Below are 115,343 nucleotides of genomic sequence, written 5' to 3'. Positions count from 1 at the left end.
TAAAACGGCGCACGGCCGAATTGACTTTATACTTTTTTTTCCTCATGAATTAGTCCCTCCCCATTTTTTGCATCAAAGACGTTTATTTTGTTCAGCGCCTCTTTTTTAATAATACACAAAAATGTTTCTCTTGTGCAACATTTATTTTTAAAACAAAAAAGAACCGAAGAACGCCGTGGTTTACGGTCATTCTTCGGCCCTATCGGGATTTTGTCCTAATTATTGAGAGTTTGCGGTTGCTTCTCCATTCGGCTCCGCATTGTCCCCTGCATCCTCAGCAGAGCCGGCCGCATCCCCATTAGCGGAACTCCCGTCCTGCTTCGTTGCAGCCTCCGGCTTTTTGGGAACGCCAGTCAAGCCAATATAGTCATCGTAGGCGTCAAAAATCTTTCGCGCGATCGGCGCTGCGCCATAACCGCCGAACCCGCCGTCCGGCACAACAACCGCTACGGCAAGCTTGGGATTTTTGGCGGGCGCATAGGCGATAAATACCGCGTTTTCCGCCATCCGTTTGGCAACCTGCTGCTGCGACGTACCCGTTTTGCGGTTGAATTCGTATGGAAAGTCATCAAAGCCCCGGACATTAACCTGGGACATGCCTTGTTCGATTTGCTTCCAATAAGCTTCATCATACTGTACTTCGTTCAAAATTTCGGTTTTATAGCTTTGCAGCAAATTGCCGTCGGCATCCCTGATTTCATTAACGAATTGCGGCTTAAGGCGTTTGCCCCGATTCGCCAGCATAACCGTATATTGCGCAAGCTGCAAGGCCGTATAACGCCCCTGCTGACCAAAGGAGGCTTGAACCAAGGCGGATTGGGCGCTTGCCCGCTCAGCTTCTCCGAAATACTCGATGACGCCTTTGGATTCGCCGCGCAGGCCGCTGCCCGTCAAAACGCCAAGTCCAAACTGCTTCATATAGTCATCCCATATTTCAACAGATGATTTACCGTCAACCTCCCCCCTCAAAAAAAGCTTGTTGCCCACCATTGCCGCCATAAAAGGGTTGGAGGAATATCGAATGGCGTCTGCGCCGGTTATAGAGCCAAAAGCTTTGAATTGGGAATTCCGGATATTTGTTTCATAACCTTTTCTGCCATACGTAAAAACACCCGTATCGGTATAACGTGTTGATGTCGTAAACAAACCTTCATTCAGGCCAATTAGCACGGTCAGGGGTTTCATAGTGGACCCCAGCGGCACAATGGAGGATGGATGCTGGTTCCGCTCTTCGTCGGTTTTGTAAGGACCGTATACTGAGCGAATCGTGCCGTTAGCAAGAACGTAGCCAAAATTGGCGTAATCCTCTGCGCTGATGCTTCCCCCAGCCCAAATATTAGGGTCGTAATCCGGCATGCTGGCCATCGCGACCACCTTACCGGTTTCTACCTCCATTGCTACCGCAAACCCGGTTTGGGCATCCTTCGCTCTTTCGTATTTATCCGTAGAGGTTCTGATTTTGGCCAGATGATCCATAATGGCTTGCTCGGTCAACAGCTGAACATCCTTGTTGATGGTCAAATAAAGATCCGCGCCTTTTTCCGGGTTGGTAATTTGCACCGGACCGATAATTTGCTCTTTATTGTTAACCGGGAAGGATTTTAGTCCGTTTTTGCCCCTCAGCACATCCTGGTACATAAATTCAAGACCGTCCAGTCCTACCTCTTCCTCTTCAAGATACTTCAGCAGTTTATTCTCTTCCTTCATTTTTTCCATATAAAAAGGATCGTCTACCCGAACACCCTTATATTTTTTCAAATAACCGACAAGCTGAACAGCAATAGAATCTTTATCATAATTGCGGACGCTTTCCTCCATAATCTGGACACCCTTGAAGGCCGTACGATTCTCCATAAAATAAGCAATTTCTTTGTTGCTCAAGCCCGATTTAATACGTCTAGGCACAGAAATAATGTTTCGGCGGAAATCAAGGTCCATCTGGAAAATAACGTCTTCTTCGGTCATCGCCTTTTCGGGATCGCCATATTCATTAAATATTTTAGCCAGCTCCTTGGCCGTCTCACGAGCCAGCTCATCCGAGTTTTTCCCTGGCTGAATGCTGTAATAAAGCGACTGGGTTGAGGTGGAATAAGCAATGGGATAACCATTGGCATCATAAATGTTACCTCGAATTGGCGGAATTTCGGTACTCCTGGTGCCTTTGCGGGCGCCTTCCGCGCTTAGCGTTGGTCCTTCAACAAATTGCAGTACGGCCAGCTTCACAATTAAAAGACTGAACAACGCAAATGTAATAAAGAAAAAAAAGTTTAACCGGAAAGAAAAATTCCGCCTGTTGTCGATTTCACGCTTTTGATGATCGTCCTGCATATTTCCCACTCCCTATACTGAACCCAGGCATTCCATGTTGCCGTTGTTATTGAAATATTCGTACCATAAACTCACTATTACTTGCTTTTAGCCTCGTCTATAAATCCCTGAATGGTGCTATCCAGCTGAAGGGTAATCGCCGGCGCACCCTTGAGCGAAACCTTCACTTCGGCGGAACCGGTTTTGCCCGTTAATTCAATGTTGTCCGTTGTAATAGTAAAGGTTCCGTCCGAACCCGCTTTGTACTCCGCTTTGTCCGCTTCGCCAAGCATAACATTTACCGCTTCCTGCTTAACCGTGTCCACGACCTTGCTGCCAAGCTCTTTCACATCGTCCAGCGTATATCCGCTGTACAGCACAAGTCCAATCACGACAACAGCCACAAGCGCCCATTTGACGACCGTTTTGACAATTCTCACAATCAGAAACAGCACAAGCAAAGCAATAGCGATAATCAGCCAGTTTTCCTGAAAAAAAGTAGTCCATGTCTCTGTATCATACGATGAAAAATCAAGAAAGCTCATCCATACCCCTCCATTATATACCTAGCTTATATGTATTACAAAACATTATAGCCTACCCCGAACGGTCCGTAAACGCCACTGTCTTCGTTGGCGGCAAGACATATCCCGTCCCATTATGGCGTACAAGTAGATAACGGACTTTTTCAAACGATAGGAGGCCGCAGCCGTGAAAACCGCACTTTGGCTATATCTGTTTTTGTTTGTAGCGTTTTTTGATTTGCATGCCCAATATCCCATATTGACGCCGTTTGCGATCTCGATCGGGGCAGCTCCCTCCTTTATCGGTCTGATGATGGGCATGTATTCCATTACCCATCTGCCTGGCAACGTCATTGCCGGTTACGGGGTGGACAGGTTCGGCAGCCGTCTCTTTATCGTATTCAGCCTGTTGGGGGCCGGCATTATTTTGCTCTTCCAGGCTTATGTCACAGACCCTTGGCAGCTGCTCCTGCTTCGTTCAATCAGCGGCTTTGTGCTGGCTTTTTTGTCGCCCGCTTGCTTGGCGCTGTTGGCCAGGCTGACCACCGACCCGGAGGGTCAAGGAAAGCTGATGGCAGGCAATGGACTGGTGCATACGCTGGCCGCAGTTGTATCTCCCGCGGCAGGCGCTTATCTGGTTGCCAAAATCGGGTTTTCAACCGCTTTTACCGTGCTGGGCTGGGTTCTGGTTGTCACCGCACTATGCGCGTTGATTTTTATTCGGGATATTCATGCCAGAATGAACGAAAAGGCAGCTGCTCTCCCGAACCGCGTCAAAAAGCCGCTTCAGCCAAAAAACACGCTTAAGGACGCTAATGTGCCAATTGTTGTTTATTTGCTTCCCGTTGCGTTAAGCTGCGCGCAAGGCATCCTTAGCTTTGAGCTGCCGCTTATGGCAAGCAGCAAGGAAGGCATGCTTACGACCGGATTGCTGTTTTCAGTAGTCAGCATCGGAGCGCTGGTTACGCTAAGCATGCTTTTCCTGAACCGTCTACCTTCCTTTCAGCGGACGCTCTGGGGGGCATTATGCCTGGCGCTTGTATATTTCGGTATCGCTACGGGCTTTCCGCTCCCCCTTGCCGTTATGCTGCTTGGCGTTGGAATGGCAAAAGGCATCATTATGCCCGCCATGTCCACGCTGCTGATCGAGCTGAGCGGCGGCGCAAGATACGGGCGAACCTTTTCCATTTTGGCTATCGCCTTTTCGATCGGCTCCTTCCTTGGACCAATGCTGGCGGGGCAGTTGAGGGATCATATCTCTCCCTATTACATCGCGTTTCTAGCCTTGATGACGGCGCTGCTTTTTTTACCCTTCTGCCGAACCCGTTCCATCGCGCCTGCCGCACCCAATTTTCATAAAGCTGGGTAGACGCACAAGGCATATTCCATCTGCCAGCATAGGATACATTGTGCCTAGCGGCGGCAGCCCTCGAGCAACAAGAGACTGCAACACGGCGCATTGGCTTCATGGACCAAGGAGAGGGGTGACTCCGGAGATGGGTGGCGTATCCAGAGGATTTGGCTGTCATGGACATTCTAACATCGGCACTGTGCTTGTATTGTATATTTTGCTCGTTGTCATCTTATGTGTCGGCTTCTGCTGGTAATCATCTTTTTTGACTAATGTGCAAACAGACAAATGACGGTTCAACCCTCGGTTGAACCGTCTTTCCTGCTGCGATAAAATAGGATAATAAATTATGTGGAGGACAAGCATGGACAGTGTCATTATCGTAGAAGGAAAAAACGACAGAAGCAGACTTCGCCGGGTATTGGATAGCAGCGTGCCTATCTACTGCACCTTCGGAACGCCGGGCACAGAACAGCTGGAAAAGCTGAGACGAGAGGTGGGAGACCGGCAGGTTTTTCTGTTTACCGACAACGATTCCTCCGGCAAACGAATCAGGGGCATTCTCCGTGATCTGTTCCCGGATGCGGAGCATATTTATACACGAAGGGGCTATTCCGGCGTGGAGCATACCCCGGAAGAGTATTTGATAGCTCAATTGGAAAAGGCGGGATTCGAGGCGCAGATTATGTATCCCGCGACCGATCCCGCCACACAATGGAGCAAAGACGAATTTTAATTGCTTAAAAAAGCTTATTGACCCGGGAAACGATGTAGTCTACCGTCTGATCATCGGTTCCGCTTATCCACTCTCTTATCTCGCCATTTTGGTCAACCAGTACAATCAGATTGGAATGGATAAACGTGTTTTCTTTCTCCAGCTTTTTGACCCCGATATTAAATGCATCGGCAAGCTCTGTTGTCGCTTGCTCCTCGCCCCTCAAAAAATGCCATCCGTCAAAATCGACATCCAGCCTTTTGGCAAAGTTTTCGATCACCTCTGGCGTATCCCGCTCCGGATCAAATGTGATGGATATCATTTCCACCTTGCTAGGCAGTTTTCCTTGTTCCTGAAGCTTGTCCTGAACGCCGGACAGCAAAAAGGTGGTTGGAGGGCAAACATCAGGACAGTTGGCAAAATAAAAATAAACAAGCCTTACTTTTCCTGCTGTTGAATCCAGCGAAACAACATTCCCTTTAATATCCTGCATCTCGAATGCAGGCGCAGCTCCAAGCATCGGCAGCGGCTCCGCGGGCTTGATAACATAGGTGAACAGAAGATAAACCCCCATGGCCGCGCATAAAGACAGTACTGCAATCTTAAATCCATGCCTTTTTAAAAAGCTCATGCCTAACACTCCCATTCGCCATCATTTCGCCCTCCATAATATCAGGCGTGAGGTGTGTTGGCAATCATTGCAACAAAAACAATCATTAAATAATTAACGGAGATCAAAAAATTGACCTTGGCCCATTTTTCCGTATCCTTGGCTTTTATGCCGCCGATGGTGTGAATTAGCCATGCAATGGTGAGCAAGCCGGCAATAATCAGAAAATAAATGCCCGAATAACCATATACATACATAAAGATGACAGCCGGAACAAGCAGCAAAACATAAGGAATCATTTGAAGCTTGGTCCGTTTGACTCCTTTGACAACGGGAAGAAGCGGAAACCCGGCTTCACGGTATTCCTCGACTCTGCGGATGGCAAGCGACCAGAAATGCGCGGGCTGCCACAGAAACAGAAGCGCGAACAGCAGCCATGCTCCCATATCCGCCTCGCCGGTTACGGCGCAATATCCGATAACCGGAGGCATCGCCCCTGCCACTCCCCCAACGGAAGTGCTCCAGGTTGATGTCCGTTTAAGCCACAGCGTATAAATGACAATGTAAAAAAACCAGCCAAGCAAGCCCAGCCACCCCGTAATGGGGTTGACCAGCAGAAACAAAACCGCTATCCCCGCAACACCCATCGCAAGGCCGTAAGCCAGCACCACGGGCGGGCTGATCCGGTTCATGGGTACGGCTCTGCCTCTCGTTCGATCCATTTTCAAGTCGAGCTCCCGGTCCCAATAATTGTTGATTACCGTCGAGGAAGCCATGGTCAACGTGGAGCCAATCAGCATCCAGAGCATCAGCAAGAAATCAAAATCCCACTTAGACGCCACCCAAAAGCCGCCGAAAGCAGCAAAAATATTTAGTCTAAGAAGCCGTGGTTTCGTCAGTGTTATTAAATCTTTCAGCACAAAGCTAGCCTCCCGAGTTATACGACAGACATGTGAGTCGTTTAACATTCATTCATGAATCGTTTCTAATGATACCGAAAAAAGGCTATCGTGACAACGCTCACCTGTTTTGTTCATCAATTCGACACTGAAATTGTGACAAATCATGATGCACCAAATTGACTTTCTCTCCATACGTTATCCATGTGGGGCATCGCCTATTAGTGACAGTTCAAAAAGTCGCCTTAATGAGCTCAAATGGCAGTTATCAAGGCCAACTCGGAAGATACCAAGGTGCTCGCGCGGCTGATGAGGGCAGAGGCCGCTTCAAATCGCATTGTTTTTTTGTGCCTGAAGCAGGCGAATGTCCGGTCGTTTATTAAAATCGAAAGCGAGGATTACATTTATGAGCAACTACAGCTACAAGCAAGGAGCCAACATGGCGGCTATGCAAAATGCCGCAATGCCTAACGCTAACGCGATGTATGGCATGCAAGGCGGATATACGCCTTATGGTTATTATGGGCAAAGCCCATATGGAACGGGACATATGGCAACCATGCAGGCGGCGGTTCCGCCCACAGCTACAAGCGGGGGATACATGACGCCGTCGGGTACCAATTATACGACGCAGCCATCACGGGAAGAATCCTATGTGGAAAATATTTTGCGCCTGAACAGAGGCAAAACGGCTACCTTCTATATGACATACGAAAACAACCGCGAGTGGAACGCCAAAATCTTCAAGGGCGTAATTGAAGCGGCTGGCCGGGATCATATTATTATTAGCGACTCGGCAACTGGCATGCGTTATCTGCTGCTGATGCTGAATCTTGATTATGTTACGTTCGACGGGCCAATCAACTATGAATACCCGTTCCAGGGCGGCGTTGTCACTCCCGGAACGCCAATGAGCTAACAATGAGATAACGGTTTAAAGGCTAGATCGGCTTAAAGGTCCATACATGCAGCTTCGCCTCTCCCCCGGCGATCCATTGCGAAACGGCATGCCAGGAAGAGCGCTCCCCGCAGCGCTCTTCTTTTATTGCGTCCGCCTCCTCCTGGCTTTGCGCAGTCCATATCTCCACAAAAAGCTCGCGCTGATCACTGCCTTCATAAACCTTCACGCGGCTTTCCTGCTCCACCAGTTTATTAACGAAAGCCAGATACGGCTCCCTGTGCTCCGGCATGATTTTGTATTCTGCAAAACAAATGTACATTTGGCGTCAGTCCCCTCTTTTTCATCCTCATAAAGTTTCCTGCCATCGCGGATACTAAGCCCACAACCCTCAAGGAGGCTTATACATGGATACTGGCACACATCTGGTCATGGGCATTGGCCTTGCCGGTCTGGCGATGGTTGATCCCGTAGTGGCGGCAAGTCCCGCCGTCCATACAGCAGTGCTGATCGGGACCGTGGCTGGCTCGCAGGCTCCCGATTTGGACAATCTGCTCCGGCTGCGCGGCAATGCGTGTTATATCCGCAATCATCGCGGCATTTCCCATTCCATCCCCGCCATTCTGGCATGGACAGCTGTCATCACCATTTTGCTGCAATTGATTTATCGGGGAGGATTGCCTTGGCTTCATATCGCCGGCTGGACGCTGCTGGCGGTTTCGCTTCATGTGTTAACGGATCTGTTTAATTCATATGGCACTCAGGCCATGCGCCCCTTTAACGAAAAGTGGATTTCGTGGAATATCATCCACATTTTTGATCCCGTCATTTTTACCGCCCATATCATCGCCATATTGGCTTGGGCAGCGGGAATTGCCGATCCGGCTGTGCTATTTCCGGTTATGTACCTTTTTCTTGGCGTATATTTTGCATGGCGCACTGCCTCGTCCCGCAAAACGGTAGAGCGGCTGCAGCGGATAGACAAATCCTACAGGAGCGGCGATACGTACATGGCGATTCCAACCATATCGTTATCCATCTGGAATATTGTTAAGGAGGACCGCGATGGCGTGTTTCATGTAGGCACCCTGCGCAACGACTCCTTGCATTGGGTCGATCGGGTGCGCTGCTCCAGCCATCCCGCCGTAGAAAAGTCAAAAAGCGACCCCGCCATCGCTTCATTTCTCTATTTTACCAGCTTTGCGTGCGCCGATGTCAAAGAGCATGACTGGGGCTTCGAGGTGCGCTGGTCCGACGTGCGTTACCGTCAGCGGAAGCAATATCCTTTTGTCGGCGTGCTGCTTATGAACAAGCATTATGAAACCATCGGCTCCTACGTAGGCTGGCTCAGCGACGAGCGGCTGTCCAAGCGGCTTCGGATGGAGACGTATTGAATCCTTGAAATGACGGCATTGACGATCCGGCGCCTCTTCCTTCACAATGGGGGGAGGCTCTTTTGCAGGCTGCGCAGGCTAGATAAAACAAGCCCAAGGTTTCCCTTGGGCTTGTTGTTTTCAACATGGATTGTTTGTAATGAATTGGTTTTAACGCATACCGCCGGAAAGTTGTTGCTCGGCGATTTGTACCAGCTTTTTGGTAATATAGCCTCCAAGCGAGCCTGCATCGCGAGTGGAAACATTACCGTAGTAACCATCTGCCGGGATTTGTACGCCAAGCTCCTGAGCTGCCTCCAGCTTCATTTGATTCAGGGCTTGATTCGCTTGTGGAACAATAAGTTGGTTGCTGCGGTTGCTAGCCATGATGTATTTCTCCTTTCGTCCTCTGCACGTTGTTGTGTTGCAAGCTTGCAAAGATATTATGTGCGAGGCTTAAACAATCTATCCTGAAATTCAAAACATTTTTGAAAATTTTACGAAGCTGCAAGGAGCGTGCATTATGTCCAAATCATTATCTCTGTTTTTTGCGGTGTTATCGGTTCTGTTCATGAGCGCAACCGCCATATCCATCGCCCATAACGGCTGGCTGGTGCTGCTGTTCAGCTTGTTGTTTCTGCTTAGCACAGGCGCCGGTTTTATCGTAAAGGCTCGTCTGCGAAGAAAAAACAACAAATAAAATCAGAGGTTGTCCTATCGCCAGAAGCTGTTGCATAAGCTATAATAAACCTTATTCGTAATCATTACTAACGAAAGGAGGATGCTTATGCAACAAAAGCTTCTGCTTCGGCTTGGTATTCCAACGCTAGCCGCGGGCTGCCTTATGATGGCTGCCCTTATTCTAACCAGCGGCAGCTTGCCCGGGGCATTGCTGCGTCTTACGGAGCCGGCCAACCTTCAGTCCTTCAAAATACTTTTTATCAGCATTATTCTTGAAGCTTTTCCTTTTATTCTGTTGGGCGTTATTTTCTCTGCGCTGCTGCAGGCTTTTGTGACGGACGAAACGATTAAAAAATGGACACCCAAAAATCCTGTTGCCGGCGTTTTGTTCGGCGGGCTTCTGGGCATCGCCTTTCCATTATGCGAATGCGGCATGATACCGGTTGTACGGCGTCTAATCGCAAAAGGCATGCCGGCTTACATAGGCATCGTTTACCTGCTGGCCGGACCGATCGTCAATCCGGTCGTATTCGCCTCCACCTACAGCGCCTTTCGGCTGTCCCCTGGCATTGCCTACTCGCGAATGGCAGTTGCTTTTACCGTTGCGGTAATCATCGGGCTTATCTTAAGTAAATGGATGAAAAAAAGCCCGTTAAAGCACAACGAATCGTTGGTCGCACACAGTCCAGGACATCCTGGAAGTCGTACCCGACACATCCATGAGGAAAATGGCGCAGGCTCCAGCCGCTCGCACGTCCATAGCGTCCAAACAGCAGCCAAAGGGAGATGGAGGAGCAAGCTTACCTCGGTATTGTCCCATTCATCGGATGAATTTTTCGAGATGGGTAAATATTTGATTTTTGGAGCGCTGCTAACGGCTATTATCCAGACGGCGGTTGATCGCAGCGCTTTAGCTTTATTTTCCGATCAGCCTATTCTTTCTTATATGTTCATGATGGGCTTTGCGTTTATCCTGTCGATATGCTCTACGTCGGATGCCTTTATAGCCGCTTCCTTCAGCAGCCTGTTTCAGCCGGGTCCGCTTATCTCCTTTCTCGTATTCGGAGCAATGATCGACTTTAAAAATACGCTGATGCTTTTAACAACCTTCAAATTAAAAATTGTGCTGCTGCTTATCGCTTTAACTTCTGTCCTGACAATGGCGGCTGCAGCAATCGCGGAGGCGTTCATATGACCCATCATTTTATAAGAGCGGCTATTCTGCTCGGATTTGCTATGCTTATTGTTTATTTGTTTCAGACCGGGGAAATTTCGTTATATATCGCACCTCGCATGGAGTTCATAATCAAGCTGTCCGCGCTTGGCCTGTATATTGCGGGCAGCTACCAGGTATATGAAGGGCTTCGAAAAAAAAGGGAGCGCCCTGTCCATGAGCTGAAATGCGATTGCGGCCACGATCACGCGCCCTCCCCGTCTATTGCCAAAAATACGATGATCTATGGACTATTTATTTTTCCGATTGTATTGGGCTTTCTCATGCCGGCTGGAACACTTGGCAGCTCGCTCGCGGCCAAAAAAGGGGTAAGCTTCTCAGGCAGCGAATCCATCGTTCGCAAGGATGCTGTCGCAACAGCGGCGTTGCCAACAACGGCTGAACCAGGCGGAACCCCACAGGCCGTACAAGCTGCGCTTGCATTCGGCGCAACGCCGCTTGACGCCTTGTTTCCTTCGGATGAATACACGGCAGAGCATGCCGAATATGGGAAACGGCTGTACGGACAAGAGCTCATTTCTGTACCGGAGGAGCAATTCATTGAAACATTAACTACATTGGATTTGTACCGTGAAGCATTGATGGGAAAAGAAGTCGAGCTAAGCGGCTTTGTTTATAGGGAAGAGGAAATGGGGAATGACAGGCTGGCTGTAAGCCGTTTTGCCATGAATTGCTGCTCGGCCGATGCCTTGCCTTACGGTATGATGATTAATTGGCCCAGAGCCGGGGAGTACCAATCGGATGAATGGATCAAGGTACGGGGCAAGCTGACTACCTCCGACTATATGGAGAATGAAATTATGACGCTGGATGTTACACATATCGAGCGCATTCAGGCGCCTCTCTCCCCTTACGTATATCCCGATCTAAAATTCGGCTTTTGATGAAAAATCCCGGACCAGCGCTTGCTGTAATCCGGGATTTTTGCTGGAGTAGAAAAAGGGCGTTTTATCTATAGTCCCGCAGCATTTGGGGCTGCTTCGCTTGGGGGGCGTAGCGGCTGCCCCAGGTCGCCATATTAAAGTTGGATTCGTATAATACGCTTGCCGACCATGAACCGGATTGGGAGCGGACCGAAAAATCATACAAAATCTCCCCGTGCGTCCATTCGGTCCGGTATTTGAGCGCATCAATCGCCATTTGCCTAAACTCCTGCACCTGTGCAGCCGTAAGCCCCTTTTGCTTGCCGGCCTCATTTTCAAGCTTTCCATCCCTGCTTTGGATAGGATGGTGGCGGATGCCGAATTTGCCTACATAGTTATTGCGGATATGTACCAGCACCGTTCCTGCTGAAGCATTAATCAATTCACCCTCAAGCTGGCGAAAAACAAAATCCAGCTGTCTTGCAAGAGATGTTACACTTTTATCCATCGTTTATTCCTCCCGATTGTTTTCATATCGACGACATCATTTGACATAATCAGATGATTTTCTGCATCGTATTGCCCTAATGTTAACAAATGCATACTGCTTCTTCACCGAAAAGCTTGTTAGTATTTTCCGAACCCGCTTTTGCGTAATGGAGGATGATTCCGCAAATCACGCAAATAACAAGGTCATAAAGCACCAAATTCCCATTATAGGCATATTCATTTTTCAATGAGTCTTAGGACCGCATTGCGGTAAAATTAACCGTCGTCATTATAGACCATTACGCCTTCTTAATGTTATAATGTGGTTAATTTATAAAAAGGAGCGCTTACATAATGATGCAATGGTACTACTCGTTGTCGGTGCGTAACAAATTGCTGATTACTACTTATTTAAATTTAGCGTTTTTTGCCATTGTTCTGGTTCTTACAACCGCGATCGCGGGCGGTCCCGTTTGGCCCATCATTATCGTATCCATCTTCTTGGCTCTTTTGGCATATCCGCTCATTACATTTGTAGGACGAACCGTAACTCATTCCTATGAGGAAATATCCAACGCTGCGCATCGTATTTCAAAAGGGGATTTTACACAAAAAATTGACGTCAATATGCATGCGGGCATTGGTGAGCTGGGTCATTCCTTTAACAGCATGGTGGACAAGCTGAAGGATATTTTGACGGAAACCTCAAACATCGTCAGGCACGTCGCAGAAACAAGCCGGGGCATTTTCGACAAAAACAACAACTTGAAGGTGGCCATGGAGCAGGTAGCCACATCGGCGGGCGAACTCGCAACCGGGGCCAATCAAATTTCGGAGGATGTCGCTGATATGAGCGACTCCATCAATGAAATTGAAAAAAAAGTCGCCGGATACGCTCATTCCACCAAAGAAATGAACGAACGCTCCAAACAAACGATACAGCTGGTAGACAAAGGCATGCAAGCTCTAGGCGTTCAGACCGAAGGCATGCAGCGCAATATCGAAGCCACCGCCAAGGTATCGCAAACGATTGAAGAACTTGCTCAGAAGGCAAGGGGCATTTCCGCAATTACGACTACAATTTCCGATATTGCGGAGCAAACAAACCTCCTTTCCCTTAATGCTTCCATCGAGGCAGCGCGCGCAGGCGAGCATGGCCGTGGTTTTGCCATTGTTGCCCAGGAGGTTCGCAAGCTTGCGGAGGAATCAACGGCTTCCACAAAACAGGTTTTTGGCCTTGTTAGAAGTATAGACGAGGGTATTAATCTTGCGATTAACAACATGAAGGTAAATGAAGAGGTTGTTATGCTGCAATCCGAGCATATCCGGCAGTCCGAGCTGGTTTTTCAAGATATTGAAAAAAGCATCCAGTTTATTACGAACCAAATATATGCCTTTTCACAGGAAAGCGACGCCATGCTGGAAAGCGCCAAAAAAATCTCTGCCGCGATTCAAAACATTTCAGCCATTACCGAGGAATCGGCAGCTGGAACTCAGCAGGTATCCGCTTCCATGAACGAACAAATTCCGTCGGTACAAGCTGTCGTTGACGAAACGGAGCGTATGCTGACAACGGCAACTCAATTGCAGCGTACGATTCAGGTATTTAAAGTCAAGTAGAGCATGCTCAAGCTTATTAAGCCTTTGCTAGCGGTTATACCGTGAGCAAAGGCTTATTTGTGCTTGAAACGAATGAAGATAGACGTAAGAGGAAATATTACATCTGACCCTTACAGAATTGACAGAAATGGATGCGAAACGTATGTCTTATACCAGATCCAGACTATTTCTGCGTTTTATTGCCGCAGGCTTGTGCTGCTTATTGCTGCTAACGACGCAACCCGTCTCCATGCATGCAGCTATTCCACACATTAATGAAAGCGACCATGAGCTTCAAGCAGCTGCCGGAGCGGTTCGGCCTGCAGTTAACGCAAAAAAAACAGCCGCCGGCAAAAGAAGCAGTCAAAAAAAACGGCAACGACAGCACAAAGCAAAAAAACGCAATGCAGTCAGGCAAAAAAGCGGCATGTCCTGGGTTCAGCTTCATCAGCAATTTCCGGGCACATTTATGCTGAATGGAGCGCGTGATCAAAAGAAGGTTGCATTAACCTTCGACGATGTGCCAGACCCCCGTGTTACGCCAGCTGTTCTTGATGTTTTGGCCAGATACAATATTTGCGCCACCTTTTTTGTTGTGGGCGAACGAGCGGCCAAGCATCCGGAGCTTGTGGCAAGAATTATGCGCGAAGGCCATGTTATTGGCAATCACTCCTACAACCATGCCGTTTTTTCCAAGCTTTCATTGGAGCAATTCCAATGGCAGTTAGGGAGAACAAATGAAATTCTTTATTCGATAACGGGGAAAAAACCTACCCTGCTGCGGCCGCCCTATGGAGAGCTATTGCCCAGCCAGGTGAAATGGAGTCAGGAAAAAGGGTATACCGTTGTTAATTGGGATGTAGACTCGGAGGATTGGCGGAATAACCCCGACAGCAGCCGTGTGCTTGCCAATATCAGAAAAACGCTGCAGTCGGGATCTATCATTCTTCAGCATGCCGGAGGGGGAAGCAAACAGGATTTAAGCGGAACCCTTAACGCTTTGCCTCCATTAATTGAATGGCTTCAAGGCAAAGGGTATACTCTGGTTACTTTACCCGAACTGCTTAACCGAAAGCCCTACCGCTAAAAAGAGTGTAGTTCAAAAAGTCCATTTCTCATTAGACGGACTTTTTGAACCTGCTTTTAAAGACTGTACAATGCTTTTATTTCAAAACGTACACATTAACGTTTTGGAAACCAAATTTACTTGCTTGCTGGGTCGAGCCGGGAACGAATATATCAATCCGGTTATCCTTAATTGCGCCGCCCATATCCAACGCAGTCGCAAGCATGCCGCCTTCCGGAAGGCCCGGATATTGATAGCCCGTAATATAAAGCTTGCTGCCCAAAGGAATGATATCGGGATCAACCGCTATGGTGCCAACCTTCAGCTTATTGCCGAAATAATCAACGGCTCCCCACTTCCCGTTCTCCGAAGCTGCGGCCGTATAGGCAGTAGCTTTAAGCTGGAGCTTCTTGGCATAAACATGCTTTTCGCCATTTGGCGCCGTTACGGTTTTTGCCTCAGGCTTTGGCGCTTCTTCCTTGGCTGCAGCTTGGGACTTGGTTGCTTGAGGCTTGGCCGACTCGGATTGTTGAATGTCGGCGCTAATCATTTTTGCAGATTGAAGCTCGTCAGCCTTTGCCGTTATAGCTCCTTGGGAAGGAATGTTCACTACCATACCCGGCTGTAGATTAAGCGGGTCCAAAGTGGCATTAGCTCCAAGCACATCTGCCAATGGCACTTTATAAAATTGCGAAAGCTTCCAAAATGTATCGTTGTTTTGAATCGTATGTGTTTGTTCCGCAGCCTGCGCGCTTCCCGCTGCTAATAAAGCGGTTAAAGCAATTGCAGCACAGCTTATAAGTTGCTTCTTCAAATCGTAGTACCTCCCGGTATGATAATAAGAAAAGGATGGAGGTGCGTATTTGCCCGCTCCATCCTGAGCAATAAAAGGGCTGTTTAACCGATAAACATTTGAACCCATTCGCCGTTTACATAACCAACGCCGATTTTGGTGAAGTTTGCATTAAGGATATTGGCTTTATGACCTGGGCTATTCATCCAGTCCTGCATAACTCGTGCCGGCGTAGGCTGGCCCGATGCAATGTTTTCTCCAGCGTAGCTGTATTTAACGCCAAATGTTTTCATCATGTCAAAAGGCGAGCCGTAGGTTGGAGACGTATGGCTAAAATAGTTGTTTACATCCATGTCTCTTGCTTTTTCCGTTGCAACTTTATTCAGAAGCGAATCAACCTGCAGAGCTTTAAGACCCGCTTTAGCGCGCTCCTGGTTAACAAGTGTCACAACCTGGGATTGATAATCGCTCATTTCGCTTCCGGAAGTTGGCGCAGGCGTAGCGGTTGGAGCCGTTGTCGGCTGCGTCGTTGGCTTAGCCGTCGGAGCCGCTGTTGGCTGTGTCGTTGGCTTAGCCGTCGGAGCCGCTGTTGGCTGTGTCGTTGGCTTAGCCGTTGGAGCCGCTGTTGGCTGTGTCGTTGGCTTAGCCGTTGGTGCCGCTGTTGGCTGTGTCGTTGGCTTGGCCGTTGGAGCCGCTGTTGGCTGCGTCGTTGGCTTAGGCGTGCTCCAATTGCCGCCGCTTGGGAATTTAAACGTGTAGCCTCCGTAAGTAAAGGAGAAGCCGCTTAGGTCTATGCCATATTTTTGGGCGATTTGCCCTAATAGTTCATATTGGATGTTTTGCGTTTGCAGCTTGAATCCATAGTTCCCAGCAGATGACGCATCCGCTTTTGGAGCCGCAAAGCCAGAGCCAATAACAGTCGCCGTTAGCAAGCTTGCTACTCCGAGTGTCAAGTGTTTCATCTTCATGAATCTTGTGCCTCCTATGCATGATGGTTTTTATCGGGCCTCTTGCCGATGGACACATCTTAGCATGGGGATATATCGCTTTCATGACGCAATAATTACCAAATACGCTAAAGCAAGGGGCAATCCCGCATCAATACTGCTTTATTAAAATCTATTAATGAGACATTAATAATGAAAAAAAGCGCAACCTCCGACAAAGGAGATTGCGCTTTTTTTATAGAGAGATTAATTTTGAATACGAACGAAACGTCCTGTATCCTGCGATTCAAATGCGCTCAAAATAACTTTAAGCGATTTTCTGCCCTCTTCGCCCGGAACGGGAGGTGCTGTATCCGTAACGATGCTGTTCACAAAAGCATCGATTACACCGCTTGTTTCCTGCTTGTCATTGGTGGAAATTGCACCAACCTTATATTTTTCAACTGTGCCGTCGCGCAGTTCTACAATAACCTGATCGTCAGGATGAGTGCCGATTTTCATAACGCCTTTTTCACACCATAGAATGGTGCTGTTGTCTTCACCTTTATAGTACGTCCAGCTTGCAACCAGAGAACCGATAATGCCGCTTTCCATACGCAATACGCAGTTGGCGTTATCATCAATTTTTGTGCCTTCCTTATGCAGCGTACCAACAAAAGCGCCGATTTCCGCTACTTCATCATCCAGCAGCCAACGAATCAGGTCGGACTTATGAACGCCCAGATCGCCCATTGCTCCCATGATAGCTTCTTCCTTGCGGAAAAACCAGCTGCCAGCGCCGTCAACGCTCCAGCCTTCCGGACCGGGATGGCCAAAGGAAGTACGGAAGGTCAGCACCATGCCCAAAACGCCGGACTCCAGAATTTGCTTTGCCTTCACATGCGGAGGCATAAAGCGCTGATTATGCGCAACCATCAGCTTTACGCCGTTTGCTTTGGCTGCTTCAATCATGCCAGCTGCTTCCTCGTCCGTAACAGCCATCGGTTTTTCCACAAGCACATGCGCGCCTGCATTGGCCGCTTTAACGCTAATTGGCGCATGCAAATAGTTTGGCGTATTGACCGACACTGCATCAGGCTTGATTTCCGCCAGCATGGCATCTACATCGGCAAAAGCTTTACCTCCATGCTGTTGTGCAAAAGCCTCTGCACGCTCAATTACAGGGTCTACAAATGCAACAAGCTCCACGTTTGGATTTCCAGCATATTCCGGTATATGGCGATGCTTGGAGATGGAGCCACATCCGATAACGGCTACTCTAATTTTGGTTGTCATTTCTGCTTCCTCCTGAAGGTTTATCATTTAGCTATTAATTGTAACGCCATTTATTTTTTATAGTTGGCTTTAACCCATTCCATGCTTTCCGCAACGGACTCGAGCGGCGGATTGGCGCATCTGTCCTGCTCCACAATCAGCCATTCGGTACCAGCCTTGGAGGCTGCCTCAATGATAGCCATCAACGGCAAATCCCCGCGTCCCAGCTCAACCGTATCAATCGGCTCGCCTTTGTGACCATTGCGGAAATCCTTCAAATGAAGCAGCGGCAGTCTGCCTGCATATTTACCGATGTAAGCAAGCGGATCAAGTCCGGAGTATTGAACCCAGCCGATATCCATTTCCACCTTCAGATCAGTTGAATTAATCCGGTCGTACATGGCATCGAACACCATCTGGCCGTCAATTTCAACCTCAAATTCAAACTCATGGTTATGATAGGCGAACTGCAGGCCTGCTTCTGTGACATGTTTGCCGTATCGTTTAAAGTTTTCCAGATGTCCCAGCCATGCCTCGGCATCGCGAGCGTCTGCTGGAAGCCATGGGCAAATCACATATTTGCCGCCAATTGTTTTAAGGTAAGCGATCTCATTGTCCAGATTGTTTTCCAGATTTTCAAGGCTAACATGGCTCCCGATCGCCTTCAAGTTAAGCTCCTGCAGCAAATCGCGTAATTTTTCAGCTTCAAAGTCCCCATAACCTGCAAATTCAACGCCTTCATAGCCCATAGCGGCTACTTTCCGGAGCGTGCCTTCAAAATCCTCTGCCAGCGCATCCCTGAGCGTAAACAACTGTAAACCAATGCCCATACGTTCCATCTTGAGCTGCACTCCTTTTTGTAGGTAAAATCATTTGCCTATTTCGCAATCCAAGTTGCGCAGCATAAGCCAGCTTGGCTTACCTGTCTTCGTGTATCATTATAACGATTGTTTTTTGTCAATTAAAGTTGTCTTATTAGCTTATTTTTATGCGATTTTGTCATTGCTGTCCGCTTCATTGAATGTAATTTTAAAGGCGCATCGCTAAATAGCTCAATACATATGGAATCCGCTTTTGAAAACTGTAATTTCAGTGAAGCCAATCTTTTTGTTTCCACATTTGAAAGCTGCAAAATGACAGGGTCGGATTTCTCAAGCTGCATTATGGATGGAATTACAATCCTGAAAGGCGATTGGTCATACACCAATCTGCGCCATTGCAAGCTAATGAAGCAAAATCTTCGCGGGGTCCGGTTTTACGAGGCGGATCTCTCAAATGTTAACCTGGAAAAAGCGGATTTAAGAGATTGCGATCTGTCCAGAACGATTTTGACAAAAGGAAAATTATATGGAGCAGACATACGGGGGGCCAAAGTAGATGGTGTAGATTTTAAAACCTTTGAAATCAAAGGAGTCCGAATGGACAGGGAACAAACAATTCTCTATTCTATTTCACATGGGGCAATTGTTGATTAGTGCGCTGCCTTGATTACCTTCAATGACAGGCATTTATTGAATTTGCACAGCCCCATGGCCGTCATACGGCTCTCTGTAACAAAAATGTAATAATATCAAGGGGTCTTTTTAATGAATTTTAAGAATCATTTAATATTTATGCGTTACAATGGTTTCAAATTAGAAAATAAATCCTTCATAGGATGGAGGCGCTCCATATGAAAACGATGTTGATGTTCCAAAACAAAAGGATCCCCGTTTATTTGACAGATACAAACAAGCAAGCGATGGAAAAATTGACTACTACGCTTAACCGCAAGCTGGAAACCGGAAAAAACGCGCTTAAAAAATGTATCAGCTCTTTGATTAGCATCGAGGTTATTGGCAGCGAAGCGACGCTTCATTCCTACTATGAGCGCGATACGTTGACCATTTCCCTCTACTAGGGGAGTGTCCCAGAGCTTGCTCAAGGCCTCCTTTGCCGCTCTGAACATATAACAAAAACAAGACTGCCGATAAGCCGGAATTGATAGTCCCCCCGGAAAGCTGAACATCAGCTATCCGGGGAACTTGTCATGGCTTACAGCAGTCTTTTTATTTTGGCAAAATGGTATTTAAATCAATGAGGGGCAAGCTTCTTCTCCCAATTTCCCCATATAAACGTCATGGTTCCGATCCAGCCGCAGATGGCGGCAACAATCAGAATGGTACTGATGGAGACGCTGGAGGTCAAGGAAGCGCCTAACACCGGCCCAAGCGTGCCCCTTACGCCAAACAGCATAAGATGGATACCGAATACGGCGGCTTCCCGGCCAGGGACAAGACGGAAAACAAATGCCAAAATGCCGATATCCCAAATGGCTTCGCCTACGCCCTGAATGGCGTTGCCCAAAATGACGGCCGGATAAGTGCCCCACAAGCCGTACAGCATCGGCACAATGGCATAAGCCCCGATGCCAATCAACAGCGTATATTTTATAGGATAACGATCAATCATTCTTCCCGCAGTCCAGAAGGTGAGCAGCAATGCTGTAAAATAAGCAACTCGCGCAAAGCCGATTTCCGTGTTGGTCAGCTTCAGCACATCCACCTGAATAATCTGATACAGAGGACTGGCAAGCATATTTCCAAAGCCGGCAAACGTTGTTGCAATCAAAAATACGCCCAATATCGGGTAGTCCTTAACCAGCTTCCATTGCTCGGCAAACGAAAACTTGCCCTTTTTTACGGTGTTGCCAGTAACCGGCGGAAGCTCGTTTTTTTTGGGCAGCTTTATGCTATTAAATATTCCCACCGACAAAAATCCCGCTATGGAAGCGGCGATCAAGGCCCCCGACGGCCCAAAGGCATCCGACCAGATGCCCACTCCATAAGCGATCGGGATCATCAGAATGCCCATGGCTACTCGCACGTAGCCCATCAGGCGGCCCCTCAGCTCGGCAGGATACATTCTTGAAACAAGCGTAGCGTATGCAGGCGCCTGTATGCCCATTAACAGCTGGAAGGCAAGTGCAGCCAGCACATAAACGGATGGATTAGGAAAAAATGCGGGCAACAGGATAAGAAGCCTTCCTATTGCATTGGGAATGATAACAAATGGCTTGGGATTATTGGTTTTTTCGATCCAACTGGCCCAAAACGGCGAAAACATCAACCCGACCGCCGGTGCGGCCGCTAACAAACCAACCTGGAAGTTATTTGCTCCCTGCTGGAGGGCAAACGCTACATAGAACTGGTTGATTACTACATTAAAAAGCGCAAACAGACAAGATGCGCCCAAGTCTATGCGGGCGTTTCTCCAGACTCTTACCGTCATCGGCATTCCAAACCGTACCAATCTAGCACTTGATCTCGTTGTGCCCGCCATCTGTTGTCATTCCTTCTCCGCCTGATATTGTGAGTATGGGACTAGCCCGTTATGGCACTATTCGATTGGATATTACTATACTGCCCGCTATTTGTACAGCATTACTTCTTGAATATTTCTTTTGCGAAATTGTCATGTATTTATCATTGGAAAAGTGATTCCCTTTCTTTCTCAAAAGGTTGCATTATGGTAGACTGTTGGCTAGGAAGCATGTTTATTACGCCTTATGGGAGGAACAGATTTTGAATTCATTTGCAATTGGCATTGACATCGGCGGAACAAAAATCGCCGCCGGTTTTGTGGACGAGCAAGGAAAGGTGCTTGCGGGCACCTCCATCAAGACGGACCTGAGTGTTTCGCCCTCCGAAATGCTGGACCGCGTCGCGGCTGAAATCCGTCGTTTGGCGGCGGACAACGGACTCGAACTGTCTCAAGCAACGGGCGTTGGCGTTGGCGCTCCAGGTCCGCTTAATACCGTTACGGGAAGGCTGACTTGCCCCCCTAATTTGAAGAGCTGGTGGGACTACCCCGTTGTGGATGAATTGCGTTCCAGACTTCAGCTTCCTGTAAAAATGGAAAATGACGCAACGGCAGCAACCTTGGCTGAAAAATGGGTTGGCGCCGCACAGGACTCCGACAATTTTGTTTTTATTACCGTCAGCACAGGCATTGGCGCAGGCATCTATCTGCATGGCAAGCTCATAACCGGAGCAAGCGGCAATGCTGGCGACGCCGGCTTTATGATTGTCCATCCGACCGGTGATGTTCTGAACAACGAGCCCTCCGGCTATTGGGAGCATATTGCCTCCGGCACCGCAATTGCGCGGCAGGCAAGCGAGCTGCTGGGCAGGCAGGTTACATCCAAGGAAGCATTCCAGCTGGCCGCCGACGGACATCCCGCCATATCGGAGCTGGTGCAGCGCGTCTACACGTATATCGGTATGGGCTGCGTGTCGTTGGTCAATCTTTTGGACCCAGCCAAAATCGTTATCGGGGGCGGTGTCTCGCAGGTAGGGGAACCGTTGTTCTCCGCAGTAAGGGACTATGTTTCCAAGCATGCGCTTAACCCTGGCGGACGGGAAACTATTATCGTCCCGGCACAATTGCAGCAGGATGCCGGCTTGATCGGAGCTGCCGCTCTGGTGCATTGCGCTTATTAAGGCACACTCCAAGCAACAAAGAATAGGCCCTGGACTTCGCGCGGCAAGCGCGAGCCCAGGGCTTTTGTATTTATACTGGATATTAAGCCTTGCTTTAGATTTTTCGACTCCTCTGTGCTTCAGCCGTTTTGTTTATCATTTTTCATCTCGCTTTTTCGTTGACTGATTCCTGCCAAATAAATATCCATCATAAATTTGAGGCTGGCATCCACCTCAATCGGTATGCCAAAGCCACCTTTTTGCTCGATGGATGCAAAGCCGTGAACCAGGCTTCGAAGTCCTCTGACAGCATGGATTCCTTCCTCGCCCGCAAATCCATATTCTTGAAAAATCTGCAGCAGGTCTCCAACAAGCGCCTCCCCTAATTGCTGAAGCTCCTCGTCGTTTCTCGGGGGCGATCCAAGCGTAAGCTCGTATAAGCCGGGACGTTGTCTCGCAAAGGTGAGGTAAGCGCTAGTGAATGCAAAAATTGCCTCATCGCCGCTTTTTCCGGCAGTTGCCTCGTTCATTGCCGCTCTCAGCAGACGATAGCCGTAAAGCACAAGATGGCGCTTAAGCTCCGGCAAACCGGCGATATGATTGTAGAGAGATGGCGGGCGCACCTGCAGTTTTTCTGCAATTTGGGCAATCGTCAACCCCTCCAGCCCTTTGTAATCAGCCAATTCCGCCGCCGCTTCAACAACGGTTTCAAGATCCAATCCTCTTCTGGCCATCCCTTATTTCCCCTTCCTTCTGGACAGCGCTTGCTCTGCATGCTGTATAGCGCGCAGCATCCTATCGGCAGGATTGCGCTCCATATTGCCATGGCCCGTCGCCAAAAGAGGTGGCTTAAGAGCGTGAAGCTTGCGCGCGGTAAGCAGGCTCTCCTCCAGGCTCCATGTCGCCATGGCGGGAAACGGAAAGGAGGGTCTGACGACTCCGGAAACCGTAATCCCGCCCCTTGTTTGAAAAGCATCTCCAGCAAGCAAACTGCCGTTTCTTGTATCCACAAAAGCCATGGAGCCCGGCGTATGACCGGGTGCTGCAATGGCATGCAAAGATCCGATACGGTCTCCATCCTGCAGCAACACGTCGGGCGCGGTTGCTATATTGGCTGGAACGCTGCCTCGTATGGGTTTGTTGATTTCGCCGTCCTCCAGCGTCGTATCCCCCTTCAGCAATCTGGCATCCCTGCGCGAAATATAAACTTTAACATCAGGCATCTTTGCCTTAAGCCTATCAAGCGAACCAACATGATCGGCATGAGCATGGGTGAGGACAATAGATGTAATTGGTTTTCCTAGCGCTGCCGCGGCATCCATAATGGCTTTGGCATTAACCGGCAGGCCTGCGTCAATCAGCGTTAACGCATCCTTTTCCTCAACAAAATAGCAATTGACCGGGAACAGCCTGGGCAGATAGGTCAATTGTACAATCATTTCTTCGCGGGTTAATCTCATGCTCAGCCTCCTCCATAAACAAAAACTAATGTGATTAGTTTTATATTAAACTAATCACATTAGTTTTTCAAGCCTACTATTTCAGCGTATAATCCGCCATGGAGGAAACCTTCAACACGCCAGGCTGGCCAGGCAGCAGCCCTGCGCCGGTTTTACTCAGAAAAGCTACCGTCTCCGGCTTTCCTGGCAGCAAATCAAAAAAATTATTGCTAAATTCGCCCTCGGCTTCGGCAGACAGCCATACATCCTTCGCTAGCGTATCGCTTTCAATACGCCACATCGTGCCGCCGCTGCCTTCCACTTCATTGATTTTAATATTCGCCTTGTGCAAAGCCATATCTTTAAAAGGCACAAAATAATAAGGATCAGCTTGCACCCGCTCCTCCCCGGCGTTCAACACAGCAGATACAACAACAGATTTGCGGTCTGCGCCCTTCAATAGCTCCTTTTTGCTCAAAGCCAGCAATTGGGTAGATCTGTTGGCGTCGGCGTTTACAGAATAATTGCTTTCATGCAGCAGCTTGCCGTCAAAATCAGTTAGTGAAACTTGAAGCGTGCCCGATAACGGCTGAAGCAGGTCGGATACTGCATAGATGGTCAAGGTATCCTTTGAGGTGCCGTCGATGGATAGAAGCACATCGCTAAAGCTTCGTTTGGCATAATAATGCGTCGCTTTCCAGCGTCCGGTATAATCCATTCCAGCCCAGGAAGCGACGGGCCAGCAGTCATTGATCTGCCAATAAAGTGAACCCATGCAAAAACCTTTGCGCCGCCTGTGAGCCTGGATCGCCATTTTCATCGCTTCCGCCTGCAGCACCTGGCTCATATAAAGAAAGGACGGGAAGTTTTTAGGCTGCCTCATATAATTGTCCATGTAGCTTTTAATCAGACGATTGCCCATGCCGTTTTTTTGATGCGCCATCATCACCTCGGATTCCAACTGCAAATCGCCTTCCTCCGCATACGAAACAACTGTTTTGTATTCAGGGAACGATTGAAAGCCGTATTCGCTCATAAAACGTCCGATATGCACATTGTAATTTTCGAAAGGCTCCTTGTTGTGCCATACGCCCCAATAATGAATATCCCCTCGCGTTGATTGAGTAAGCGCATGCTGATTAATATCGCCTGTTACCTCCTGCATAGGCGAGGAGGGCCAATAAGGGATGCCTTGCAGCATCTTGTCAACGGCTTGCGGCAAAATAACATGGAAAATGTCCACGTAATCCTGCCAAAGCTTCTGCTGCTGCTTTCGGGAAAACTCCTTTCTCCAGCCCCAGCCAAGCTTGTCGTTAAACTCAGACCACGCGCTGTCAATTTCGTTATTTCCGCACCACAGCACGACCGAAGGATAATTGCGCAGACGTTTGACATTGTATTCCGCTTCTTCGCGAACATTGTTCAGAAACGCTTCATCGCCGGGATACATGCTGCAGGCAAACATAAAATCCTGCCACACCATAATCCCATATTCATCGCATAACTCATAAAAATCATGCTGTTCGTAAATGCCTCCGCCCCAAACACGCAGCATATTCATATTGGCAAGCGCCGCGCTTTCAATTTCGTGACGGTACCGCTCCCTTGTCATTTCCGTAATAAAGCTGTCTCCGGGAATATGGTTGGCTCCTTTCGCAAATACAGGGACGCCGTTTAATTCAATATAGAAGGAAGTGCCATAAGCATCGTTCTCCCTGACAAGCCTCGCGTTGCGCAATCCGGTGCGAACAGACAATGTATCGCTCCAAGGCGCCTCTTTTGCCTCAAGAACGGCTTCAAAATGGTACAAATGCTGATCGCCAAGCCCCCGGCTCCACCAAAGTTTCGGCTGCTTGATGACCAGCTTCAACTCGATGGTCTGCAATCCCGGCTTTAAGTCCGCCACGGTCTCCCAGGTCTCGGCGCCTGTTGAAATCTTCAGCAAGCCGCGATATTCCGCATCCGCTTCTACCTCTGCAATGGCTGTAAGAGCGGCGTTTTCCGCGCTGATCTCATCCTGCCGAATATATAAGTCGGCAAGACGAAGCCCGGTCCATGCCTCTACTCTGACCTCTCGCCAAATACCGCTTGTAACAAAACGGGGACCCCAGTCCCAGCCAAAATGATAAGGCGCTTTGCGGGCAAAAACGCTCACCCGCTTATCCCCAAGCCCCCCGAGCTCCGATTGATCATTAGGCGCAGGGAGCTTATAATCTAGCTGCTCCAGCTTGGGCAAATCCTCGTGAATCGGCGAGCGGAACACAACTTGCAGAGCATTATTCCTTTCCTTTAAATGCGATTTTACATCGACCCGCCATTGCCGAAACATATTATCCGCTTTCAGAATTAATGCTCCGTTCAGATAAACGTTACAATAAGTATCCAATCCGTCAAAAACAAGGTAAATCGACGACTCTCCATAGACGTCAGAGGCATCGAAGCTGGTTTCATACATCCAATCCTTTTTATCGATCCACTGGAGCCGATGCTCATTTGTCCCGTAAAAGGGATCTTTAATTATTCCGTTTTTCAACAAGTCGGTATGCACGCAGCCTGGTATGGATGCAGGCAGCCAGTCTTCCTCATCAGCTCTTCTGAATTTCCACCCGTCATGCAGTAACTTTGTTTTGACCATTTCCAAATCCTCCGCTTTCCTTATCCAGTTTTCGTTTTGTTAGGTTTCATGCTAATATTATACCAAATAGTTAGGTTTTTTGTATGTTATTTTGTTAGTTTAGTTATCTATATTCACGTTTTTAGCCAACAACAAAAAAGCAGGTCACTATATGACCTGCTGCTACAAAAAAGCTGATGGGATTATTTCGCGTTAAATCTGCCATAGGAAGCCGCAAAGCTTTTCATTTTCTGGTACGCCCCGGGATCAATGCTGCGAAGAGGATGGAACTGCGGATGATTGGAGTTAACCTCCAATACCCAGAGCTTTCCGCCGCTGTCGAAAGCAAAATCAATTCCCAGCTCGGACATGCCGCTTCTGCGCTTGGACAAACATCTGGCTATATCAAGCGCTGCAGACGTTAGCTTGGCCTTGCGGCTTGCGCCAGCCTCCTCCGTTAAGCCCAGCTGCTCATGGAGTGAGCCAAGCGAAACGATTTTTCCGCCTTGGTAATAGTTTGTAACGATTTTTCCGGAGCCGGCGATCTTGACCATGAAGCCGGTGCAAACCCAGGGTCCGTCAGGCTTGCGCTGCACCATTGCCCGAATGTCGTAGGCACGGCCGCCAACCTTGGAGAGCGGGATGCCTTGCTGAATAATAAGCCTGCTCCTTCGTGCGGAAACAATGGCCTGATAAACGTCCGACAATTGGGTAAAGCGGCGGGATTTCTGGGTTTTCCCCACAATTTCCTTTAGTCGGTACCCGCCGCCCTTCCCTCGCTTCAAACGAAAAATGCCAATCCCTAACGAGCCGATATCCGGCTTGATATACAAAACGGGATGCCTCTCCATCATGCTGAACAAATGTTCTTTGCTAAAGGACATAGTATGGGGAACCAGGGAACGAACCCTGGAATCGCCGCGCATATAACGGCAAACCTTTTGCTTCCCCCTAATGGTTGTGCTGGCATAACGTTTGACAGACAATGCAGTCACCTCACCATACTGTATGAGGCTAATCACATTATGCCTGTACGCATAACCATAGTTATCCGCATATTTGCCAATCGGTACTTATTCACCCATCAAAATTTTAGCGTATGGCGATTCGATAGGCAGCATAATAACGGGCTCATTCGCCAGAGTGACGACGTAGCTTTCCAGCGTGCGGTAAAGGTTATAGAATGCAGGGTCTTTGCCGTAGGAAATGTTATAAATACGGGCCGCTTCCTGCTCGCCTTCCGCAACGATTTTTTTGGCGTCGGCTTCGGCTTGCGCCAGCAGCTCAACCGCCGTACGGTCCGCTTTGGAACGAACGATGCGGGATTCCTCATCGCCCTCGGACAAGTAACGCGCCGCCATGGACTGACGGTCGGAGATCATCCGGTTGTACACGCTTTGTTTATTGCTTTCAGGCAAGTCGGTCCGTTTGATGCGCACATCGACAATTTCGATTCCGTATTCGCCGCGGTCAAGCGCAGCGGATACGTCGGCCGTAATTTCGTCGTTGATATTGCCTCTAGCCGTATTTTCGCTAATGATTACATCGTAATCCACTTCCGAAAGCTTACGTCTGACGGAGTTGTATACCGCCTCTTCAATTCTCATCGCGCCGCCGCTAACTGTATGCAGCGTACGAATGTATTTCTCCGGATTGTTGATCCGCCAGATGGTATAGTTGTCGACCAAAATCGGCTTTTTGTCCTTGGTCAAAATTTGGCCCGGGTTGCTTTCGAATGTCATTTGGTATTTGGGCAAAGTCGTTGTGTTTTCGATAAACGGAACCTTGAACTTCAGCCCCGGCTCCTTCACTGTACGAATCGCTTCTCCAAATCTCAAAACAACCTTATATTCCCCTTCTTTCACGATAAACATGGAGCCTGCGCCTACGATCAATAAAACAACGATGGCGCCTATAAAAATCCAGAGTTTGTTTTTCATTGACCGTTACCTCCTTGCGCTTCCTGCTGCGATTCCGTTGCCTGCGGAGCCTGCGGCGTCTGTACCGGCGTTTGCGCCTGCTGCTGTGTTGCCGTTGCTCCGCTGCTGCGGTTGCCCAGCAGCTCATTAAGCGGCAAATAATTGACGGTGTTGCTGCCGGAGTTTGTAATAAAGATTTTGGCATCCGGCAAAATTTTCTCCAGCGTCTCCAGAATGAGACGGCTTTCCGTTACGGACGGATTTTTGGCATATTCCGAATAGATGGCATTAAATTTAGCCACGTCGCCTTCCGCATTCAAAATCCGGGATTTCTTCTCGGCTTCCGCTTGCTCGAGCATAGCCTGCGCTTCGCCTCGGGCGTTAGGAATCCGCTCATTTTCGTATTTGCGGGCATTGTTGACCTTCGTATTTTTTTCCTCGCGGGCGTTGGTAACGGCACGGAAGGCCTCTTCAACCTCGCCGCCCGGCGGCTCGATATCCTGGAATTTCAGGTCGATAATTTGAATGCCGGTTTCATAACGGCTTTGCAGCTCGATCAGACGCTCGCGCGCCATATCCTGAATGGCTGTTTTTCCGTCTGTAATCGCGTAGTCAAGCTTTTGCGAGCCGATAACGGAACGAATGGATGCGCTTGCCGCATTGCGAAGGAATTGCTCGGGATCGCTGATATTATGGAGATAATTGCGTATGTTGCTAATTTTAAAGGTGACGACCGCATCTGCGGATACGATATTTTCGTCGCCTGTAATCATCATAGCTTCATCATCAACCGGCGTGACGGTATTGCCGTTTTGACGGTAGCCGATTGTAATTTTCTGAGTCAGCTCGGCCTGTACGACCCGAACTTCCTGAATCGGGTAAGGCCATTTGAAATGAAGACCGGAGGTGGTTTCATGCGTATATTTGCCAAACGTCAAAATAGCGGCGCGCTCCTGCTCCTGTACCGTGTAAAAAGATGTGGAGCCTACGTAAAACAAAATAACGACCCCAACGATGGCGACCAGCCAGTTTCTGACTACGCCGGGCTTCAGCTCCGGCGGCTTGCGCTCCGGGTTAGGCACTGCTCTTGGCGGCTCCTGATTATTAAAATCCAATCCAATCTCTCCCCTCTTTAGTTGCCAATTACATAAAGTTACTACGTCTATTATAACGATTGGTAACACTTTTTTAAGCTTATTTTAAGCATTTCTTTTCCCGGAACCAAAAAAACGGGTTTGCCGCAAGGCGAAAAACGCCTGTGGCACCCCGTTAATTGGCTTAATCGGCCTTTATTATGATTTACGCTGCTCCTTCAGCATTTCGCCAATCGCTCCGATGCTTCCAAGAGTCTCCACTGCCCGGGTCGGAATAAATACTTTGTTGGCGGCTCCGTTGGCAACATCGCTTAACGTCTCGAGCGAGCGATAGGTTAATACATTTTCATCCAGACCCGCAGAGCGGAGCATTTCGATTCTCAGCTTTTCGGCTTCGGCAATGGATTGAATCGCCTTGGCTTCCCCAAGCGCCTCCAGCTCCTGCGCCTGACGTTGGCCTTCCGCTTGCCGGATGCGCGCTTCCTTCTCGCCCTCCGCCTTAAGAATCTGGCTTTGCTTGTCGCCTTCGGCGCGCAGAATCATATCCTGCTTGGCTGCTTCCGCTTCCAGTACCATTGCCCGTTTGCTGCGCTCCGCCTTCATCTGCTTATCCATAGCATCCTGGATATCATTAGGCGGCTGGATGTCGATGACCTCCACCCGTTCAATGCGCACGCCCCATTTTTCGGTTGCTTCATCAAGCGCTACGCGAATATCCGTCGATATTTTTTCACGGCCCGACAACGTTTCGTCAAGCTCCATCTTGCCGATAATTTGACGCATCGTTGCCGTGCTGATATTGCGCACGCCATATACGTAATCAGAAATACCGTATGTAGCCTGCTCCGGCCCCGTCACCTGATAAAAGATGATCGTGTCGATTTTAACCTGGACGTTATCTTTTGTAATAACGGTTTGCGGAGGCACGTTGGCCTGCTGAATACGCAGGTCATGATACGTTCTTACATGATCAATGATGGGAATCAAAATATTAATGCCAGGCGTAAGCAACCGGTTGAATTTACCAAGCCGTTCCACAACGCCGACTCTTTGCTGCGGAATAATTTTGACGGTCATGGCGATAAACACAACAACCAGCGCTACAATAATAATTGGTATAACATACTCCATTTTGTTAGCCTCCCCATTTGGTTACTTGCAAAAAAGCGCTTCCCCGAGCCAATACGATAACCGTCTCGCCCTTCTTCAAGCTTTCTTCGGATTCCGCGCTCCACATATCGCCGCCAACCTTCACAATGCCGGGCAAGCTGGGCGCAATATCCTCCATCACGATTCCTTCCTTGCCGATCATCTCGTCAACCGCATCCTTAAACCCTCTGGATAACGCCATCCGGCGCGTAAGCGGCTTCGTAAAAATAGTTAAAGCCAACGCCACGACGCATCCAACGATAACCTCCGGCACCCAAGCACCAGGGATGATAAAATCGACCACCGCCGCCGCCAAAGCGCCTATGGCCAGCCATAATAAATAAAAAGTCAAGGTCAGCATTTCCGCTATAATCAAAACCGCTGCAACAATGAGCCAGATCAGCCACATATCCACTTTTATCACCTGCCCTTCAACATATAATTTATTCGATACCGACCTGTCAAAGACCTGCCATGTCTCCAAAAATATTGTCGAAATATGAGCACGGATACAGGCGTTTTAAGCTTCATCCGTTTTTTTGCTTATACAGAAATTCGCTTACCGCTTCGCTGCGGAATAAAAGGATAGTGACGGCAACGGCATAAGCAACATACAGCAACGACAAAATCGCAATCAACAGCAAGCCTTCGCCGAAGGCAACAAACACAACCATTCCATAAACCAAGACGGCTAACCCCGCTCCAATAATGAATAAATATCGAACCCAGCTAATGCCAAGAGCCAGGCAAATGGATAGCGTAAGCTGCACGATAAGGTTTAAAACGTTTAAGTTGTAAATGAACGCCAACAACGCGAACAACATATTTATTCCGGCTATCGAAAAAACGATTGCGCGCCCCGTCTTGTATTGCCGGGCCTGCTTTTCGACAAACCGATTATATTCCTGCTCCCGCTCCTCCTTGGAGCCCGGTTCGAATCTGCCGAAATTGGGATTGATATCTCTTTGCGGCAGCGGGAGTCCTTCCGATAGCTGTCTCAACTTCCGGGCTACCTCCGATGCCGATTGGAGGCGGTTAGTTCCAAGTTGATCCAAGGCCTCAACTATGGCCGCTTTGGCCCTGGCATCAGAAGCAAGCTTTAGCTTGTAGGCGTCCAAAACAGCACCGATCCGCTCAGGGGTATTGTTCATATCCTTGATTTCATCAATTGTAAAAAACAGCTTGCGCAGTCCCGCAACCGTCTCCAGTTCCTCTAAGTCATGTTCGCTATATTCGCGGTATTCCCTGCCGCCCTTGAGTGTTATCTCCGGCTTGATCAGCCCCTCTTCGACATAATACCGAATGGTGCGTTCCGTCAAGCCCGTTCGCTTGCATACCTCTTTTATTTTCATATGAATCCGCTCCTTTCTGGCTTCACCATACAATCTTACGTAACGTAAGTGTCAAGCCGATAATCGTCCTGATACCCTATATCGTCAATTTAACAAACCAGATTTAGGAAATGGAAAGAAATTTATCGAATATAACCCAACATAGGTAAAAATACAATCCAGCCCGCCCCTCCTTGCATTAACTATCTAGAACTATAAAAAAAGGAGCTGTGTTGAAATGTCATGTTGCGGATCATCGGCCGCCTTAAGCTGCTGTCCCGAAAAAACATTTGTACAGGATAAGGTATGCAGTCCCTGGAGCGGTACTGGAGCGGTTGCCGCCGTGACCATAACGCTGTATACAAACAACATCACTCAAAACATCGTTGGCACCGGCTATTTGAAATTTGATTTGGGCTCGGAGGCAATTACGCTTGTTGTTCTAGACGGCAATGGCGATGCAATCGGCACACCTATCACGCTTGATCCAGGCTCCAGCACAACCTTTACGTTTTCCCGCTTTTCTGTTATTCAGGCCGTTATTCCAGCAGCAGCCACTGGCGCCTTCCAAGGCGAATTCTGTATCACAACCCGCTATTCGGTTACCTGATCGGATTTTCAGCTATATTCATAAAAGGTACTCTCTTCCCGCAACAGCATTAGGGAAAAGAGTACTTTTTTTGTTTGGGGCTGTCCGAAAAGTCAAGCGGATAAATAGGCTTGAGCTTCCATGACACCCTTTTCCTGCAGGTACAGATTTCGCTGAATATTTATTCACCGTGACACTTTTTGGACAGACCCATTAAATTATTCATAATCGCATTCATCTGGACAAGGATGTCTTTTAATCAAAAAAGAAGTGGATATACAATATTTACCTTCGATATAAGCGGGGCGTCCTTCCTTGAAACGGATAGATACTTTTTTGATGTCTGTTCCGGTAAATGTGCCTGTATTGCCCGGTTGAACAACAAAAGCAGCCAGCTCTTCTCCCATGGCGCTAACCTCTACCGCACCGGTACTGGATGGGCTATTATAAATGGAAATCTGGCACAAAACAGCCTCAAGATGCTGGCCAAGCAGCCAAAGCTGCAACGGTTCGTCCGGAAAATCGTGAATTTGGAAGTTTCCGCAGCATTCCTTATCCTGAGTGATTGGCCTTCTCCCCGCCAGTTCGTAATCACTGACAGATTGAGAGGAGGACAAGGCATGTTGCGGAAACGCGGCGTTTGTTTCCACCTCAACGGGCAATTTTGCCGGGATAACCGGAAGCGCTTTTGGCACCGGTCTGGTATATGAGGCAACATATTGAATGTGAGGGCGCTGGGGAATCCGATACGGTCTTAACGGGTTTTTGCGCATCTTGCAAGGATGCAATGCTGCTCTATGACCTGTTGAATTTTTGTTTTTGCAGTTACGCTTATCCCGTTTCCCGGCCATTCCTCCCCCTCCCTTCCCCCATCTCTATTATTAAATGTTCAATAGCGGAAAAGGGTTATTAATTTGGGTTAAGGCATTTCCCGAGAAAGCATTGATTCAGCTCAACTGCACAAAAGAAACCGTTGCTGCTGTTGTCCCTGCTGCTAGCCCAACTGTAGCGGCCAGGGTTGCACTAGCTGTTACACGAATGGTATCTCCGGCTGTAATGTTAAGAACGATCTGATTGTATACCAGGCCTATCCCGATTGCTGCATTGACCTGCGATCCCGCAACGGCAGTTGCATTGAGAAAAAGCTGGAAGGTTGTGAGCAGCGAAAGCGTCGGATAGACAGAATAAGTGATCAGGTAACGGCCAGTAGTCGCAATTGTAAATATAGTTGCCGTAGGATTATTTACAGTAATGCCCGCAGGCAAATTTTGAGCATTGGGAAATGGGATATTGGCAGTAGGATTCAACAAAGTGATCACAATTGTTGCACCGCTTGTATTAGCAGCTGAGCCGCCAAGCAAGGAGGCAGGACCAGTTGCTCCTGTCGCTCCAGTGGCTCCCGTTGGACCAGTGAGGCCGGTTGCTCCCGTGGCTCCGGCGACTCCCGTCGGACCGGTGGGGCCCGTTGCTCCCGTGGCTCCGGCGACTCCCGCCGGACCGGTGGGGCCCGTTGCTCCCGTGGCTCCGGCGACTCCCGCCGGACCGGTGGGGCCCGTGGCTCCGGTGACTCCCGCCGGACCGGTCGGGCCCGTTGCGCCCGTGGCCCCGGCGGCTCCCATCGGACCGGTCGGGCCCGTTGCGCCAGTGGCTCCGGTGACTCCCGCCGGACCGGTGGGGCCCGTTACTCCCGTGGCTCCATCGACTCCCGCCGGACCGGTGGGGCCAGTTGCACCCGTGGCTCCGGCGACTCCCGCCGGACCAGTGGGTCCGGTTGCTCCTGTTGGGCCGGTGGGACCTGTTACTCCATCCGATCCTGTTGGACCCGTTGGGCCTGTCGGGCCGGTGGAGCCAGTTGCACCATCCGATCCTGTTGGACCCGTTGGGCCTGTCGGGCCGGTGGAGCCAGTTGCACCATCCGATCCTGTTGGGCCCGTTGGGCCTGTCGGACCGGTGGAGCCAGTTGCACCATCCGATCCTGTTGGACCCGTTGGGCCTGTCGGGCCGGTGGGTCCTTCAGGCCCTGTTGGACCGGTTGGACCAAACGGGCAGTCATTATTGATGCCATCACAATACAAGCTATGGCAATCGCCGCTATAGAGATTACAACAGTTAGCATGATTACAGCAAGCTTCCACCACTTATTCACCCCATAGCCAAAGCATTGGTTTCCTATCATTCTGCTAATTCTGCGCTCCAGTAAACATCTTAGTTTCAATTAATGCGCTAAGGCATTCAACTGCTTGTATTACTGCCTTCTTCCGCAAAAATCCGCTGTCCTCCATGCTGTTTCGGGGCGCCTTATATTAACGGCTCGTTTCGGACGGTCATTCTTTTTCAATGGATATGCATTTAGCGATCCATCCAAAAAAACGCCTTCACCACCAGGAAAATCCTTGGTGTTGAAAGCGTCTTGGACATGTATTGGATAAGTCCCCCCAGCTAAATCAAATTCAGTCCCCGCAATACGGAGGCAACCTCATCCCTCACCGCCTCGTCCAGCGGGCGGAATGGTGCGCGCACCGGACCGGAGGGCAGACCGACCAATTCAAGTGCAGCCTTGACCATGGCAGGCTGGCCGTACTTCCTCGCAAGCTCGCGAACGGGCTGCCAGCTATAGTAGCGAGTGATCGCATCTTCATTGCGGCCTGCCTTGAATTCGTTGTACAAAGCCACAAACTGACTAGCCATAAAATTGGCATTGGTCGAGCTGCAGCCGGTCAGGCCCGATGCCAGCGCGCCCAGTATCAGACCATCCGAACCGCACAACACCGCAATTTCGTCTCCGGCATACGCTTGCGTGCGGACCAGCGCATGAAGATCGGTGGCTCCTTGCTTCACGCCCGCCACATTAGGCAACGACGCCAGTGCCTTAATTTCTTCCGGACTCAGATGAACACCAATGCTTGCGCTATTGTAAATGAAAAGAGGGATATCGACGGCATCATTCAGCTGCTGAAAGTGATAAAAAATATCGGCGGGCCGAACCTCGGACACATAAGGCGGGGTTACCATAACCCCGTCCGCTCCGTATTGCTTTGCAGCCTCGGTAAGCTGAATAGCTTCCGCCGTGCCGCTGGCCGCCGTACAGCAAAGCAAAGGAATTCGCCCTCCAACCGCTTCGGCTGCGCAGCGGAAAAGCTGCTGGCGTTCCTGCAAGGTCATGCTGGGATATTCCGCATATGTGCCGCCCACAACAATGCCGTGAGCCCCCGAAGCAATAAAATGGTCGATATTGCGTTTAAGCGCTTCCTCGTCAATCTGAGATCCGTCCTCTGTAAATGGAGTCACCGCCAATACGTATATGCCTTTTAGCTTTTCTTTTAATACGGCTGCTTTCATCTATGTCATCCTCCCGTATTCATTGGTCAATAGTCCTTAAACAATAAAACCTGCCTTTTATCCCCTAGCCCATAATTATTAATCCTTATGCCCTATGCCTTATCCCTGCTCCTCATTCCTTATATCCCAGCAGCTTGCCAATTTCATTCAGACCGTCTTGAATTTCTTCCATAGATATGGCGTAGGACAGGCGCAAATGCGCGGGACTGCCAAAGCCGGTGCCCGGCATGACGGCAACATTGCTGCGCGACAATAAAATTTCCGCGAGCGTATCCATAGAATCCACCACTGTGCCGCATAACGTTTTGCCGAGCCATTCCGAAGCATCGACCCACACGTAAAATGCGCCTTCAGGTACAAGACAATACAAGCCACGAATCCGATTGACACCCGTTGCCAATATCTCGCGTCTATCCCGGTAAACGCATCTCATCTGCTCAACCTGATCCTGCGGCCCCGAAATAGCGGCTAGCGCAGCCATTTGCGCAATGGAGGAGGGGTTGCTTGTTGTATGAGACTGGAGCTTAAGCATCGCCGCTGCCACCGGAGCAGGAGCCGCGGCATAGCCGATTCGCCATCCCGTCATGCTGTACGTCTTGGAAACGGCGTTAATCAGTACGGTTCTTTCCTTCATTCCCGGCAAGCCGGCCAGACTTGTAAAGCCTTCTTCATTAAAAACAAAGCAGGAATAAACCTCGTCGCTGATCGCCCACAGGTTGTGCTTTATGCAAAACCTGGCAATATCCTCAAGCTCCGCCCGGCTGTAAACCGCACCGGAAGGATTTCCAGGCTGATTCAAAACAAGCATGCGGGTTGACGGCGTCAATTGTTTCTCCAGCATGGCGGGAGTCACCTTGTAGCCTGTGCGGGCATCCGTTTGAATGAATACCGGCTTTGCTCCCGCAAACTTGATTTGCTCCGGGAACGAAACCCAATAAGGGATCGGCAGCAACACCTCATCGCCACTTCGAAGCAGCGTATTGAAGGCATTAAACAAGGAATGCTTGCCGCCGGAGGAAACGACAATTTCATCGGGAGCGTATAGCACTCCGCATTGCTGCTGCAACGCATCCGCTATCGCTTCCCGAAGCGGCGCAATGCCCGCAGTATCGGTGTATCCGGTAAAATTGTTCCGAATCGCCTCAACTGCCGCTTCCTTGGCATGCTCCGGCGTCGGGAAATCGGGCTGTCCCAGTCCAAAGCGGTATACCTTTACGCCGCCCTGCTGAAGGCGCGCCACTCTCGCCTCCAGTTCGGCCGTTGGGGACGGCAGCAGCTTCTCCGTCCAGGGAGCCAGCTCGCGTTGTTCTGTTTGCTCGATAATCATCTCGGCTCACCTCGCATAATTTTGTGTTCAACACATACGGTTTTTCCGTATCTTAATTCCGCATAGTCGCGGCCTCAAGCGCAATCCGGGCGTAAACCCGCGCCGCGTTCAGAAGCTCGTCCAGTGTCACCCATTCGTCGGTTTTATGCGCCACGCTGAAGTCGCCCGGCCCGTAAATAACGGAAGGAATGCCTCTGGCTGCAAAATGAGTCATATCGCAATTGGCCGTTAGGCCCGTCACTGTCGTATCCTGTTGTCCATATACTGCTGATATCGCATCACGGCAAAGCTTCACTACGGGATGGTTTACATCTGTTTCCGAAGCTGCGCCGGTTGTCGGAACCATACGCGCAATATGAAGCTGCCCCTTCAGCGCTTCCTCTGCTTCCAGCACATCCATCAGCTCCTGTATCGCCCGCTCCTCTGATTCGCCTGGAATCAGCCGACGATCGATCAACGCTTCGCAATAGTCGGGAATCATTGATTCCTTGATCCCTCCATTCATAATCGTGACGGCCAAAGAAGACTGCCCGGTCAAAGGATGGCGCCGCTCCGCAAGCTCCCGCTCGGCAAACGCGTCCAGCGCCACGACCGCTTTAGCCATTAGCGAAACTGCATTTTTGCCCAGATGGGGCGTGGAGGAATGCGCCGCTACTCCTTTTGCCGCCAATACTGGCCGTATGCTTCCGCGATGGGCGATAGCAAGCGTGCGATTGGTCGCCTCGCCGATGACGGCAAGCGATGCTTCCAGATTGACAGGAAGCGCCTTGGCTCCTTTGCTGGCAGCTTCCTCATCAACAACCGCCGCCAGCACGATATCTCCAGGAAGGCGCTTCCCCGACCGCGCAATAGCCTCAATCGCCGCCATCATGGCTGCCAGCGGTCCTTTGGCGTCCATGACGCCTCTTCCGATCGCCTTGCCATCCTCGACGCGCAGCTGAAACGGATCGCCGCTCCACCCTTCTCCGGCGGGTACGACATCAATGTGCGTGTTCAGAATAACAGCTTTGGCTTCGCCGGTCCCCCTCAGCACGGCCAAAACATTGGGACGTCCCGGCTCGACTTCCTGAAGCGTCACCTCGCAGCCCACCGCTTTCATAAACTCGCCAATATAGCGGGCCGCCTCCTCCTCGTTGCCGCCGGGATTGACGCTTTGAAAAGAGACGAGGCGCGTCAGCACCTCAAGCACCCGATTAATGGAAAGGCTCTCCTCTACTGACTTGAAAAGCTCTGCCGGCATCATAGCGCCCTTACCATTCCGCCGTCAACAAGCAGCGTTTGACCCGTGACATAGCTGGCGTCCCCGGAGCACAAAAAGGCGACGGTTTTGGCCAGCTCCTCCGGCTTTCCATAGCGGCCCAGCGGAATGGAGCCCTCCGTTCTCGCTTTAAGCTCCTCCGGCGCAATGCCTGCTTTTGCCGCCCTCGCCTGATCCAGCGTGCGGACCCGGTCCGTATCAATGCGTCCCGGCGCAACGGTATTGACGCGTATGCCGTATCCGGCCAGCTCTTCGGATAGCGTTTTGCTCAGACCGGCTACGCCCGTTCTCATAACGTTGGACAACGTTAATCCGGCAATTGGCTGCTTCACGGAGGAAGAAGCCAAATTCACGACTACGCCCGACGTTTCTTTTAAATGGGGTAACGCATGACGCACCAGACGGACAATGCTCATCAAATTCAACTGAAAGGCGTATAGCCAATCCTCTTCCTTCAACTGCTCGAACGTGCCGGCGGGAGGTCCGCCGCTGTTCGTCACCACGATATCCAAACGTCCGAATAAACGGACGGCATTGGATACGCAGCGCGCTAAATCCTCCTCTTTACATACATCTCCCTGAATGCCAACAACTGAAGCTCCGGTCGCCGCGGCAATTTCCCCCGCCGTACGCTCCGCTCCCTCCGCATCCCGGCTGAACAAAAGCACATTACAGCCCCTGCCCGCAAGCTCGGCGGCCACCGCGCGCCCAAGCCCTTTGCTTCCCGCCGCCACCAGCGCCGTTTTGCCCTTCATATCTGCATTCATGCTTTTACCCTCCTATAACAGTTAATTCGCGAGGCAGCGAGGTTAAAATTTCACAGCCGCTTTCGGTAACGACCAGCGTTTCGCTGAAGCCAACGCCAAATTGATTAGGCACGCGCAGAGCCGGCGGGATATGGAACACCATGCCCGGTTTCAACACCCGCTCATCGTCGCGCTGCAAGCTCATAATATGTCCTTCGCCCCAATCGGGAGCAAACGCTACACCTATGGAATAGCCCGTCCGCTTGCGGAACATATCGTACATGCCGGCTTTTTCAATGACGCCGCGGCAAGCCTGATCCACCTCGCCTGCCGTAACGCCCGGCTTGACCGCTTCGAGCGCCGCGTTCAGCGATGCGATGCATACCTCGCTTGCCCGCTTCACTTCATCGGAAGGCGTTCCCGTATGCGCGGCCCGCATCAATGCGCCGTGATACCGGTTGCGGGCGCCCGCAACCTCCAGCAGCAGTGTTTCGCCGGAGCCAATCACTTTATGCCCCCAAGCGGCATGCATATTGCCGGATCGGTAACCTGATGAAATAAACGGCTCCATGCCCATGTATTCGCCGCCCGCCAATATCATCGCCGAAAACATTGCGGCAGCAGCTTCATCCTCGTTAGCACCTACGGCAATTGCATCTAGCCCCGCCTGCATCGAAGCATCCGCCACTTTGCATGCTTCGCGGATATAGGCCAGCTCGCCCGGCGATTTGATGACCCGGAATTTTTCCACCGTCCCCTGCGCATCGCTCAAAACATACTGGTCTCCCAGCAGCGTTTCCAGCTTCATATAAACGCGGACCTGCAGGAACCAGGAGCCCGTTTCCACGCCGATTCGCCCCGCTGGCACGCCAAGCTCCCGCACCGTATCCGCCGTCATTGCGATCGGGTCATTGGTGTCCTCGTAAACGGACACCTGATCAAGCGGGAGGCAGCTGTAGGTCCCGACATTGGCCAGTTCTCCGCGCCGCAGCACCAGCTTCGGCTTTCCTTCGGCAGGCACGATCAAACATTGATACATATAATAACCAGGGCTTTGATAACCCGTCAGATAAAAAATATTTTCCGGCGTATGGACCAGCATTGCCGACAGCTCCCGGCTTCGCAGCTCTTGCTGCACATGGCTAAGCCGTGTTTCAAACTCCTGTATTGGAAAAATTAGCGCAGACATCGCCATCCCTCTTTCCGCTTTTATTTTGATAGTTGCCATATATATCGCTTCGCCGGTCCCTCAAATAAGGAATCTGGCGTTCATACTCGCTGTTTCGGTTTAAATCAATAGTCAACACCTGCATTTCCTCGCGGTCGTTCGCGCCTTGCAGTACGTATTCTCCGTTCGGAGCAGCCACCTTGTTATTGCCAAATAAAAATTCATTGGCCGAAATGCCGCCCACACCGTTAACTGCGGCAACAAACCGGGTGTTCTCCAACGCTCTCGTGGCAAAATAAATGTCCCAGCGATGACGCAATTCCTTTGAAAAAGCGGACGGCACAACCATCAGATCGGCCCCCTGCAAGGTCAGCGTCCTCGCCGATTCAGGAAAGCCCGCATCATAACAAATCATCATGCCCACTTTGGCAAAATCAAACGGTACCGTCTTAAACTCGTTTCCCGCCGCAAAATACCGGCTTTCCTCATCCCATAAATGCACCTTGCTATAGGCAGCCACGATGTCGCCTTTGCGATTTATTGCGTAAGCGCCATTGGAAACGCCGTTCTCCATTGCAAGCGGCATCGGCAAAACGGCATTGACGCCTGCCTCTCTAACCGCTTCCTTCAGAAGCGCTACTGCATCGCTTCCTTCATCCTGAGCGAGACGTCCGTATTCCGGTCCAAGCGACTCCAAATCGTACCCGGTCAAGAACAGTTCGGGAAAAATGATCAGATCAACTTCCCGCTCGCCAGCCTCCCGAATAAAACGGACCGCCTTGCGCGCATTCGCTGCCACATCGCCGATGATGCTTTCAAACTGTACTAGACCCAATGTTGCCTCGCGCATCCCGTCTCCCCGCCTTTTTTAGAGGTAGTTCAAAAAGTCCACTTCCCATTACGGATTATGACTAGCGTCATGGCCGGCGTCGAATATGGCATTCAGCCGAAATCTCCAGTCCTCACTTAGCTTCCACTAAGCTCCGGTCCTCAATTTCTAGCTTCATCCCATCTTCTTGGTACTGATAACCGAACTTTTTGAACCTTCATTTTAAGGGTCGTTCAAAAAGTCCGCTTCCCATTACGGGTTATGACTAGCGTCATAGCTGGCGTCGAATATGGCATTCAGCCGAAATAAGCATATGCTTACGAAGTATGTTTCCTCCAGAAACATTTGAGGTCCTCACGTAGCTATCACTACGCTCCGGTCCTCAATTTCTAGCTTCATCCCATCTTCTTGGTACTGATAACCGAACTTTTAGAACTTTTATTAGAATTTGGACTAAAAGTGATTCAGCTGGCTTAAAAATTGGTCCAGTCGCGAATGCTTGGGCAGCTCTGCAAGCTTGGCGGCAGGCACATCCTCCACCACAATGCCCCCGTCCATAAAAATGATTCGATCGCCAACCCGTCTTGCAAATCCCATTTCATGGGTTACAATAACGACGGTCATGCCATCCTTCACCACATCGCCGATTACATCAAGCACTTCGCCCGTCATTTCCGGGTCAAGCGCGGAGGTGGGTTCGTCGAACAGCATCAGCTTCGGATTCATGGCAAGCGCTCTGGCAATGGCGATCCGCTGCTGCTGCCCTCCCGACAACTGCTCCGGGTAATGATCCTTGTGCTCCATGAGATGGACGCGGTCCAGCAGCCTGAGTGCGCGTTCGCGCACCGCCTGTTCCTTTTCCTTGCGCACAATATTAGGCGCCAGCATAATATTTTCCATCGCGCTTAAATGCGGAAACAAATCAAAGGATTGGAATACCATGCCGATTTCGGATCGATTTTTTCTTGTTGCGAATATATCCTTGCCTTCGAACGAAATGCCTCCCGAATCTACACTTTCCAAACCTGCCATGCAGCGCAGAAGCGTCGACTTGCCGGAGCCTGATGGGCCGATGATAACAACCCGCTCTCCTTCTTTGATTTCCAGGTTTACGTTTTTCAAAATTTCTCGGCCATGGTACGACTTGGTCAATGCTTCGATTTTGATCATGCGCCTTCTCCTCTCCCGCCACCGCAGCCCTCAGGCCGCCGAACGGCTCTCGCCTGATATCCCGGACTTTGCGATTAGCAGCTTTTGCTTCCTTTCAGATGCTTTGACAACATCCATTTTGCGTTCGATGTAGCCCTGCAGCAGTGTAAACAACGCCGTAAAGACCAGATAATAAATAACGGCTGCAATTAATGTGTCTACGTAGTTAAAGGTTGCACTTGCGGCTTGTTGAGCCGTGAGCAGCAAATCCATATAACCAACTACCGATGCCATGGCCGATGTTTTGAGCATGCCGATAAACTGGTTTCCCGTTGGCGGAACAATCAGACGTACCGCTTGAGGAAGCACCACATGTCTCATCGTTTGCCAGTTGTTCATGCCAAGCACGTGCGCCGCGCGTTTTTGCCCCTTGCTTACTGCCGAAAGACCGGACCGTATAATTTCAGCCATATAGGCCGCTTCGTTTAATGCCAGCGCAATCAACGCGCATTCAAAGCCGGATAACCGGATGCCGAATTGCGGCAAGGCATTAAACACAAAGATTAATTGCACCAGCACGGGGATGCCTCTAAAAAACCAGATGTATCCATTGGCCGCGCTGTTCAAAACCGACCATTTTGACATTTTGCCAAGCGCCAGCAGAAATCCCAGCGCTACGCCCAGCAGTTGTGCAAGCAGCGTAAGCTTCAGCGTGTTCGCGGCAGCAGCGGCAAACGTCTGCGAGGTCATGTAGTCAAAGACGCCGTTTACGTGCTCCAGGAATCCTTCCATGTTTACACCCTCTCTCCAAGGGGGTTCCACGGGACAAACACGCTGTCCCACGGCCCTAATTTTACGTGTTTCCAGCAATCTCTACTCAATAATGATAAAAACTCGCTTTATCTGCCAGCCTATCTGTTGAACAGACTCATTTCGGCCGGAAGATTGTATTTAGCCATCAGTTGATGATATATCCCTTTTTCCACCAACGTTTTGACAGCCTCTTCAATAGCACCCGCCAATGCGGTTTCACCCTTGTTCACAGCAATGCCAATTTGAGTGCCTGATTCCATGGTTTGAGCAATCTCGAAGACGCCTTCCCGCTCCTTGAGCAAATAAGCTGCGCCTGGAGACGAATGCAGGAATGCTTCGGCACGGCCGTTTTCTGTTGCAAGGACGGCGTCGTTTGCTGTAGGCAGCGCCAAAATGTCGATTTCAGTTTTGCCTTCAGCCTTCAGTTCAGCGTTGAACTCCGTCACGTACACTTCTTCGATCGCGCCCCTTGTCACCGCCACCGTTTTGCCGGACAAATCGTTCATTGAAGCAATGCCAAGCTTGTTGCCTTTGGGAACAACAATGGAACGTCCAATGCCCATGTATTTGATAAAATCAACTTGTGCCGCACGCGCTTCCGTCACAAACATTGCGGAATTGATAAGATCAATGCGCTTGCCTTGAAGCGCGGGAATAAGTCCGTCAAAATTCATTGCCACAATTTCAACTTCAAGTCCAAGCTCACGCGCTATTGCCTCCATAAACTCGATGTCGAAGCCCGTATACTGCTCGTCCGCCATATATTCGAACGGCGGATAAGTTGCAGCCACGCCGTACGTCAATTTGCCTTCGGTCACCAATTTATAGTCGGCAGCCGTTTCTGCCGAGGGCTGTGCGGAAGCGTCCGCCGTCGGCGAGGCCGTTCCCGGAGTCGCGGTGTTTCCTGAACATGCGGTAAGCAGTACAACCCAAACTGTCATCAATGCGCTAAACACTCTCAACTTCATAGCGATCCCTCCACTGTGTCTGTTTGATATATTGCATCACAAAGCTTTCCGTCTTGCGATTGTGCTCGACGAGAAAACGCCCTGCTTCTTCGGGACTGCCGCTTTTCATCAACTCGACAAGCTGGCGATGCTCCTGAATGGAACCATCCACCATATGCCTGTCCCCCAGCAAAATACGACGATAACGCTCGCTCTGCTCCCATAAGCGCTGTATGATGCCCAGCATGACCGGCTGGCCGGCCAGCTCATAGATAAACATATGAAACTTCCGGTTTGCGGCTAGCATCGTTTCCATATCAACCCCCGCCAGCCTCTCTTGCTCCGCAATCATTCCGTCAAGCTTTTGGGCGTCCGCTGCACTCAGACTGGCCGCGGCGAGCTTGACAGCCGCCTCCTCCAGCAAGCAGCGGACGAAATAAATTTCCGTCAGGTGCTCGGCGGAAAGATCATTAACCGTTGCCCCCCGATGCGAGTGCAATTGAACAAAATCCTGGGCAGCCAGCTTTTCCAAAGCGCTCCTGACCGGCATCTTGCTCACCTGAAGCCGTTCGGCGATGGCATCCTGATCCACTTTTTCACCCGGCGCCAGCTCGCCGCTAATGATCCACTGCTTGATTTGAGCAAACACCCTTTCTCCCATCGTTCGCATGCTTAAAGGATTGTCCAAAAACCATCACCCCCCGAAGATTTGATCAAATATCACATATTTTTGATAAGGAAAGCATAAATCATAAGTTATATTAATGTCAATATTCATAACATTATTTATTTGTAATGCTCAAATTCAACTCGATAATTGTACGAAATCAACAAAAAAATCCGTTTGTCTTTCCGTTAATGTTATGTTACATTACTTTAATAACTTGATTAATAACTTTGTAAACGGATTTATAATTTATACGTTATATAAACTAACACATGGTTGAGGTGCTTAGATGAAAATTTCCACAGTCGATATTTTTAGGTTTGATCTTCCATTGAATCCGCCTTTTACGCATGCTTCTTCTGGGACCATTACCCATTTAAAAGAGGTATACGTAAAGATCAGCACTGAATGTGGCGCAACTGGGTGGAGTGAAGTTAGAGGCAACTGCGAATATGTGACCGGAGACACGCCTGAGAGAGTTGCGGCTGTCCTGGAGCATCGTATAGCTCCTTATTTGCTGGGCAAAAATCCGATGCAAAGAAATGCGCTAGTAAAAGGCATCGAAGGCCTGATTGAAGGGAACAGCGCCGCCAAAGCTGCAATTGATATCGCTCTGCTGGACCTTGCCGGCAAACATCTCGGCGTCCCGGCAGCCATGCTGCTAGGCGGAATCGTGCAGTCCAGCTTTGCCAGCGATGCTACCATTGCGTTTGGTTCGGTCGATCAGGCAATAAACGAGGCCAGGCGTTATCTGGACGCAGGATTTCGCATTATCAAGGTTCGCGTGGGACGGGACAGGCCGGGGGATCTTGCAAGAGTGGCCGCAGCGAGAGCTACCATCGAAGAATACGGACTCCAGAACGAGGTTTTGTTTTGCGTGGACGCCAATCAGGGCTGGAGCGTCAAGGAAGCGGCCCTTCGCATCAAGCAATATGAACCGCTTGGCGTGGAATGGATTGAACAGCCTGTGCCAGCGGCCGATATCGCCGGCCTCAAGCTGTTGAAGCATGCCAGCGCAATCCCTATCGTTGCCGATGAAAGCTGCAAATCCGTTAGCGATGTCGCAGCAATAGCCGCGGAAAGAGCCGCGGACATCCTGCATTTAAAAATCGTCAAGGCGGGGTCGCTTGCAGCCCTTCAGCAAATGATGGGCATCGCTGACGCCTTCAACTTGCCCGTCATGCTGGGACAGATGGACGAAGGCAGACTTGCAACTGCTGCCCTGTTGCATGCTGCGGCCGCTTCACATGCAAAGTATTTTGAAGTATGGGGCTTTCAGCGTGTTCGAGCCGAAGATGATCCCGCTTCGGACTTGAAGGTTGAAGGCGGGAAGGTTTATTTGCCTGAAGGCCCGGGCCTTGGCGTAGAGGTGGACGAAAGCCGTCTCGTCAAAATTGCTTCGGTTTCGAATAACGGGGTCGCTTAAAAGAAGCCTGTTATTTCCAGCAAGCCATAATTCCCGATAGGAATGTAATGTTAAACCGGCGGTATCCCCACAAAAAGGAGAAGGGGCTATCCGAGTAGTCTGTTGCGGTGAATAATGATTCAGCACGCCCGTCTGGTCCTCTCGTCCTCTCTGCTGAATAATAATTCATTCCATTTGACTTTTCGGACAGTCCCATTTCCGGATTGCCTCCTTACGTCTTTCGTCAAACCGGGAATTTGCATCCGGCTTCCTTTAGATGTAACCAATCAATAATGAGACAACACTTCCTTCACAACGGTCTCAACCTGCTGCAATGTCGCTTCAAAGCTGACGTCATCGCCGTTCCAGACAATCCTGTCGGCGGTCCCCAAATAAGCCTCGCCTAACTCAATTTCTTCCGCTCGGGCAATTCTTCGCTGGGCGTCCTCTGAATCCCCTCCACGGGCAAGCAAGCGCCGCTTGATGCTAGCTATATCCGCTCCTATATACAAAGCAAAAATATGGGAGTACCGCTCCTTCAAGGCAAGAACGCCCGCAAGATCCAAAATAATCGTCGCCGGCTGCCTGCTGGCTGCCGTCTCTTCGATGCTGGCAGCCAATGTCCCGTACAGCTCCCCATTATATCGCGTCCACTCCATAAACTTGCCGGCAGCTATGCCCTTTTCGAAAGCGGAATGGCTCATAAAATGATAATGTACGCCATCCTCTTCCCCTTCACGAGGTTTTCTTGTTGTTGCCGTAATCAGCTTCGGCACCCCGATGGCGGACAAGCTGGCTTGAATTTCCGTTTTTCCAGACGCCGACGGCCCAAATAGCGCAATCACTTTGCTCAAGCTATATCCTGCTCCCTTTTCCATAATATGTGTAGTATAATTTGACCAAGCTTGGTTATTCTCATTCCGCGAGGAGGCCGTTTAATGATTTTGCAAAAAAATACTCAAAATCCATTTTACAATGAAACTGATTCGGAACGGAAGGCCGACTTGCCCGACGCCAAAGCCAGAGTCTCCATTCGGGACGACTTCGAAAGAGATTACGGACGAATCCTTCATTCGGCCGCATTTCGCCGTCTGCAAGCCAAGACGCAAGTCATCGCGGTAAGCGAAGGCGATTTTCACCGCACCCGCCTTACCCACTCGCTGGAGGTTGCCCAGATAGCGCGCGGCATTGCCACATCGCTTAACGAAAATACGAATGTATATAATGGAAAAATCGATACATCGCTCATTGAAGCGGCTGCACTGGCTCATGATTTGGGGCATCCTCCGTTTGGTCATCAAGGCGAGCGCGCGCTTAATGCGTGCATGCGGCGTTTTGATCTGAACTTTGAAGGCAACGGACATACCTTTCGGCTTCTGACTGCTCTGGAGGGACATCATGGCTATGGTCTTAACCTGACGCGGGCGGGACTGCTTTCCATACTCAAATATCCGGTTCCAATGAAAATGCTGAATAATATCAGGGTGGAGGACAAACCGCCAAAAAGCAGTATTTTTGATGAGGATATGGCCGCTTTTCGATGGGTTTTGGAGCCATTCACGGAGGTGGAAATAAACTATCTGACCGCTTACTCCGGCATAAAAGAAGGCAAACATGGGACAACCCTTGCCAAAACGTTTGAATGCTCCATTGTGGAGCTTGCCGATGATATTGCTTATGCTACCTACGATTTGGAGGATTCCTTAAAGCTGCAATTGATTCCTCAAGAGGCTTTAAAGGATGTGTTGACGGATTGCAGCAAAAATTGCCCCGAGGGAATCGCCAATGCAATCAACCGTTTTCTTGAAGCTGGAGACACAGGCGACAATAAGTACAAAAACAAGCATTTATGCGCTGATTTAGTGTGGGGATTTATTAATCATGTTTCTATCGAGGAGGTTCCGTTCGATCAGGATGGACAACCGTTATTCTCCAATCGGCTCAAATACAGGGCGTTTGTTGACGAAGGGACGCGGACCTTGCTTGCAGGACTTAAGCAGCTGGTAATCACGCATGTCATTAAATCCCAACGAGTGCAAACCTTCGAATGGCGCGGCGGACATATCATTAAAAAGCTGTTTGACGCCATGATCCATGACAAGCATCTGCTGCCCCAGGATGAAAAAAGCCATTGGAGCGTGTCTTCCGACAACCACAATGCCCGGATTGTCTGCGACTACCTGTCAAGCATGACCGATAATTACGCCCTCAAAATCTATTCGCGCCTGTTCGAATCCGCCGGCGGAAAGCTGTTTGATATTTAACGGCTTCCAGTTGGGGAACAAAGCAAAATGGACAGACTCATTAGGCTTGCAGCAAAGGGAGCCCAGCCAGATTGCTTGGCTCCTTTTACCAAAAAGCGCTTAAATAAAAGATGGGAATTGGAACGTAAGGATATCCTTTAAAAATTACTCCATGCAGCCCAGGGCGTGTTTGCAAATCAGCCCTAGCCCAGACCCAGCTTTATCACTCGCCCGATGTTTTCCATTGTACGCTCGACATTGCGGGGACCCTCCTGCAGGAGCTGCTCCAGCTCCGCCGCACCGGGAACGATGCCAAATACCGCATCAATGCCTTCCCCGTAAAGTGAATCAATTCCTTCTCCCACATATCCCGCAATCGCAATGACGGGTATTCTCGCCTCCTTGGCAGCGCGGGCTACGCCATGCGGCGTTTTGCCAAATTTGGTTTGAAAGTCAATACCGCCTTCACCTGTGAACACAACATCGGCTTGCGCCAGCTTTTCACGCAGGCCGGAATAGTGAATGACGATATCAATGCCCTTTTGCAGGGAGGCCTCTGTAAAAATCAACAGTCCCGCCCCCAAGCCGCCTGCAGCCCCCGCTCCTGGAATATCTCTAACATCCCGTTGAAGCTGCTGTTTTGCGATCTCGGCATAATGAGCCAGATTGGCATCAAGAAGACCAGCCATCTCCGGCGTAGCTCCCTTTTGCGGGCCAAAAACATGTGAGGCGCCCTGCTCGCCGCAAAGCGGATTCGCTACATCGCAAGCAACGATAATGTCAACCTTCTTTAACCGCCTGTCCAGCCCAGAAACATCAATCGCTTCAAGCTCGCCAAGAGAGCCGCCTCCACGTTTAATAGCTGTGCCGCTGGCATCCAAAAACGACGCTCCCAAAGCCTCCGCCATTCCTGCACCGCCATCATTAGTAGCGCTGCCTCCTAAACCAATGATGATGCTGGTAACGCCATGCTCCAGGCAGGCTAGAATCAACTGTCCGGTACCATAAGATGTCGTAACGAGCGGATTGCGCTGCTCCTTGTTTACCAAATGAATGCCGCTTGCTGACGCCATTTCGATCACCGCTGTGCGGCCATCGCCCAAAATGTCGTAGCTGGCCATAACAGGCCTGCCTAGCGGGCCAATCACTTCCCTCTCATAAAGGGTTCCGCCCGAGGCATCCACTAGGGATTGCATCGTCCCTTCGCCCCCATCCGCCATCGGCACATGAATATAACGAGCGTCCGGGTATACTTTTCGCAGCCCTTTTTCCATTGCCAGACAAACTTCCTTAGCCGTCATGCTTTCCTTGAATGAATCCGGCGCCAACAGAAATGTTTTTTTCCCCAATTCAATCCCCCGCTCCATTGGATAATAGTATAAATCTTCACAGCTTCAATTGACCTCTTCCATCCTCTCCAGTTTCTCTTGCTGGTTAATAATGCCCGTACAGTTCGAATCAATAACCACAAAACATTCCCTGCACATTCCTTTTTCATTAATATCGTGGATTACGATGCTTTTTGCAACATATTTCACTTCATATGGAGCTTTAGTTGATTCCGTCACCAATGAAAAAGAACCACAAATAGCAAAGGTGGTCATAGAAGAAACCTTTTATGGAGAAGCACTCGACTCTGAGATCGAGAACAAGTTAAGCAATATGTCGTTTCTGACGGTCAGTCGCAAATAGAATATAATAATGACAGATTGGAAGTCCGTGTGAAAGGAATTCAAGGTGATTATACAGTGGAACAATTTAGAAAAATGATGGAAGATCAAATATAATCCATTTCCACAATCATCGTCATAGCTCGGCTGCACATCAATTTGAGGCAGGGCTTCAACAAAATAAAATACAACGATGAAAAAGACGGAAACCCTTTACTATCAAGAGTTCCCGTCTTTTTAAGTTATGCGGTAGAGAGGACTCGAACCTCCACGGGTATACACCCACTACCCCCTCAAGATAGCGTGTCTGCCATTCCACCACTACCGCATGTATAAATGTTGCTTATATCCTTCAATCCAGTTCATTCCGAGGGATGAAAAAAACTGGTGAGCCATGAAGGACTCGAACCTTCGACACCCTGATTAAAAGTCAGGTGCTCTACCAACTGAGCTAATGGCTCTCATGACTGGAAACGAACTCCATACAAGAGCTGCTTCTCAAAAGGTAAATGGTGACCCGTAGGGGATTCGAACCCCTGTTACCTCCGTGAAAGGGAGGTGTCTTAACCCCTTGACCAACGGGCCGTGTTCTTTATTATTTTTTCAGCAACGAAATTTATTATACTCGCCTGAGTTATGAAAAGCAAGCTTTTTTTAAAAAATTCATTACTGATTTATTTTGTTTATTATCTGCTTCACGACTTTAGGCCGTAAAAAAAGACCGCTTGATCGGCCTCTTGATCGCTGAGTCCTAAACAAAATTGTGGCGGAGAAGGAGGGATTCGAACCCTCGCACCACTTACGCAGTCTAACCCCTTAGCAGAGGGTCCCCTTGAGCCACTTGGGTACTTCTCCATGAGATGGCTCCCCGAACAGGACTCGAACCTGTGACAACTCGATTAACAGTCGAGTGCTCTACCAACTGAGCTATCAGGGAATAAATTAAAGTCACTTCCAATAATTTATCATGGCTTATCCGGAATGTCAAGCTGTATTAATTTTAGTTTTCCGCGGCAACGACCGCATAAATATCTGGAAGGATCAAGCCGGCGCTTGCGTAAATATTCCATTCCGCACGCAACACAAAAAAGCTTGTAGCGGAACGGCTGAGTTTTTTTCATTTTATCAGGCAAAGACTTGCAATATCTGGACCCGCCCACTCTTGCCAGCAACGCTTTAAAATCCTGATCCCGGTGACGGTAGCCCAACCCCATAATATGAAGATGATAATGGCACAGCTCATGCTTAATAATTTTTTCCGTCTCTTCCGCGCCGTAATGGCTCAATTGATGCGGACTGATCTCTATATGATGCGTTACGGTAAAATAACGGCCGCCGGTTGATTTAAGTCTCGCGTTAAATGTCGCTTTGTGCAGGAACGGCCTGCCGAAGAAATCCAGCGACACCCTTTCCACCCATTGCTGCAGTTCCTTATTCTCCATTGCTTCGTCTCCCCTTACTACTTGAATTGTAACGTCCCAATAGGCTACACTGTCAAGTAGAACTCATCAACCGTACACTTGCAGCAACCGGAAGGAGACCATTGTTGTTATGGCTACTATGCGTTATGTACTTATGCAGCAAAAGGAAATTATCTTTTTTGTCGAAATGCCGGCTTCACATGCCTACCAGTTAAGCGCACTTAATTTGCGGCTTCATAAGGAAATCGATAAGCTGACTGCAGAGCAGGTGCCAAGTCTGCCGTATGCTGTTGCGGAATGCGACAATGTTGATCTGCACGGGAATGCAGCTTCTATTTTGTCGGGGCTTCAGTATATTAATGAGCTGGAGCGCGACTTTTCAGGCATTCAGGAAAAGTCTTATCCGCTTATCTCCTTGCTTACTGAAATTCGTGCCCTGCAAGCACAGCTGGAGCAGTGGTATGAGGAAGCCGAAGAGGCATAACGTTTCTTATTGGACCTGCACAGCCGCCCCGTCTATGCCATATCGTAGTAAAACAACAGGTTAGGCTTACGGAGGAGGGGGATGCGTGTGCCGCAATGGCTGTGCAACCAACTGATACGGGCATTTCAGCAAAAGGACAGAAGGCAAATCAAGCTATTAAACGATTGCTGGTTTTTTTATCGGACCAAACAGGGTCTGAAGGAGCATGAGGGCGGAACCGTCATCAAATAACTGGCTACAGCCTCAAAAACACATAGAAAACCCGGTCTCCTGTTGTGTCAGGAAGTCCGGGTTTTTGCTGTTCAGGCCCCTATAGGCTTCTGATTGTTCTAGTTACTTTGAGTAATTGGGATCGTTTATCCCTTAAAAGAGTTTACATGAACAATTTGCTCCAGAGGCAGGCGAACAGTAGGATGTCCGGGCGCGGCCGCTTTTCCGATTGGCAGCATCAAGGTTGGCAGATAACGCTCTCCAATGCCGAACAGCTCTTTTACCGCATCTCGGTTGTAACCGCCCATTGGCACCGTGTCGTAGCCTTTGGCGCGCGCGGCCAGCATCAGCTGCATGGCAACCAGACCGGTGTCGAATATAACAATTTCTTTCAGACGTTCGGCAGGCAGCGAGGAATACATACGAAGAGAGTTTTCGGTCATTTGAGCTTTAACCTCTTCCGACATAAATCCGGCTTCAAAAGCCGCGCCATAAATATCTTCCGAGCGTTTATACATTTCAAGGTCGCCGAGCACAATAACAATCGCCGAAGCATCAGCCACCTGCTGCTGGTTAAAAGCAAGCGGGAGCAATTTCGCTTTCAGCTCGGGATCCGTTACAACAAGAAACCGCCAAGGCTGCATGTTGGAGGAAGATGGCGCCTTGGTCGCCATAGTCAAAAGCTCGTTAATTTCCTCTTGGGAAATAACAGCTTCAGTATCATACTTTCGAACGGAACGGCGTTCATTCAACACTTGAAAAAATGCGGGTCCCGCTTCTGTTGTCTCTTGTTGCACTTTTACCTCTGTGGACATATAAAAAACCCTCCTACACAGTAACTGTAATAATAATAAATACAGTATAAGAGGGTAGCGGAATATTGTCAATTAACTAACTTTTATGAACTAACTTTCTGCGGGCTAATCCGGCTTGCGCATCGTCAGCCCGACGCGCGCCTTTTTGATATCCACGCTGAGCACCCACACCGTTACGTTATCGCCAACGGACACTACATCCATTGGATGTTTCACAAAACGGTCGCTAAGCTGCGAAATATGCACAAGCCCGTCATTTTTGATGCCGATATCTACAAAAGCGCCAAAATCGATGACGTTCCGAACGGTGCCGTGCAGCTCCATGCCAGGCGTCAAATCTTCAATCTGAAGCACATCCGTATGAAAAATAGGCGGCGGCAGTTCCTCGCGCGGGTCGCGCCCCGGACGCAGCAGGCTGTCAATAATATCCCGCAGCGTTGGTTCGCCAACCTCCAGCCTGGCTGCCAAAGCCGGCACCTCGGCGCTCTGGAGAGCCGTACGGGCGGCCTCGCTGCCAATGTCCTTCAGCGATAGGTTAAGCTCCTTAAACAAGGCGTCCACCACCTGGTATGACTCCGGATGGATCGGCGTACGGTCAAGCGGATTGGCCGCATCCGGAATGCGCAGGAAGCCAATGCATTGCTCGTAGGATTTGGCGCCAAGACGAGGCACCTTCTGCAGCGCCGTCCGCTTAAGAAAACGACCGTTTTCTTCGCGGTATTTAACAATATTTTTGGCAATGGTAGCATTAACCCCTGCAACATAAGACAGCAAGGATGCCGAAGCGGTATTCACGTCTACACCAACATGGTTGACAGCCGATTCTACGACGCCGCCAAGGCTTTCGTCCAGCCGCTTTTGACTGACATCATGCTGGTATTGGCCAACGCCAATCGCCTTGGGTTCGATTTTGACCAGCTCGGCAAGCGGGTCCTGCAGCCTGCGTGCAATCGACACCGCGCTGCGCTCCGCGACATCAAGGGCCGGAAACTCCTCCTGCGCCAGCTTGGAGGCCGAGTATACGCTGGCCCCAGCTTCATTCACGATGATATATTTCAGCTCTTTCCCAGCTGATGCTCTACGCCTTCCGATCAATCCCGCGATAAACTGCTCCGTTTCCCGCGAGGCCGTGCCGTTGCCAATTACGATGAGGCTGACTCCGTATTTGTCTATCAGACCGTTGATAAGCTTTTCGGCCTCCGCTACCTTATTGTTTGGCGGCGTCGGATAGGATACCGCAACCTCCAGCAGCTTGCCCGTATCGTCAACAACAGCAAGCTTGCATCCCGTTCTGAATGCCGGATCGACGCCCAGCACAACTTGGCCTAGCACTGGAGGCTGAAGCAGCAGATTGCGCAAATTGACGGAAAAAATAGAAATGGCATGCTCCTCGGATTTGGCGGTTAGCTCACCCCGCACCTCCCTTTCAATCGAAGGAGCGATCAGCCGCTTGTAGGCGTCTTCAATGACGCTAACCAATACCTCGCGAATTGGAGCCGATGTTCCATTTTTGAGGAATCTTCTTCCAATGTATTCATGAATTCGCTCGGTCGGCGTTTCAAACGTTACCCGCAGCACTTCTTCGCGCTCCCCGCGATTGATGGCAAGAATCCGATGCGGAGGCAGCTTTTTCACCGGCTCCTGATAGCTGTAATACATTTCATAAACGGACTCGGCCTCCGCATTACGCGCTTCCGTACGAAGCAAGGATTGGTCAAACGTAAATTTGCGCACCCAGGAACGAACAGCGGCATCGTCCGCAATCATCTCCGCAATGATGTCCATTGCTCCTTGCAGCGCCTCCTCAGGTGTTGTTACGCCTTTACTTTCGTCTATGTACTTGCTTGCTTCCGATAGAGGCTCGCCCTGGCGAGGCTGAGACCAGAGCCAGGTCGCAAGAGGCTCGAGGCCGCGTTCCTTGGCCACGCTTGCGCGGGTTTTGCGCTTTTGCCTGTAGGGGCGGTACAAATCCTCCACCTCTTGCAGCTTAACAGCGGCGGTGATACCGGAGCGCAGCTCCTCCGTCAATTTGCCCTGCTCGTCGATCAGCCGCAGCACCTCGCGCTTGCGCTCCTCCAAATTTCGCATATATTGCAGCTTTTCCTCAACCGATCTCAGCTCATTTTCATCCAGCTCTCCAGTCATTTCCTTACGGTAACGGGCGATAAACGGAATCGTATTGCCTTCATCCAGCAAAGAAACTGCTGCATCCACCTTTTTGACCGGTATGGAAAGAGCCGATGCTATCGCAGCTATAATGATTTTATTTTCGGCCTTTTTCTGCTCCTCGCTCAACTTGGCGCCGGCATTTCCTTCTTCGTGCTCCGTTACCGGAATCTGCATTTTTGCATCTGCCACGCTATTGCACCATCCTTTATTCGTTAACCTGTATATGGATTGTTGGCCATCTCAAACCCGATGGTTGTACGTCCGCCATGCCCGGGATAAACAATCGTTTCGGGAGGCAGCGCATACAGCTTGCTGCGGATGCTGTTGTACAGGTCTACTTCGCGTCCGCCCGGCAGATCCGTACGTCCCACGGACAGCTTAAATAATACATCCCCGGAAAAAAGATGGTTGCCGTGCAGGAAGCTGACGCTCCCCGGCGAATGCCCTGGCGTATGCATTACTTTAAAGGTCAAACCCAGCAATTCCAGACGTTGACCATCTGCTAGACTATATTCGGCTTCATCGGTGGAGAGCGGAGGCGTTACATCCTGCCAGCGCATGGAGCCGTTTTTCCTGGGGTCTGTCAGCCAGTCGCTCTCCAGGTCATGAATGTATACGGGGCAGCCAGCCGCCTTCCGAGTCTCGTCTACACCTCCCATATGATCAAAATGGGCATGCGTAAGCAAAATGGCCTCTACCTTCATTCCAGCTATTCTCGTCAGCAGCCGGGCCGGATTCATGCCGGGATCTATAATGACGGCCCGCTCCGTGTCGCCATCCTGAACCGATAATAAATAAGCATTTGTCTGCAAGGGTCCCAGTGTAAACGTTTCGACCTTCAATTCAGCGCCGCTCACCTTAAAAGGACTCCAGCAGCTTGCGAAGCTCTTGCACGATAAAAGCCTGATACCCCGGACCTTCGCCGTAACGAGCCATTATTTCCTGGCGAGTCTTTGCCAGATTATCCTGGTAATCCGCCGCTTCGCGGTCAGGGTTATCCCTCTTGAACGCAATCATCGGCTCCTGCACGTGAGCAGGTCTTGGCCCCCAGGTTCCAAGCACTGCCCCGCCTGTATCCGCAAAAATAACAACCGGAATCGAGCGTCCTCCCATGGTCAAAAACTCGTCCATCGTATCGAGATGCTCTTCCATGATCAGCACCTCGGTAGGAATACCGCTAACCTCCAGCGCTCCAAATACAGCAGGTACGTTACGCACAACATCGCCGCACCATTCCGCCATTAAAATCAGGCAGCGTAAATCATCGCGATTGTTAAGCGATTCGAAATATTCGCGGTCTTCAGCCGTCGGCCATTGGAAGGCCTCCATCCACGCCACGAACTGCTCCTTGTTTTTGTTCATGCCGTCCAGAAATTGCTGCGGACTGATTCCTTTGCCTAGTACATTTGCTACACTTTTAGCCATATGTATCCCTCCATGATATCCGTACTTTTTGAACTGACACTCCTATTATACTCAAAACTTGCGCGCCCTGCGAATATAGAGGACAAGCACCACAACCGCTACAAGGATGCCGATTACCAAAACAACATTGGAATAAAGGTCCATAAATTCGACGATGGAATGCCAATTATCTCCAACTGCCGACCCGATATACACAAGCAGAGTATTCCAGATCAATGTACCGAGTGTTGTAAACAGCAGAAACGGAACAAGCTTCATATTGGACATGCCGGCAGGAATTGAAATCAGGCTTCTGACGATGGGAACCATCCGGCATAAAAAGACGGCCCAATACCCATATGTGTCGAACCATTTGTCCGCCTTGCGAACATCCTCTTTTTTAACTCGAAGCAGACGGCCCCACCGGTCAATGAGCTTTTCCAGGCGCTCTACTCCAAGCATTCGCCCGATGTAGTAGAGAACAACCGCGCCAAGAAGCGAACCAAGCGTTGCAACCGTCACAACGCCAAGAGGCGTCAAGTTGGTATTCGTCGTCATAAATCCGCCAAAGGTCAAAATGACTTCGGACGGAATCGGAGGGAACAGATTCTCCAATGCAATCATCATTAAAATGCCAAAGTAGCCATACTGCTCCATAAAATCCGTTATCCAGCTTTCCATTCCCAACCTCCGCCATTTTTTTCAATCCGATTAGCTTTTTACATGCCGGTACACACTGCTAAAATCCTCTTGTTCAACTAAAGCTCTATTGTTCAGCTTGTATAAAGCCTTGCTTCTGCATTTTACCATATCCGCGAGATCCTCTTCCAGCTTGGCATGCTTGGACAAGTCGGCGCATATGCTGTTTCTAAATCCTATTGCTAAAGAGGTGGCAATCATGTCCAAAGTTTTTGTAATTAAAAAAAAGCAAATCCAGCTTGCAATTGCTGTTGTTGCCCTCATTGCGGTTTGTATCGTTTTTTTAAGCTGGCGCGGAGGGGGCAGTCAGGAGGTTGCCGGACAAGCCAATGAGCCTCGCGTCTTCGAGCTGGTTACCGGGGAGTTCAAATCGGAGGCTGCGGATGGCAAGGTGACAGAGGTCTATTTGTGGGCGCCAGGAACTATCGTCGTCAACAAGGGCGAGCTTACTCAGCTCAAAATTCATGGCACAAGCGGCGACACGCATCCCTTTGTCATCGAGGATTTTGGCATATCCGGAGAAGTGCAAAACGGCAAAGTAACTACTATAACCTTTACGCCCGACAAAAAAGGGATTTTTCCGATCCACTGCATGACACATACGGACATGCAAAACAGCGGCCCGATGGTGGGGTATATTGTGGTTCAGTAGCTTGTGGTTTAGCGGCTATGAATAGGTAACCGCCCTCTTTCCCTCTGCATACGATGAGGTAGGAAAGGAGGCGGTTATTTTATGAAACTGCCTGACGCCAAGCATGCTTCCAGCTATCCCTCCGCTCGAAAAATCCGCCGCTCCTGCAGCAACGAGCTTTATCGCACCGCCAAGCGACTTAAAGTATGGATTTCTTCAGATAAAATGGACCAGGCCGAAAAATTGTACGTCAAAAAAGTGATGCTGAAGCTGCAGTGGATTTATGAAAACCGCAGCAATAAAAAAGCTCAATGCGACTGGTGGGACGAACAGGTCAGCGCGGAGCTTGCCGAGCTATGGGGAGTGGATAGGCTTAAGCTTTGCGAGGCGTTCCGGGATGCGTATGGGGGATAAGGTTTTCGACAGCTATAAAACCAGGAGGCGCAGCCGACCATTTCTCACGGCTGCGCCTATGCATTGCATTAAGTGATTTTGTCAGTCACACTTTTCTGCATCTACTTCTTTATCTCCTTGAGCCTGTCCACCGAAACCGTCTTGGTGTTTACGGGATTGTTTCCCACAGTGACCGTAGCCATCCCATTGGCTTCGTCGACGTTCTCAATCCATACGGAATCGTTCTCCAATTGAACCGCATACGTATCGCTGGATTCGTAAATTTCCTTTGCACGCTCTATGTTCATGTTAATCCTCCTGTTCACTAAGCTCCGTCATCGTGTCCGTTGTTGTTTCATCAATCAAGCCGTTGTGAAGAGTAACCGTTCCCCCGCCGAGCCCCTCATTAACCATACGATCGATGTCCATATCGTATTGCTCACGTCCTTCGTGCCTCAGATCCACCATTCCGGGCAAGGGTTGTCCCGAAACTCCCGGCTGGAGCCCCCTTATTGTTTCCTGAGTAAGCACATCCGGCCTACTTACCCTGTCGCCAAGTACAGCAAGCTGCTCCTCGCTGATGGGATGCTGCCCCCATTCAAGCGAGCTTGAAGGTGCAGGGATGCTGCTATTTTTTGATGTTTTTTTCTCATTCGACATTTTTATATTGCCTCCTTTTCAGAAGATCAGCCTTACAGTTCTCCCCATCCCTTCATTCCTCGCATCGAGGCATGTTTATGGAGACGGAGAGGCTTTTGCAAAATATGCCCCCATTGCGATTAAAACATTCATTTAGCTACAGCAGGGGCGACAAAATATGCATAATCCCCTCCGCCACCTTTTGCTTGCGGGAACGACGGACAAACCTTTCAGGATCAATCGCTTCGCATAGCTTCAGATCGTCTTCAAAGTCTTTTCGAAGCTTGTTGATTGGCTTAGGATCAAATAAAAAGGCAAGCAGCTCGTAATTACTGTAAAGACTTCTTAAATCAAGATTTGCGGAACCCACGGATGCAATGGAGTCATCTACGATAAGCACCTTGGCATGGATGAAACCTTTGCGGTAGCGATAAATCCGCACACCGGCGTCCAGCATATCCTGAACATGCGATAACGTAGCTAGCAACACAAGCTTGGAATCGCTCACGCCTGGCAATATCAGCTTAACCTCTATCCCGCTTCTAGCTGCCATTGCCAATGCAGCAGCAATGATGGGATCAGGTATAAAATAAGGCGTCGATGCTAAAATACCGCTTTGGGCAGCCATCAAAACGGAGTGCAATACTTCGACAATTTTCTGTTCTTGGACGCTTGGAACGCTTGACACAATCAGTACTTTTTCATCCCCTGTCGCACTATGTCCCGGGAAATAGTTACTGCATTGCCGATCCATCGCTTCTCCGGCTGCGGCCTCCCAGTCCTCCATAAAAAGATGTTGAAGCTCTCCAACGGAGTCGCCTTTCACCATAAGGTGAGTATCCCGCCAAAATCCTAGCTTAGGGTCATGCCCAACATATTCATCTCCGATATTAATGCCCCCCAAAAAACCAGTAACGCCATCAATTATGAGAATTTTTCGGTGATTGCGAAAGTTCAAGCGACGATTAAGAAGCGAACGGAACGGCGGTGCAAAGCAAGCTGTGCGACAGCCTGAAGCATGAAGCTTTTCCAAAAATACACTACCCAGCTTTAACGTACCGACACCATCGTAAATTATTTTAACTTCAACCCCACGTTTTGCTTTTTCCGTCAAAAGAGCTAAAAATAGTTGCCCCGTCGCATCACCTCGAATGGTGTAATAATCGAGATGAATATGATGCTTCGCTTTGCTCATTTCCTTCAGCATGACATCGTAGGTTTCTTCGCCGTTCGTTAATACCCGGGTTTGATTGCCGTTCGTTAATAAAAAATCGGGGCTGTTCGCAATTAAAGCCATTAATTTTGGAAAACGCTCCTTCATATCGCCGAAGGATTCAGCACTGGAGTGAATAGCCGAACAAACAGTTTGGTTTTCAGCCGATTTCTGATTTGTTGAAAAATGCCGCTCTGATTCATTTGGACTGGTTGAAGGATATTTCGTCTGTTGACGATAAGGGGCGGGTCTTCTTCCTATAATCCAATAAGCAACAAACCCAATAAACGGGAGGAGTAAAATCACTAATGCCCACGCCGTAAGATGTGCTTGTCTTCTATGCTCCAGCATTAAAAGCACAGCAAACTGCGCCGCATAAAGCACAAATATCATAATTGTCATTATTATGCCCCAGCAAACCATGTACGGCTTCCCTCCCACCCCAAACATTGAAATTTCCCCTTACGGCGGCTACTGTCTGCATTAACCTAGTGTCGGCGATTGACTGGCGCAATATGCAAAAAAACAGCCTCCATTATGAAGGCTGTTCAATGTGTTATGGGAAGGGAATTCCAAATGAATCATGTATTCCAAGATACCGGTTCAAAAAATTCAAAAAGTTCAAAAAAAAGCTATTGATCCAAAGCCTTTGACTTTGCCTGTTCCGTCTGCCCGCTAATGCTTGAAATGTGCTGCCAGATTCCTTGATGCATGCTAAATCGTTTGACAAGCCCGTTCGGAAGCCTGTGGTGGTAATTTCCCAGCTTGAAGCCCAGCCATTTCGCCCCGGATTCTGCAATTAAACGTGGAATATGAAAAGCTTTATTTTGCCGCCAAAGTCCCTTCATTTGATCCAGCACCATACGAGAACCGGCCCCTCCAACGGAGCGATAAGGTCTTATCATGGGATTGAGTGAAAGCGATAACCCATTATCGAAAAAACGTTTGAACTGCTGCTTGATGGAATAGTTGTGGGAATGGATGACTTTGGCCTCCGGGCAATACGCAATCCTATATCCGCTCAAAATAAGCTTGGCCGACATAAACAAATCTTCATTAAAAATAACCGGCTCCTGAAACTTGCCCATTTTCAAAAACATTTCCTTCGTTATGGCTGAACATACATTGGAGCATAAAAAAGCTTTAAGCCCCAGCTTCTCTACATCCTCGAAAGACTGAATCCTCGGGGTTTGTGGGTAGCTGCTTTCCCGGGCCAGTTTTTCGATTGGAGTTGCATCAGGATAAGGAAGCTGTCTGGCGTATGACATAGCAACAGTTGTTGACGTCTGCCCATTTGCTTTATCCAATATATCAGCCTCGAGCTTATTTTCAACGTTAACAAATAATTTATCAGGCGCTGTAGCAGAAATGTTAGGGCCAAACAACAATGGAGCAATAAGCTCCTTGATCAGATGTTCATTTCCCGGCATTGCATCCTGGGTCATAAACATCAGAATTTGCCCTTTAGCAGCTTCAGCAGCCCGATTACGGGTACCCCCGTGGTCAAACTGACTACGCTTGACCTCCAATACGCGCGCTCCCATAGCTTTTGCGATTTGCGGCGTTTCGTCCGTCGATTCCGAATCAATGACGATAATTTCATGTGGCGGACAGCTTTGCTCCTGCAGCCTTTGCAGCAATTCTTCAAAATTCGGCCCGGCATTTAATGTCGGAATAATAACAGACACCTGTGGAGCATCCGCTCCAATCAGAACATCTATACCATTCTCGGCATCTATTCCAGATTCATAATTGATTCCGTTTTTTTCATAAATTCCATCCACACAATCTATTGTTTTTACATCATCCTTACCATCAGTAGGCATTTTTGTTCATCAAGCCTTTCACAATGGTCTTGCCGATAATTTTCAAGTCGAAAATAAAAGTCCAGTTCTCGATATAAAATAAATCATGTTGTATACGCTCCTGAATAGACGTATCGCCTCGAAGTCCGTTGGCCTGTGCCCAGCCTGTTATACCAGGCCTGATCTGATGCTTAATCATATATTTCGGGATTTCATCACGGAACTGCTCTACAAAAAATGGCCTTTCGGGACGCGGACCAACCACGCTCATATGCCCCAGCAAAACATTGAAAAATTGGGGAAGCTCATCCAGACTAGTTTTTCTTATAAAGGCGCCAAAACGCGTGCGCCGTGGATCATTTTCCACAGTCCATTGTGTATCCGACTGCTTCCCCGACGACACATGCATGGAGCGAAACTTGAGCATGTGGAACGTTTTGCGGTTGTAGCCAACACGCTCCTGCTTGAACAAAACAGGCCCTGGCGAAGTCAGCTTAATGCCGATCGTTACTGCCAGCATAACGGGAGACGTCAGTACTATAGCAATAAGGGAAAATAAAATATCAAACCATCGCTTTAAAATACGGTTACTCAGCTCATCTAATGGAACATCGCGGACATTGATTAGCGGAATACCCGCAAAATTGTCCAGCAGCGGCCTCGCTGGCAGCAAGTCGAAAAAGTCGGGAATAATCAACGTTTTGACGCCAGCTTTTTCGCATGCGTCAATGATTTGACCATATTTGGAATGCGCCTCGAGCGGCAGCGCCATAATGACTTCGTCGATGGGATGATTTTTCAAAATGGTTTGCAAATCATCCAGCTTGCCGATTATCGGCCGCATATGCCTGTATTCCAGAGGATGCTCATCATGAAAGTCATCCAAAAACCCCAAAGCTTCGTACCCCAATTCGGGCCGGTTCATCAGGTTTCGGTAAAAGCTGCGTCCTACAGAGCCTGCCCCAAGAATTAGAACAAAGCGTTTGTTGTAGCCTTTGCGGCGGAGTGAAGATAGAACATTTTTGACAATAAACCGATAAAGACCAATAAAAATAATATTAAGAATAAAAAAGATTAGCAAAAACTCTCTGGAGATGTTTGATTCATTGCTAAAATAAAGCAAGCTCAACAGCCCTAAAAAGCTAGTGGATTGAATTTGTAAAATTTTCAAGACGTCAAAGGAAAAGTTGCTTCTTCGTTTCGGTGAATAGAATCGCAAATAGAAGCCAATCAACACTGTAGCGAATGAGTAAATTGTCCCCCATAGAAGGTAGGTCGAAAAGGGAACGGATTTGACACTATCAAGCAGATCGCTCTCGAATTTCAGCCAATAAGCAGCCAGAAATACGACGAGCGTGCAGAACAAATCCGCCAATATATAAAGTTGCGTCAAAAACCGCTGATTATGTCGAAGCATCCTTATGTACACCTACTATCTTTCAAAATTCGACTCTACCAATATAATACCAAATTTATTGTAGGCGTGGGGTTGATTTTAATGTTTATCACACATACAAAAATTCATTTAAGTACGTCAGCTTTGGAGCGCCTTCTTTTCATTCCGAGACTTAGCCTGTTTCTGTATTAAAGTACGTTTAAACATCATGTTAGGTATTCTCCCCCAGAAAACAGGCATACATTTTAGCAACTCAGGCTCTCGCAAGAGAATATAACCTATTTTTAAGATTTCATAGAAAAAAATAGCTGGCACTCTTAACACTAGATGAATCCCAAAAGACTCGTTTTTTATCAATGTAAAGAAACGATTCATATATGAATGTTGTCGTACAAATAAAGGAATCTCTCCTCTGCTTCCTTTTTTCCACCCTCTTGCATGCATAGCTTTTGCTTCTGGATTATAATATGCTTTCCAGCCAAGCCGATGAGCACGCCAAGCTACATCCACATCTTCTTTATATGCAAAAAACTGTTCATCAAAAAATTCCCCGTCAATGGATATATCAGAAATCAATTTCCGTGAATATAGGGAAGCTGCGCCTGATACGCCAAAAACTTCTCCCGTTTCCCCCCAATTATCAACTGGTTCACCTGCCCCACGATCATGAGCTATTCTCAAAAAATTCATGATTAAACCCGTACTGTCAATCATTCCTGGGTGGTGAGAGAACACAAGTTGCCCGGTAGCACTACCCGCACACTCATTTATCTCCAATGTATGAATCAAGCGTTCTATATAGTCTACTTGCAAACGAACATCCGGATTTAATACCAGCACATAATCGCTGTTTGTTTCTCCTATCGCCTGATTTTGCCCGCCTGCAAATCCGTTATTAATCTGATTCTCAATGAGGATGATCGGAATCAGACTAGTAGCTTTGCAAGCCTTCACAACTTCAATCGTTTGATCAGTAGAGGCATTATCGACAATAATAATTGATTGGATTGGTATACTCTGCCGACCTACTGCAGCCAAACAATCGGCTATATCAGCACTACTGTTAAAAGTTACGATGCATACACATATTGTGGACATTTTTCGCTCCTATTCAAAAAAGACTGACATAACGAGTCAGTCTATTCTATGATTAAGATAATGTTGAAGTGCTTCCTGCCATGGGCAAAACCTTTTAGTTTTAGCGTTGTCCTTATCAGCGAATCTGTTATGGTTAGCAGTCGGCAAGAATCTACTGCCTGCCAGAATTCATAATATTCCCTCTACGTTATTAGCATGGACTATTCACAACATTTTTATCAAGTAATGATAATTAGGCTGAGGCTTTATTACTATTTTTTATATCCCTACTTGTCCAGCATCCAAAATAATTCTTTCATACTTCAGTACCATATCATCGTAACTTTCGAGTCCTCTTAAAACTAGTTGGGAATTATAAGCCATTCGTCTTCTTATTGCGGGATCTTTAATCATAATCTCCATTCTCGAGGCTAAACTATTAATATCTCCTTCTTTAAAAACAAAAGCGTTAATATCTGAACTCACCTGTTCTTTAATACCAAATACACTTGTGGTAATTATAGGGAGTCCGTACGCCATGGCCTCCAAAATAACCATAGGGTAGGATTCATTGTACGAGCAACAAACAAATATGTCCGCTGCTCTATAATACTTCCCTACCTGACTTGTTTCCATTACCATATGAATACGGTCTGAGAAGCCTCCATTATTAATTTGTTTCATTACTTCTTCTTGATACGGTGAAGACCTTCCACCAACTATGATGAATTTTGTATTAGTTCTTATGGTATTAGTATTCATAACCTGATTTGCCGCTTTTACAAAATCTATTTGACCTTTTCTTTCGCATACCGTTCCAACAATTAAAAAAACCACTTCATCATCACTTATATTGAGATTTTTTCTAGCCTCTTCCTTTGTAACTTTATGGCAATAGTTTTCAATTTCCTCTAACATAAGCCCATTATGCACAATATCAAAAGAATCGTTAATATTATACTTTTCAAATAAATCCGCAGTTGCGTTTGAAACAAATACATTTCGATAAGGATAGGCTATGGTCCTACTAGCTATTTCATTAATTTGTGCTGGCAAAAAATCAAAATATGAAACCAAATCTGCACTTTCATGTATATTCCAGATCGATGGTATGCCAGCTTTCCTTGCAGCTTCAATTACATAAAAGGTCTGTAATGTATTTGCATACACAACATCGTAATTATTCTCCAAAATCCATTCGGAGAATTTATCCATTGATGTCTCATATTCTTTTATTGTGTATACATGTTTGATTGGATGTTCAAAAATATGAATTTTTATTCCCAGTTGTTCATAGCTATTTCTTAAAGGGCCATCTTGTGGACAAAATATTTCGATTTCAACATTTTCTCTCTCTATAAGTCCTTTAACCAATTGGAACTGCATTGTTGGCGCACCTTCGAAATTTAAATTAAAGCATGCCATTAATAATTTCACCTTAGGTAAAATATTATCGTATTTCAAGGTAGAAGATGTGTCAAATTGGAAATTCTCATTTTTTAAAGAAAGATTAATATTATAGTACGGATCTTTATAATACTTATATTTTTCTTTGAAATTTAATATTTCTTGTGGATTATCAACATTACCTCTACTCAAGCTTTCATGATGATACAATAATGCATCGGGGACATATACAATCCTTTTTCCCTCATTAATAAGGTTTAAACAATAATCTACATCATTATACGCCACAGCAAACTCTTGTTCATTAAATCCTCCAACTGACATAAAATCTTCTTTGCTTGTAAGTAGACAGGCTGCGGTAACAGCGGAATAGTTTCTTGCTGATCTCGAATATCCCAAATAACCAAGGTCCCAGTCCCCTGTCAATTTAAAAGCATGTCCCGCCAGGCCATCGTGATAACCAATGACTACTCCAGCATGTTGGACTCGCTTATCAGGATACAATAATCTAGCTCCAACAGCCCCGACCCCATGTAACAACTGGTATCCCATCATTCTAGATAACCAATCAGGATTAATTACTTCAGTATCATTATTTAAAAATAATATATACTTAGTGCTGACTTGTTTAACTGCTTCATTATTAATACGAGCATATGAAAATTTATTATTTTCATTTGATATTTTCAACACACGATGAGAAAGTGTACTTAAATACTCAATCGTCTCTAATTCATCTGACTCGTTATCTATAATCAAAACTTCATAGTCTTTGTACGTTGTTAATTCCAGGGAGTCAATACATCTCTTTAAAATTTTATATTGATTTTTTGTTGGAATAATTATAGTAACATTGGGGCCCACATCAGGAAATTGAAGTGCAAACATACCAAGAGCACCCTTCTTAGCAAAGTCTGGCCAATAAGCCTTCCCATTCACTCCACGTCGCTGTAACGCTTGATCGATTGCTCGTTCGGCCCTTTGGAATGCCTCAGGCTTGGCATTTGCATTTAATGCAGTTGAACCTTCTATGGCCCTCCAGTGATATAATATTTTAGGAATATGAACAATTCTATCTGTAAGCTCTGTAATACGCAGTGCTAAGTCATAATCTTGTGTACCTTCAAATCCAATCCTAAATCCACCAATCTGATTAAATAACTCCCTACGAAAACAAAATAAATGGCTAATATACATATAGGTCAGCAGCAATTCTGGTGACCAATCAGGTTTAAATTGCGGAGCATACCTCACTCCATTTTCATCAATTTTATCATCATCTGAGTAAAAAATATCGATATTCCTATTTTCTTGAAGTAATGAGACCATTTCGAAAAGCGCATTTGGCGCCAATTCATCATCATTATCCATCAATAGAATAAATTCACCTGATGCTAATGAAGCGGCAGTATTAGAAGCCTCAGAAATATTTCCATTTATATTTCTAAAATGAATCTTAACTTTATTACTTTCTTGATATTGTTTTAAGTAATCTATTGTTTCATTCATTGTTGAGCAGTCATCAGCAATACAAAGTTCCCAGTTATCGTATATTTGATTTTCAATAGATAAAATAGCTTTTTCCAACCATTCAACCTTTACATTATAAACAGGCATCACTATACTAATTAAAGGTCTATATGTAAAATTTCTTTGTTCTTCAATTAAAAGTTTTGTTAACTTTTTAGACAGGCTATTATTTTGAATCCATACTGCATAAGGATCATTCTTTTGAAATCCACTACTTGCATGTCTTATTGTTTTATTCATCTCATTCATAAAATAGGCTTTAGCTTTATGACTATACATAATTAGCTCTGATAGTGATAACCTATATTTATGTTTCTTACTATAAATAAACCATGCTTTTTTCATGATTTTATTAACAAAATAATAATAACTTTTAAGCCTTGTTGTTACATGTTCTTGCTCTACTTTATTTTTCTTAGGAAGCTCCTCTACATTGTAGTTTACTAGCGGGAAATCCACCCCGTTTATCTGGATAATTAAAGATAAAGTTCCCTTATCCCTTTTTATTAATACCTCCCCGACAAAACCTGAAGTCAGTGAGTCGGGATAATTACAATGTACATCATGCACATCTTCCCTTGCTTCACCATGGTTAATGACTTGACTCATTTTTTCCTTTCTCACAATTAATTTACAACTAGAAATATTATTTATTTTGGAGAAGGCCCATCCCTCAATTGCAACTCTTTTTTTTCCTCTGTTCGAATGAGCATAATCTATATATACATCTTCCACAAAAAATTCAAACACATTCTCAAATGAATACTCAATTGTTCTTATATCAATATTCATCAGAAATTGTTTATTAATTTTATCTACTAAGCTGATATAACCTTGATTTGACGGTAATAGTAAACAAACACTAAAACCACTTTTCAAAGCATCTTCTTCTCCAATGTGTTCTCTAACATCAATTCTATTAATAAAACTGTTGATTTCAAATATATCATTTTCATTATATTGAATTGTAATATTATCGCCCTTGCTTTGTTTATAATAATACCAGCCCTCTATCATCACCACTTTGGCTGTTCTTCCACAATCGAATGCAATTATCTTATCAATATGAAAGTTAAATTTACTTGTCAAAACCATACCTCCATATTTCATTTTAAAGTTTCTGGTTTTCAGTTATAATATTTCGTGCTTTACTTAATTCTCTTTCTTTATCATCAATAACTGCTTTAGCAGATTCAATCTGTTGCCACAAATCAGAAATTACATTTTTGGCGTTGCCTAATTCAGTATTTTTCATCTCAATAACTACACGAGCATTCTCAATTTCTAAATCTTTCAATTGATTATTGTTGCGGGCGGCATCTATTTGCTCAGCATAGTCGTCAATCACACTCTTCAACTTATCTATCTCAAATATTTTTTCTCGAAGAGCATTTTGTGATACTTGAATCTCTTTTTTTAAAGTATTATTCCATTCCACTAATTTATTAATTTCATTTTCTAGGGTATTCACATTGCTAACCAAACTATTAATATTATTTCTGGCCTTATCAATTTCAATCTCTTTATCATCGATTACTTTTTTGGCACTATAGATCTCATCATCTTTATTAGCGCTATGCCGTTGGGCTTCCATAAGCTCAACATCTTTTTGGGCAATTATTTGCTTTGCCTGGTCGATTTCAAAGTCAACAAATTCGTCACAATAGAATGAGCTTTTTATTTGTCGTTCGATAATTTCTTCACTGCATACCGCGATATAATACATCGGCAATAGTATTCCATTATTCATGTTATTTATATTAGAGTCAAGTCTATTAAGTTCCCAAACATAGGAACCCCTAACAACTCTTTGTCCATATATTTCAATTTTAGGAAAACACTTCTCCAAACTCTCTTGAAAATCTGTAAAATAAAATTCATAAATATGATGCGGATTATTAAATTGCTTTTCATCTGAATAAACTGCTTTGTTAGGTGTTGATATAATTAACACACCATCTTTTTTTAATACTCGTTTAAGGTTGTTAAGAGCTGTAAATGGATCAGGAACATGCTCAATTGTTTCAAAACATACAACTATATCAAAATATCCCTCGTCAAAGCTTAACTTGTTTATGTCATCAACTTTATACTCTAGGTTAGGATTAAGATATTTACCTTGAGCAGTTTTAATCGTCTGTGAATCTACATCTACCCCGATTATTTCAGAAGCAAATTGAGAGAGAAAATGAGTACCATAGCCCTCTCCACATGCAATATCAAGTATTCTTTTATCTTTAGCAAACGAAGAGGCTAGATGATATCTATGATTATGTTCATAGTACGATATATCACGTTTATTTGGATAAAATCGCTCAAACATTAGTTACCACCCTCTATTTTATATTGAATATTCAAATCACTAATACCCATCAATCCAATAATATTTTTTTCTGAAATTGATTTAATAATAATGGCGTTTTCGATCCAATCACACATCTCATGACTATCTTGAGTTCCGTTAGCTATCGCTGGACTTATACTATAATTTTCTGGTTGCAAAAAAGGCCAATTAAAGCTAAGGAAAACTCTAATTAATGAATCACCTTCTAGTTCTTGCAAGAAAACATCCTCTTGATTGGTATTTATAGCAAACACAATATTACTTAGTCTATCCCTTACTGTTATTCCAACCATAGGTGAATGTAAATAGTCCTTAATCTTTACAACTAAATGTATATCGACCCGCTCACCAGATACAATAGTACTTACAGGCTTATCATCCACGAGTGCCTCAATCCCAATTATTTCAGCCATTCCATTTCCAAACCTACTATCAATATTTGGAATTCCTATTTGATAAACATTTTCACTTTTAACTACACTTTCAATTTGAGTATCTCTTTTTTTATGTTGTCTCATTTGATATGCTTTTGCTACTTTCATAGGGTTACCTATATCCACAATAATCCCGCGTTCAAGCCATACTACTGTATCGCATAGTGTCATAACAGATTGTAGATCATGCGAAACAAATAAAATCGCCTTACCAGCTTCTTTCAGTTCTCGTATTTTCTTCATAGATTTTTGTTGGAAATAAATATCACCCACTGAAAGAGCTTCATCAATTATCATAATATCGGGATCAACATGAATAGCGCACGAAAAAGCCAGTCGCACAAACATTCCACTGGAGTATGTTTTTACAGGTTGATCTATAAAATCCCCAATATCAGCAAAATCAATAATGTCATTGTACTTTGATTCCATATCTTTATTTGATATTCCCATAACTGAACCATGTAAAAAGACATTCTCTTTTCCTGTCAATTCTGGATTAAAGCCAGCTCCTAGCTCTAAAAGTGATGATATTCTACCATTTATAACGACTTCACCAGATGAGGGTTTTAAAGTCCCTGCAATTATCTTGAGTAAGGTACTCTTTCCACTTCCATTCTCCCCAATAATACCCAATGTTTGATTTTTGGTCACACTAAAACTGATATTATTAAGAGCTGCATGAACTTTATGTAATTTAACTTTGTTAAACAACATTATTTCCTGCAACCTATTACTAGGTTTAGGGTACATCTTATATATCTTTGTTAGATTAGAAACTTTAATTATTTCCTTCATATGCGTACCTCCAATTTCACAAAACATCCGCAAACGATTTTTTCAATTTTGAAAACAATGCATATCCTAATGCAAATAAAATCACTGAGATCAAGCTAGTATATAATAGACTATTAATATCAACTAACTCTGCCTTAAAAAACAGCATTCTGTACCCTTCTATTATAGAATACATCGGGTTCCAAACTAGAACTTCTCTAAATTCTTCTGGAACTGCTGATATTGGATATATAATTGGGGTCATATAAAACCACACATTTATTAATATTCCAATAAATTGTCCGATATCTCTTAAAAATACATTTAGCGATGCTGTTATCATGGACAAACCCGTAGTCAGTAAAAACAACGGAACTAAATACACGGGAAATAATAAAAGATTCATGTTTACAGCTGAAGGATTAAACGTGTAAAGCCCAATTATAAATAAGATAACAGTTATAAGATGGTTTATTAGTGCAGAGGAGAACATAACAAAAGGTAGTATTTGAGCAGGAAAAACCATCTTCTTAATAATACTTGAATTGTCTAGTACAATATTAGTTGAACGACTTAAAGCCTCAGAAAAAAGAAACCATGGTAGTATACCCGCCATTAACCAAAATGTAAAACTAACATCTGCATATTCATTACCAATTTTCATTTTTAATATCACAGAAAATACAAAATAATATATTAATAAACTACTTAGTGGGTGGATTATTGACCACGCTAATCCTAGTATAGATCCTGTATATCTGTTTTTTATATCATTTTTGAGTAAATCTTTAAATAGTTGCAATATCCCCACTCCTAACAATCTCTCTCTTGTTTAATAAACAAGAGGCAAATACTCCATCCAGAGACAATTACCCTCTGTCTTGTTTTTATGTAAATTCATCTAATATGAATAAGAATACCACAATTCAATTGCATATGTCCCCTTCGTTCTAAAGCAATAAATTAACTCTTTATATAAGAAAACTTTGTACTACCTTTTAGTCATATAAAATCGGTCCTTGGTGTTGGCCAAGAAACTCAGCAACTTTATCCTCCTTTAACTTTATTTATATAATGCGTTTATTTTTTAAAAGGTATTTTTCTCAGACTCTTGTATAAGAACAAATCTATCTTTCCATAATACCAACAACATACTAAGGTAAGGGTCAATATAACTAACAACAACGGAACAGATAATTCGTCTCCAACTATTAGTTGAAGATATGCCATCAAAGTTGTTGCAACAACAACATGAGACAAGTATATTCCATATGAGTAGTCACCAAGTTTAATTAAAAGTTTATTATTTTTTTTCAGTTTAATTTTGGTGCTAAATAAAACAGCTATTGAAAACAGTATAGCTAGTAACGGGTATTTTAAATTATTATCATAGACATATAAATGAACAAGAAGAGTAATAGTTGAACATACTATAATTAAAACTAGACTGGTTCTAGGAGCGAAATTAATTCTCCTATGAATATAAAATGATAGGCAGCCGGATATAAAAAAGAGGTTATATTTTGAAAATGGCATTAAATATACTTGTGTCAATAAGTTGGTTTGGACATTTGAAACGATAATTGCAATTCCCCATAAGATAAGGAAATAAATAAAGTATTTTTTAAAAAATTTATTTGCAAATATTGCACAAAGCATGTAGAAAAAAACCTCAAACACAAGTGTCCACTCTATTCCAAGAGGATACTGGATTTCACCCCAAGGAAGCAATGTCATTGCTTGCAACAAATTTTTTTCTGCCACACCCTCAAACACCAAGACCTTAATAAAAATACACAACACAATTGCAAGCCAATATGATGGATAAATTCTTAAAAACCTATTGAGTAAGAAATTAGGTTGACAATTATCAATTAACATTGCCATTACAAATCCAGAAATAACAAAAAACAATAAAGCACCATAACTAAAAAATGAATTAGAAAAAAAAGAGAATTTCGAGCTCATCCCTATACGCTCAGAATAAATCGCAAAGTGATATAATAATACACTTAATGCAGCAAGTCCTCTTAGTATTTGTATTGATTCATATCTTTTCAAAATAAAACACTCCCAGAAAGTAGTAGCACTTACATACATTTTCGTTTAATAGAGTATGAGTTAATAAAGATTAAGCTTTGCAGCGTTAATATAAACTTGAGAATTCATATGCTTTCGTAGTTGTCCACATGGCACTGCTCTAGTCTCCCCACTCCGCAGATTATTTATGTAATATAGTGAACTGAATTAACTTGAAACGATTGAAGTACCAATACTATCTGTAATCTTCTTTCCCTCCCAAGATAATAGTATACAAATAACTTACTGTTATTTTCAATTATCCTATTAGTTCTTTGTTTTATTTTTAATTTCCACATTAGCTTTCCCCTCCCCCAAATGCTAAAATACATAAAGGAACAACACTAGAAATCAATAGAAACTAGAGAATAAGGAGTACGTGCACAATGGCAGCTAAAAAGCAATATGCAGCAGGCAAACGCGGGGGATATTCTGATATTCCGGTTTTTTGGTGGATCGGAGCGTTTGCCGTTGCCCTTTTTTTTGTGATTTTCCCCTATGACCGAGGGATGTTCAACGGTTATGAGGTTGGGTTTGAAAAAACGATTAACAGCGGTTTGATTTATGTCCTATTTCTGCTTCTAGCAACTGCAATCTATCTGGTACGCAAATGGAAGTTGAATAGCCATATCGGCATTTTGTCGATAGCTGTATTTTTATTGCCATTAGTCTATTGGATATCCTCCTGGCAAGCCGTTTCAGGCTATTATGCCACATACATGACGTTAATTTATGCCGCGTTATGCGCTCTTTTCCTTGCAGGCCTTTATTCGGCGCAATGGAATGGCACTAGAGCCGTTATCGAAGGCGGCATTATGGCCTCAGGCGCTATTATTGTTTTGCTAGGCTTATTCTATTTGTTTGGCCAAATGTATAAGCAGGATGCACTCTGGCTGGCGCATGACGGCTATCGGTTAACATCCGTCTTCCAATATTCCAATACATACGCGGGTTATTTGATTGCCCTCTTTCTAGCGGCCGTCTATTACGCCGCACACGGTTCTAAAGCATACATACGTCTTGCATCCGCAGCATTGCTTGTCCCTATCTGGTTATCTTTTATGCTGACGTATTCCCGGGGCGCTATTGTGGTTATTCCAGTCGTTGTGCTGCTGCTGCTGCCATTCCTGCGGTTGTCCAGACAAATAGCCTATATGTTCTATATGGCTGTTTCAATTGGAGCGACTATGATTGTTCTTGGCAAAATTTCATCCAATACAGCCAGCATAGCTGCAATCGTTCAGCCGACCGCTGAGAAGGCGCCAAGCACGATTTCCTTATTTTCGGCGCTTCCGCTGCAAAGCTGGGGGTTAACGCTGCTTGCCTCCATCATTACGCTGGCTGCAGTTTGGCTTTACCAAGCCAAGCTGGATGAATGGATAGAAGCCAAGCTTCAAAAATTGGCGCAGCGGAAGCTCTCGGCAATTATGATGCCTGCTGCACTTGTTGTAGTCGGCGTTGCGGCAGCAGCCTTGCTGCTAGGTATTCCGGCCGTCAGAAGCCTTCTACCGGATCAGTTGGCAGAGCGTCTTGCCAATATTAATTTTCAACAGCACAGCGTGCTTGAACGGATAACCTTCTACAAGGACGGCGTTAAAGCAGCAAGCGACTATCCGGTCCTGGGTGCTGGAGGCGGAGCCTGGCAAGCGATTTATGAGCAATACCAAAACAACCCTTACCAAAGCCGGCAGGCGCATAGCTTTTTTGTGCAAGTGCTGGTGGAGACGGGATGGCTAGGTTTGCTCACTCTGCTTGGACTGCTGGCCTATATTTATTTCCTTTACATTCGATCGTACATTCGTCATCCGGATCTAAGAGGAAGCCATCTTGTTTTCTTTATTATTTCGCTTTCTTTGCTTATTCATAGCGCAATAGATTTTGATATGAGCTATGTCTATATTGCTTCTCTATTGTTTGTATCGCTCGGCTGCATGCTTGCTCCATTTAGCAGCAAGCTTGTTATTCCGCGATTGGACGGCTTCTCCTTCAAAGCTTGGCAGAATAGCATTATCCCTTCCGTTTTGGCTGTGGCCGCTATTGTCATGCTTTTTACAACTATTCAGCAAAATCGCGCACTTTTGATTTACAACGACACTCGCGAAAAAGCCGTATTGCAGCAGAGCAGCTTTCAAGAGTTAATTGACAGCCTGGATAAGGCCATTTCGCTTGCACCTAAGCAATCCGCTTATTCCGTAACAAAAGCTGGCTGGCTGCTGCAAGGCTATGAACAAAGTCAAGACACCGGTTATTTGACGCTTGCAGGTGAAACGCTTGACCAGGTCTCAAAGCACGAACCCTATAGCAAGGGCTATTTTGTATACAAAATGACACTGCTTCAGCTCAAAGGCGACATGGAGCAGCAATTGCTCCTGGCAGATGAGGCCTTGATCAAATTCCCTTGGGATATCACCTTCTACGAAGCGGCAATGAAAAGCTATAATCAGGCCCGCGTGACAGCAGTCGATGGGCAGGATACGGAGAAGGCTGCTGCTTATACGACTCGCATGCGCGACATAAGCACCGAGATTCAACGACGCATCGATCTGCTTGCGACTCTTCCTCCAGAGCAACAGCAAGGCCGGAATTTTGCGTTTACAGAAACGATGAACGCAATTTTGGGTTCGCTTGACTGACCTTATTTTGGCATATTCCATAGCTTTCAAGAATAAATAGTGTTAGTGCATGTTCAATAGGCTGCTTTTGGTTTACTGCGGCCCCTTTGAACAACCTCTGGTAGGAAGTCTGCAGTACCATTTAAGGCGGCCGGAAGGAGCAAACCCGTGAAAGAAGCGCGAAGACCTGCATGGTCATTTGTGGTCATGCGCGGCGCTGACAAAACCACCAAGCAGTTTTCAGTTTCAAAGCGATCTGTTGTAGCGATGCCTCTTGCGGCCATCCTGGCTGTAACGGGCACCATTGCCGGACTTCAGATTAAAGCTGCCCTGGAACTGGAAACGCTGGAGCAGGAGCTGGCTGATCAGTCTGCCTATTTCACAACAAAAATGACCGGTTTAAACGGAGTAGTTGATACAAAAGATGAAGAAATCGCCATGCTTAAGCAGGAAATATTGGATTTGTCGCGCCAGTCGCAGGAAATGAGGAAAAAAGTACAGGAGCTGCAGGAGCTGGAGCAAAAGCTTAAGCTTTTTATTGAAACCTACGGCGGCTCTATTCCCTCGATCGACGAGCAAAACTCGACTAACGATTCGGCGGATTCAGCGAATGCGGATTCAGCTAATTCGGAAAGCTCCAGAACCGGTTACAGGGCTAGAGCCAATACGATTGTACCTTTAGCCATGAGCAGCAGATTTACCCAAGCCTCAGCGTCTCCCAGAGCAGCCCTTGCTTCATCAAATGATGACTCCTCCATGCATGGAGGAGCATCCTTAAAGACCGAGCTCCCCTCTCAATCCGATGCCAGCTTGCATCAAATGGCGTCGCTTGCCCGGCAAACGGGAGTTGATCTTGCCTCGCTTGGGGAAATGGTAGATGCCATGGAAATTTCGATGGCTCAAACTCTCATGCAGGCACAGCGTAAAAGAGCAGCGGTTGACGCTTATCCTTCCTACTGGCCTACCAGCTCAAGACAGCTGACATCCGGCTTTGGCTACCGGAAAGACCCCTTTACCGGCCGTGCAACCTTTCATGCAGGCATCGACATCAATGGCAAAAATGGCGACGCAGTCTTCAGCGCAGCGGAAGGCACCGTTTCAACGACCGGCTATGATTCGCAATTCGGCAACTACGTCGCAATCGATCATCTAGGCGGTCTGCAAACCCTGTATATGCATCTGCAAAGCATCGCAGCCACCGAAGGAGATACCGTCGTGCGGGGCGAAAAAATCGGAACCATCGGCTCAAGCGGCCGAAGCACAGGGGCTCATCTTCATTTTCAAATCATGCAAAGCAGCGAACCTGTCAATCCGCTTGGCTATCTGCAACGAAAATAACAGCTGCGGAATGCCGAAGTACAAGTTCAAAAAGTACGCTTTTCAGCACCGAGAAGATGGAACAAAGCTGGAAAAGGAGGCAAGGGGAATGTTCAAGGACAATAAACGCCTGGTCGCTGCCGATACATTGATTGGCCAAGGCACGATTGTTGAAGGCAAGCTGATGAGCGAAGGAAACCTGCGTATTGAAGGCGAATGCCGCGGCGATATTATCTGCCATGGCGATGTCGTTATAGGCGAATGCGGCATAGTCCGTTCTGCTGTGGAAGCAAGGGATATTACTTTAGCCGGTAAGCTATATGGAGATATTACAGCCAAGGGCCGACTGATCATTACCTCCGCCGGTCATCTTATTGGCAATGTATCGGCCGCTTCTCTGGTTATCCAGGATGGCGGAATGGTTAACGGGCATTGCCGGACAGAAAGTCAGAATACACAAGCAGAGAGCGCCAAAACACGGCAGTCGCCAGATGCTTCATCATCGCAGCCTGCTAACGGGAAAAACGCCCCCAAACCGGAAGGCGGAACAGAAGAAAACCGGATCAAATCCCGGCAAGCCGGTTGAAGCGACGTGAGAAAAGTTCTGTAAAGACCCATATCGGATGAATGGCCCGTTTAGCGATCGGCTTCATTGCTACTGAGAATAAGTTTTTCCTGGTTAAGCTGAATCCTGAAAAAAACTGAAAAAGGGGCTGTCCGAAAAGTCTGTTACAGTGAATAAATATTCAGCAAAACCCGTCCCTCCCGGAAAAGGGTGTCTTGGAAGCTCAAACATTTTTGTCCGCTTTATTTTGATCCTATTTGTAGTGGATAAAAGCGGACAAAAAAACTCGCCCTCAAGACACCCTTTTCCATCCGGTCCTCTCTGCTGAATATTTATTCGTTTCACTTTACTTTTTGGACAGCCCCTTATTTTTTCTCTGCTATAGCTTCTTGCCTGCCTAGTTGGCTACGTCACGTTTAGTAAACACCAGCCACGCAAGAGCCATAAATAAGACGTAATAGACAGCCAGCACGCCAAGTGAAAAGCCCAACGTCATACCGGGTCTGATGCCCATTCCGCTACCCGACAAATATTGGGTAAGGTCAAGATGGATAAACAATACATAATCCACCCACTTTTGCTTCAGGAACATAATGAGCGAGGCAATATTGTTGACAATCAGAATCTGGAACAAGGCAATGCCCACGGCCAGCACGCTGCTGCGGAACATGGACGATAGCATAAAAGCAATCGTAAGCGTCATGATGGTTTCAATAAACTTGAGCCCGTAAAATTTCAAGATATGAACGAATACCCCGCTCCCGGCTTCAGCAGGCATCATCGCTGCTTCAATACCCGTGTTGCCAATGCCAAAGATCAGCCAATTGATGAGCAATACAGATGCAAACAATACTACTGACATAAGCAAAGCGTATAAAAAGACGGCGATATATTTGGATAGCAATATTTTGGAGCGCGACCATGGGCGGATAAGCAAAAGCTTGATTGTGCCGCCAGAAAACTCCTCGGCAACGGAGGCTGCAGCAACAATGACAACAAAAATTGTCACCAGACCGCTCATCAGCATGGATTCAAAAAAAGCAACGTCCCACATCGAGGTATCCCGCCCGCTCACAGCAAGCCAAATCAACGAGGCTATCAACACCAAGCCTGCCAAAAGCCCCCCCATCACATACGTGCGCGGACGTCTATATATTTTCATGTTTTCATTTCGGACAAGATTCATAAAATCAAACACGTTGCTCGCCTCCCGTAATTTCAAGGAATTGATCCTCAAGCGTTTTAACCTGTTGACGGATGCCATATACCTTGACGCCCGAAGAAACCAGAATTTCATTAGCCTCGGCAATTTCCTCGCGCTGCGCAAAAACAGCAACAACTCCCGGCGCTACCATTTCAGCCTGCTTGCCTCTTGCTGTGAGCGCTGCATGAGCAGGCTGCTCCGCATTGACCTCAAACAGCACGCGCATGGCCTGGTCGCCTTTTGAGCCATGCTCCAAATTCCGGATATCGATTAGCCTTCCATTTTGAATAATTGCAACCTGATCACACATCAATTCCATCTCCGAGAGCAAATGAGAGGAAACAAAAACGGTAATATTCTCTTCCTTCGCCAGCCTGCGCAAATAATCGCGAAGCTCTCGAATGCCTGCCGGATCAAGACCGTTGGTCGGCTCATCCAGAATGAGCAGTCCGGGCTTGTGCAGCATAGCCTGCGCCACGCCAAGTCTTTGCCTCATCCCCAATGAATAGGTTTTGACTTTGTCGTGAATTCGGCCTTCCAGTCCAACCATTTGTACAATTTCCTTAACCCGATGCTCGGTCACGCCCGGAATCATGCGGGCAAAGTGAATCAGGTTTTGCCAGCCAGTTAAATATTTGTACATCTCGGGATTTTCCACAATCGCCCCGACATGACGTATCGCCTGCTCAAAGTTTTGCTTGACGCTTAGCCCATTTATAAAAATCTCACCGGAGGTGATCGATATAAGCCCCACCATCATCCTTATTGTTGTCGTTTTCCCTGATCCGTTAGGGCCAAGAAAACCAAATACCTGACCACGGGTCACATCCAGCGATAGATTATCTATAATCTTTCGTTTGCCAATGACTTTTGTTAAATTTTTCAGCTGTACGATTGGCTGCTCCATTCCTGTTTCCTCCTCTATGTAATGGGTATCATTTCCAAACAACACAATACCTCCATTATATACGCATCTTCCTTCAAAGGGTAGCAAAGTAGTAAAAGAACATACTACTAAAATACACACTTTTATATAAGTGCAAACACATAAAAGAAAAATCCGCAGCAGGACGGAAGCCTGACTGCGGATTTTTTTCCCTTGCAAAATGTAAACCTTATTTGTTGCCGGTACGCGCAAGCTCGCGTTTATTGGCTTCGAATGCCGCCAGCAGAGCGTCTCCGCCTTGCAGGCCGGAATCCTCCGCTTTGCGAATTTGCTCCAGCATTTTTTTGTAATCCTTAGGAATAACCTTAACAAACTTGGACAAGGAGGTTTCCCAGTTTTCAAGCAAACGGGATGCAATTGCGCTTTCTGTATACTGGATGTGACTTTCCATCATGCCGCGCAGCTCGGCAATGTCATCTGCTTCCTCGACACGCTCCAGCAGCACCATTTCCAGATTGCAATGATTGTAGAAATCGCCTTTTTCGTCATAGACATAAGCAACGCCGCCCGACATGCCTGCGCCGAAGTTCCGCCCTGTGCTTCCCAGAATAACGACGCGCCCGCCAGTCATATATTCGCAGCCATGATCGCCTACGCCTTCAACAACAACTTTGGCTCCGCTGTTCCGTACGGCAAAGCGCTCTCCGGCAATGCCGCGAATATAAGCCTGGCCGCTGGTAGCGCCATATAAGGCCGTATTGCCGATTATGACATTTTCTTCGGCGACAAATGTTGCTTTAGACGATGGAGCTACAATAATTTTGCCGCCCGACAGCCCTTTGCCGAAGTAGTCGTTAGAGTCGCCCTCTACAGACAAGGTAATGCCTTTAGGGACAAAAGCTCCAAAGCTCTGGCCTGCCGTTCCGACAAAATGATACCAGATTGTATCCTCAGGCAAGCCCTGCGCGCCATACCGGCTTGTCACCTCATAACCAAGGATCGTGCCAACAACGCGATTGGTGTTCAGGATCGGGAATGTGCCGCGTACCGTTTCGCCGCGCTCAATCGCGGGCGCCGCGTTAGGAACCAGCTGCTGCATGTCCAGCGACAATTCCAAACCGTGATTTTGCTCCTGAATATTGAAGCGCGATGCGCCTTCTTCAACCTCGGCTTCATACAAAATGCCGGACAGGTCAAGTCCTTTTGCTTTATAATGCTGAATCAGTTCTTTAGTTTCCAGACGGTCTACGCGGCCCACCATTTCCTGAATGGTGCGGAAGCCAAGCTCAGCCATAATCTCGCGCAATTCCTCGGCGATGAAACGCAGATAGTTCACGACATGGGCAGGCTCGCCCATAAACTTTTTGCGCAGCTCCGGATTTTGCGTGGCGACACCGACTGGACAAGTATCCAGATGGCAGACGCGCATCATAACGCAGCCAAGGACGATCAGCGGCGCTGTGGAGAAGCCATACTCCTCTGCCCCCAGCAGAATAGCGATCGCAACGTCGCGGCCGTTCATCATTTTACCATCCGTCTCAATCACAACGCGGTCGCGCAGATTGTTCAGCATCAAGGTCTGATGCGTTTCCGCAAGGCCAAGCTCCCATGGCAAGCCAGCATGGCGGATAGATCCGATCGGCGATGCGCCCGTGCCCCCGTCATAGCCGCTGACCATGATGACATCGGCGCGTCCTTTGGCAACGCCGGCGGCAATTGTGCCGACGCCAACCTCGGATACGAGTTTAACGTTGATGCGCGCTCGCGGATTGGCATTTTTCAAATCGTGGATCAGCTCGGCCAAGTCCTCGATGGAATAAATATCATGATGCGGAGGCGGCGAAATAAGACCTACGCCCGGCGTAGAGCCGCGCACCTCTGCCACCCAAGGGTAAACCTTAAGGCCAGGCAGTTGTCCGCCTTCGCCTGGTTTTGCGCCTTGAGCCATTTTGATCTGGATTTCATCGGCATTAACCAGATAATTGCTCGTTACGCCAAAACGTCCCGATGCAACCTGCTTGATGGCGCTGCGGCGCAAATCGCCGTTTTCATCAGGAGTGAAGCGCGCAGGGTCTTCGCCGCCTTCACCTGTGTTGGACTTGCCGCCCAGGCGGTTCATAGCGATCGCGAGGCTTTCATGCGCTTCCTTGCTGATGGAGCCAAAGGACATAGCGCCCGTCTTGAAGCGTTTAACAATGGACTCAACGGATTCAACCTCGTCAAGCGGAACAGAGGCTCTGTCCTTCTTGAAATCGAGCAGCGAACGAAGCGTCAGATGGCGCTTGTTCTCCCCTTGCACCAGCTCCGAAAACTTTTTGTACAGCCGATAGTCGTTGGAGCGGCTGGCCATCTGCAGCGTATGAATGGTTTGTGGCGTGAACAAATGGTCCTCGCCGTCCTTGCGCCATTGATAATCGCCGCCGGAATCCAGCTCCTTCTCTCCGCCCTCCTGCTCGGCAAAAGCGCGGTTGTGATGCTTCAGCGTTTCCTCTGCAATCACATCCAGACCGATGCCGCCGATGCGGGATGGCGTCCAGGTGAAATATTGATTGATAACGTCCTCGCGAAGTCCCAGCGCCTCAAAAATTTGCGCGCCGCGATACGACTGGATCGTGGAAATGCCCATTTTGGACAATACTTTAACAACGCCTTTGGTAGCGCCTTTAATATAGTTTTTAACGGCCTTTTCATGCGAAACGCCGCGCAGCATGCCTTGAGTAATCATGTCGTCCAGACTCTCGAACGCCAGATAAGGGTTGACGGCATTGACGCCATAACCAAGCAGAAGCGCAAAATGATGCACCTCGCGCGGCTCGCCGGATTCCAGCAAAATGGCTACCTTGGTCCGGGTGCCCTGACGGATCAGATGATGATGCAGGGCGGAAACCGCAAGCAAGGCCGGAATTGCAGCATTATCCTTGTCAACTCCGCGGTCTGACAGAATCAGCAGATTATGCCCCTTCGCAATGACGCGATCGGCAGCTTCGCACATTTCAGAAAGTGCGTCGCGCAAGCCTTCCTCGCCCTTGTCCGAAGGGAAAAAGATCGGCAGCGTAATCGCCTTGAAGCCTTCACGGCGTACATGGCGCAGCTTTGCAAACTGTTCATTGGACAGGATCGGAGTATCCAGCTTGATATGGCGGCAGCTCTCCGGCTCAGGATTGAGCAGGTTGCGCTCAGGCCCGATTGTGGTTCCCGTGGCGGTAATAATTTCTTCGCGAATCGCGTCGATTGGCGGATTCGTTACCTGCGCAAACAGCTGCTTGAAGTAGTTATACAAGCGTTGAGGACGCTCGGACAATACAGCCAGTGGCGCATCGTAGCCCATGGAAGCGAGCGGCTCCTGGCCGCCAATTGCCATCGGCTCCAATATTTTGCGCAAATCCTCAAAGGTATAACCAAACGCCTGCTGCCGTTTTTGAATGGTTTCATGGCTTGGACCCGGCAGCTCCGGCGCTTCCGGCAGCTCCTCCAGATCAACCAGATGCTCGTTCAGCCATTCGCGGTACGGCTGCTCCGAAGCGATTGCCGCCTTAACCTCCTCATCGGAGATGATGCGGCCTTGCTCCGTATCAACAAGAAGCATGCGGCCCGGACGCAAACGATCCTTGTAAAGGATATTTTCTGCCGGAATTTCCACAACGCCCGCTTCCGAGCCCAGAATGATGTGATCATCCTTCGTCACGTAATAACGGGCAGGACGCAGTCCGTTCCTATCCAGCATAGCGCCGATTTGCGTGCCGTCCGTAAAGCCCATTGCAGCCGGTCCGTCCCATGGCTCCATCAGCGTGCTGTGATATTCGTAAAACGCCTTCCGCTCGTCGCTCATGCTTTCATGATTGGACCAAGGCTCCGGCACCATCATCATGGCGGCATGAGGCAAGGAACGGCCTGCCAGATACATAAACTCCAGCGTATTGTCGAACATGGCCGTATCGGAGCCGTCCGGGTTTATAATGGGCTTGATTTTATGAAGATCCTCGCCGAACAATTCGCTTTGGAACAACGTCTGACGCGCATGCATCCAGTTGACATTGCCGCGAAGCGTATTGATTTCGCCGTTATGAATCAAATAGTGGAACGGATGCGCCCGCTCCCAGCTCGGAAAGGTGTTTGTACTAAAACGGGAATGCACTAATGCAATGGCGGAAACAACCGACTCATCGTTTAATTCCTTATAAAAAGAACGAACCTGCTCTGTCGTCAGCATGCCCTTATAAACGATTTTTTTGGAGGAGAGGCTCGGGAAATAAAACATGCTCCCGCCTTCCTTGCCGGCAAAGCGAATGGAAAGCTCCGCGCGTTTGCGGATCACATACAGCTTGCGCTCAAAGGACAAAACGTCCTTCAGCTCCGGATTGCGTCCGATAAAAATCTGACGGACAAAAGGTTTGACGGACAACGCGGATTTGCCCAGCTTGCTGTCATCCGTCGGCACCGTGCGCCAGCCGATCAGCGTCTGCTTCTCTTCCTCTATAATGCCCTCCAGCTCGCGCTCGATCGCGGCGCGCGCGGACTCGTCCTGCGGCAGAAAAATCATGCCTACGGCATATTGTCCCGGCTCCGGCAGTTGGATCTCCTGCTTGCGAAGCTCGGCGGTAAAAAAGTCATGCGGTATTTGCAGCAAAATACCGGCGCCGTCGCCCGTATTCGGCTCGCTTCCCTGACCGCCGCGATGCTCCATATTTTCAAGCAAATGAAGCGCCTGGCTGATGACCTTATGTGACTTAACCCCTTTAATGCTGGCTACAAAGCCCATTCCGCAAGCGTCTTTTTCAAACTGCGGATCATAAAGTCCTTGCTTAGGAGGCAATCCCATAATATGTTCTTTCATTTCTGCGCAACCTCTCTATTAGAAGATTTGGGCAAGCAATAGCAAATTCGGGCAATGCCCTGGCTTGATCACTTCATTTAGCTTCATTTTTGGCTGAAATTATCATAGAATGGTAGTGGTCAGGCTCGCCAGCCTGCTTCCTTGCCACTCGCCTTGCCATAGACCGTTGCCTAGCGATTATTCTATGATTTTAACATTAGGGCAAAAGGTAAATCAATTTAGTATTTGTATTTTTATTTGTATTATTGTGACAAGAGAGGCTTGTAGAAATGCGCGTTTTATCATCATTCTAACAGAAGGAAGTGGACTCATTGTATAGGAATTTCAGGAAAACGATCAAAAAAGCGGGATTTGTGATCATTGCGGCAACCTGTCTGCTTTCAGCAAGCTCAGTGTATGGAGCATCCAAAGCTCCGACAGCGCCGGCTCCGGGGGAAAATTACGATATTGTTGTGCTGGGAGACTCCCTGGCGGCTGGTTATCAGAAGGGCTTTACCGGGGAATCGGTTCCTTACGGATATGCCGAGCATGTCTATGAGCAAGCCCTTATGAGAGGATACCGGGCGGAATATGTCAACTATGGCCTATTGGGGCTGCGCACAGCTCCGCTTAACAAATGGCTGAATGAAGCGGTCAGCGGTAAAGCATCCGACGTTGCCGGCATTCAACCTGGCATTATCGACCCAAGAGCAAGCTCCATATTGGCGAAATCCGCTCAATTAAAGGAGGATTTGACCGAAGCTGAGCTCATCCTTATTTCAATAGGCGGCAATGATTTTCTGGAGATGGTGGACGCCCTGGGGACAACTGCCGGATTCAGCGACCTTGACAGCGAAAAGAAAGACGCCCTGCAGAGGGACATCGACGCGCGGATTGTTAGCTACAAAAATGAAGTGGGCAGCATTTTGAACACGGTACATACCTTGCAGCCAAATGCGGAAATCGTTATTGCGAATCAGTATTTGCCGGTCCCGTTTTTAACCTTCAATGATAAGGTGACCTATCTCGGCCTTCCTGAATCAACCGCCCTTTTCCTTAAAGAAAGCCAAACAAAGCTGAACAGCGAACTCGCCTCCGTTGTAAAGGACTTACAAGCTCAAGGCGCCAACATCTCCATTGCAGATGCGGCTTCCGCCATCGAAAAAAATATTTTGAGCTTTACGTCGATTACAGCCACGGACGCTGACGGCAAGCCGGAGCCGGATATTCACCCTACAGAAAAAGGGTATGCCGAAATGGGCAAGGCGTATGCCAACGAGCTTTGGGGAAGCTACGCCACTCTGCAGCCGCGCAAAAGCGGTGTGCCGATTTCTGTCGTAGTTGGCGGCAAGGAGGTCGTTACGAAATACGACCCGCTTATTAAGCAAGGCCGTACCTACCTGGCGCTCAGCACCGTCATCGAAGCACTCGGGGCCGACCTGAAATGGGATGCCAAAACCTCCACTGCAACAATCAGCACGGGCGAACGCACCGTTTCCATAACAATCGGAGCGTCTACCATCGTTGTTGACGGCAAGACGGTGCCGCTGAATGCGGAGCCTGCCTATCTGCAGCAATTCCCGGGCGAAAAGAAAACGTACGTGCCGCTTGCCGCTTTATCCGAAGGCCTTGGCTTCCAGGTCGTCTATCGCGCCTCCCTGAAGGCGGCATTCATTAATCCGTAACGAGCCTACAGCTTATATTCCTTTTGAAGCTGCTCCAAATTCTCAAGCGCTTTTCCGCTCCAGCGGTTTAAGCGGTCGAGGCTCGCTAATTCCGCCTTCACCGCTTCCCGCAATGAGTCGCTGTAAGCCGGGAGCTCTGCCCTGTAAGGAGCAAGCTCCCTCACCAGCACGGTCGTTTTTTCGGTATAGCTTAACGCCCGGCGTTCATGGAACATGGGCACGTCGGGGTTGTACGGGTGATGAAGATCGCCTTGCTCCGGATGCTTCAGTACAGCCAGGATTGAAACGACGGCTCGCGGGCCGTGTAATTCAGCTATTTCGCCGGCGTATTCGCCGGAACGAACCTTCACTTTTACCCTGTCTCCTATTTGAGGGGCATTCTCCCCTGAATACATCTCGTGCATAAAACCCATCCCTTCCGACTCCTATTGATTTGTTGATATGTGTTTACTGTAAAGGAGAGACTATTTCTTGGCAACCCCGCATATCGATGCTTGTATTAGCCTGTCATGCGAAGTAATATGGAAATAGAAAAGTAGGTGAGTTTATGCGCAAAAAAAGAGTGCTGCTGCTATCCGAAGGGTTCGGCTCAGGCCATACCCAGGCAGCTCATGCGCTCGTAGCGGGCTTGAAACAGCTGCATCCCGACATATCGGCAAGAGTCATCGAGCTGGGAAAATTTTTGAACCCGGTTATGGGACCTATCATCGTATCCGCCTATCGCAAAACCGTGAGCAAGCAGCCGCGGGTAGTCGGTATGATGTATCGCAGCAATTATAAAAAACCGCTAAGCCGTTTTATTCAGCTTGCGCTGCACCGCGTCTTTTATACCCATACGGCGCAAGTCGTCGCTCAGCTTAAGCCTGATTTGATTATTTCCACTCATCCCGTACCCAACACCGTAGTCAGCAGAATGAAAAGGCTCGGTCTTGGCATACCTATATATACGGTAATTACCGATTATGATGCGCATGGCTCCTGGGTTAACCCCGAAATCGACCGGTACCTGGTGTCATCCCCTGTTGTCAAGCAGCGGCTGGTGGACAAGGGAGTGAATAAAGAACGCGTTGAAATAACGGGCATACCGATTCACCCTAACTTCTGGGTTTCGCAAAACAAAGAGTCGGCGCGAAAAGAGCTTAAGCTGAAGCAAATGCCGACCGTACTCGTTATGGGCGGAGGATGGGGACTGATGTATGAAGATAACGCCCTCTCCTACATGACCAAATGGCGCGATAACACGCAAATCATTTTTTGTGTCGGCTCCAATGAGCATATGCGTGAAAAAATGATGGCTGACCCCATTTTCCAACACCCCAACATCGTCATTATGGGTTTTACAAGGGAAGTGCACAAGCTGATGGATGCTGCTGATTTGCTGGTGACGAAGCCAGGCGGCATGACCGTAACGGAGGGCATGAGCAAAGCGCTGCCAATGCTTTTTTACGAGCCGATCCCCGGACAGGAAGAGGAAAACTGCGAGCACTTTATTTCAAGCGGCTTTGGCGCCATGCTGGATTCCAACGATACGGTTGACCGCTGGTTTCAATTGATTCATGATAGAGACAGATCGGACCGCTTCCGGGCGGAGCTGATTGCCAAGCGCGATGAGCAATACGACCCCATGAAATGCCCAAAAGCCGTGCTGCAACTGATGCAGTGACGGCTTTGTTTTTCAGGCGCAAAGGACATGCAAATTAAGGAGGTTCCCGCTATGCCAACTTCAATGAGCGATGCAAAAACTGTTATTTTGCGACTGGAAATTGACACTCAAAGCGCCCAGTTTGGACGCGCGGCTACAGCAATCGAGCAGGCGGACGGCGATATAATCGCCATTGACGTCATTCACACAGACAAAAGCAGAAGCGTCCGCGATTTAACGGTCAAAATAGGGCCGCTTGGCTCTACGGCCAAGCTGAGCGAGGCGCTTGCCGCAATACCAGGCATTGCGCTGCTGCATATTTCCGACCGCACCTTTCTCCTTCATCTTGGCGGCAAAATTACGATTCAGCCCAAAACGCCCATCCAGAACCGCGATGATCTGTCACGCGTCTACACGCCGGATGTTGCGCGAATTTGCCGGGCAATCGCCGAAGACCCCGCCAAGGCGCATACGCTGACCATCAAGCGCAACAGCGTTGCCGTTGTATCCGATGGAAGCGCGGTGCTTGGGCTGGGTAATATAGGCCCGTATGCCGCTATGCCCGTTATGGAGGGCAAGGCCATGCTCTTTAAGCAATTTGCAGATGTAGACGCATTCCCGATCTGTCTGGATACTCAGGACACGGAAGCGGTTATCGCCGCCGTCAAACATCTGGCTCCTGCTTTTGGCGGCATTAATCTGGAGGATATTGCCGCGCCCCGCTGCTTTGAAATCGAGCAGCGCCTTAGGGCCGAGCTGGATATTCCCGTCTTTCACGATGACCAGCACGGAACGGCCGTCGTCATCTATGCCGGACTGCTGAATGCTCTGAAGCTGACCGGCCGTACCTTAAAGGAAGCGCGAATTGTCATTTGCGGAATCGGAGCCGCCGGCAGCGCCTGCACCCGTATGCTGCTCGCGGGGGGAGCAAAAAATATTATCGGGGTCGACAGGAAGGGAATTTTGAGCAGAGATGAAGCTTACGACAACGAAAATTGGCAATGGTATGCCCAACATACAAATCCCGAGCGGCGAAGCGGCGGCTTGGCGGAAGCGATTGCGGGCGCGGACGTTTTTATCGGCGTTTCTGCCGGCGGCATATTAACCAGAGACCATATCGCATCCATGGCTCCTGATCCCATTGTGTTTGCAATGGCCAATCCGGAGCCCGAGATTGCTCCCGAGCTGGCAGAGGATATCGTAGCTGTTTTTGCAACAGGACGATCGGATTACCCTAATCAGATCAACAACGTGCTTTGTTTTCCCGGTATTTTTCGCGGAGCGCTGGACAGCCGTGCAACCGTCATCAACGAAGAGATGAAGCTGGCGGCAGCCGAAGCTATCGCTTCCGTCATTACCGCAGAGGAGCTAAGCCGGCTCTACATTATTCCTAGCGTTTTTAATGCCAAGGTTGTGGAAGAAGTCCGCCAAAGCGTAATGGCCGCCGCCCGGGCAAGCGGCGTGGCCCGGCGCAGCTTGCCTTAACGTGCCCTCCTTAACGACATAATGGGCTGTCTGAAAAGTCAAGCGGAACGAATAATGATTCAGCAGAGCGGACCGGAGGGGAAAGGGTGTCTTGAGGGCGAGTTTTTTTGTCCGTTTTTATCCACTAAAAAATAGAATCAAAAAAAAACGGACAAAAATGTTTGAGCTTCCAAGACACCCTTTTCCGGTAGGTACCGGTTTTGCTGAATAAGGATTCACCGTAACAGACTTTTCGGACAGTTCTTTTGACGTCTAATCAAGATTCCGAGCCGACCCGTTGCATGCTTTTACGCTTTAAAAACAACACGAGCCCAATCCCGGCCATAATGACGCCTGTCCCAACAAAAATCCATTGCAGTCCCAAGGCTACACCCACTAAACCGCCAATCAAAGGCCCCAGCATCGACCCAAACTGATTGGCGCTTGCCGTCAGCCCGAAGGATCGGCCCCGGAATTGCTCATCCGTTCCTTGCACCATCAGCGTATTGACGATTGGCGTAACACCTGCCATAAACAAGCCAAACATAAATTGCACGACCGCAAACAGCCATAACGTTTCTACAAAAAACTGCATGCTTACAATCGTTCCTGCACTTAGCAGGCAAAAAACCAAAATGCGGTAATATCCTTTTTTCTCCCCTAGCCTGCCCCAAATCGGCGAAGCCACGATGCCCGCAATACCGATCAGCGAAAGAACCAGACCGGCCGACATCACAGCCCCTTTCTGTCCTCCCTGGAGATCGGCTATATGCAAGGAAAGCTGAGGCTGAATCATGTTAAAGGAAAGCTGGAACATAACCAGCACCAGCAGCATATTGACCAAGGAGCGATTGCGGAAGGCCATCCGATATGTGACCGGCTGCACCTTCGGCTTTTCCTTTTTCACCTGCGGACTTCCTTCTCTGACCCAGAACACCACCGCTAATGCGGCGATAAAAATAACGATGCCGGCAACAACGAACGACCTGCGCATGCCAAAAGCCTCCGAGAGCAGACCGCCAAACAGCGGACCCAATATGCCCCCGGTCATCGACCCCGCTTGCATGACGCCAAGGCTCCAGCCAAGCTTCTCCTTCGGCGCCAAGGTAGCCACAATAGACATGGAAGCCGGAACAAAGCCTCCGACAAAGCCATGCAGCATACGAACGCCAACCAGCTGCCAAGGCGTTTGAACAAATGCAATCAGAGCATAAATAATGGCCAGGCTGAAGCCCGCCCGGATGACCATTTTGCGCTTGCCGAACTTGTCCGCCATCATGCCCCAAAGCGGGGCCATAATTGCGCCCATCAAAAAAGCCGACGAATGCACAACGCCAGCCCAAAGATTAATCGAGCTTTTTTCCACGCCAAGCTCATATAGAAACAGCGGCAGGAAAGGGATCGACATCGTATAGCTGGCACTGCAAAACAAAACGCCAAACCATAATATCCACATCGTACGTTTCCATGGCTCCATTAACCTCCAACTCCTTTCCGTTTCTTTATCTTTTCCCCTTTCCGTTTTCATTTGGCTCCGAGTCATGTCCGTACTATCCACTATACGCTTCCTTCCGCCAGACGGCAAAGCAAAAAATGACAAAACTCGCACGCCGGACTATCCTGACGCAGGCGACTCCAAATATAGGCCAAATTGCATATTTTTTTTTGAAACCTCAGCACCGCTATTCCGTATACATGATTAGGCCTTGCTTTAGTTCCATCACATCCCCACTGTGAGTGGCATCACTTCCGGATATCATTCAAATGTAATGTTTTACTTTAATTGTTAGTGATGAATGAACGTGGAACGTATGCTATACTGAAGCAGAATAGTCAAACGATAAAGGAGCCAGCTGCATGTTCCAAACCTTTCTCGATCTTCTTAAACATCACGGCCCCTTGGGATTATTCATCCACTCCTTTCTGGATGCCATTATTTTCCCTATTCCCGCTTTTTATTCACAGGTTTCGCTCAGCGCAATCAACCCTTCCAATGCTATTTGGCTTGCGACTGTAGGTTATATAGGCTGCTTGCTTGGTACTCCTGTCGGATATTATTTGGGCAAGATTATGGGTAAATCGGTCCTTTACCGCTTTTTGAAAAAGGAATGGATTGATGCCGCCACTACCCGGTTTCAGAAAAACGGTGAAGCTGCTATTTTGATCGGCTCCTTTACCCCCATTCCATTCAAAGTATTTACTATCCTTTCTGGCTGTCTCAACTTTCCGCTATGGCGATTGATAGCTTATGCCGCTTTGGGCCGCGCCATCAAGTTTTATGTCGTTGGCATTCTCTTTTATTTGTTTGGACTTTCCGCACACTCCATGGTTAAAGACATTTCAATCTATATTTTTATCGGCAGTATTCCTTTGATTGCCGTGTTCCTTTATGTAAGAAGCCGTATCCGCAAAAAGAAAGCGGCAGCCGCGCTAGCGCTAGCCGAAAATGCTCCGTCAGAAGACGTGCAGCAGGAAACGCTGGAGCTCGAAGAGCCCTCTCTTGATACAAAATCCGCTAATGCTGATCCTGCAGCGGATAAAGATAATCTTATTGTTCCTGATGCAAAGCATCAGCGCACCGTACAGTCTTAATAAAACAGCCTTAATGTCATTCAAAATATAACGGGTGCTTCGCAACGTCGTTCCTTATTCAACCGCTGACAAAGCGGCAGAGTTAAGCGGCAGTCGGAAGCCCGTTTTTTTATGCAAAAGGCCAACCAGATAAACTCTGGTTAGCCTGATTTTACAATCACAATGTTTAACAGCACCCTGTAATTAGTATAAGTTACAATGCGCTGCCGCCAAACAGGAAGCGATATTCCCAATGCTTTCCGGTAATCGTATCTGTTTTTACTCCGCCGCTTTCCTTGGAATACGTGTGCAAAATTTGACCGTTACCCAAATAAATGCCCACATGCGTAATCGTTTGAGTCGACTTATTCAAGCCGCTGTAAGAAGATTTGGATGAACCCTTATAAGACATAAAGAACATCAAATCTCCGCGCTTCAGCTTGCTTATATCTGTAACCGCATTTCCTTTATCTTTTACATATGCGCCTTGCTTGCGGGAATCGGCAGGAATTGTAATGCCGAGTGCATCCTTGAACGCCTGGCGAGTAAAGTCGGAGCAATCGAATGTTTTGGTATTGCTGCGATCAGAACCGTATTCATACGGCGTGCCCAAATATTTCATTCCTGCGGCAATGACCTTCTCCACAGATGAATTTGTTGTACTGCCTGCGGTTGAGCCTGTGCTGCCACTTGAGCCTGTGCTTCCGCTGGACCCTGTGCTGCCGCTGTTAGAGCTTCCACTGCTGCTGTTTCCGCTATCCGTGCTGCCGCTTGAACCGCTTCCCTCCGTATTGCCGCCGCTTAGGCTGGAGCCCCCGCTTACCGTCATATATTGAGATTGCGTTGTCACATACCCTTTTGTACCGCTGCTATCCATTACCTCGTACCAGCTGCTGTTTGTTTTGGCCAAAACGCTGACCTGCTCGCCTGCTTGCAAATAACGCAGTCTTTGTCCGCTTGTGGATGGCGACTTGCGGAATGATACCGATTTTTTAATGACGCCGGTTAACGAAGCTACGGCATCTGAATTTCCAGCAGTAGTGCCGCTTCCGGTTGCGCTAGTGCTTGTCCCGCTGCCTGACGAGACCTTGCCAAGCTGTGTATATTTGGATGCGGAGGAGATATACCCCGTCGCTCCTTTATTGTCGCTAACTTTATACCAGCCGGTTCCAGCCGACTCCAGCACGGTGATCGTTTCTCCTTTTTGAAGCATGCGGACAATTGAGCCCGATGATGAAGGTGAAGTGCGCATATTGACGCCCCATACTACCTCTGCGGTTTGTGCCGCATATGCGCTAGGTGCGGGAGCAAATGCAGCGGAGCCTAATAACAGTGCTGCAGCAATGCCTGCAGTCGCCAACTTGTGTTTCATGGATGTTTTCATGATGCTGAATAACGCCTCCTTGTTGTGTTTGTGGTAAGATCGGCTGTCAATAAATCGGGAGCAGCCTCTCTGCCTCATTGCCGACATCGGCGTGTACAACATCCATTGTAGACATGGCGTTCAGCGACCAGCATCCACCCATTTTCCCAAAAGCCTTTTGCCTTGGCTGGGCACAGCGAATTACCCTTTTTGCTGAGAGAAAATTAATAAAAGGCATTCCCGCGCAGCAGGAATGCCTTTCTTAATTAACCATTTTGTACATTAGCCTTAGGGCAGACTGAAATACGCAGAATGTATGAATGGCCTAGAAAATGAGGACCTTCTCATACAGGTTTCAGGACTTTAGACTCATTTTTCAGTATGCCGCCCGGGAATGGATTCATTTACCACTCCTTGAGCACTACCGAAACTGCGCTTTTTTAGCTTGCTCCATGCGGTAAACTATCTGCTTTGTCGCCAATAAGAGGCTCCACATGGACGTGAACGTTCATAATATTATGCTTGCGGCCCATCCGTTTTTCAATTTCGTCGCAGATGCGGTGGCCTTCCACCAATGATAAATCTGCATCCACCATTACAACCACGTCCACTAACACATTACTGCCGTGAATGCGCGCTTTTATATCCTTAATCGACTTGACGCCATTGGTTTTGGCTATCGTCGAGCGAAGCGAGGTCAGCTCCTGCTCATCAAAGCCATCCGTTAACGCATGTGTCGAGCTATAGAAGATGCTCCATGCCGTTTTGCAAATAATAAAACCAACGGCCAGCGCCGCTACGGGGTCCAGCCAAGGCAAACCAAGCTGCGCTCCAAAAATGCCGATTGCCGCGCCAATACTGACAAGCGCATCGGACAAGTTATCTTTTGCGGCTGCTCTTAAAGCCATACTGTTAATTTGTTTGGCCAGCCGGTTATTGTACCAATAGACGCCAAGCATGCAAGCTGCGGCAAACAAAGCCACAACGGCGGTCAAAATATGGGGAGTGGAATGCGTCCCCTTGAACAGCGAGCTGGCTGCCGTTATGAGCACCTGCAGGCCTACCGTGGCCATAATAAACGATGCAATCAAAGCCGCAATCGTTTCCGCTCGAAAATGGCCATATTGATGGTCCTGGTCCGGCGGCTTCTGCGAAATGCGCAGCCCGATCAAAACAGCAAGCGACGCGGCGATATCTGTTAAATTGTTAAAACCGTCTGCAACCAACGCTTCGGAGGCATACCAATAGCCTACTCCCAACTTCAAGGACGTTAAGGCCAGGTAAGCGACAATGCTAACCCATGCTCCCTTTTCGCCCTTTTTAATGTCATTGTACTGATCCAGTGTCAAGCCCTCCTGCTCGTTCCATTTATTTCTCTATCGGTATCATACCCGAGCAAACCTGTGTGGGTCTAGAGAAACAGTGTTTGCCGCATACGCAACTTTATGCACTAGCGCAACACAAATGCTTCTGTCCACAAATTTCCGCCCTAAGCCAACTTTGCCTTTTATGCAGACGTACAGCGGGATTTCAGAGCCTGGAAGACCAGAGGGATAACAAAAGCCGGCGCCCCATACAGGAGCAGCCGGCTTACAAAAAATTTAATTTTGTAAAAAACATTGCCTGTGTTAAAAACAGAGATCTATCTAACTTCAGTGCTGATGTCGCTTATACGGAGTACATGCGCTCGCGCAGCTCTTTAATCTCCGCGCTTTCGAGATACTCATCATACGTTGTCATCCGGTCAATAACGCCGTTTGGCGTAAATTCGATGATCCGGTTAGCAACCGTTTGAACGAACTGATGGTCATGCGAGGTGAACAAAATGGTGCAGTCCGTGTCGATCAATCCATTATTAAGCGCCGTAATGGATTCCAGATCCAAGTGGTTGGTTGGCTCGTCAAGAATAAACACGTTGGCGCCTTCCAGCATCATTTTGGACAACATGCAGCGCACTTTTTCGCCGCCGGACAATACGCTGGCTTTCTTCATGGCATCGTCGCCGGAAAACAGCATACGGCCAAGGAAGCCGCGCAGGAACGTTTCATCCGGGTCCTTGGAATATTGGCGCAGCCACTCCACCAAATTAAGATCGACTCCTTCAAAATAAGCGGAGTTGTCTTTCGGGAAATAAGCCCGCGTCGTTGTTACACCCCAGGAGTACGTGCCCGCATCCGGCTCCAGCTCGCCTGCGATCGTTTGGAAAAACGTCGTTTTAGGCAGCCCGTTTGGACCAACAAAAGCAATTTTGTCGCCTTTGTTGATGGTCAGCGTCAGGTTGTCGAACAGCTTTTCGCCTTCGATGGATTTGGTCAAGCCTTCAACCAGCAGAAGCTGCTTGCCTGCCTCGCGCTCTCCCTTAAACAGGATAAACGGATATTTGCGGTTAGATGGACGAATATCGTCCAGCGTAATTTTGTCCAGCAGCTTTTTACGCGAGGTCGCTTGCTTGGACTTGGATTTATTGGCGCTGAAGCGTTGAATAAACGCCTGGAGCTCTTTAATTTTGTCTTCCTTCTTTTTGTTCTCCGAGCGTTGAAGCGACAGGGCCAGCTGGCTGGATTCATACCAGAAGTCGTAGTTGCCTACATACATCTGGATTTTTCCAAAGTCGATGTCAGCGATGTGGGTACACACCGTATTCAGGAAATGCCTGTCATGGCTGACAACGATAACTGTGCCTTCATATTTGGCCAGAAAATCCTCCAGCCAGCGAATGGATTCAATATCCAAATGGTTGGTAGGCTCATCGAGCAGCAAGATATGAGGCGAGCCAAACAAGGCTTGCGCCAGCAAAACGCGAACCTTCTCGTTGCCGCCCAGCTCCGACATCAATTTATCGTGCATATCGGTCGTTATGCCAAGTCCATTCAGCATTTCCGCTGCTTCGGACTCCGCTTCCCAGCCGTTCATATCGGCAAATTCCGCTTCAAGCTCGCCAGCGCGCATGCCGTCTTCATCCGTAAAGTCGGCTTTGGCGTACAGCGCATCCTTTTCCTTCATCACCTCATAGAGCTTTTTATGGCCCATAATGACCGTTTCCAGCACCTTGAAGTTGTCGTATTCATAATGGTTTTGCTTTAAAACAGCCAGGCGCTCGCCAGGTGTAATATGAACCTCGCCGGAGGATTGCTCCACCTCTCCGGACAAAATTTTCAGAAAGGTTGATTTGCCTGCGCCGTTAGCTCCAATCAAGCCATAGCAATTGCCCGGCGTAAATTTGATATTAACATCTTCGAACAGCGGTTTCTTGCCGAAACGAAGCGTAATGCCGCTTGTACTGATCATTTTTGCTATCCCGTCCTTCACTACGATAATTTCTCGAACTATTATACCATAGTATGAAGGGGCATTCATCCTTTTAAATACACGGAAATCCGGGTTCATGACTACGCGTCTTGGGCTGGCCAGGTTCGGCAGGGACTGAAGACATAATCCCCCTAGCTTATGAACGCAGGCGCCTTACAGCTTTTTCAGCCATTCGTTCGGCTGCCACACATGTCCAACCGGCAATACAACAACTCTCTCCTCCGGCAATTTCAGACGGCGCCGCTCGGCCTCCAGCCGGTCCAGCGCCTCTCTTGGCGTATCGTCCGCCAGCTTGAAAGCGCCGTAATGCATCGGCACAAACACCGATGCTCCCGTGTCCTTAAAGGCGCGAAGCGCCTCCTCCGGCGTAACGTGCTGCGGCCCCATAAACCATTCCGGCTCATAGGCGCCTATCGGCATTAACGCTATATCTACATTAAATCGTTTCCCGATATCCTTGAAGCCGGAAAAATAACCGCTGTCGCCTGCAAAATAAATACAGCTTGCCGCGCTCCGCTCCTTCTGTGGCTCGGCGGACGCAGCCACTTCATTCCCGGCAGCCGCAGCTTCGCCTTTTTGCCGTGCGGCGGGTTCATCCCCGGAGGTCCGATTCATGTCGCCGCCTGCTTCGCTTGCAAATCTTCCGCTGTGGGGATGCTGGACCGCCTCTAACATCCAGCCGCCCCAATGGGAGCTGTTGCTGTCCCATGGATTTCTGCGCGTGGAATGCTGGGAAGGCACAAACGTATATTTAACCGCTCCAATCGTGACGGATTCCCACCAATGCAGCTCCTTTACTCTGGAGAAGCCCTTTAATCTCAGCTTGGCGCTAAGACCAGCCGGCACAAGCAGCTGCTTGCCGCCGGCCAAACGGCGAATGGAGCTGATGCTGAGATGGTCATAATGGGAATGCGAGATCAGAATCACGTCGATGGACGGCACATCATCAATAGGAATACCCGGCGGGGCCAGTCTTTTATGAAAGGCCATACGGCTGGACCACACGGGATCTGTAATAATATTTTGACCCTGGAATTGAATCAAAAAGGTGGAGTGGCCCACCCAGGTCAAGGTTGGCGTCGTCCGGTTTCGCTGCAGAAACGTTTTGTCGGCCTCTACACACGGCACCTGATAGGAATAATCCTTAAGCCGCTGCTTGCCCATTCGTTCCTGTCTCCACCTGTTAAACTGCTTATAGGAATTATGCGGTTCAACCCGATTCAGATTCGCAAATCTTTTTTTGCCCAAACCTGTGATCCTCCTTGCAGCTTCTGACTTATGAATAAGATACCAAGATACAAGTGCGCAATGCAAATCCTTATCTGCCTAATTTGGCTTGCCCAAGCCTTTGGCACTGCCAGCAACAGTCTCAGGGCAGCCCAGCTCCAATGCAAAAACGCTTCCTTGCGCCGAGCTTCGGGCAAGCTTTAATTCTCCGCCTTGCGCCCGGGCCAACAAGCGGCTGTAGGTCAGGCCTAAGCCCAGTCCTCTCGTGGTCCTTTTTTTATGCTCTCCCCGAAAAAAGCGCTCGAATATATAAGGCTGCTCAAGCTCCGGAATGCCGGAGCCGTTATCCTCCACTTCAATGACAGCGGAGCCGTTTGCAATGGCTAGACGGACCTTCATTTGCAGCGGTCGGCCGGGATGGGCAGATTGAAGCCCGTTATTCAATAAATTAACCATAATTTGCTGAATGCGAAGCGCATCGCCTACGATAAACATAGATTTTTCTGCGCAATGAAACTGAATATCCGCACCCGCATCCTCATGCGCGATCCCCCACTGATAAATAATTTCCTGTATAAGCGCACACAGATCCAGCACATCCTTTGTAACCTCCAGTGAGCCAGAAGAAAAAGCGTTGTAATTAAGCAAATCCGCCACCATACGCTCCAAGCGCGATGTTTCCTTAAGCGCTATATCCATAAATTCATCCGCTTCCTCCTGAATAACAACGCCTTCCCGTACAGCCAGCAGCAGGCCTTTAATGGAGGTCACCGGCGTTTTCAGCTCATGGGTCACTCCCGCCAGCGACAACTCGCGCCATTCCTCCAGATGCTTGAGCCTGGCGGCCATATGTCCAAACGATTCCATCAAATCATTGATTTCACTTTCCCTCGCCTGAACGCCGGGTTTAAAGTCATAATGGCCGGCTGCGATTTGCCTGGCGCTTTCCGCAACACGGGATATGGGCCGGGAAAGCTTCCGGGAGAGCAAATATAGCGTTAGCCAGCCGCCCAGCGTCAGCGTCAGCAGCAGGACGGCTACCAGTACAATTTCATTTTGCTTGTAATAAAGCGACATTTTGGATTGCAGCAGCGTTACCTGTCCCTCCTGCTGATCTCCGTTCATAATTGGCGTGGTAACGGCAATAAAGCGTTTATCCCTCGCATGGGTTAAGTCATCGGACAGCTTTTTCCGAATCTCATCATCTTTAAGCTGTGGACGTGAATAAACGACATGCCCGTCGGCATCCATTATAATAAAGCATAAATCGAATTCATCAATATTAAAAAACATCAGCCGGCTGTCCAGAAGCTTGTCAAAATAAGGCGGGAGCTTCAGCTTACCGTCTTCAGCCACGACCCGCTCCGCTACCTCCTGCCCCAGCAAGCCTGCCGTTTTCAGCCGGCTGTTAAGCGCTGATTCCATAATCCAATACACCGCGCAGGTTGCGATTATGCCAAGACTGACGAACAGGATTAGAAAGTAGCGTATCGTCCAGTAGGATAAAATCGACGTCTGACGCTTTTTTATTCCTTTACCCAAAACTGATACCCCATTCCCCGTAAAGTGCGAATTTCTCCGGCATCCTGCGACCAGTGCGACAACGACTGCCGAAGGCGCTTGATGGATAGATCCACCGCGCGGTCGCTGCCGTCATAATCCATGCCCCACACCTGATCAATCAGCTGCTCTCTCGTAAAGGTTCGTTGCGGACGCTCCGCCAGAAACAGCAGCAGCGACAGCTCCCGGGGACTCAGCGCCACCTCGACCCCGTTCACCAAGACCATTTTTGAGGCAAAATCAATGGCCAAATTTCCGTAGATTCGCTTAGCGCCGCCGTCATTCCATAACGGTCTCCGCCTCAACACCGCATGTATCCGGGCGATTACCTCCTCCGGCACAAATGGCTTGTTCATATAATCATCCGCCCCGCCGTTCAGTCCGGCAAGCCTGTCCTGGATGCCATCCCGCGCCGTCAGCATAATAACAGGGCAAGCGCTTTGCGCGCGAAAAGAGGCAAGCAGCTCAAAGCCATCAACATCAGGCAGCATAATATCCAGCAGCACCAGTACGGGTTCCTCCTGCGTAAATTGCTCCAGGGCTTCGGCTCCATTTGCTGCCCTAACGGGCACGTAGCCCGCTTTTTTGACATAAGCGGCCAGCACCCGGGAAATGGCTTCCTCGTCTTCAACAATCAAAATATGATTCATTCCCGACTCCATCCATTCGCCTTTTTATTGTACTTATTGAATACCATATCCCGGATCATGCCGCAACTATTATCGCCTCGACATATTCCCGACACAAAGTATTGCTATAGTGTGGATATAACGCAAAAACCATAAACAGAGCAGCGAAGTACAGATACGAATAGAACATTCACTAAAGCTGCCGTAACGATTGGACAGGAGGATTTCCATGAATAAGAAAACAAGAAACTTAATTATCGCAGGCGCAGGAGCCGTTATTTTACTTGGCGGCGGCGGTTACGCAGTCATGAGCAATTACATTGGCAATAACGTTGAAATCGAAAGCGTCATTCCGGCTTCGTCGCCGCAAGCCGCCGCTGGGACAAGCAATGCCGAAAGCAATGCAGGCGCAACCGGCAACGCCGGAGCGGGCAATACCGGCTCCGCCGCCGCAGGCTCTTCCGAAGGAAGCGGCGCTTTGACATCAGCCGATTTGAACGGGGAGTGGAGCATTGCGGATGCATCAAAGATTTATTTCTCTGTTACAACCTCCAGGGAAACCGTCAATTTTGAAAATAATGCCGTTAGCGGAAGCTGGAGCATCGACCTTGAAAACCCGGCCAATATGAAAGGAACGGGCAGCATTGATCTGAGCGCCATCGATTCCGGCAACAGCCAGCGCGACGGACATATTCAAGGCGCAGAATACTTCAATATCGCAGCTTATCCAACGGCGGATTTTGAAGCCGTATCCTTTGAGGGGCTTCCTACAGAGTGGACTGAGGGGACCGTTTACGATTTTTCAATGAAAGGAAATTTAAATATTCGCGGCATTGACAAAGAGGTTGTTTTTGCGGCAAAAGCGTTGACTCAGGACGGACAAGTTATGCTTTCCGGCACAACAACCGTCACCTTTGACGATTTTGGGATGGCTAATCCCCATTCCGTTGTGCTCAGTACAGAAAATGATGTAGACGTGCAATTGGAGCTTGTGCTGCAAAAATAAGGCTTGGCCTTTGTGCAGCCATTAGCCTTGCGCCCGTCTTCATATTGCATTATTCCTTTTGTGCAGCCTGCATAGCGCGTTTCTCAAAATCCCCGATACCTGTACTTAAGGTGTCAGGGATTTTTTCATTGCTTGCCAATGTAGCCAAAATCATTGACAGATTGGCGCAGCCAAAGGAGCAAGTGGTACAATAGTGACAATAATAGAAGGCCTGGATACAGCAGGCTATGCTGGCATACCAGTCCGACAGGAGGTTTTTGTCATGAAACTGCTCTCGATAGAGCCAACCCCAAGTCCCAATTCTATGAAGCTGAATCTGGATGAGGCGCTTCCGCGCGGACGCCGGTTTACTTATAAAACAGCTGAGGCTGACAGTGTTCAACAACCTTATCAAGCCTTGCTTCAAATTGAAGGCGTACGCAGCTTGTTCCGCACTGCCGATTTTATCGCTTTGGACCGCAAGCCCGGAGCGGACTGGGCGGCTATTCTTGCTTCGGCAAGGGAGCTGCTGCAAGGGGGAGAGGAAACAGCCGAGGGGGCAGGGGCCGCCGGCATTGCGTCCGGGTACGGCGAAGCCCAGGTGCTTGTGCAGATGTACCGGGGCATTCCGATTCAGGTACGCGTACGAATGAACGACGCAGAAACCCGTTCCGCCTTGCCCGGCAAATTTTTCGAAGCCGTAAATAAAGCAGCGGGATCATCCATGATAAGGGAGCGCAAGCTGGAGGAATTTGGCGTACGTTACGGCGAGCCTGAGGAGATCGCGGCGGAAATCGTCAATGAGCTTGATGCCAGCTATACCGATTCCCGTCTGCAAGAATTGATTGAAGCGGCTATCGCTCTGGGGCCGGAGCAGGAGAGCGCGCCACCCGCTCCAAGACCGGAGCCGCTAAGCCTCGCCGAGGTGGAAAGAAGCTTTAACTCCGAGATTTGGCAAGAGCGTTATGCAGCATTGGAGCGTTATGTAAGCGCCCCGGAGGGGTTGTCTTTGCTGTCCAGAGCCCTTGAGGACGAAAATGCCTCCATCCGCAGGCTCGCAGTCATTTATTTGGGCGATTTGCGGAGTCCGGAGGCTTTGCCGCTGCTGTTCAAGGCGCTTCGGGATTCCTCTGCATCCGTGCGGCGAACAGCGGGCGATACCTTGTCCGACCTGGGCGATCCCGCCGCAATCGGGCCTATGATCGACGCATTGTCCGACAAAAACAAGCTTGTGCGATGGCGCGCTGCCCGATTCCTCTATGAAGCCGGAGATGAAACAGCGCTTGAAGCGCTGGAAATCGCTGCAATGGACAGCGAATTCGAAATCAGCCTTCAGGCTCAGATCGCTCTGGAAAGAATCCAGCGGGGCGAAGAGGCAGCGGGAGCCGTATGGCAGCAGATGACTGCGGCAAGAAGCCGCCAGAGCTGATCCGCCCACCTATTTACGACGTTAGCAATTATGGCTGGTCTCTCATGGATATTTCAACTGCAAATGAACCAGAAGTGATTGTTCCCCGCCATAGGGTTCATAGGATGCCTGGTAGCCTATACCGCCGCCGACATGCTGAAAAGCAGCCTCCAGCGCTTCGGGAAAACCTTCTGCGTCGAGATATCTGAACTGCAGTCCCATGGAACGTGAGCTGGCGGCCGATGCGATGATTTGTTTAAGCTCGGCCACTCCCGCCACCGTATTTTCCGGCTCCAGCCAATGAAGGCCCAACGCTATTTTGAGAGCGCCAAAGCGAAGCTTGTTATCTTCGCTTCCCTCCTTCTCCAATTCCCGGAGCGTATCGGCATATGCCGTAGCCGCTTCGGGATAAATGCGGGTCCAGGTATGATCACGGCGCATTTCTTCATCCGTTTTCAAATAATAATTGTAGCGGATCTTGTCATCCTTAACGCCGACAGGATCATCCCAGGTCAAATCAAGATGATACCAAGCACCGTCCAGCTTCACCATATTCCACGCATGCTCCCCGGTATTAACAGCCCCTTCCGCAATCAATACGTCGAACCCTGCTTTTTTCAGCATCATGTAGCCAAGAAGCGAATAGCCTTGGCAAACGGCTTTGCCTAATGAAACAGCGTTGTAAGCTGTATAATAGGTGAGAGATTGGTCATATTCAACGTGGGCGACTACCCAATCGTGAATGGCCTTTATTTTTTCATGATCATTCATGCCAGGTTTTAAGATATCCACCAGCACCTGATCGGCTTTTGCTTCCACCACAGCGGTTTCTTCCATACTTTCTCTATAGCGAGCTTCAACCGTAATAGTTGATTTCCCGCCCCAGCTGCGAATGGTGTACGCGTAGGATTCAAGCACATATGCGGAATAATCGTCCAGGCTCAGCGCTTCCTTGATAATGCCCTTCATCTCAGCCGACAGCTTGTTTCGATCTCCCTTATAGGTTGCCGTAAATTGATCCTCCCGGCTCTGAAAGCCTTGTGCCAGCTCCAGCTTAAGCTCCCCATAAGGACTTGCCTTCAAAGCTTCCTCCGCGGCTGCCTTTGTCCCGGCGCTCGCTTTTTCCGTTTCCTCTGGCGCTTCCTCATCCGCGCCCCCATCTTGTCCATCCGCCGGCTGCTCTGAAGAACGGCTATTGTTTACCGCAAGCTCCGGCGACGTTTCGCTTTGGGAGCTGAACAAATCGGCAAGGTTATTTTCCTCCAGCATGTCCTTGAAATTAATTTCAGTTAAAGGCACGTCCTTATATAGCAAAACAATGTAAGCCACAATGGCAACAAAACCGAGCAGCAATAACCTCGCCAAAAATTTTCCCAAGCTCCCGCCTCCTCTCGTGCCTGCGCAACAGCCCTTTACAAGCTTATGACCGCCTCTGCCAAGGAATGACCTATTGATTACCTATTGATTGGTTTGATCCGTATTTACCGCCTCGACAAATCGCCGGGCCTGCTCTCTCAGCAAATCAAAGCGCCCATCTCTAATCCATTCCATATGAACAAGCTTGCTTCCCAATCCAACCGCGGTTGCGCCGGAGCGCAAATAGTCGCCAATATTGTGCAAATCAGCGCCTCCTGTTGCCAAAATCGGAATATCATTTAATGGACCTCTTATTTCGCGGAGGTAACCTATGCCAAGCGTTCCCATCGGAAAGAGCTTAACAGCCTCGGCTCCCGCCTTGACCGCATTGACGATTTCAGTCGGCGTCATAACGCCAGGCCAGACTGAGATGCCCTTTTCTTTTCCAAAGGCAATAACGTCCTCGTCCAGATTAGGCGAAATCAAAAATTGCGCTCCAGCCTCTGCCGCTACGCGGGCGGTCGCCATATCCGTAACCGTCCCGGCTCCGATAGCCGCTTCTGCTCCAAACCGTTTTCGCCAGCGATAAATCATATCGGCTGCGCCGTCCGTATTCATCGTAATTTCCATCAGAGCAATCCCGCCGTCAATCAAAGCCCGCGCCGCCGCGTCGGCATGCTCGTCCTGAATGCCCCTGATTATCGCGACTATTTTATGCTTTATCAACAACTCCAGCATTTTGCTCACAAAGCTTCACCCCTTCCCCTTCGCTCCCACGTTTCCCCAATAATACGCAAAAATAGATTGGGAAACGGCAGCAACTCCATGTCCTCCCGGTCAATCCAGCGATAAACCATGCCACCCGGAATTAAACTTTTGCTAGCTTCCTCAGCCGAATGATTCACATAATCCTCCCGCTCTTCGGCAGCAGCCATCAGTGCCTCTGCTGCCTTCGAAGCCGCCTCTTCAGGCTTGCTTTCCGCGCCATTTTTTTCATCGGCAATACCGGTCGATTCCTCGCCCAAATCGCACTCAATCACTCGCATTTTCCATAAAATATGGCTAAAAATATGATCCGCATCCTTTAACCAGCCTTTTGGCCGAATGAGCTGGCCTGTGTCCTGCTCCACCATGACGGTAAGCATCTCGGCAAGCTCCGGCTGCTCTTTGGACGCCTCCTCGGCAAACCAGTCCGCCGCATGGGGCGGCAGCAGCAGATGAGGCAGCTCCCACATGCCTGCCAGCAGCCCTTTTCCTTCTCTTTGGCGAACAAGCAGTTTGCCTGCATTTTCGCCATTGCCCCATATGAGAGCGGCAGCGCGATATTCCTGGCGGGGAGGTTTGGCTTTGGTTTTAATCGGAAGCTCCAGCTCCCTGCCCGCAAGGCGGCCTTCACATTCCTCCATGACAGGGCAGGTCAGGCAGCCGGGCGATTTAGGCGTACATATCAGCGCGCCCAGCTCCATCAGCGCCTGATTAAAATCCCCCGCTGCTCCTTCCGGTATAAGCGCCGCAGCCAGCTTTTCAATCCCCGCCCGGGTAGCGGGTTTGGCGATATCCTCTTCCAGACAGAAGAAACGGGACAACACCCTCATAACATTACCGTCTACAGCAGGCTCCGGGCGATTAAAGGCGATGCTCATTATTGCCCCGCTTGTGTAGGGACCAACGCCCTTTAATCCCGACACCGCTTCCTTATCGTTCGGAATGATGCCGTCATACAGCTCCATAACCATTTTGGCCCCGGCTTGAAGGTTTCTTGCGCGAGAATAATAGCCCAGTCCCTCCCAGCATTTCAGCACCTCCTCCTCCGGCGCCTCCGCAAGCGCTTGAACGGTTGGAAACTTTTCCATAAAGGTGAGATAATAAGGGATGACGGTATCTACTCTTGTTTGCTGAAGCATAATTTCCGATACCCAAATACGGTAGGGGTCATGATTTTTACGCCATGGTAAAGTCCGTTTTTGCGCCCTGTACCAGGCAAGCAGCTCCGTGCTGAAATAAGGATGGCCGTTTTGAACGGCTGTATGTTGAATGGTCGGTTGTTTAATTGCCATTTTGTCTGTATATCCTCTCTGTAGTTTGGCTTCTTCCTCTTTTTGCGAGAAAATAGAAGCACAGTGTGACTTTATTAACTATATTCTATTATACCGTTACTCTATAAGTTGAACAAAAGAATTTCAGCGAAGAGGGCCTTCATGCAAAAGCTCCGAGAGACCGTGTTTAGCAGGAATAAGATCGCCAATAAGACGACAGCGTATCATAAGGTGGAGGTAGAGTTATGAAAATGGGGAAAAAGAAAGCTCGATATGCGTGTCTTTTGCTCGCCATTGGGCTATTGGCTGTTTTTGCAGCAGGATGCGGCGGGGAGAAAAAGGCAAACGGCGGCGGCAAAGGACTGCGGGATGCCTCTGCGGAAATTGCCGCCGTTTATAAAGCGCGGTGCGTCAGCTGCCATGGCACTGAGCTGCAGGGAAAAGTGGGAGGAAACAGCAATTTGCAGCAGGTAGGCGCGCGCATGAGCCAGGAGGAATTGATTCTGCAAATTGAAAATGGCGATGGTCTTATGCCTGCCTTTAAGGATAGTTTGAGCAGCGATGAAATATCCGGATTGGCTGAATGGCTTGCATCGCAAAAATAAGTCACATACAGGGAAACATGTCCCGCCTTCATTTTTTATGGAGTCAAGCTGTTTGCATTCTCCTTGCCACGCATGGTTTCACTTTCAATAAATTCGGTCGGAGAACGTAAAGGTCTGCGGTTGACAAAATAAATGCCAATAAAGATCCCGGCTGCGCCAAGCGCCATCATGCCGTGTATAGCTTCTCCCAGCATAATGCGACTGCTTAATACGCCAAATAGAGGCGCCAAAAATAAAAAAGAACTCGTTTTTGCCGGATCGCCATTAAGAAGCAAATAAAACCATATTGAAAATTGAAGGATTGAACAAACCAGTACCAGCCATAGCAACGTTCCGATAGAGGCAGCGCTGACAAAAAAATGGCCTTTTTCTGTACCTAGACTTAGAAGCAGCAGCATAGCCCCTCCAGCCAGCATTTGATAGGCAGTAAGTACAAATGCGTCCTGCTCGCCGCCCCACCATTTCACCAGCAAGGTGGAGATTGCAAAAGAGACAGCCCCGGCAAACCCGATTGCCGTCCCGGGGCTAAAGCTCATTTGAAAGCCGAAGCATGCGGCAATGCCGAGAAGCCCCAGCAATACGCCGCCCCATTGGCTTAAACGGTAGGCGGCGCCTTCCAGCACAGCGCTAAGCACAATAACGAGCAAAGGACTAGTGAACGTGAGTATGGCTGATTCGCCGGACGTCAGCCATTTCATGCTGTAATAGGCGCATCCCATCACTCCGGCCGTTTGAAAAAAACCGATAACCGCCACCCTCGCCCATTGCCTTCTCCCCTTTGGAAGCGGCCTTTTTCTTACAATGACAGCTAAAAGTACACCGGCGATTACATAACGCAGCCCCATCAGCAAAAACGGCGGGGCATACAGCATGGCAGTTTTCCCGACGGGAAACGATGTGCCCATAATCAATGTAGTTAAAATAAGCAATGAAAAATATTTCAGCGGTTTCATCCCTCTGAGCGCCTTATCTGATCCATTCATAATGCTCCCTCCTTGTTATCCTATTGTAGTGCCGTTCCGCCATCCTGTATAATGATTGTTAGTGATTCAGTAATCATTTAAAATGATGACAATGGCATGGCAAGATAATGAAAGGACTGACTGCAATGGAAAGTGGCGATCTGCGGATTTTTCGATGCGTGGCGCAAGAGGGAAACATGACAAAAGCAGCTGAACGTTTGGGATATGTTCAATCCAATGTTACCGCCAGAATCAGGCAGCTGGAGACCGAATTGGGCACGGCATTGTTTATTCGCCATAACCGCGGCATGACCTTGACCCCAGCGGGAGAGCTGCTGCTTACCTATGCCGTCAAAACAATCGGTATTTTGGATGAAGCCGTTCAGGCGCTGCAGGCAACTGATCAGCCAAGTGGACCGCTCCGGATCGGTTCAACGCAAACGGCAGCCGCGGTACGTTTGCCAAAGCTTTTTTCCCAATATTACAACACGCATCCACATGTTTCTCTATCCTTATCGACGGGCAACTCTCTTGCCCTTATGGATCAGGTAGCGGGCTACGAGCTGGACGGGGCATTTATTGGTTGTCCATGTGATCGCTCCGAGCTTGAAGCCATTCCCGTATTCAACGAGCAGTTATTTGTAATTTCGGCCGTGGGGAACGGCGGTATAGAGGAGCTTGCGACTAAACCGATTCTTGTTTATAGCTACGGCTGCTCATATAGAGAAATATTGGAAAACTGGTTAAAAGAACAGGGTAATCGGAGCCCTGTTATTATGGAATTTGGCACGCTTGAAGCGATTATTAGCGGCGTCGCGTCCGGCATGGGCATTTCATTATTGCCTTTACTTGTCGTACAAAGGGAACTGGCCAGCGGAACCATCCGCGCACAGGCCTTGCCCAAGGAAAACAATACTATGATGACGTATTTCATTACTCGCAAAAACTCGTTTAAAAGCAGTGCCCTGCACGCTTTTATAGATTTGATTTTACAACATGCCCAGCCACATGAAGCTGCTGCTAATGGGGATGAGCAAGGTTAAAGAAAGCACAAAAAAGCAGGTTCCTGGCCCCCGGGGAATCTCCCCTGTTAGCCTTAAGAACCTGCATATTTTTTAATAACCTATATGATGTCGGTTCATCTTGGACGAGCGAATATGCGGCAGCATCGCCGGTCCGCCATACGTCCAATGCGTTTCCCCCATCTCAGGATGGGAAGGAAATATATCACCCTTCAACAGCAGCAAATGGCTGCCCCAATCATCCGAGTACAACCCTTCATGCTCAACCCATTGACCTGACCGGTAACGCCTTGACGCGCTGGCTGATTGCTTAGACTTTACCATTCGCCATCCCCCCTGCCTACTCCTATAGAGGTTGTTAACCTATATTATTACATTCCAAGTATAGGCAAAAGGTGACAGCGTTATCCGCCCAAGCGGACAAAAATTATCGTTTGATCCGTTCGACAACGACAAAAGCGGAGGCTAATCCCCGCTCATGCGTTATCGTGACGTGAATTTCTATAAACTCAGGATTAATTCCCAGCCTGACCCATGCTTCTTCGGCAAGTCCGCAATGGGGCCGGCCGTTATCATCCCGCAGAATTTGAATATCGCGAAAACCGATCAGAGACCCAATACCGCAGCCAAACGCTTTGGATACAGCTTCCTTAGCGGCAAAACGGCCCGCAATAAACTGATGCAGCCGGGCCCCGGCAAGGCCGTCGGCTGTTTTCAGCTCATCCTCGGTAAGCACCCGCTCCATAAATTTGGTTCCATGCCGGCCGCTGGCGGTTGAGGCGATTCGTTCAATATCCGCAAGATCATGGCCTATTCCGATAATCATAGCTCTACCGTTCTAGATGCCGGGGATCGGAGAACGTTTATGCTCGGTCTTCAAATATTGCTTCTCCAGCTTTTCCCGAACGTCAGGAGCAATGTCCTTGCCCTCCAGATAATCGCTGTTGTCGCCATATGTAATGCCAAGCTCGTCCTCGTCCGTTTGACCATCCCAAAGCCCCGCCGATGGAGCTTTGTCCAGCACGCTTTGCGGAACGCCCAAATGAGAAGCAAGCTGGCGTACCTGGCGTTTGTTCAGCGATGCCAGCGGCGTAATATCCACAGCGCCATCGCCCCATTTGGTATAAAAGCCGGTTATCGCTTCCGACGCATGATCCGTGCCAACAACAAGCAAATTCAGGTCAAAAGCCAACGCGTATTGCATAACCATCCGCGTTCTTGCTTTAATATTGCCTTTGCCGCCACGGCTTATATGACGCGGAATGCCGAGATTTTTGAAGCTGTGCTCCACTTCCAGCGCAATTTCGTCAACAGCTTCACCGATATTGGTTTCCGCCGTATGCTTCAAATTAAAGGCTTTTGCAACAGCATAGCTGTCTGCAATATCCCCTTGCTCGCCATACGGCTGGAAAACGCCTAGCGTCATATAGTCCTTGCCGGTTTCCGCGCTAAGCTCATCTGTAGCGCGTTTGCAGAGGCCGGCGGCTACAGCGCTGTCGATACCGCCGCTGATGGCGATTAGCAGACCTGTCGTGCCGGAATCCTGAACATATTTTTTGAGGAAATTGACGCGTTTGACAATTTCCTCGTCTACATTGATGCTTGGTTTTACATTCAACTGCTTAATAATTTGCTCCTGCAGGCTCATGGCTGGCCTCCTGTTATCCGCAATATTTGTCAAAAGCGTCCGTCAAATCGGCAGCGATATCTTCAGCAGAACGATTTTCAATTTGATGACGTTCAATAAAGTGAACCAGCTCCCCGTCCTTCAGCAATGCAATCGATGGAGAAGAAGGCGGGTATGGAGCGAAATATTCACGCGCTTTGGCTGTAGCCTCTTTATCCTGGCCTGCAAATACAGTGAACAAATGGTCAGGGACAACGGTATGGTTCAAAGCATCCGCTACACCAGGACGGCATTGGCCGGCGGCGCAGCCGCAAACGGAGTTAATAACGATCAAAGCAGTGCCTTTGGAGTCCGGAATCTCCGCCTCTACTTCCTCCGGCGTACGCAGCTCCTTAATTCCCAGTCTCGTGAGCTCGTCACGCATTGGTTGAACCATATCCAGCATATATCTTTCAAATGACATCGACATCACTAACACACTCCCTTATGCAACAAGTTTTGTTCCTATTATACCGTCCCTTACGAAAATAAAGCAACCGGAGCCAAACGGCCCCGGCTCCTTTTTCCGACATGTTCAGCCTGGAACAAGGCTCGTTTGAATCATGTGTGCGCCGGTCAGGTGTTAGGCTTGTTTGGCGTTTTGGGCAGCCTGTTTTTGCCCTGCGGCGTAATATCGCCCGTGAGCCCTTTTCGATTGCGCTCGGCCTGTGTTTTCTCCATCATGGAGCTGCTATCGCCGTATTGCTGCTGTGATGTCATATCCTCAGCCTCCAAATCAAGATAGATGCCTCTGCCATCCGGCGCTTTCGCCAGCTTGCGAGCGGAGACTCAAGCCGTATTATGCTCGAAATCGGGTTCCAATATGTTGAAGGTAACAATAAATACAGTGCCTTGTCCTTCCGCGCTTTGCACTTCGATTTTTCCGCGATGGCGTTCAACGATGCTCAGGCACAACGGAAGTCCCAGTCCCGTTCCTCTTGTTTTGGTCGTAAAAAAAGGCTCAAACAGGTGCTTCATCTTTTCCTGGGGAATGCCCACCCCTTCATCCCTTATATGTATGCTGACTTCTTGCTCCGTATATGTAGTGCTAATAGACAAAACTCCCTTTTCCCCCATCGCTTCCATGCCGTTTCGCGCCAGATTAAGCAGCATCTGCTTCATCTCCCGGTCGTTAAGCATCATGCCGGGCAATTCCGGACATAGATTCACCTTAAGGCTTTGGCCTCTCAGATTGGCATCGGCGAGCAGAAGAGGCACAATGTCCTGAATACTGGCATTAAGGGAAGCAAACTCCATTTTGAGCTCGCGATTCTGGGCAAGGGAAAGAAAGTCGTTAATAATCTGATTCGTCCGATCAAGCTCTTCCATTATAATGCGGTAATATTCATGCTGGCTTTGAGGACTCCGCTCCTGAAGCAACTGGACGAATCCCCGAATGACCGCCATAGGATTACGAATTTCATGCGTGATGCTTGCCGCCATTTGGCCCACCAGACTAAGCCGCTCCATCCGATCGACTTCATCTCGAAGCTGGTTCAGCTCGGTCACATCTTTGGCAATCAGGGCAGCGCCAGTAATGCCGCCGTCTACCGTATCATGAATCGTGATAGAGGTGTACAGCAATATTTTTTCGCCCGTTACCTCCGTTATGGTATTTGCGGATTGGCCCTGAAGCGCTTGCTGGAGCAATTCCACGCATATGTGATCGCCATCCTCTTGGAAAACATCCTGAAAACGCTCCCCCTTCAAGCTTTCCGCATCATGATAAGCGGTTCCAAGACTGTTAAGGCCAAGCGACTCCTCGTTAGCATGCGTTATTTGTCCCTGGTCGTTAATAATCATAACCGCCAGCGGCGCCTTATCGATAAATTGCTGCAGCTTCTCCACTTCATTCCGGTAATTGTTCGACAGCTGGTTCACTTTTATATGAAGCAGCTGTTTCTCGTTAATGCTCTCAATAATATAAATGGACAGCCAAATGGACAGCAATATGCCCGATATGCCAAAAGCAAGCTCCACTATCAACGAAGCGGTCCATTCCATTCGCACCTGGTTAATGTATATATTGAGGCTAACAACCAGAACACAGGACAAAACGGCTGTCATCAACAAGCCAATCCGTTCCCGGCCCGAAGCTGCCGCTCTCTGGAAAGAGCGGTAAACAACCAGAAACGTAATCATAAAAAAAATGGTGAAAACGCCAAAGCTAAGCGCTTCCCATATATTGTCCATTTGCGGCAGGCGCGTACAAATATAAAGCAGGCTAAGGCCCATAAATACCGGGTACCCGCCATATAGGGAGCCGATCAAATACGGAACAATCCGGAAATCCACATCGTAGCCATGAACTACCGTTGAGGTCAACACACATAAAACAATTGCTGCCCCGCTCGTAAAGGCTATAAAGGGCTTAAATCCCTTCCAGCCGCGTTCCTTGTCATGCCAAAGCAGGAAGGAGAACACAGGCAGCACGGACAGAAAAAATTGGAGCAGCAGTTCCTTTAGCACTTAAGACGGCCTCCTCCTCAGGAGCATTATTCCGAACACTTAACTTATAGCTGGCGGTTAAGCCAATTCGTCATCGTGCTTAACATTTCGTCTCTTTCCAGATCGTTATGCAGCTCATGCAGCCCGCCGGCCCAAGGCTTCCATTCGCAACGCCCGCCAAGCCCTTCGGCCAGTCGGCGGCTGGCTTCAAACGAGGTAATACGGTCCGCCGTTCCATGCATGAGCAGCAGCGGCACGTTCAACTCCCCTGAGTGACTCCCCGCCCATTCCGACGCCGACTGAAGCTCGGTATAAGCACGCGGCGTTATAATCGTATGGCAAAAATCATCCATTGCCATCGAGGCTCTGAAAGAGGGGCCTTCCCTGTACAAATCCTTCACTTTGAGACCAGTAGTCATGGGTATCGAAGGCAGAAGAACGGACAATTTTTTTCCGATCCATTCTTTAACCGCCGGGGGTTTGAACGCAAGCTGCAGCCATGGGCTTGTCAGAATCAAGCCCTTAATGGACGGCTTGAATCTCAGGCTGTAATTCAACGCAATATTGCCGCCCATGCTATGTCCATAAAGGTATACGGGCAAGCCGGGATGGCGTTTGGCGCATTGCTCCAGCATCAGTCCGGTATGATCCATCATAACGTTGTAGGAAGGCATATGCCCCCTTTTGCCCCCGGAACGGCCGTGTCCATAATGATCGATGGAGAGCAGGACATATCCTTCAGCTGCCAGATGCTCCCCCACATGGCTGTACCGTTCCCCATATTCGCCTTGACCGTGCGATAATGCAATAACCGCTTTCGGCTGTTTTCGAAGCGGTTTCCATTCCCGAGCAAAAAAACGGATATCGCTCAAGCCGGGACAAAACCACTCCTCCCGCTTGACACTATCATTCATTCCGCCTTCGCCTCCCGATTGAGGTATAATGTACTATAGTAAAACTTCCAAAAGTTCAGTTTTCAGTGCCGAGAAGATGGGATGAAGCTAGAAATGGAGTAGCGGAGCTTAGTGTAAGCTAAGTGAGCAACTCCAATGTTTCCGGAGGAAACATACTTCGAAAGCATAGGCTTATTTCGGCTGAATTCCATATTCGATGCCGCCAATGCCGCCTGGCATGCTTCGCAATGGGAACTGATTTTTTGGAATAACCTATATAATTAAATTATACTGTAATCCATCCATTTGGATATAGCGAAAGTTGCAAATGTTGCCAAAAAGGAGCTTTTTACCATGCAATATGATGTTATCGTAATCGGGGCCGGCTCATCCGGCCTTATGGCCAGCGTTGCTGCGGGAGAGACAGGAGCATCCGTGCTGCTGCTTGACAAAGGCAGCAAGCTTGGCAGAAAACTGGGAATTTCCGGCGGCGGACGCTGCAATGTGACAAATGCCAAAGCTTTGGATGAACTGATTAGTCACATCCCAGGCAACGGCAAATATTTGCACAGCGCGTTTTCGGTTTTTAGCAATAAGCATATTATGGATTTTTTTGAGGGTCTGGGCATTCAATTAAGGGAAGAGGACAACGGCCGTATGTTCCCTGTCAGCGGGAAGGCAAAAACGGTAGTGGATGCGCTGGTAGGAAAGGTTCGTTCATTAGGCGTCGAAATCAGAACCGATTCTCCGGTCAAAAAGGTGCTGTACAAAAATGGACGGGCAGTGGGCGTCAAGCTGGAAAAGGGAGAAACGCTGAACGCGGGGGCGGTCATTGTTGCTGTAGGGGGCAAATCGGTTCCTCATACAGGCTCAACAGGCGACGGATATCCCTGGGCGGAGGAGGCGGGGCACTCCATCGTTGAGCTGTTTCCAACCGAGGTTCCGTTAACCTCGCGGGCGCCACTTATTCAGAGCCGGGAGCTGCAAGGATTATCGCTGAGGCAAGTCGGCCTGTCTGTGCTAAACGCCAAAGGCAAAACGCTCATTCGCCATGAAGGGGACATGATCTTTACCCACTTCGGTTTGTCAGGCCCCATTGCCCTGCGCTGCAGCCAATTTGTCGTCAAAGAGCTGAAAAAAAGCGGCAGCGGCGAAGTTATCTGCTGCATTGATTTGAAGCCGGACAAAAGCGCCGACGAGGTTTATGCCGAAAGCCTGGAGCTGTGCCGCATTGAGTCCAGAAAAGCAATAAAAAACGTACTAAAGGGATATTTCCCTGAAAAGCTGGTGCCGCATCTGCTATCAGCCGCAAAGCTTCGGGAGGATATTACGTTTGATAATATACCAAAGCAGGCATGGATGGATTTGTCCAAAGCAGCCAAAGCTTTTCCGATCGCGGTCAACGGCACCTTGTCTATTGAAGAAGCCTTTGTAACAGGCGGAGGGGTCCAGCTTAAAGAAATTGATCCCAAATCCATGCAATCCCGCTTAATGGAGCGACTGTACTTCTGCGGCGAAATATTGGACATCCATGGCTACACAGGCGGCTATAATATTACAGCCGCATTTTCGACGGGCTACAACGCTGGCCGACACGCCGGGTTAAGCGCGACGGGGCAATTAAATGAAGGCCGATGAACAATTTACTATAGAAAAAAACAAACACCGAGAATGCTGACAATCAGCTTCTTGGTGTTTGCTTCTTTAACTAACCTATTAAGGAAGCTCTAGGGCGGTCTGAATACTCAGAGAGGCGCCTCTAGCGGTAAGCAGCCAAGCCTTCATTCAAGCTGCGAGTGTTTGCATATACCTGCTGGTACAGCCGGAAAAGCCCCTTGTAGGTTTCCACCGCAGCCGGATTGGGCTGGTACTTCTGGTCATGCTTGACGAACAGCTCGGCGCACGCCTCCAGGCTCGGGAACCATCCGCAGCCGTAGGCTGCCAGCATGGCCGCGCCAAGGCCGGGGCCTTGTTCGTTTTCAAGCGACACTACCTCAGCGTCGAATATATCCGCTTGCATTTGCAGCCAGGCCGGATTTTGCGCGCCGCCGCCTATCGATACGATTTTATCCACTTTTTTGCCCGCGCTGCGGAACATATCCACGGATTCGTTAAGTGAAAACGTGATACCCTCCATCACCGCTCTGGCAAAATGAATCCGCTCATGCGAACCATCCACGCCGATAAAGCTTGCGCGTATGCTGGAGTCGGCATGAGGCGTACGTTCTCCGACAAGATAAGGGGTAAAGAGCAATCCGCCCGCTCCGGGCTTAACCTCGCCTACGCCGGCCAGAAGCTGGTCGTACGACTCGTCAGGAGCAAAGGTTCGCTTGAACCAGCTAAGGCTGTAGCCTGCCGCAAGCGTTACGCCCATGACATAATAGGCATTTTCCTTGCCATGGTTGAAGAAATGCACCTTTCCGCCAAAA

General features: G+C 48.4%; 108 protein-coding genes and 5 tRNA genes (2 of these 113 only partly in view). 31 read left to right on the top strand and 82 right to left on the bottom strand.

Going from position 1 to position 115,343, the window contains the following annotated elements; all coding sequences use genetic code 11:
- The 3 genes from A7K91_RS17515 to A7K91_RS17505 form a co-directional block, all read right to left on the bottom strand.
- Positions 1-46 carry the 5' portion of a metal ABC transporter solute-binding protein, Zn/Mn family gene (locus A7K91_RS17515; protein ID WP_068685022.1) on the bottom strand. The gene continues 929 nt to the left of window position 1, outside the view, so the window shows 46 of its 975 coding nt (coding positions 1-46); the start codon lies at positions 44-46; the stop codon falls past the left edge of the window.
- Positions 47-219: 173 nt separating this feature from the next.
- Complete coding sequence (locus A7K91_RS17510) at positions 220-2,328, bottom strand: peptidoglycan D,D-transpeptidase FtsI family protein (protein ID WP_068685020.1); 2,109 nt, start codon at positions 2,326-2,328, stop codon at positions 220-222.
- Positions 2,329-2,405: 77 nt separating this feature from the next.
- Positions 2,406-2,852, bottom strand: coding sequence for a hypothetical protein (locus tag A7K91_RS17505; RefSeq protein ID WP_068685018.1), 447 nt, complete (start codon positions 2,850-2,852; stop codon positions 2,406-2,408).
- Between the two features lie 166 nt (positions 2,853-3,018).
- On the opposite strand from A7K91_RS17505, the gene A7K91_RS17500 reads away from it, so the two are divergent.
- A complete protein-coding gene (locus tag A7K91_RS17500) occupies positions 3,019-4,200 on the top strand; it encodes an MFS transporter (RefSeq protein WP_068685016.1) in 1,182 nt (393 codons plus the stop codon).
- Between the two features lie 346 nt (positions 4,201-4,546).
- Complete coding sequence (locus A7K91_RS17495) at positions 4,547-4,918, top strand: ribonuclease M5 (RefSeq protein WP_068685014.1); 372 nt, start codon at positions 4,547-4,549, stop codon at positions 4,916-4,918.
- 4 nt (positions 4,919-4,922) lie between these two features.
- Here the strand turns inward: A7K91_RS17495 and A7K91_RS17490 are convergent, their stop codons facing one another.
- Positions 4,923-5,528, bottom strand: a complete 606-nt coding sequence (locus tag A7K91_RS17490; protein WP_068685012.1) for an SCO family protein — start codon at positions 5,526-5,528, stop codon at positions 4,923-4,925.
- A 41-nt stretch (positions 5,529-5,569) separates the two neighbouring features.
- Positions 5,570-6,475, bottom strand: a complete 906-nt coding sequence (cyoE, locus tag A7K91_RS17485; RefSeq protein WP_082967536.1) for a heme o synthase — start codon at positions 6,473-6,475, stop codon at positions 5,570-5,572.
- A gap of 394 nt (positions 6,476-6,869) precedes the next feature.
- Between cyoE and gerQ the strand changes: the two genes are divergently transcribed.
- Positions 6,870-7,325, top strand: coding sequence for a spore coat protein GerQ (gerQ, locus tag A7K91_RS17475; protein ID WP_156739639.1), 456 nt, complete (start codon positions 6,870-6,872; stop codon positions 7,323-7,325).
- Between the two features lie 22 nt (positions 7,326-7,347).
- Here the strand turns inward: gerQ and A7K91_RS17470 are convergent, their stop codons facing one another.
- Complete coding sequence (locus tag A7K91_RS17470) at positions 7,348-7,626, bottom strand: hypothetical protein (RefSeq protein WP_068685006.1); 279 nt, start codon at positions 7,624-7,626, stop codon at positions 7,348-7,350.
- 85 nt (positions 7,627-7,711) lie between these two features.
- Here A7K91_RS17470 and A7K91_RS17465 point away from each other — a divergent pair, with 85 nt between their 5' ends.
- A complete protein-coding gene (locus A7K91_RS17465) occupies positions 7,712-8,698 on the top strand; it encodes a metal-dependent hydrolase (RefSeq protein ID WP_068685004.1) in 987 nt (328 codons plus the stop codon).
- Between the two features lie 150 nt (positions 8,699-8,848).
- On the opposite strand, the gene A7K91_RS17460 is transcribed toward A7K91_RS17465, so the two are convergent.
- Entirely contained in the window at positions 8,849-9,064 is a 216-nt protein-coding gene (locus A7K91_RS17460; RefSeq protein WP_068685002.1) for an alpha/beta-type small acid-soluble spore protein, read from the bottom strand.
- A gap of 136 nt (positions 9,065-9,200) precedes the next feature.
- Here A7K91_RS17460 and A7K91_RS26750 point away from each other — a divergent pair, with 136 nt between their 5' ends.
- The 3 genes from A7K91_RS26750 to A7K91_RS17450 all read left to right on the top strand — a co-directional run bounded on the left by A7K91_RS26750 (position 9,201) and on the right by A7K91_RS17450 (position 11,476).
- Entirely contained in the window at positions 9,201-9,377 is a 177-nt protein-coding gene (locus A7K91_RS26750) for a DUF5325 family protein (RefSeq protein ID WP_169833426.1), read from the top strand.
- Positions 9,378-9,464: 87 nt separating this feature from the next.
- The gene (locus A7K91_RS17455) at positions 9,465-10,553 is read left to right on the top strand and encodes a permease (RefSeq protein WP_068685000.1); all 1,089 of its coding nucleotides are present in this window, start codon (positions 9,465-9,467) and stop codon (positions 10,551-10,553) included.
- Complete coding sequence (locus A7K91_RS17450; protein ID WP_068684998.1) at positions 10,550-11,476, top strand: TIGR03943 family putative permease subunit; 927 nt, start codon at positions 10,550-10,552, stop codon at positions 11,474-11,476. The genes A7K91_RS17455 and A7K91_RS17450 overlap by 4 nt, the downstream gene beginning before the upstream one ends.
- 64 nt (positions 11,477-11,540) lie before the next feature.
- On the opposite strand, the gene A7K91_RS17445 is transcribed toward A7K91_RS17450, so the two are convergent.
- A complete protein-coding gene (locus tag A7K91_RS17445; RefSeq protein WP_068684996.1) occupies positions 11,541-11,963 on the bottom strand; it encodes an O-methyltransferase in 423 nt (140 codons plus the stop codon).
- A 335-nt stretch (positions 11,964-12,298) separates the two neighbouring features.
- On the opposite strand from A7K91_RS17445, the gene A7K91_RS17440 reads away from it, so the two are divergent.
- Together A7K91_RS17440 and A7K91_RS17435 are read left to right on the top strand one after the other, a co-directional pair.
- Entirely contained in the window at positions 12,299-13,564 is a 1,266-nt protein-coding gene (locus A7K91_RS17440; RefSeq protein ID WP_342671746.1) for a methyl-accepting chemotaxis protein, read from the top strand.
- A 142-nt stretch (positions 13,565-13,706) separates the two neighbouring features.
- Complete coding sequence (locus A7K91_RS17435) at positions 13,707-14,630, top strand: polysaccharide deacetylase family protein (protein ID WP_068684994.1); 924 nt, start codon at positions 13,707-13,709, stop codon at positions 14,628-14,630.
- 76 nt (positions 14,631-14,706) lie between these two features.
- Here A7K91_RS17435 and A7K91_RS17430 read toward each other — a convergent pair whose 3' ends face one another.
- From A7K91_RS17430 to A7K91_RS17415, 4 genes are all read right to left on the bottom strand, one after another.
- Entirely contained in the window at positions 14,707-15,423 is a 717-nt protein-coding gene (locus A7K91_RS17430) for a 3D domain-containing protein (RefSeq protein ID WP_068684992.1), read from the bottom strand.
- Positions 15,424-15,506: 83 nt separating this feature from the next.
- Positions 15,507-16,370: a CAP domain-containing protein gene (locus A7K91_RS17425; protein WP_068684990.1), complete on the bottom strand. Its 864-nt coding sequence runs from the start codon at positions 16,368-16,370 to the stop codon at positions 15,507-15,509.
- 225 nt (positions 16,371-16,595) lie between these two features.
- Positions 16,596-17,624, bottom strand: coding sequence for a Gfo/Idh/MocA family protein (locus tag A7K91_RS17420; protein ID WP_068684988.1), 1,029 nt, complete (start codon positions 17,622-17,624; stop codon positions 16,596-16,598).
- Positions 17,625-17,674: 50 nt separating this feature from the next.
- The gene (locus A7K91_RS17415) at positions 17,675-18,442 is read right to left on the bottom strand and encodes a sugar phosphate isomerase/epimerase family protein (protein WP_068684986.1); all 768 of its coding nucleotides are present in this window, start codon (positions 18,440-18,442) and stop codon (positions 17,675-17,677) included.
- A gap of 222 nt (positions 18,443-18,664) precedes the next feature.
- On the opposite strand from A7K91_RS17415, the gene A7K91_RS17410 reads away from it, so the two are divergent.
- Both A7K91_RS17410 and A7K91_RS17405 read left to right on the top strand, forming a co-directional pair.
- Positions 18,665-19,078, top strand: coding sequence for a pentapeptide repeat-containing protein (locus tag A7K91_RS17410; protein ID WP_342671745.1), 414 nt, complete (start codon positions 18,665-18,667; stop codon positions 19,076-19,078).
- 197 nt (positions 19,079-19,275) lie between these two features.
- On the top strand, positions 19,276-19,503 hold the full coding sequence (locus A7K91_RS17405; protein ID WP_068684984.1) for a 3-dehydroquinate dehydratase: 228 nt from the start codon (positions 19,276-19,278) through the stop codon (positions 19,501-19,503).
- 173 nt (positions 19,504-19,676) lie between these two features.
- Here A7K91_RS17405 and A7K91_RS17400 read toward each other — a convergent pair whose 3' ends face one another.
- Positions 19,677-20,924 carry an MFS transporter gene (locus A7K91_RS17400; RefSeq protein ID WP_082967532.1) on the bottom strand — a complete coding sequence of 416 codons (1,248 nt, stop codon included), beginning with the start codon at positions 20,922-20,924 and terminating at the stop codon, positions 19,677-19,679.
- Positions 20,925-21,166: 242 nt separating this feature from the next.
- Here A7K91_RS17400 and A7K91_RS17395 point away from each other — a divergent pair, with 242 nt between their 5' ends.
- Positions 21,167-22,084: an ROK family protein gene (locus A7K91_RS17395; RefSeq protein WP_068684982.1), complete on the top strand. Its 918-nt coding sequence runs from the start codon at positions 21,167-21,169 to the stop codon at positions 22,082-22,084.
- 119 nt (positions 22,085-22,203) lie between these two features.
- Here A7K91_RS17395 and A7K91_RS17390 read toward each other — a convergent pair whose 3' ends face one another.
- The 9 genes from A7K91_RS17390 to A7K91_RS17350 all read right to left on the bottom strand — a co-directional run bounded on the left by A7K91_RS17390 (position 22,204) and on the right by A7K91_RS17350 (position 31,630).
- A complete protein-coding gene (locus tag A7K91_RS17390; protein WP_068684980.1) occupies positions 22,204-22,797 on the bottom strand; it encodes a TetR/AcrR family transcriptional regulator in 594 nt (197 codons plus the stop codon).
- Positions 22,798-22,800: 3 nt separating this feature from the next.
- Positions 22,801-23,523, bottom strand: a complete 723-nt coding sequence (locus A7K91_RS17385; protein ID WP_068684978.1) for an MBL fold metallo-hydrolase — start codon at positions 23,521-23,523, stop codon at positions 22,801-22,803.
- A gap of 76 nt (positions 23,524-23,599) precedes the next feature.
- Positions 23,600-26,137 carry a beta-mannosidase gene (locus A7K91_RS17380; protein WP_068684976.1) on the bottom strand — a complete coding sequence of 846 codons (2,538 nt, stop codon included), beginning with the start codon at positions 26,135-26,137 and terminating at the stop codon, positions 23,600-23,602.
- Between the two features lie 182 nt (positions 26,138-26,319).
- A complete protein-coding gene (locus tag A7K91_RS17375; protein WP_425415665.1) occupies positions 26,320-27,111 on the bottom strand; it encodes a YheC/YheD family protein in 792 nt (263 codons plus the stop codon).
- Positions 27,112-27,189: 78 nt separating this feature from the next.
- Complete coding sequence (hflC, locus tag A7K91_RS17370) at positions 27,190-28,056, bottom strand: protease modulator HflC (protein WP_068684972.1); 867 nt, start codon at positions 28,054-28,056, stop codon at positions 27,190-27,192.
- A complete protein-coding gene (hflK, locus tag A7K91_RS17365) occupies positions 28,053-29,150 on the bottom strand; it encodes an FtsH protease activity modulator HflK (RefSeq protein ID WP_245697598.1) in 1,098 nt (365 codons plus the stop codon). The genes hflC and hflK overlap by 4 nt, the downstream gene beginning before the upstream one ends.
- 177 nt (positions 29,151-29,327) lie before the next feature.
- Positions 29,328-30,260: an SPFH domain-containing protein gene (locus A7K91_RS17360; protein ID WP_068684970.1), complete on the bottom strand. Its 933-nt coding sequence runs from the start codon at positions 30,258-30,260 to the stop codon at positions 29,328-29,330.
- Positions 30,261-30,264: 4 nt separating this feature from the next.
- Positions 30,265-30,687, bottom strand: coding sequence for an NfeD family protein (locus tag A7K91_RS17355; RefSeq protein ID WP_068685233.1), 423 nt, complete (start codon positions 30,685-30,687; stop codon positions 30,265-30,267).
- A gap of 118 nt (positions 30,688-30,805) precedes the next feature.
- Positions 30,806-31,630 (bottom strand): MerR family transcriptional regulator, encoded by an 825-nt coding sequence (locus A7K91_RS17350; protein WP_068684967.1) that lies wholly within the window; start codon positions 31,628-31,630, stop codon positions 30,806-30,808.
- 217 nt (positions 31,631-31,847) lie between these two features.
- Between A7K91_RS17350 and A7K91_RS17345 the strand changes: the two genes are divergently transcribed.
- The gene (locus tag A7K91_RS17345) at positions 31,848-32,219 is read left to right on the top strand and encodes a DUF3992 domain-containing protein (RefSeq protein WP_068684965.1); all 372 of its coding nucleotides are present in this window, start codon (positions 31,848-31,850) and stop codon (positions 32,217-32,219) included.
- Positions 32,220-32,416: 197 nt separating this feature from the next.
- On the opposite strand, the gene A7K91_RS17340 is transcribed toward A7K91_RS17345, so the two are convergent.
- The 12 genes from A7K91_RS17340 to A7K91_RS17285 form a co-directional block, all read right to left on the bottom strand.
- Entirely contained in the window at positions 32,417-33,049 is a 633-nt protein-coding gene (locus A7K91_RS17340; protein ID WP_068684963.1) for an S-Ena type endospore appendage, read from the bottom strand.
- 96 nt (positions 33,050-33,145) lie between these two features.
- The gene (locus tag A7K91_RS17335; protein ID WP_068684961.1) at positions 33,146-34,273 is read right to left on the bottom strand and encodes a BclA C-terminal domain-containing protein; all 1,128 of its coding nucleotides are present in this window, start codon (positions 34,271-34,273) and stop codon (positions 33,146-33,148) included.
- A gap of 364 nt (positions 34,274-34,637) precedes the next feature.
- The gene (locus A7K91_RS17330; protein ID WP_068684959.1) at positions 34,638-35,537 is read right to left on the bottom strand and encodes a dihydrodipicolinate synthase family protein; all 900 of its coding nucleotides are present in this window, start codon (positions 35,535-35,537) and stop codon (positions 34,638-34,640) included.
- A gap of 112 nt (positions 35,538-35,649) precedes the next feature.
- The gene (locus tag A7K91_RS17325; RefSeq protein WP_068684957.1) at positions 35,650-36,864 is read right to left on the bottom strand and encodes a pyridoxal phosphate-dependent aminotransferase; all 1,215 of its coding nucleotides are present in this window, start codon (positions 36,862-36,864) and stop codon (positions 35,650-35,652) included.
- Between the two features lie 52 nt (positions 36,865-36,916).
- Positions 36,917-38,107 carry a M20 family metallopeptidase gene (locus tag A7K91_RS17320; protein WP_082967530.1) on the bottom strand — a complete coding sequence of 397 codons (1,191 nt, stop codon included), beginning with the start codon at positions 38,105-38,107 and terminating at the stop codon, positions 36,917-36,919.
- Positions 38,104-38,889 carry an SDR family oxidoreductase gene (locus A7K91_RS17315; RefSeq protein ID WP_068684953.1) on the bottom strand — a complete coding sequence of 262 codons (786 nt, stop codon included), beginning with the start codon at positions 38,887-38,889 and terminating at the stop codon, positions 38,104-38,106. Before A7K91_RS17315 ends, A7K91_RS17320 begins: the two co-directional genes overlap by 4 nt.
- 4 nt (positions 38,890-38,893) lie before the next feature.
- Positions 38,894-40,057, bottom strand: a complete 1,164-nt coding sequence (locus tag A7K91_RS17310; RefSeq protein WP_068684951.1) for a M24 family metallopeptidase — start codon at positions 40,055-40,057, stop codon at positions 38,894-38,896.
- The gene (locus tag A7K91_RS17305; protein ID WP_068684949.1) at positions 40,023-40,886 is read right to left on the bottom strand and encodes a nitrilase-related carbon-nitrogen hydrolase; all 864 of its coding nucleotides are present in this window, start codon (positions 40,884-40,886) and stop codon (positions 40,023-40,025) included. The genes A7K91_RS17310 and A7K91_RS17305 overlap by 35 nt, the downstream gene beginning before the upstream one ends.
- 432 nt (positions 40,887-41,318) lie before the next feature.
- The gene (locus tag A7K91_RS17300; RefSeq protein ID WP_068684947.1) at positions 41,319-42,035 is read right to left on the bottom strand and encodes an amino acid ABC transporter ATP-binding protein; all 717 of its coding nucleotides are present in this window, start codon (positions 42,033-42,035) and stop codon (positions 41,319-41,321) included.
- Between the two features lie 30 nt (positions 42,036-42,065).
- On the bottom strand, positions 42,066-42,806 hold the full coding sequence (locus A7K91_RS17295) for an amino acid ABC transporter permease (RefSeq protein ID WP_068684945.1): 741 nt from the start codon (positions 42,804-42,806) through the stop codon (positions 42,066-42,068).
- A gap of 119 nt (positions 42,807-42,925) precedes the next feature.
- The gene (locus tag A7K91_RS17290; RefSeq protein ID WP_082967529.1) at positions 42,926-43,795 is read right to left on the bottom strand and encodes an ABC transporter substrate-binding protein; all 870 of its coding nucleotides are present in this window, start codon (positions 43,793-43,795) and stop codon (positions 42,926-42,928) included.
- A complete protein-coding gene (locus tag A7K91_RS17285; RefSeq protein WP_068684943.1) occupies positions 43,776-44,462 on the bottom strand; it encodes a GntR family transcriptional regulator in 687 nt (228 codons plus the stop codon). The genes A7K91_RS17290 and A7K91_RS17285 overlap by 20 nt, the downstream gene beginning before the upstream one ends.
- A 268-nt stretch (positions 44,463-44,730) precedes the next feature.
- On the opposite strand from A7K91_RS17285, the gene A7K91_RS17280 reads away from it, so the two are divergent.
- The gene (locus A7K91_RS17280; protein WP_068684941.1) at positions 44,731-45,867 is read left to right on the top strand and encodes a mandelate racemase/muconate lactonizing enzyme family protein; all 1,137 of its coding nucleotides are present in this window, start codon (positions 44,731-44,733) and stop codon (positions 45,865-45,867) included.
- A 266-nt stretch (positions 45,868-46,133) separates the two neighbouring features.
- Here the strand turns inward: A7K91_RS17280 and A7K91_RS17270 are convergent, their stop codons facing one another.
- Entirely contained in the window at positions 46,134-46,691 is a 558-nt protein-coding gene (locus A7K91_RS17270; protein WP_245697619.1) for a guanylate kinase, read from the bottom strand.
- Positions 46,692-46,784: 93 nt separating this feature from the next.
- Between A7K91_RS17270 and A7K91_RS17265 the strand changes: the two genes are divergently transcribed.
- Positions 46,785-48,110, top strand: a complete 1,326-nt coding sequence (locus A7K91_RS17265; protein ID WP_068684935.1) for an anti-phage deoxyguanosine triphosphatase — start codon at positions 46,785-46,787, stop codon at positions 48,108-48,110.
- Positions 48,111-48,292: 182 nt separating this feature from the next.
- On the opposite strand, the gene A7K91_RS17260 is transcribed toward A7K91_RS17265, so the two are convergent.
- The 8 genes from A7K91_RS17260 to A7K91_RS17225 all read right to left on the bottom strand — a co-directional run bounded on the left by A7K91_RS17260 (position 48,293) and on the right by A7K91_RS17225 (position 51,201).
- Positions 48,293-49,438, bottom strand: a complete 1,146-nt coding sequence (locus tag A7K91_RS17260) for a glycerate kinase family protein (RefSeq protein ID WP_068684933.1) — start codon at positions 49,436-49,438, stop codon at positions 48,293-48,295.
- A gap of 45 nt (positions 49,439-49,483) precedes the next feature.
- Positions 49,484-49,693: a hypothetical protein gene (locus tag A7K91_RS17255; protein ID WP_068684931.1), complete on the bottom strand. Its 210-nt coding sequence runs from the start codon at positions 49,691-49,693 to the stop codon at positions 49,484-49,486.
- 311 nt (positions 49,694-50,004) lie between these two features.
- A tRNA-Leu gene (locus tag A7K91_RS17250) sits at positions 50,005-50,087 on the bottom strand.
- A 57-nt stretch (positions 50,088-50,144) separates the two neighbouring features.
- A tRNA-Lys gene (locus A7K91_RS17245) sits at positions 50,145-50,220 on the bottom strand.
- Between the two features lie 49 nt (positions 50,221-50,269).
- Positions 50,270-50,344: transfer RNA gene (locus A7K91_RS17240), tRNA-Glu, on the bottom strand.
- A 179-nt stretch (positions 50,345-50,523) separates the two neighbouring features.
- Positions 50,524-50,614 (bottom strand) — tRNA-Ser (locus A7K91_RS17235).
- Between the two features lie 6 nt (positions 50,615-50,620).
- Positions 50,621-50,696 (bottom strand) — tRNA-Asn (locus A7K91_RS17230).
- A gap of 28 nt (positions 50,697-50,724) precedes the next feature.
- Positions 50,725-51,201: a SprT family protein gene (locus A7K91_RS17225; protein WP_068684929.1), complete on the bottom strand. Its 477-nt coding sequence runs from the start codon at positions 51,199-51,201 to the stop codon at positions 50,725-50,727.
- A gap of 109 nt (positions 51,202-51,310) precedes the next feature.
- On the opposite strand from A7K91_RS17225, the gene A7K91_RS17220 reads away from it, so the two are divergent.
- Together A7K91_RS17220 and cmpA are read left to right on the top strand one after the other, a co-directional pair.
- On the top strand, positions 51,311-51,664 hold the full coding sequence (locus tag A7K91_RS17220) for a hydrolase/acyltransferase (protein ID WP_068684927.1): 354 nt from the start codon (positions 51,311-51,313) through the stop codon (positions 51,662-51,664).
- Positions 51,665-51,751: 87 nt separating this feature from the next.
- A complete protein-coding gene (gene cmpA, locus A7K91_RS26490; protein WP_156739610.1) occupies positions 51,752-51,895 on the top strand; it encodes a cortex morphogenetic protein CmpA in 144 nt (47 codons plus the stop codon).
- Positions 51,896-52,020: 125 nt separating this feature from the next.
- Here the strand turns inward: cmpA and A7K91_RS17215 are convergent, their stop codons facing one another.
- The 5 genes from A7K91_RS17215 to A7K91_RS17195 all read right to left on the bottom strand — a co-directional run bounded on the left by A7K91_RS17215 (position 52,021) and on the right by A7K91_RS17195 (position 56,943).
- Complete coding sequence (locus A7K91_RS17215) at positions 52,021-52,689, bottom strand: nitroreductase family protein (RefSeq protein ID WP_068684925.1); 669 nt, start codon at positions 52,687-52,689, stop codon at positions 52,021-52,023.
- A gap of 105 nt (positions 52,690-52,794) precedes the next feature.
- The gene (locus A7K91_RS17210; protein WP_068685229.1) at positions 52,795-55,032 is read right to left on the bottom strand and encodes a Tex family protein; all 2,238 of its coding nucleotides are present in this window, start codon (positions 55,030-55,032) and stop codon (positions 52,795-52,797) included.
- 38 nt (positions 55,033-55,070) lie between these two features.
- Complete coding sequence (locus tag A7K91_RS17205) at positions 55,071-55,715, bottom strand: MBL fold metallo-hydrolase (protein ID WP_068684923.1); 645 nt, start codon at positions 55,713-55,715, stop codon at positions 55,071-55,073.
- Between the two features lies 1 nt (position 55,716).
- Entirely contained in the window at positions 55,717-56,283 is a 567-nt protein-coding gene (locus A7K91_RS17200; protein ID WP_068684921.1) for a thioredoxin family protein, read from the bottom strand.
- A gap of 51 nt (positions 56,284-56,334) precedes the next feature.
- On the bottom strand, positions 56,335-56,943 hold the full coding sequence (locus A7K91_RS17195) for a DedA family protein (RefSeq protein WP_068684919.1): 609 nt from the start codon (positions 56,941-56,943) through the stop codon (positions 56,335-56,337).
- A 217-nt stretch (positions 56,944-57,160) separates the two neighbouring features.
- Between A7K91_RS17195 and A7K91_RS17185 the strand changes: the two genes are divergently transcribed.
- Positions 57,161-57,613 carry a cupredoxin domain-containing protein gene (locus tag A7K91_RS17185; protein ID WP_068684915.1) on the top strand — a complete coding sequence of 151 codons (453 nt, stop codon included), beginning with the start codon at positions 57,161-57,163 and terminating at the stop codon, positions 57,611-57,613.
- An 81-nt stretch (positions 57,614-57,694) separates the two neighbouring features.
- On the top strand, positions 57,695-58,006 hold the full coding sequence (locus A7K91_RS17180; protein WP_068684913.1) for a dehydrogenase: 312 nt from the start codon (positions 57,695-57,697) through the stop codon (positions 58,004-58,006).
- Between the two features lie 101 nt (positions 58,007-58,107).
- On the opposite strand, the gene A7K91_RS17175 is transcribed toward A7K91_RS17180, so the two are convergent.
- From A7K91_RS17175 to A7K91_RS17125, 11 genes are all read right to left on the bottom strand, one after another.
- On the bottom strand, positions 58,108-58,293 hold the full coding sequence (locus A7K91_RS17175) for an H-type small acid-soluble spore protein (RefSeq protein ID WP_068684911.1): 186 nt from the start codon (positions 58,291-58,293) through the stop codon (positions 58,108-58,110).
- Between the two features lies 1 nt (position 58,294).
- The gene (locus A7K91_RS17170; protein WP_068684909.1) at positions 58,295-58,645 is read right to left on the bottom strand and encodes a hypothetical protein; all 351 of its coding nucleotides are present in this window, start codon (positions 58,643-58,645) and stop codon (positions 58,295-58,297) included.
- A gap of 136 nt (positions 58,646-58,781) precedes the next feature.
- On the bottom strand, positions 58,782-60,230 hold the full coding sequence (cls, locus tag A7K91_RS17165; protein WP_281198645.1) for a cardiolipin synthase: 1,449 nt from the start codon (positions 60,228-60,230) through the stop codon (positions 58,782-58,784).
- 239 nt (positions 60,231-60,469) lie between these two features.
- Positions 60,470-61,663, bottom strand: coding sequence for a glycosyltransferase family 2 protein (locus A7K91_RS17160; RefSeq protein WP_082967525.1), 1,194 nt, complete (start codon positions 61,661-61,663; stop codon positions 60,470-60,472).
- Positions 61,653-63,059: an undecaprenyl-phosphate glucose phosphotransferase gene (locus tag A7K91_RS17155; RefSeq protein ID WP_068684907.1), complete on the bottom strand. Its 1,407-nt coding sequence runs from the start codon at positions 63,057-63,059 to the stop codon at positions 61,653-61,655. Before A7K91_RS17155 ends, A7K91_RS17160 begins: the two co-directional genes overlap by 11 nt.
- Before the next feature lie 117 nt (positions 63,060-63,176).
- Positions 63,177-64,136 (bottom strand): glycosyltransferase family 2 protein, encoded by a 960-nt coding sequence (locus A7K91_RS17150; protein ID WP_068684905.1) that lies wholly within the window; start codon positions 64,134-64,136, stop codon positions 63,177-63,179.
- A gap of 258 nt (positions 64,137-64,394) precedes the next feature.
- On the bottom strand, positions 64,395-68,141 hold the full coding sequence (locus A7K91_RS17145) for a glycosyltransferase (RefSeq protein ID WP_068684903.1): 3,747 nt from the start codon (positions 68,139-68,141) through the stop codon (positions 64,395-64,397).
- A gap of 22 nt (positions 68,142-68,163) precedes the next feature.
- On the bottom strand, positions 68,164-69,375 hold the full coding sequence (locus tag A7K91_RS17140) for a class I SAM-dependent methyltransferase (RefSeq protein ID WP_068684901.1): 1,212 nt from the start codon (positions 69,373-69,375) through the stop codon (positions 68,164-68,166).
- Complete coding sequence (locus tag A7K91_RS17135) at positions 69,375-70,628, bottom strand: ABC transporter ATP-binding protein (protein WP_068684900.1); 1,254 nt, start codon at positions 70,626-70,628, stop codon at positions 69,375-69,377. Before A7K91_RS17135 ends, A7K91_RS17140 begins: the two co-directional genes overlap by 1 nt.
- Before the next feature lie 16 nt (positions 70,629-70,644).
- The gene (locus A7K91_RS17130; RefSeq protein WP_169833424.1) at positions 70,645-71,409 is read right to left on the bottom strand and encodes an ABC transporter permease; all 765 of its coding nucleotides are present in this window, start codon (positions 71,407-71,409) and stop codon (positions 70,645-70,647) included.
- A 278-nt stretch (positions 71,410-71,687) separates the two neighbouring features.
- Positions 71,688-72,668: an acyltransferase family protein gene (locus A7K91_RS17125; RefSeq protein WP_068684896.1), complete on the bottom strand. Its 981-nt coding sequence runs from the start codon at positions 72,666-72,668 to the stop codon at positions 71,688-71,690.
- Between the two features lie 404 nt (positions 72,669-73,072).
- Here A7K91_RS17125 and A7K91_RS17120 point away from each other — a divergent pair, with 404 nt between their 5' ends.
- The 3 genes from A7K91_RS17120 (at position 73,073) to A7K91_RS17110 (ending at position 77,201) form a co-directional block, all read left to right on the top strand.
- The gene (locus A7K91_RS17120) at positions 73,073-75,319 is read left to right on the top strand and encodes an O-antigen ligase family protein (RefSeq protein WP_068684894.1); all 2,247 of its coding nucleotides are present in this window, start codon (positions 73,073-73,075) and stop codon (positions 75,317-75,319) included.
- A 147-nt stretch (positions 75,320-75,466) separates the two neighbouring features.
- A complete protein-coding gene (locus tag A7K91_RS17115; RefSeq protein WP_068684891.1) occupies positions 75,467-76,636 on the top strand; it encodes a M23 family metallopeptidase in 1,170 nt (389 codons plus the stop codon).
- Positions 76,637-76,724: 88 nt separating this feature from the next.
- Complete coding sequence (locus A7K91_RS17110) at positions 76,725-77,201, top strand: bactofilin family protein (protein WP_068684890.1); 477 nt, start codon at positions 76,725-76,727, stop codon at positions 77,199-77,201.
- 376 nt (positions 77,202-77,577) lie between these two features.
- Here A7K91_RS17110 and A7K91_RS17105 read toward each other — a convergent pair whose 3' ends face one another.
- From A7K91_RS17105 to gltB, 3 genes are all read right to left on the bottom strand, one after another.
- Positions 77,578-78,378 carry an ABC transporter permease gene (locus tag A7K91_RS17105; RefSeq protein WP_068684888.1) on the bottom strand — a complete coding sequence of 267 codons (801 nt, stop codon included), beginning with the start codon at positions 78,376-78,378 and terminating at the stop codon, positions 77,578-77,580.
- Positions 78,371-79,291 (bottom strand): ABC transporter ATP-binding protein, encoded by a 921-nt coding sequence (locus tag A7K91_RS17100; protein WP_245697596.1) that lies wholly within the window; start codon positions 79,289-79,291, stop codon positions 78,371-78,373. Before A7K91_RS17100 ends, A7K91_RS17105 begins: the two co-directional genes overlap by 8 nt.
- A 208-nt stretch (positions 79,292-79,499) precedes the next feature.
- On the bottom strand, positions 79,500-84,104 hold the full coding sequence (gene gltB / locus A7K91_RS17095) for a glutamate synthase large subunit (RefSeq protein WP_068684886.1): 4,605 nt from the start codon (positions 84,102-84,104) through the stop codon (positions 79,500-79,502).
- 311 nt (positions 84,105-84,415) lie between these two features.
- Here gltB and A7K91_RS17090 point away from each other — a divergent pair, with 311 nt between their 5' ends.
- On the top strand, positions 84,416-85,768 hold the full coding sequence (locus tag A7K91_RS17090) for an SGNH/GDSL hydrolase family protein (RefSeq protein ID WP_068684884.1): 1,353 nt from the start codon (positions 84,416-84,418) through the stop codon (positions 85,766-85,768).
- A gap of 5 nt (positions 85,769-85,773) precedes the next feature.
- Here the strand turns inward: A7K91_RS17090 and kapB are convergent, their stop codons facing one another.
- A complete protein-coding gene (kapB, locus tag A7K91_RS17085) occupies positions 85,774-86,181 on the bottom strand; it encodes a kinase-associated lipoprotein B (protein ID WP_245697594.1) in 408 nt (135 codons plus the stop codon).
- A gap of 134 nt (positions 86,182-86,315) precedes the next feature.
- Between kapB and A7K91_RS17080 the strand changes: the two genes are divergently transcribed.
- On the top strand, positions 86,316-87,431 hold the full coding sequence (locus A7K91_RS17080; protein ID WP_068684882.1) for an MGDG synthase family glycosyltransferase: 1,116 nt from the start codon (positions 86,316-86,318) through the stop codon (positions 87,429-87,431).
- Positions 87,432-87,482: 51 nt separating this feature from the next.
- A complete protein-coding gene (locus tag A7K91_RS17075) occupies positions 87,483-88,895 on the top strand; it encodes an NAD-dependent malic enzyme (protein ID WP_068684880.1) in 1,413 nt (470 codons plus the stop codon).
- 256 nt (positions 88,896-89,151) lie between these two features.
- On the opposite strand, the gene A7K91_RS17070 is transcribed toward A7K91_RS17075, so the two are convergent.
- Positions 89,152-90,417 carry an MFS transporter gene (locus tag A7K91_RS17070; protein WP_082967554.1) on the bottom strand — a complete coding sequence of 422 codons (1,266 nt, stop codon included), beginning with the start codon at positions 90,415-90,417 and terminating at the stop codon, positions 89,152-89,154.
- Between the two features lie 314 nt (positions 90,418-90,731).
- Here A7K91_RS17070 and A7K91_RS17065 point away from each other — a divergent pair, with 314 nt between their 5' ends.
- Positions 90,732-91,466 (top strand): YqaA family protein, encoded by a 735-nt coding sequence (locus A7K91_RS17065; RefSeq protein WP_082967519.1) that lies wholly within the window; start codon positions 90,732-90,734, stop codon positions 91,464-91,466.
- A gap of 193 nt (positions 91,467-91,659) precedes the next feature.
- Here A7K91_RS17065 and A7K91_RS17060 read toward each other — a convergent pair whose 3' ends face one another.
- The 6 genes from A7K91_RS17060 to A7K91_RS17035 form a co-directional block, all read right to left on the bottom strand.
- Positions 91,660-92,829: a C40 family peptidase gene (locus tag A7K91_RS17060; protein WP_068684876.1), complete on the bottom strand. Its 1,170-nt coding sequence runs from the start codon at positions 92,827-92,829 to the stop codon at positions 91,660-91,662.
- 419 nt (positions 92,830-93,248) lie between these two features.
- Positions 93,249-94,157 carry a cation diffusion facilitator family transporter gene (locus A7K91_RS17055; protein ID WP_068684874.1) on the bottom strand — a complete coding sequence of 303 codons (909 nt, stop codon included), beginning with the start codon at positions 94,155-94,157 and terminating at the stop codon, positions 93,249-93,251.
- Between the two features lie 319 nt (positions 94,158-94,476).
- A complete protein-coding gene (locus A7K91_RS17050; RefSeq protein WP_068684872.1) occupies positions 94,477-96,096 on the bottom strand; it encodes an ABC-F family ATP-binding cassette domain-containing protein in 1,620 nt (539 codons plus the stop codon).
- A gap of 174 nt (positions 96,097-96,270) precedes the next feature.
- Complete coding sequence (locus A7K91_RS17045; protein ID WP_068684870.1) at positions 96,271-97,365, bottom strand: MBL fold metallo-hydrolase; 1,095 nt, start codon at positions 97,363-97,365, stop codon at positions 96,271-96,273.
- A gap of 78 nt (positions 97,366-97,443) precedes the next feature.
- On the bottom strand, positions 97,444-98,886 hold the full coding sequence (locus A7K91_RS17040; RefSeq protein ID WP_068684868.1) for a HAMP domain-containing sensor histidine kinase: 1,443 nt from the start codon (positions 98,884-98,886) through the stop codon (positions 97,444-97,446).
- Complete coding sequence (locus tag A7K91_RS17035; protein WP_068685219.1) at positions 98,871-99,554, bottom strand: response regulator transcription factor; 684 nt, start codon at positions 99,552-99,554, stop codon at positions 98,871-98,873. The genes A7K91_RS17040 and A7K91_RS17035 overlap by 16 nt, the downstream gene beginning before the upstream one ends.
- A gap of 208 nt (positions 99,555-99,762) precedes the next feature.
- Between A7K91_RS17035 and A7K91_RS17030 the strand changes: the two genes are divergently transcribed.
- Both A7K91_RS17030 and A7K91_RS17025 read left to right on the top strand, forming a co-directional pair.
- A complete protein-coding gene (locus A7K91_RS17030) occupies positions 99,763-100,539 on the top strand; it encodes a YceI family protein (RefSeq protein ID WP_068684866.1) in 777 nt (258 codons plus the stop codon).
- 262 nt (positions 100,540-100,801) lie between these two features.
- Complete coding sequence (locus tag A7K91_RS17025; protein WP_068684864.1) at positions 100,802-101,947, top strand: conserved virulence factor C family protein; 1,146 nt, start codon at positions 100,802-100,804, stop codon at positions 101,945-101,947.
- A 42-nt stretch (positions 101,948-101,989) separates the two neighbouring features.
- On the opposite strand, the gene A7K91_RS17020 is transcribed toward A7K91_RS17025, so the two are convergent.
- The 3 genes from A7K91_RS17020 to mutY all read right to left on the bottom strand — a co-directional run bounded on the left by A7K91_RS17020 (position 101,990) and on the right by mutY (position 105,339).
- Positions 101,990-103,303, bottom strand: coding sequence for a transglutaminase domain-containing protein (locus A7K91_RS17020; RefSeq protein ID WP_068684863.1), 1,314 nt, complete (start codon positions 103,301-103,303; stop codon positions 101,990-101,992).
- An 81-nt stretch (positions 103,304-103,384) separates the two neighbouring features.
- On the bottom strand, positions 103,385-104,029 hold the full coding sequence (locus A7K91_RS17015; RefSeq protein ID WP_082967518.1) for a bifunctional 4-hydroxy-2-oxoglutarate aldolase/2-dehydro-3-deoxy-phosphogluconate aldolase: 645 nt from the start codon (positions 104,027-104,029) through the stop codon (positions 103,385-103,387).
- Positions 104,026-105,339, bottom strand: a complete 1,314-nt coding sequence (mutY, locus tag A7K91_RS17010; RefSeq protein WP_068684861.1) for an A/G-specific adenine glycosylase — start codon at positions 105,337-105,339, stop codon at positions 104,026-104,028. Before mutY ends, A7K91_RS17015 begins: the two co-directional genes overlap by 4 nt.
- 224 nt (positions 105,340-105,563) lie before the next feature.
- Here mutY and A7K91_RS17005 point away from each other — a divergent pair, with 224 nt between their 5' ends.
- Positions 105,564-105,923 carry a c-type cytochrome gene (locus A7K91_RS17005; protein ID WP_082967517.1) on the top strand — a complete coding sequence of 120 codons (360 nt, stop codon included), beginning with the start codon at positions 105,564-105,566 and terminating at the stop codon, positions 105,921-105,923.
- Positions 105,924-105,958: 35 nt separating this feature from the next.
- Here the strand turns inward: A7K91_RS17005 and A7K91_RS17000 are convergent, their stop codons facing one another.
- On the bottom strand, positions 105,959-106,906 hold the full coding sequence (locus A7K91_RS17000) for a DMT family transporter (RefSeq protein WP_068684859.1): 948 nt from the start codon (positions 106,904-106,906) through the stop codon (positions 105,959-105,961).
- 125 nt (positions 106,907-107,031) lie between these two features.
- On the opposite strand from A7K91_RS17000, the gene A7K91_RS16995 reads away from it, so the two are divergent.
- Positions 107,032-107,928: a LysR family transcriptional regulator gene (locus A7K91_RS16995; RefSeq protein WP_068684857.1), complete on the top strand. Its 897-nt coding sequence runs from the start codon at positions 107,032-107,034 to the stop codon at positions 107,926-107,928.
- 72 nt (positions 107,929-108,000) lie between these two features.
- Here the strand turns inward: A7K91_RS16995 and A7K91_RS16990 are convergent, their stop codons facing one another.
- From A7K91_RS16990 to A7K91_RS16965, 7 genes are all read right to left on the bottom strand, one after another.
- The gene (locus A7K91_RS16990) at positions 108,001-108,231 is read right to left on the bottom strand and encodes a hypothetical protein (RefSeq protein WP_068684855.1); all 231 of its coding nucleotides are present in this window, start codon (positions 108,229-108,231) and stop codon (positions 108,001-108,003) included.
- 103 nt (positions 108,232-108,334) lie between these two features.
- The gene (gene acpS / locus A7K91_RS16985; protein WP_068684853.1) at positions 108,335-108,733 is read right to left on the bottom strand and encodes a holo-ACP synthase; all 399 of its coding nucleotides are present in this window, start codon (positions 108,731-108,733) and stop codon (positions 108,335-108,337) included.
- A gap of 12 nt (positions 108,734-108,745) precedes the next feature.
- Entirely contained in the window at positions 108,746-109,555 is an 810-nt protein-coding gene (nadE, locus tag A7K91_RS16980; protein ID WP_068684851.1) for an ammonia-dependent NAD(+) synthetase, read from the bottom strand.
- Positions 109,556-109,568: 13 nt separating this feature from the next.
- Entirely contained in the window at positions 109,569-110,003 is a 435-nt protein-coding gene (locus tag A7K91_RS16975; protein ID WP_068684849.1) for a BrxA/BrxB family bacilliredoxin, read from the bottom strand.
- Positions 110,004-110,149: 146 nt separating this feature from the next.
- Complete coding sequence (locus A7K91_RS26485; RefSeq protein ID WP_156739607.1) at positions 110,150-110,293, bottom strand: hypothetical protein; 144 nt, start codon at positions 110,291-110,293, stop codon at positions 110,150-110,152.
- A 69-nt stretch (positions 110,294-110,362) separates the two neighbouring features.
- A complete protein-coding gene (locus tag A7K91_RS16970; protein WP_068684847.1) occupies positions 110,363-112,042 on the bottom strand; it encodes a two-component system sensor histidine kinase NtrB in 1,680 nt (559 codons plus the stop codon).
- A 44-nt stretch (positions 112,043-112,086) separates the two neighbouring features.
- Entirely contained in the window at positions 112,087-112,935 is an 849-nt protein-coding gene (locus A7K91_RS16965; RefSeq protein WP_068684845.1) for an alpha/beta hydrolase, read from the bottom strand.
- A 333-nt stretch (positions 112,936-113,268) separates the two neighbouring features.
- Between A7K91_RS16965 and A7K91_RS16960 the strand changes: the two genes are divergently transcribed.
- Complete coding sequence (locus A7K91_RS16960; protein WP_068684843.1) at positions 113,269-114,552, top strand: BaiN/RdsA family NAD(P)/FAD-dependent oxidoreductase; 1,284 nt, start codon at positions 113,269-113,271, stop codon at positions 114,550-114,552.
- A 121-nt stretch (positions 114,553-114,673) separates the two neighbouring features.
- Here the strand turns inward: A7K91_RS16960 and xylB are convergent, their stop codons facing one another.
- Positions 114,674-115,343: the end of a xylulokinase gene (gene xylB / locus A7K91_RS16955; RefSeq protein WP_068684841.1), read on the bottom strand. 824 nt of this gene lie beyond the right edge of the window; the window shows 670 of its 1,494 coding nt (coding positions 825-1,494); its start codon lies off the right edge, out of view; the stop codon is at positions 114,674-114,676.

Origin of the sequence: Paenibacillus oryzae (assembly GCF_001675045.1) — a bacterium.
Classification (GTDB): Bacteria; Bacillota; Bacilli; order Paenibacillales; family Paenibacillaceae; genus Pristimantibacillus; species Pristimantibacillus oryzae.
The sequence above is the reverse complement of the archived record's forward strand: the minus strand, read 5'-3'. Positions and strand labels throughout refer to the sequence as shown.

Excerpts from the sequence above, each read along its gene's own strand:
- A7K91_RS17510 (WP_068685020.1), bottom strand. The coding sequence starts at position 2,328 with ATGCAGGACGATCATCAAAAGCGTGAAATCGACAACAGGCGGAATTTT.
- A7K91_RS17505 (WP_068685018.1), bottom strand. The coding sequence starts at position 2,852 with ATGAGCTTTCTTGATTTTTCATCGTATGATACAGAGACATGGACTACT.
- A7K91_RS17495 (WP_068685014.1), top strand. The coding sequence starts at position 4,547 with ATGGACAGTGTCATTATCGTAGAAGGAAAAAACGACAGAAGCAGACTT.
- A7K91_RS17490 (WP_068685012.1), bottom strand. The coding sequence starts at position 5,528 with ATGAGCTTTTTAAAAAGGCATGGATTTAAGATTGCAGTACTGTCTTTA.
- cyoE (WP_082967536.1), bottom strand. The coding sequence starts at position 6,475 with ATGTTAAACGACTCACATGTCTGTCGTATAACTCGGGAGGCTAGCTTT.
- gerQ (WP_156739639.1), top strand. The coding sequence starts at position 6,870 with ATGCCTAACGCTAACGCGATGTATGGCATGCAAGGCGGATATACGCCT.
- A7K91_RS17470 (WP_068685006.1), bottom strand. The coding sequence starts at position 7,626 with ATGTACATTTGTTTTGCAGAATACAAAATCATGCCGGAGCACAGGGAG.
- A7K91_RS17465 (WP_068685004.1), top strand. The coding sequence starts at position 7,712 with ATGGATACTGGCACACATCTGGTCATGGGCATTGGCCTTGCCGGTCTG.
- A7K91_RS17460 (WP_068685002.1), bottom strand. The coding sequence starts at position 9,064 with ATGGCTAGCAACCGCAGCAACCAACTTATTGTTCCACAAGCGAATCAA.
- A7K91_RS26750 (WP_169833426.1), top strand. The coding sequence starts at position 9,201 with ATGTCCAAATCATTATCTCTGTTTTTTGCGGTGTTATCGGTTCTGTTC.
- A7K91_RS17455 (WP_068685000.1), top strand. The coding sequence starts at position 9,465 with ATGCAACAAAAGCTTCTGCTTCGGCTTGGTATTCCAACGCTAGCCGCG.
- A7K91_RS17450 (WP_068684998.1), top strand. The coding sequence starts at position 10,550 with ATGACCCATCATTTTATAAGAGCGGCTATTCTGCTCGGATTTGCTATG.
- A7K91_RS17445 (WP_068684996.1), bottom strand. The coding sequence starts at position 11,963 with ATGGATAAAAGTGTAACATCTCTTGCAAGACAGCTGGATTTTGTTTTT.
- A7K91_RS17440 (WP_342671746.1), top strand. The coding sequence starts at position 12,299 with ATGATGCAATGGTACTACTCGTTGTCGGTGCGTAACAAATTGCTGATT.
- A7K91_RS17435 (WP_068684994.1), top strand. The coding sequence starts at position 13,707 with ATGTCTTATACCAGATCCAGACTATTTCTGCGTTTTATTGCCGCAGGC.
- A7K91_RS17425 (WP_068684990.1), bottom strand. The coding sequence starts at position 16,370 with ATGAAGATGAAACACTTGACACTCGGAGTAGCAAGCTTGCTAACGGCG.
- A7K91_RS17420 (WP_068684988.1), bottom strand. The coding sequence starts at position 17,624 with ATGACAACCAAAATTAGAGTAGCCGTTATCGGATGTGGCTCCATCTCC.
- A7K91_RS17415 (WP_068684986.1), bottom strand. The coding sequence starts at position 18,442 with ATGGAACGTATGGGCATTGGTTTACAGTTGTTTACGCTCAGGGATGCG.
- A7K91_RS17410 (WP_342671745.1), top strand. The coding sequence starts at position 18,665 with ATGGAATCCGCTTTTGAAAACTGTAATTTCAGTGAAGCCAATCTTTTT.
- A7K91_RS17405 (WP_068684984.1), top strand. The coding sequence starts at position 19,276 with ATGAAAACGATGTTGATGTTCCAAAACAAAAGGATCCCCGTTTATTTG.
- A7K91_RS17400 (WP_082967532.1), bottom strand. The coding sequence starts at position 20,924 with ATGGCGGGCACAACGAGATCAAGTGCTAGATTGGTACGGTTTGGAATG.
- A7K91_RS17390 (WP_068684980.1), bottom strand. The coding sequence starts at position 22,797 with ATGGCCAGAAGAGGATTGGATCTTGAAACCGTTGTTGAAGCGGCGGCG.
- A7K91_RS17385 (WP_068684978.1), bottom strand. The coding sequence starts at position 23,523 with ATGAGATTAACCCGCGAAGAAATGATTGTACAATTGACCTATCTGCCC.
- A7K91_RS17380 (WP_068684976.1), bottom strand. The coding sequence starts at position 26,137 with ATGGTCAAAACAAAGTTACTGCATGACGGGTGGAAATTCAGAAGAGCT.
- hflC (WP_068684972.1), bottom strand. The coding sequence starts at position 28,056 with ATGAAAAACAAACTCTGGATTTTTATAGGCGCCATCGTTGTTTTATTG.
- A7K91_RS17360 (WP_068684970.1), bottom strand. The coding sequence starts at position 30,260 with ATGGAGTATGTTATACCAATTATTATTGTAGCGCTGGTTGTTGTGTTT.
- A7K91_RS17355 (WP_068685233.1), bottom strand. The coding sequence starts at position 30,687 with ATGTGGCTGATCTGGCTCATTGTTGCAGCGGTTTTGATTATAGCGGAA.
- A7K91_RS17350 (WP_068684967.1), bottom strand. The coding sequence starts at position 31,630 with ATGAAAATAAAAGAGGTATGCAAGCGAACGGGCTTGACGGAACGCACC.
- A7K91_RS17345 (WP_068684965.1), top strand. The coding sequence starts at position 31,848 with ATGTCATGTTGCGGATCATCGGCCGCCTTAAGCTGCTGTCCCGAAAAA.
- A7K91_RS17340 (WP_068684963.1), bottom strand. The coding sequence starts at position 33,049 with ATGGCCGGGAAACGGGATAAGCGTAACTGCAAAAACAAAAATTCAACA.
- A7K91_RS17330 (WP_068684959.1), bottom strand. The coding sequence starts at position 35,537 with ATGAAAGCAGCCGTATTAAAAGAAAAGCTAAAAGGCATATACGTATTG.
- A7K91_RS17325 (WP_068684957.1), bottom strand. The coding sequence starts at position 36,864 with ATGATTATCGAGCAAACAGAACAACGCGAGCTGGCTCCCTGGACGGAG.
- A7K91_RS17320 (WP_082967530.1), bottom strand. The coding sequence starts at position 38,107 with ATGATGCCGGCAGAGCTTTTCAAGTCAGTAGAGGAGAGCCTTTCCATT.
- A7K91_RS17315 (WP_068684953.1), bottom strand. The coding sequence starts at position 38,889 with ATGAATGCAGATATGAAGGGCAAAACGGCGCTGGTGGCGGCGGGAAGC.
- A7K91_RS17310 (WP_068684951.1), bottom strand. The coding sequence starts at position 40,057 with ATGTCTGCGCTAATTTTTCCAATACAGGAGTTTGAAACACGGCTTAGC.
- A7K91_RS17305 (WP_068684949.1), bottom strand. The coding sequence starts at position 40,886 with ATGCGCGAGGCAACATTGGGTCTAGTACAGTTTGAAAGCATCATCGGC.
- A7K91_RS17300 (WP_068684947.1), bottom strand. The coding sequence starts at position 42,035 with ATGATCAAAATCGAAGCATTGACCAAGTCGTACCATGGCCGAGAAATT.
- A7K91_RS17295 (WP_068684945.1), bottom strand. The coding sequence starts at position 42,806 with ATGGAAGGATTCCTGGAGCACGTAAACGGCGTCTTTGACTACATGACC.
- A7K91_RS17290 (WP_082967529.1), bottom strand. The coding sequence starts at position 43,795 with ATGAAGTTGAGAGTGTTTAGCGCATTGATGACAGTTTGGGTTGTACTG.
- A7K91_RS17280 (WP_068684941.1), top strand. The coding sequence starts at position 44,731 with ATGAAAATTTCCACAGTCGATATTTTTAGGTTTGATCTTCCATTGAAT.
- A7K91_RS17265 (WP_068684935.1), top strand. The coding sequence starts at position 46,785 with ATGATTTTGCAAAAAAATACTCAAAATCCATTTTACAATGAAACTGAT.
- A7K91_RS17255 (WP_068684931.1), bottom strand. The coding sequence starts at position 49,693 with ATGACCACCTTTGCTATTTGTGGTTCTTTTTCATTGGTGACGGAATCA.
- A7K91_RS17225 (WP_068684929.1), bottom strand. The coding sequence starts at position 51,201 with ATGGAGAATAAGGAACTGCAGCAATGGGTGGAAAGGGTGTCGCTGGAT.
- A7K91_RS17220 (WP_068684927.1), top strand. The coding sequence starts at position 51,311 with ATGGCTACTATGCGTTATGTACTTATGCAGCAAAAGGAAATTATCTTT.
- A7K91_RS17215 (WP_068684925.1), bottom strand. The coding sequence starts at position 52,689 with ATGTCCACAGAGGTAAAAGTGCAACAAGAGACAACAGAAGCGGGACCC.
- A7K91_RS17210 (WP_068685229.1), bottom strand. The coding sequence starts at position 55,032 with ATGCAGATTCCGGTAACGGAGCACGAAGAAGGAAATGCCGGCGCCAAG.
- A7K91_RS17200 (WP_068684921.1), bottom strand. The coding sequence starts at position 56,283 with ATGGCTAAAAGTGTAGCAAATGTACTAGGCAAAGGAATCAGTCCGCAG.
- A7K91_RS17195 (WP_068684919.1), bottom strand. The coding sequence starts at position 56,943 with ATGGAAAGCTGGATAACGGATTTTATGGAGCAGTATGGCTACTTTGGC.
- A7K91_RS17185 (WP_068684915.1), top strand. The coding sequence starts at position 57,161 with ATGTCCAAAGTTTTTGTAATTAAAAAAAAGCAAATCCAGCTTGCAATT.
- A7K91_RS17180 (WP_068684913.1), top strand. The coding sequence starts at position 57,695 with ATGAAACTGCCTGACGCCAAGCATGCTTCCAGCTATCCCTCCGCTCGA.
- A7K91_RS17175 (WP_068684911.1), bottom strand. The coding sequence starts at position 58,293 with ATGAACATAGAGCGTGCAAAGGAAATTTACGAATCCAGCGATACGTAT.
- A7K91_RS17170 (WP_068684909.1), bottom strand. The coding sequence starts at position 58,645 with ATGTCGAATGAGAAAAAAACATCAAAAAATAGCAGCATCCCTGCACCT.
- cls (WP_281198645.1), bottom strand. The coding sequence starts at position 60,230 with ATGATATTTGTGCTTTATGCGGCGCAGTTTGCTGTGCTTTTAATGCTG.
- A7K91_RS17160 (WP_082967525.1), bottom strand. The coding sequence starts at position 61,663 with ATGCCTACTGATGGTAAGGATGATGTAAAAACAATAGATTGTGTGGAT.
- A7K91_RS17155 (WP_068684907.1), bottom strand. The coding sequence starts at position 63,059 with ATGCTTCGACATAATCAGCGGTTTTTGACGCAACTTTATATATTGGCG.
- A7K91_RS17150 (WP_068684905.1), bottom strand. The coding sequence starts at position 64,136 with ATGTCCACAATATGTGTATGCATCGTAACTTTTAACAGTAGTGCTGAT.
- A7K91_RS17140 (WP_068684901.1), bottom strand. The coding sequence starts at position 69,375 with ATGTTTGAGCGATTTTATCCAAATAAACGTGATATATCGTACTATGAA.
- A7K91_RS17135 (WP_068684900.1), bottom strand. The coding sequence starts at position 70,628 with ATGAAGGAAATAATTAAAGTTTCTAATCTAACAAAGATATATAAGATG.
- A7K91_RS17120 (WP_068684894.1), top strand. The coding sequence starts at position 73,073 with ATGGCAGCTAAAAAGCAATATGCAGCAGGCAAACGCGGGGGATATTCT.
- A7K91_RS17110 (WP_068684890.1), top strand. The coding sequence starts at position 76,725 with ATGTTCAAGGACAATAAACGCCTGGTCGCTGCCGATACATTGATTGGC.
- A7K91_RS17100 (WP_245697596.1), bottom strand. The coding sequence starts at position 79,291 with ATGGAGCAGCCAATCGTACAGCTGAAAAATTTAACAAAAGTCATTGGC.
- gltB (WP_068684886.1), bottom strand. The coding sequence starts at position 84,104 with ATGAAAGAACATATTATGGGATTGCCTCCTAAGCAAGGACTTTATGAT.
- kapB (WP_245697594.1), bottom strand. The coding sequence starts at position 86,181 with ATGGGTTTTATGCACGAGATGTATTCAGGGGAGAATGCCCCTCAAATA.
- A7K91_RS17080 (WP_068684882.1), top strand. The coding sequence starts at position 86,316 with ATGCGCAAAAAAAGAGTGCTGCTGCTATCCGAAGGGTTCGGCTCAGGC.
- A7K91_RS17075 (WP_068684880.1), top strand. The coding sequence starts at position 87,483 with ATGCCAACTTCAATGAGCGATGCAAAAACTGTTATTTTGCGACTGGAA.
- A7K91_RS17070 (WP_082967554.1), bottom strand. The coding sequence starts at position 90,417 with ATGACTCGGAGCCAAATGAAAACGGAAAGGGGAAAAGATAAAGAAACG.
- A7K91_RS17065 (WP_082967519.1), top strand. The coding sequence starts at position 90,732 with ATGTTCCAAACCTTTCTCGATCTTCTTAAACATCACGGCCCCTTGGGA.
- A7K91_RS17060 (WP_068684876.1), bottom strand. The coding sequence starts at position 92,829 with ATGAAAACATCCATGAAACACAAGTTGGCGACTGCAGGCATTGCTGCA.
- A7K91_RS17050 (WP_068684872.1), bottom strand. The coding sequence starts at position 96,096 with ATGATCAGTACAAGCGGCATTACGCTTCGTTTCGGCAAGAAACCGCTG.
- A7K91_RS17035 (WP_068685219.1), bottom strand. The coding sequence starts at position 99,554 with ATGAATCATATTTTGATTGTTGAAGACGAGGAAGCCATTTCCCGGGTG.
- A7K91_RS17030 (WP_068684866.1), top strand. The coding sequence starts at position 99,763 with ATGAATAAGAAAACAAGAAACTTAATTATCGCAGGCGCAGGAGCCGTT.
- A7K91_RS17025 (WP_068684864.1), top strand. The coding sequence starts at position 100,802 with ATGAAACTGCTCTCGATAGAGCCAACCCCAAGTCCCAATTCTATGAAG.
- mutY (WP_068684861.1), bottom strand. The coding sequence starts at position 105,339 with ATGGCAATTAAACAACCGACCATTCAACATACAGCCGTTCAAAACGGC.
- A7K91_RS17005 (WP_082967517.1), top strand. The coding sequence starts at position 105,564 with ATGAAAATGGGGAAAAAGAAAGCTCGATATGCGTGTCTTTTGCTCGCC.
- A7K91_RS17000 (WP_068684859.1), bottom strand. The coding sequence starts at position 106,906 with ATGAATGGATCAGATAAGGCGCTCAGAGGGATGAAACCGCTGAAATAT.
- A7K91_RS16995 (WP_068684857.1), top strand. The coding sequence starts at position 107,032 with ATGGAAAGTGGCGATCTGCGGATTTTTCGATGCGTGGCGCAAGAGGGA.
- A7K91_RS16990 (WP_068684855.1), bottom strand. The coding sequence starts at position 108,231 with ATGGTAAAGTCTAAGCAATCAGCCAGCGCGTCAAGGCGTTACCGGTCA.
- acpS (WP_068684853.1), bottom strand. The coding sequence starts at position 108,733 with ATGATTATCGGAATAGGCCATGATCTTGCGGATATTGAACGAATCGCC.
- nadE (WP_068684851.1), bottom strand. The coding sequence starts at position 109,555 with ATGAGCCTGCAGGAGCAAATTATTAAGCAGTTGAATGTAAAACCAAGC.
- A7K91_RS16975 (WP_068684849.1), bottom strand. The coding sequence starts at position 110,003 with ATGTCGATGTCATTTGAAAGATATATGCTGGATATGGTTCAACCAATG.
- A7K91_RS26485 (WP_156739607.1), bottom strand. The coding sequence starts at position 110,293 with ATGACATCACAGCAGCAATACGGCGATAGCAGCTCCATGATGGAGAAA.
- A7K91_RS16965 (WP_068684845.1), bottom strand. The coding sequence starts at position 112,935 with ATGAATGATAGTGTCAAGCGGGAGGAGTGGTTTTGTCCCGGCTTGAGC.
- A7K91_RS16960 (WP_068684843.1), top strand. The coding sequence starts at position 113,269 with ATGCAATATGATGTTATCGTAATCGGGGCCGGCTCATCCGGCCTTATG.